This is a genomic window from Flavobacterium sp. I-STPP5a (assembly GCF_009764685.1).
GTDB lineage: Bacteria > Bacteroidota > Bacteroidia > Flavobacteriales > Flavobacteriaceae > Flavobacterium.
The window spans coordinates 1-115343 of sequence record NZ_VHLM01000010.1 but is presented as its reverse complement, the minus strand read 5'-3'; the positions used below and the strand labels follow the sequence as shown (position 1 = coordinate 115343).

Sequence of the window (115343 nt, the reverse complement as noted above, 5' to 3'; positions counted from 1 at the left end):
GCAAACAAATCTTTCAAAAGACCTTTGCTTCCTAAAAATTTAATTCGAAACGCTTCTAATTCAGTTGCATTTTGAGTTGAAAAAGCTTGAGCTTCGCCGATATATTCTTTTATCTTGTCTATCATTTTCCTTCCGTAATTGAGAGTGCAAATTTATGAAAAAGTTTTCAGTTTTCAGTCGCAGTTTCTAGTAGATTCATTCTGAAAACTGTGTCTGTGAGTGTCAACTACGAAATTACTTCACGTTCTAAGAAATAATTCACAATGGCTTCTTTCATCAAAACCGATTGTTCTCCTGCCTTTAACGCTGGCAATTGCTCTTTAACTTTGTAATGAGGCCAACCGTCTTTGTCAAAAAACTCGAATTCATAGTAACCATACGGCTCTAACAAACGGCAAATGGCAATATGCATCAAATTGAGTTTTTCGTCTTTTTTAAATTCTTGGTGTACTTTGCCTAATTCTTGCACGCCAATTAAATAAATAATAGCATCTAGATCTAAATCCTCGCCTTGCGAAAATTGATCAGAAAGTAGTTGAACCAGCTGTTCCCAGCGTTCTTTTAGTTGTATATCTCTGGACATTGTTTAAAATTTGAATGATGGATTATGAATTATTGATGTACAACTCATAAAATTATTTGCACAAAGATAAGAACTTGAAAATTGGCAATTGATAGTCAACAATTCTTTTATTTTTGTTCTTTATTTAAATCACTATATTTTTGTTTTTATGAGTTTTCTAGATATTATATTAGGTGCATTACTAGCTTTTGCTGGGTTTAAAGGTTTAAAAAATGGTCTTTTTGTTGAACTAGCTTCCTTAGTTTCGTTAGTATTAGGAATCTATTTGGCAATTAAATTTTCATTTTTCACAAAAGAAATCATTTCGGGATTTGTAAACTGGAATCCCAATACCATCCAAGTAATAGCGTTTATGATTACGTTTTTAATCGTTGTTGTAGCAGTAACATTTTTAGGTAAATTCCTCACTGGGATAGCGAGTTTTGCTTTCTTGGGATGGGCCAATTCTATAGGTGGTGGTTTTTTTAGAATATTAAAAACCGTTTTAATCTTAGGAATTGTATTTTCAATTTTTGAAAAAATAAATTACAATCATATTTTGATCAAGAAAGAAACACTTGATAAATCCATATTTTACAATCCTGTTCAAAAAACTGCTGCTTACCTCTACCCTTCCTTACAAGAGTGGTATAGCAGTTTGAAGAAAAAAAGTAAAGAATAATCTACTTCACTTCCTTAATCGCACTACTTTCAATCCAGCCAGAAGTTCCATCTGTGAGTTGGATTTTTTTCCATTTCCCAATAGTTTCAAAAACGTAGACTTTGGCTCCTTCATGTATTGCTAACAATGGCTTTCCACCTTCTCTCGGTTCTTTTTTCACATCTGTTTTTTCGGCAAAAACGATCGCCGGTCGTTCAGAATAATAATACTTTTTCTCAAAAAATGCAGCCGAAAGTACAACCAGAAGCAATACAAAAGCTACACTCATTCCGGTAAAGAAAACTCTTTTTAAAAGTGGTTTTCGAGAAAAATAATATACCAAAAAGAACGTGAAAAATAAAAATGAAAAACCTAATACAATCTTTCCCCAAACGTCATAGTCAAACTGTCCCGTAAAGTCTTGTATGAGTTTTGCAAAGCCTACTTTAGGAATCACCTTAAACTCATCAATGGTTCTTTTTTGGGCGAATTTTAAGTTCCCTGCCGCCTCAACGTTTTCTGGATTTATTACAAGGGCTTTCTCATAATTGTAAATAGCAGGCGCTACTTGATTAAGCTTATAGTAGGCATTACCCAAATTAAAATACAACTCTGATGAGTGTTGGTTGTTTTTTAAAACACTTTCATAAGCCGCTGCAGCCTCAGTATACTTTCCTTTTGCATATAAAGCGTTGCCGTTCTCAAAACCTCTTTGGGCAAAGAAAAATTGGGTTGAAAATAAAAGTAGATATAATATGTTTCTCATTATAATATTTATTTGCCACAGAGGCACAAAGTCTTTTTACTTAAAAATTAATTTTAATACTCTAATTATGAAATCTGTTTTTCTAAATCTGAAATTATAACTACCGCTTTGTCAAAATCCTGTTGAATCGTGACACTTGATGAAGGTGCATAACGCGCTATTTCACAATTTTCAGTAAGCGCAATAAAATCATTTACCGCTTCTGGATTTGCATTACGAGACAACAATAATTCTTGAATATTATCCTTACTCATTTCTGAGGTTTCAATATTTAGTTTGGCTTTCAAGAAATTATGCATCGCTTTTTCTAATGCCACATAAAACAGTTCTTTATTATTGATTTGTTTCTTGGCTTCTGATAAATATTTCTTGGCTAACCTGTTATTCATGCGGACTCTGTTTCCAGCAACATCACCATCCATAGCTTCTTTCTTCTTTTTGAACAATACAATCAGCGGGATCAATAAAAAAGGAAGCAATAACAACCCCATAAACGTATTAGACCCTAAAAAATCTTTCTTATTTATTGGAACAAAATTAGTCTTTGACTTAATGTTTTTAAATTTTTCTACAGTCGCAATCTTATTTTTATTACCCTTTGTAGCAGTAGAATCTACAGGCGTAGGCCCATCAAGTACATGTATCATGATTTCTGGTGAACGCAAGGTTTTATAGGTTCCAGAACTTAAATCAAAATATGAAAACTGCATTGGTTTTACCGGATAATTCCCTTTGTATTGCGGAACTATAGCATAACTATCAACTGATTTTCCTGCCATTCCAGATAGCGGTGTGCTAATGTCTTCGCTGTGAACGGCATCATACATTTCCAGAGCATTTGGAACTACGGGTTTTGGCAAACTAAATAGTTTTAAATTTCCTTTTCCGGTAACGCTCACAACCAAATCTAGGCTTTCACCATGTTTTAAATTAGTTTTTGATGGAGTAACTTTAAAATCAAAATTACCCACTGCACCGGTAAAATCATCTGGTTTGCCTGCTTCAGGTAGTGGTTTTACATTTATTGTTTTGGCTCCAGCCGAAACTCTTTTTGTAGTTTCGGTGAGTAGCATTCTACCAAACATATCTCTACGATTAGTAGGTAATTGCACATCAACGGTTAAGGAAAGAGGCTCAATTTTAAGTCTACCCGATTTTTGAGGATACAATATTACTTTCTTGAGAACAATATACCTGAAATTTTGACCTTTAAAAATGCCTTCTTCGGCAACTAGTTGTTTTATCTCAATGTTTTGACTCCAAAAATCATTATATTTGGGTTTACTTGTTTCCCCAAGATTTGTAATGCCAATGTTTGCAAAATACAATTTATACACTACAGTAACGGGCTCATTGAGATATGGATTTGTTTTAGAAACATCTGCAACCAAATATAAGTTTTCATCACCAGAAATTTGAGAATCGTTAGGATCTCTAGGCTGCTCTGTAGCTGCTGTAACCGTTATTTTTATGGGAGCTGTTTTGTAAATTTGCCCGTTGTACTCAATAGCCGCCGACTTGATTACAAAAATTCCTTTTTGATTGGGCACCAAAAAATAAGAATATGCTTTTTCAAAAGAGCTTCTCCCGTTTACCCAAGACTGACTCACTTGCTGACTAGGTCCGGCAATGATTCTGAAACCATCAAAAGATGGCTGCACGAAGTTATCGCCATCTACATTCATCATAAAATCAATACGCAATCTTTCATTCAAACCTAGCGTAGTTTTGCTAACTCTGGCCTCAAACTGAACCTGAGCGCTCAGCGTGCTACACACCAATAAAACAATCGCTGCAATGTATTTTTTCATTTTCAAAATCTCTAATTGAATTACCAATCTTTTTCTGTTTTAACTGGTTTTCCTTTTACTTTTTGGGCATTAACCTTGTCTTGAATTTTCTTTTCCTCTTTATTTACAGCGTCTAAAAGATTTTCTAAACGGTCTTTAGAGATTCCTCCTGGCGCAGGTTTAGGCTCTCCTTTTTCATTTGGTTTCGGATCTTTATTTTGCTTATCCTGATCCCCTTTGTCGTCCTTTTTATCTTTTTCCTTGTCGTCCTTTTTATCTTTTTCTCCGTCTTTCTTGTCGTCTTTTTTATCCTTATCCTTATCTTTCTTATCGTCTTTTTTCTTGTCGTCCTTCGGCGGATTGTCTTTTAGCATTTTTTTAGCCAAGGCATAATTATAACGTGTTTCCTCATCCTTTGGATCATTACGCAACGCATTTTTATAGGCCTCTACGGCTTGAGCGTAATCCTTTTCATTCATGAATACATTTCCTAGGTTATGAAAAGCACGATGTTTTTCGGGTCTGGTTTTCGAGTTTTTTAAGGCTTTCGCAAAAGCAAATTTGGCTTCACTAGACTGTTTTTGCTTGTAGATACTGTTTCCAAGATTAAAAGGCGCAGCAGCTTTATTAGGGAATTTTGAATCCGAAATTCTATAATTGGCTTCAGCTTCCGCAAATTTATTGTCCGCATATTCTTGGTTTGCTTTGGGCAAAATTCGGTCTTTTTGTTGCGCAAGCAATCCGGCTGTACCGCAAAAAGCACTGATTAAAAAAGCAACTATAATTATTTTAAATCTTTTCATTTATTGTAGCTCTATGTCCAAAGGGTTTTGAAAACCTTTTGAAAATAATTATTTATTCTCGTTAAATAAATCCAATTTCTTAACCCAACTTGTTTTTCTTTCCAATAGAAAAACATCTGCAAATAACAACAAAAAGGCAAAGCCTAAAAACCATTGAAATTGCGATTGAAAATCGGCCATTTCCGTAGCTTCAAATTCGGTTTTTTGAATATTGTTTAATGCATTTTTGACATATTCTAAAACTTCTTTTGTGTTATTTCCGTTTACATACCCTCCTTTTGTGGTTTTTGCAATCAATGTTAAACTTTCAGGCACCAACTTTGTAATTACAACTTCATTATTGCTGTCTTTTTTAAAACCTTCAACAACACCGTTTCGTTTTAGTGGAATTGTTCCTCCTTTTTCGGTACCTACTCCTATAGTGATAATTTTAATTCCTAGTTTAGCGGCTTCTTCTGCTGCAGCTTCTGCACCTTCATTATGATCTTCACCATCTGAAATCATAATTAAAAGCTTGCTCGTTTTCTTATCATCAAAATAAGTAGCTGATAACTTGATAGCCTCATTAAATGATGTCCCTACAGAGGAAACCATATCTGTATTCATGCTTTGTAAAAACATTTTAGCCACACTATAATCCGTAGTGATGGGCAAAACTGGAAAAGCACTCCCGGCATAGGCAACAATTCCTATACGGTCACTACCAAGCTGGTTGATAATTTGCGAAACAATTTGCTTGCTTTTGTCCAATCGGTTTGGCGCTATATCTTCGGCCAGCATACTTTTGGAGACATCCACAGCAAAAACAATATCAATTCCTTCGCGTTTTACCGTTTCCATTTTAGTTCCAATCTTTGGGTTTACCAGACCAATAATAAGCCCTAGTAAAGCCAAAATAAAAATTACAATTTTTAGAACAGGTTTAAACATGGAGCTGTCTGGACTCAGTTTTTTCACCATTTCTAAATCACCAAATTCACGTTGTTTCTTTCTTTTCCAATATAAATTGAATAAAAAAACCAACACTACTAGAGGCAGTATCAATAAGAGGTATAAATATTTTTTTTCGTCTAATTCCATTTTTTTACTTTTAGTCGCAGTATTCCGCTATAGTTTTGAACTGAAAACTGTGAGAGCGACTGTCATTATACAAAGCTTCTAAAAACCGTATTTCTTAATCCTACTTCCAGCAATACTAAAAATCCAGCAAACCATATAAACGGTCTGAATTTTTCATCATAATCATAAAACTTAAGTTCTTCTATTTCTGTAGTCTCTAGCTTATTAATCGATGCATAAATCTCGGCTAACTTATTATTACTGGTTGCTCTAAAATATTTTCCATCGGTTTTCTTGGCAATATTTTTCATTAATTGTTCATCAATCTCCACTTTCATCATTTGGAACAAAAATTTTCCATTAGGCGCAATAGCATATGGAAACATTGCCATACCATTAGTACCAATTCCTACTGTATACACTTTTATTCCGTATTGTTTAGCAATGTCAGATGCCGTTTCTGGCTCAATAAATCCGGCATTATTTACACCATCAGTCAATAAAATAACCACTTTGCTTTTAGCTTGACTGTCTTTTAATCTGTTTACTGCAGTTGCTAATCCCATACCAATTCCGGTTCCGTCTTGCAAAACATTGTCATATTTAATGCTGTTAATGGCATTAAGAATAACAGCTTTATCACTGGTTACTGGTGTTTTTGTATACGCTTCAGAGGCATAAACCACAAGCCCAATTCGGTCATTTGGTCTTTCTTGAACAAAATAGGCTGCTACTCTCTTGAGGGCTTCCATTCTATTAGGTTTCAAATCTTTGGCAAGCATACTTCCTGATACGTCAATTGCCATTACAATATCAATCCCTTTTGTAGTTTTAGTTTTATTGCTAATATCTACCGTTCTTGGTCGTGCCAATGCAATGATTAATGAACACAAAGCAAGTACTCTCAAAACGTTTAACATTGGTTTTAACTTGGTCAAAAATGATTCTGAACCTTTGAATCCTTCCAATGAACTCATTTTTAAGGTAGCCGATTGCTGCTTATTTTTTTGGAAAAACCAAAAAATAACAACTGGGATTAATACAAACAACCAAAAAAATTCTGGGTTTAAAAAAGTGATTTTGTCCATTATTTACTTGCTTGTTTTAATTCGACAGTATTTAAAACCCGTTCCGAAATTTCATTTCCATAAGAATCTCCTTCTTCATGAAAAATTAAAATTTGTTGCAAACCGCCTTCTTGACTAAACAATAGTGCCTCATAATACATTCGTGCTGTAGTTTTGTTTTGGCTGTCCAGTTGAGAAAAAGTTCCGTAAGCTTTTAATCCTTTTACACCTTCTGGCGTTTCAAATTCTTCTTGCTTGACAATCATGTTTTGTGCTCCTTGTGCTTCTAGAGATTGTAAAGCGCCATCTATTGATTTGGCCAAGTCAATTTGAGTTTCGGCCTTATATTTTAAAGTAGAAACCATTACATAAAAACGATCTACAATGCTACCATAACCAAAAGATTGCATTTCTTTGATCAATGCCATTCCGTTTTTAGGAAGCGTTTTGGTAAGATCTACACGTTTTAAAACCTTTGGAGTTTCAATGATAATACCGGGATTTCCGTATTCACTTTTCACCCATTCTCCCTCTAATAATTCCTTAGTAGGGTGACCCATAATGTTGTCTTTTACAAAATCAAAACCTCTAGTTGCAATAAAATAAGCGGTCACAGCTGTTACAAGAAAAACAACACTTGCAATAGCGGTTTGAATGCGTTTTTTTCTTTGCTTGCGTAATTGCAATTCAATTTGTTTTTGTTTTTGAGCTTCGTTTAAAAGTAATTCTTCTTCAAGAGGAACCTCAACTGGAATTGATTTATCTAACGTTAAAATAACTTTTTGAATTTTGTTGCGATCCTCCGTTATTTCGAAATCAAGAGGTTTTGATTTGGCAAATTTTACTAAATCGGCCTGCTTTAAAACTCGCTCCAGGTTTTCAATAATTTCCTGTGAAAGTGTCATTTTCTTTTTGACAGAAGCCGCTCTTAATCCCTGAATCAACTCAGATGTTGTGCTTTCCATGGCTGGAATTTCAATCGCTTCTTCGATATAATTTCTAGCAATATCTGTTAATTCACTATAATAAGCCTTGACTTCTCCTTTTTGCCAAAGTTCTTTTCGCTCTAGGGTATCTAGTAATGTTGTTGCTTTTTCAATAGGAGTTTTAAAAACTTCTTGTTGTAATTTTTTCTCCTGACGCTTTTTTAGAAACCAATAAACTAAAACGGCTATCCCTGCAAGTAATAGAATTGCCAAAACATATTTCCACCAGTTACCCATAGTCTCCTCTGCTGGAGCAATGTCTTTAATGTCATACATTTTTTGTTTTAGTGTATCCACTTGCACATTGGCAACTTCTACTAAAAGTGAATCCGTAAGAAAGGCTTGGTTGTTGATGAAAATTTTAAACCTAGGAATAACATACCTCCCAGAATCAAATTGGGTAAGTCCATATCTTTTTGTCAATTCATATCGACCTTCTATTTTAACGGTATCAACTGGATAAGACTGAATGACTTCTAATGCGCCAAAGTTTCTTGATTTTGGAAAAAGTACACGGCTTGACGAATCTACCGTTGTTTTTATAGTCAACTTAAACTCGGCACCAATCTTATTTTTAATTGTATCAATACTTGTAACCACTTGCTTTTGTTGTGCAAAAACAGCCGTAGAAAGCAGCAATAGCAGTAGATATAAATGTTTTTTCATGTTGTATTATTGAACCTCTTTTGATTTTTGATTGCTGGTAAACTATTTGTAATGCCTATTTAATCCCGAAACTTCTATTTATTTTTTATCAAAAATCTGAATTTATCATCTCGATTTAAAGTAACTCAGCAACTTAGTCACATAACTTTCATCAACTCTTGTGTTCACCACACCTGAACCTGATTTACTAAACGTTTCCTTAAAATAATTTACCTTATCATGGTAGTGTTTTTCATAACTAGTACGAACTGATTTAGACCCTGTGTTAATCAACTCAATAGCACCTGTTTCGGCATCAAGCATAGGAACCATTCCTAAATCAGGCATTTTTTCTTCCCGAATATCATATACTCGTATTCCAGTAACATCATGTTTTTTGGCAGCAATTTTTAGTGTTTGTTCATAACCGTTTGCCATAAAATCAGAAATAACAAATACAATTGCTTTCTTTTTTTGAGTTCCTGATAAAAACTTTAAGGCTTGCGCTAAATCTGTTTTTTTGCTCTTTGGCTCAAACTCTATCAACTCTCTAATGATTCTTAATACATGCGACCTTCCTTTTTTTGGCGGAATATACAATTCTATTTGGTCAGAAAACAAAATTAAACCAATCTTATCATTGTTTTGAGTAGCTGAAAAAGCCATAGTTGCCGCAATCTCTGTAACAATATCTTTCTTAAATTGATTTTTAGAACCAAAACTTTCTGATCCCGAGATATCTACCATTAGCATCATGGTCAGCTCTCGTTCTTCCTCAAAAACTTTTACGTGTGCTTCATTATACCTTGCGGTTACATTCCAGTCAATTGCCCGAATATCATCCCCATATTGGTACTGTCGCACCTCACTAAAGGTCATTCCACGTCCTTTAAATGAGGTATGATATTCCCCCGAGAAGATGTGATCGCTCAATCTCCTCGTTTTAATTTCTATTTTTCGAACTTTTTTTAAGAGATCTTTTGTATCCATTTTTTTTAGTTTTCAGTCGCAGTTTTCAGTCGCAGTTGACAAGTCATATCTTATACACTGTGACTGAAAACTGAAAACTAATTTTTAAGGTACTTCTACTTCGTTTACAATTTTATTGATGATGTCAACAGAAGTAACGTTTTCTGCTTCGGCCTCATACGTAATTCCTATACGGTGGCGTAACACATCATGCACAACTGCACGAACATCCTCAGGAATAACATACCCACGGCGCTTGATAAAAGCATAACATTTTGCGGCATTCGCCAAATTGATACTTCCACGAGGAGAAGCTCCAAAACTGATCAAAGGTTTTAAATCAGCTAGTTTATATTTTTCAGGATAACGCGTTGCAAACACGATATCCAAAATGTATTTTTCAATTTTTTCATCCATGTACACCTCTCTTACGGCTTCTTGAGCTCGCAAAATTTGTTCAACAGATACTACAGCATTTACTTTTTCATAACTCCCTTTTAAATTTTGACGAATTACAAGGCGTTCATCTTCCATCTTAGGGTAATCGATAACCGTTTTCAGCATAAAACGATCCACTTGAGCCTCAGGCAATTGATACGTTCCTTCTTGCTCCACTGGGTTTTGTGTTGCCAATACTAAGAAAGGTCTATCCAGTTTAAAAGTAGTATCCCCAATGGTTACTTGCTTTTCCTGCATCGCCTCTAGTAATGCCGATTGTACTTTGGCTGGAGCACGGTTGATCTCATCTGCCAAAACAAAATTGGCAAAAATAGGACCTTTTTTTATAGAAAATTCATTTGCCTTGATGTTGTAAATCATAGTACCCACAACATCCGCAGGAAGCAAATCTGGAGTAAACTGGATTCTGCTAAATGATCCTTGAACGGCTTGCGCCAAAGTGTTTATGGCAAGAGTCTTTGCAAGTCCAGGTACACCTTCAAGTAAAATATGACCTTGCCCTAAAAGCCCAATCAACAATCGCTCAACCATGTGTTTTTGACCCACAATGACTTTGTTCATTTCCATAGTCAAAAGATCTATGAACGCACTCTCTCTTTCTATTTTTTCATTGATAGCTCTTATGTCTAAAGTCCCCGTATTTTCTTCCATTATATCTTTTTTAAAACCTTGTATTTAATGCCTTCGTTTTGAAGCTGCAAATTGAATTTTTTTTTAGAAGTAAGATGTTAAAAAATGGTTAAAACTTCAATAAAATAGGTAATTTTAAGGACATATTGTGATACAATTTTTATATTTTTAAGAACTTTGAATATTATACTTTGATTTCAAAGTTTTGTACCTTTAAACAAAAAAAATCAACCATGAGCAAAACAAAAATATCACCCATAATAGCAGGGGTCATGAATTGGGGAATTTGGGATAAAAAACTCAATACCAAAGAAATGGAAAACATGATCAACGTGTGTCTTGAAAACAAAATAAGCACCTTTGACCATGCTGATATTTATGGAGATTACACCACCGAATTTGAATTTGGTAAAGCATTAGCTGCAAGTAAAATAGATAGAGAAAGAATACAACTAATCTCTAAATGTGGCATTCAAATGGTAACTGAAAACAGAAACAACACCGTTAAAAATTACCAATATTCACAAGAATACATCATAAACTCAGTTGATAATTCCTTGAAAAACCTGCAAACAGATTATCTAGATGTACTGTTATTGCACAGACCTAGCCCCTTAATGCAAGCCGATGAAATTGCTGAGGCGGTTTTAAAACTAAAAACGGCTGGGAAAATTAATGATTTCGGATTATCAAATTTTACCACCTCACAAACAGAACTCATCCGTACCAAGACCGAAGTTTCATTCAATCAAATTCAATTTTCGGCTACGCATCATGAGCCCATGCTTGATGGCAGCCTTGATTACATGCAAATTCACGGTATTCGACCAATGTCATGGAATCCACTCGGATCTGTTTTTAGAGAGGATATTCCGCAAACAAGAAGACTAAAGAAATTACTAGCTACGCTGGTTTCAAAATACCATTTAGGATCTGATTCTATTTTATTGGCTTGGATTTTAAAACATCCAGCTCAAGTAATTCCTATTGCAGGGACTGTAAATGTGGCACGTATACAATCACTACAAAAAGCAGTTGAATTAGAGCTAGAACATGAAGATTGGTTTGCTATCTGGACCGAAAGCATGGGTCATAAAGTACCTTAGAAACTTTTAAACTCTTTAAATAAAATTATTTTAATAATGATAAAAACTGCCTTAATAACTGGAGCTACTAGCGGAATAGGAAAAGCAACCGCACAGCTTTTAGCAAAAAACAATTATAAAATTATCCTTTGCGGAAGACGAGAAGATCGACTAGATGATTTAAAACAAGAACTCTCAAAACTCACTGAAGTTCACACTTTAAACTTTGATGTACGTGACAAGAAAGCGGTTTTTGATAGTATTAACTCAATTCCGGAAAACTTTGCAACCATAGATGTTTTGATTAATAATGCAGGAAACGCACATGGTCTTGACCCAATACAAAATGGAAATTTAGACGATTGGGACGCTATGATCGATATTAATGTCAAAGGACTTTTATACGTTTCAAAGGCTGTGATTCCTGGAATGATAGAACGAAAATCAGGTCATATCATTAACATAGGGTCTATAGCTGGGAAAGAAGTGTATCCAAATGGAAATGTATATTGTGCCTCTAAACACGCCGTTGATGCCCTCAACCAAGCTATGAGAATGGACTTAAATCCCTACGGCATACGAGTGGGTGGCATACATCCTGGCGCTGTAGAGACTGAGTTTAGCGAAGTACGATTTAAAGGCGATACAGAAAAAGCTGCAAATGTATATAAAGGATTTGAACCCCTGCGTGCCGAGGATATTGCTGATATTATTCATTTTGTGGTTTCTAGACCCTATCACGTAAACATTGCCGACTTGATGGTATTACCAACAGCCCAAGCAGCAGCTACTATTTTAAAAAGAGATTAATTAGTATTTCTATTGATTGATTATTATTTATTTCTATTGATTATTTATAAAATCTTCGAATATGGCGAATTACAATTCTTTTGAGGAAATGGGAATTTATCAATTAGCCAGAGAACAAAGCAATCATGTTTGGCATTTGATTGAAAATACAACTCTTGGTCAAGATTATAAATTAAGGGATCAAATCAATGGTTCTTCTGGGTCAGTTATGGATAATATTGCTGAGGGTTTTGGTCGCGGAGGAAACAAAGAATTTATAACTTTTTGAGTTATTCAAGAGGTTCATGTTGTGAAACAAAAGCACAACTACAGCGTACCTTCGACAGAAAACATATCAACGAAAAAACGTTTTTGGAGTTAACTTTAAAATCTCAAATTATAATTGATCAAATTTCAAAATTCATGAATTTTTTAAAGAGTTCTGACAGAAAAGGATCAAAATATGACTAATAACTCTGTTTAGCCAACAATAAAAAATAGAAATAAATAATAAAAAATAACGATGATCAACAAACGTCTACTTATTAAAAACCTACTCGCTCATAATGACGAGAGTAGTTTTTATGATAAAAAAAGACAGTTGAACTTGCATTCTCGTGAGGGAAAAGCAAAATTTTTAAAACACATTTGTGCTCTTTCTAACTCTAATCCAACTAATAATTCATACATTGTAGTAGGCGTTGAAGATCAGGAAAATACAATTGTAGGTGATGATTTTTTTGACGATAGCCGTATCCAAAATCTTGTAAACGCCTATCTTGAAAATCCTCCCAAAATTCAATACGAGAATATTCCTTTTCCTAATTTACCTAAGGAAAAAGTAGTGGGTCTTGTTACCATAAAACCCAAAAACAAAACATCATCCTTCAAAAAAGGAATACACACCATTCCTATTTCATCTATTTTTATTAGACGCGGCAGCAATACCATACCACTTGACGGAGACTTTGAAAAAAATTATCAAAACACTGAGACAGTTATTGGTATAGAAAACAACTCCAGAAATAGTATTGAAAATACGCTTGATGGTGTTATGGATTTTATGAACCTTCGGCACAAGGATATGTCTCCAAAATACAAAGTCTTTAAAGAATTATTTGTTATTTGTTGGGCAGGTATTACTAAAAAATCTCGAGACAAAACCTATCTTTCTCGTGTAGATATTGAATTAATTAATGAGCAAATTAAACTCTTTTATTCATCACAAGATGTGGTTGAAATCACTTTTGACGAAGATACTTTTACTATTATTGAATATGTTCCATTGGGTTTAAATGATAAAACCAGCTATTATCCACTTGAAAAACAAACCATTCATTTTCAAGACAATGGATATTATAAAATTGAACGAGAGTTTTTATTTCAACCGCCAGAATTCAATAAAAAATTACTGTTTCACATTTATAATGTAAACCTTAGTATCTTAAAAAAGCTAGAAAAGGGTTTTGAGTTAAACCATAGAGAAAACAAAGATCTAGCAAACTTACCCTCTACCTTCATGATTTGTTACCTCAACGGTTTTGATGATGCCAAACAAAAATTGATTGATGCTAAGCCAATATTGAAACCTTTTAACCAAGTGTATTTATCGTTTAAGGAGTCATTACGAATTTTGAGAAAGATGAAATATGACGTTCAATAAAATGATTCCATTTTTAATTTTTACAAAATTAAAAAACAAGCTGTATTTAATGAAACCAATACTATATAGTATTTTACATTTTTTAAAAATGTCAGAATTATATAGAAACGGACTTTTGCTAAAAAAAAGCCAGTAATTCTGTAACCAATTGGCAAATAAATTTAGCTATAAGCAATGACAACTCTACAATTACGCCCATATTAAGGAAATTTAGTATTTTTTGTAAATTTAAACTAAAAAACTAAAATAATTACTCACTAAAAACAGTGATTTTTAAAACCACAAAAAACATCGTAAAAAAAAGTAAATTCAGCTATCCTTTTATCGTTAAAGTAAAAAAAGAAAGTGTATTTTGGCTTGTAAAATTAAAGTATCATCTAGAATAATTTTCTAGTATTTTTGCAATATTAAAAAAACAGCACATACATGAGAACACTTGTAATAGGCGACATTCACGGTGGTTTAAGAGCACTTCATCAAATAATGGAGAGAGCCAAAGTCACTACAAACGACACCCTCATTTTTTTGGGTGATTATGTTGATGGATGGAGCCAATCCCCTCAAGTACTGGATTTTATAATAGATTTAAAAACCAAACAAAATTGTATTTGTATTCGTGGAAATCACGATGATTTATTGCTAGAATGGCTAGATAAAAATAAAGATAACCTTTTATGGTATAAACATGGTGGAGAAGCAACAGTACTAGCCTATGAACTTGTAAGTGCCGCTACAAAACAAAAACACATTACGTTTTTAAAATCACTAGAGAATTTCCATGTTGATGAAAAAAGACGCTTGTATGTACACGCCGGTTTTACTAATATAAACGGGGTCAATTTTGAATATTTTACTGGTCAATTTTACTGGGATAGAACGTTGTGGGAAACTGCGCTCGCGCTAGATGACAGGATGAAAACGGATCACCCTTTTTATCCCAAACGTTTTACGTTGTATGAAGAAATATACATTGGACATACGCCTGTGACTCGTATAGGCGAGACAACACCTGTACAAAAGGCAAATGTATGGAACGTTGATACAGGAGCAGCTTTTAAGGGAGCGCTAACCATACTTGATGTAGATACTAAAGAGTTCTGGCAAAGCGAGCCTTTACATCAATTGTATTTTGACGAAAAAGGAAGAAATTAATTATTATTGAAGTACTTTTACACCATTAAAAAAAATAAGTATGAAAAAGATTATTACATTGGCGTTACTACTAACAGTTGGACTATCACAAGCTCAGGCTTTTAAAGGTGCTGGAGATGTGAAATTTGACCTTGGTGCAACAATTCAAGATGGAGGTTCAGGAATTAGAGTTTCAACAGATTTTGGTTTGGGTGAAAACATGTCTTTCGGGATTGCGTCTTCTTATTTATTATCTGTGTCGAATGATGCGCTGGGTAACAAACCAGAATTTGGAGATAGAATTGACGTAAAAGGAAGATTTAGCGCTAATTTAGGAAATGTATTTCAATTAGATGAAAAAATGGATATTTATCCAGGTTTGGATTTAGGCTTACGCAATTTTGGTGCTCACTTGGGTTTCCGTTATTTCTTTACTGAAGGTTTCGGAATTTTTACCGAAGCTGGAATTCCTATTGCTAGCTACAAAACGAATCCTATCGGTTTTGACAAATTAAACAATCAGTTCACATTTAATGTTGGAGCGTCTTTCAATTTGTAAAACAAAACTATTTTAAAATAAAAAAAGGCAATTTGAAATTTCAAATTGCCTTTTTTAGTATTTCTAATTATTCAATTACAAATCAAATTTAATTCCTTGTGCTAGGGGTAAACTTGTGGTGTAATTGATGGTATTTGTTTGTCTTCTCATATACACTTTCCAAGCATCAGAGCCAGACTCACGACCGCCACCAGTTTCTTTTTCTCCTCCAAAAGCACCACCAATTTCGGCACCTGAAGTTCCAATGTTTACGTTTGCTATACCGCAATCAGAACCGGTTACTGATAAAAATAATTCCGCTTCACGCAAATTGTTGGTCATAATTGCAGATGACAATCCTTGTGCTACTCCGTTTTGAATTGCAATGGCATTTTCTACCGTTCCTGAATATTTTAATAAGTACAATACAGGAGCAAAAGTTTCGTGCTGCACAATTTCAAAAGCGTTGTCAGCCTCAGCAATAGCTGGTTTTACATAACAACCACTTTCAAATCCTTCACCAGAAAGTACTCCACCTTCTACAAGAATTTTTCCACCTTCGGCAACTACTTTTTCTAATGCTTTATTATACATTTCTACAGCATGAGTATCAATTAATGGTCCAACATGGTTGTTTTCATCTAATGGATTACCAATACGCAATTGCTTGTAAGCCGATACCATGGCATCTTTTACCGTATCATAAATACTTTCGTGAATGATCAATCTACGTGTTGAAGTACAACGTTGCCCTGCTGTTCCTACCGCACCAAATACAGCACCAATAACTGTCATTTTTATATCAGCATCTGGAGTTACAATGATGGCATTGTTTCCACCTAATTCTAACAAAGATTTTCCAAGACGACCTGCAACCGCTTGCGCTACAATTTTTCCCATACGAGTAGAACCTGTTGCAGATACCAACGGAACGCGTTTGTCATTTGTCATCATTTCGCCTACTTTATAATCTCCGTTGATCAAACAAGAAATTCCTTCAGGCAGGTTGTTTTCTTTTATTACTTCGGCAATAATATTTTGGCAAGCAATACCACAAAGAGGTGTTTTTTCAGATGGTTTCCAAACGCAAACATCGCCGCAAATCCAAGCTAATGCTGTGTTCCAAGCCCAAACTGCTACTGGAAAATTGAAAGCTGAAATAATTCCCACAACTCCCATTGGATGGTATTGCTCATACATTCTATGTCCAGGACGTTCAGAGTGCATGGTTAAACCGTGTAATTGACGAGATAATCCTACTGCAAAATCACAGATGTCAATCATTTCTTGAACTTCTCCATATCCTTCTTGCAATGATTTCCCCATTTCGTAGGAAACTAACTTGCCTAAAGCTTCTTTATTTTTACGTAATTTTTCACCAAACTGGCGTACAATTTCACCGCGTTGTGGCGCTGGCATTGTTTTAAAAGTCTTGAATGCCTCTGTAGCAGTTTGCATTACTTTTTCATAATCGGCAGCGGTTGTTGTTTTTACCGAAGCTATCAGCTGGCCATCTACTGGTGAATGACTTTCTAGAATTTCACCGTTTGAAAAATGATTTATTCCTGTTGACGTTCCTTCGTTTATGGGTTGTACGCCCAATTGCGCCAATGCTTCTTTCATTCCGAATTGATCTGCTATTGTTATCATTGTAACTTTTTTATTAAATATTGTTATATTTTTTTACAAATATATTGATTTGACTTGAAATACAACAGTGTGAAACTGCAATTTTACTTGATTGAATATATAAATTTGTACGTGAAAACACCACCGTATTCGAGTTTGTGCCGTGATTGAAATTTCAAAATGAAAAAACATATCGTCTATTTGGTGTACTATTTTCTAGCCCCGGTAGTAGCGGCATCCTTTTATGACTGCCTTTGCAGGAATAAAAGATACAGCGGATGACGGGAATAGCTCCTAAAAAAACTAGTCTTTAGAAACAAATTTAGGATCGGCCTGCATGACTGTGCCACACGAATTACAAGTGCGCAAGCTTTCTGAATTATAGAAATGCTTGAAATGCGGCAAAAAATCTTTTTCGATATTATGCAGTTCAAAATAGACTTCATGAAGTTTGTGGTTGCAAGAATCACAAAACCAAAGCAGACCATCTGTAAATCCTTGTCCGGCTCTTTTCCTTTCTATGACAAGCCCAATAGAACCCTCGGAACGCACAGGCGAATGAGGCGTTTTGACTGGATTAAGATACATGTCACCAGGATGTAATTCCATTTCCTTGCGTTCTCCATCTTCTTGAATAATTACTTTTATCGAACCTTCGAGTTGGTAAAATAGTTCTTCGGTTTCATTGTAATGGTAGTCTTTACGGGCGTTTGGGCCAGCAACAATCATAACGATATAATCACCAGACTCTGTATATAAATTTTTGTTCCCAACGGGCGGTTTAAGAAGATGACGGTTCTCATTAATCCATGCATTAAGGTTGAAAGGTTTTGCGATTGCCATTTTAGTATTAGTTTCAAAGTTACTAAGCCACTAAGGTACTAAGATTTTAAGTGAATCAAGCGACTAATTTTTTACAAAAAAAACGAAGGCGGATTAGCCTTATTTTTGTTTGATTAAATAAATATAAACGGGAAAGTGATCGCTGAAACCGATTTCGGATACTGAATGCCGCAACGGATATCCTTTGTATTGCCCACTGCTTTGTATCAAAAAAGGCTTGTTGTAAATACCTGCTTTCCAGAAACGATAGCTCGAGAAATCGGAACGAATTAAAGTCTCAGAAAGCATTATTTGGTCAAAAATATCCCAAGCATCTCGGTGTGCAATGGTTCCTAAACCTTTCTGAGCCATTTCTTCGAAGGGGTTGTAAATCCCAAACTCTGGAACGGAGGCTTTTTTGGCTTTGGCGCCAAGCCCTATTTTTACGCTTTTATTATAAGGTCCATCATTGAGATCGCCCATGGTGATGATTTTTGCTTCAGGATTAATGCGCTGCAAAGAATCAATTATTTTTCTGTTCAATAAGCCTGCTGCCTCGCGATACGGGCTTGATTTTTTTTCACCTCCAGAACGCGATGGCCAGTGGTTCACAATAATATGGACTTCCTCACCCTCTAGAAAACCAGTTACTAAAAGTTGGTCTCTAGTATACACTCTATAATTTTTAGTGTTTACTTGGGGCTTATCATCTGTTATATCATCAGTTTTTTCGAGAACCTCTTCAGTTTGTGAGTTTCCTTTTTTATAAAGATATAAAGGGATATTGCTAAAGCTAGTGGGTTGGAATTTCTTTTTTTGATACAATAAGGCTACATCGATTCCTCTTTTATCGGGCGAATCAAAATGTATGATTCCGTAATCTTTATCAATGATTTTTGGTTCTTTCACAAGGTCTTCTAGTACAGCACGGTTTTCTATTTCGCATCCACCAATGAATGTGGGTGAATCTGGATTTTCTGAAGAACCAATTTCGGCTAGCACACGAGCTAGATTACTAAGTTTTTTTTGATATTTATCATACGTCCATTTTTGAGTTCCTCCAGGTGTCCACTCCTCATCATAAGTGTCTGGGTCGTTTATGGTGTCGAATAAATTTTCGAAATTATAAAAAGCTACAGTATGAATAATGTATTTTTTGGATTGAGCATTCCCAACCGAACTCCAACCCAATAAAAAAACGAGTGCTAATAGGGTTTTGTAAAACCTAACTTTAAAGTACAACATAATTAAAATCAATTAATTCAGGATAAAAATAGTGATTTGTATCGAATTTCGTATTCTTTCTTAAATGACTATCTTTGAAATCAAAACCGTGTTGCTTAATTTGATGAAACAGTATACCAATACACACAACATTTATAATCCCATTTTTTATTGGGTACTATTGTTTATTTTTGTTTTTCGAACATTACCTTGTCAATCACAACCCACTATGATAACACCACCTTATTTACAAAAAGGAGATACAATTGCCCTTGTAGCAACAGCCAGAAAAAACATTGACAACAACCTGCAACCTGCTATTGACTTGCTACACAGTTGGGGCCTTGAGGTAATCATTGGAAAAACGATTGGATTAGACAACAACCAACTCGCTGGCACAGACGAGCAACGCGCAGCCGATTTTCAAGCGCAACTGGACAATCCTAATATTAAAGCAATTTGGTGTGTGAAAGGGGGCTATGGCACGGTTAGAATGGTCGATTTACTAGATTTTACAAATTTTAAAAAGAATCCAAAATGGATCGTTGGTTTTAGCGATGTGACCGTTTTACACAGTCATTTGAATACCTTAGGATACCAATCCCTACATGCCATCATGCCACTCACTGCACCAAGAGCGACTCCACAAGCAGTTGAATCATTACGAAAAGCTTTGTTTGGTGAGAAATTATCTTATTCGGTTACATCCTTTTCAAAAAACAAACTCGGAAAAGCAACAGGTCAATTAGTAGGCGGTAATTTATCCATCTTGTACAGTCTGTTTGGCTCTACATCTGCAATTGATTGTTCTGATAAAATTTTATTTATCGAAGATTTAGATGAATATTTATACCATATTGACCGTATGATGATGAACTTAAAACGCAACGGTTGCCTCGAAAGCATTAAAGGAATTGTGGTAGGATCTATGACTAAAATGAAAGACAACGATATTCCGTGGGGTAAAAATGCACTCGAAATTATTGAAGACGTTACACAAAAATACTCAATTCCAATATTGTATAATTTCCCTGCAGGGCACATTCAAGACAATAGAGCTTTGATTTTGGGAAGTAAGGTCACACTAGACGTGCAGGAAAAAGGCGGAACACTTACATTTGAATAAAAAAAACCTACTCCCTCCGAAGGAGTGGGAGACTTGGCAGAAGCAGTTTGGGAACGTCTGCAGTACACTGAATTATGTTTTTTTCATTGATGAATTTTAGTTGCAGAAGTTAAAAAACTTGAAACCTCAAACTTGAAACAAAATTTTTAAATGGCTGAACACAACGAACTTGGCAAACTTGGAGAAGAAATGGCTGTTGAATTCCTCCAAAAGGAAGGCTACACTATTTTGCAAACCAATTATACGTTTCAAAAAGCAGAAATTGACATCCTTGCTCAAAAAGCTGGTGTTCTTGCTGTTGTCGAAGTAAAAACAAGATCTTCCTTGGATTTTGGTTTACCACAGGATTTTGTGAAGCCAAAAAAAATACAACTCTTAGTAAAGGCTGTAGATGCTTATGTCACTCAAAATGATCTTGACCTCGAAGTTCGTTTTGATATCATAGCCATTCATAAAGAAGATAAATCTTTTGTGATTGAGCACTTTATCGATGCGTTTTATCACTTTTAAACGTATTTTCTAGATGTTATATTTGTAACAAAATGTTTTTTTATTTATCTTTGCACCCACTTTACACACTAACTACGCGTAAAATAACGACCAACTAAAAAAAATCCATCATGAAAACTGTTTCTTCAATTGTTGAAAACTACATTAAAACTAAACCTTTTTTACTAAATGCTTTATCACTAGGTATCATCAACTTGACCTCATTATCAAGAAATATAATGACAGAGTTAGAAAGTGAATTTGGTAAAGAAGTGAAACAAGGTGCTGTAGTAATGGCATTGAAGAGATTGACAGAGGAGCTGGATTTTAGACTCAACCACAAGATCAATAAAGTCATCAAAAATATTGGCGAAATCACCGTTCGATCAGCGTTGACGGATTATACTTTTGCAGCCTCAGAAACGGTTTTGAACAAACAGGCTGATTTAATTGCGGATATCAATGCATTGCCAGATATTTTTTATACTTCGTCAAGAGGGGTAAACGAAACGAATATTGTAGTAAGTAATAGTATCAATCATCTTGTAGACAAACATTTTGCAAGTGAAAAATTGATTCAGAAACTAGATGATTTAGCATCAATTACCGTAAAATTACCAAAAGAAAATATTGTAGTTCCTGGAATTTACTATTTCATTTTTCAGCGTTTGGCTTGGGAAGGAATTATTATCAACGAAGTAATTTCGACATCAAACGAGTTCACTATTTTAGTAAGTGAAGAACAAGTTGATGTTGCTTTTAAAGTGATAAAAGATTTGAAGAATTAAAAACATTCTACAATAAATAAAGCTTCCAGCCTTCAAAAGGCTGGAAGTTTTGACAATATCTTACTCCCCACCCAACATCTCCATCAATTCCAAACACCTGCGAGTAGTTTTGGCATCATCAAAGGTTAATAGTAAACGTAATCCTGCTGGAGTTTGCTTTTCTTTCATTTTGCAAATAGAAGTGTTTTTTTGCACAAATTGCAATACGTTTTGAAAACGATTGGATTGGTAATAATCTGATTGTTGATCTGAGACAAAATAGCCAATCATTTTGCCTTGCTTCATCACTAATTTCTCGATTCCTACCCGTGTAGCAATCCACTTAATGCGTATACTGTTCATCAACGCTTTGGCACGTGGCGGCATTGGACCAAAACGGTCAATTAATTTATCCTGAAAAACAGTAAGCTCTTCCTCATTTTTTACATCGCCTAGCTCATTGTACAAACTCAATCGCTCTGCTACATTATTGATGTACTCATCTGAAAATAGCAATTCAAAATCAGTATCAATTTGTAATTCTTTGACGTATTCTTTGGTTTCCAAATTGTTTTCCTCGGGATACAAATCCTTGAATTCATTTTCTTTCAATTCATCAATAGCCTCGTTCATGATTTTTTGATAAGTATCAAAACCAATTTCGTTAATGAAACCGCTTTGCTCGCCGCCCAGTAAATCTCCAGCACCACGAATTTCTAAATCTTTCATCGCGATATTGAAACCACTGCCTAATTCACTAAATTGTTCCAAAGCTTGAATTCGCTTTCTGGCATCATCGGTCATGGCAGAATACGGGGGACAAATAAAATAGCAAAAAGCTTTCTTGTTGCTACGCCCTACTCGTCCACGCATTTGATGCAAATCAGACAGTCCGAAGTTATTGGCATTATTGATGAAAATTGTGTTTGCATTCGGTACGTCTAATCCGCTTTCGATAATGGTTGTTGCGACTAAAACATCGAATTCTCCGTTCATGAAAGCCAACATCAATTCTTCGAGTTTTTTGCCATCCATTTGGCCGTGACCAATTCCCACTCTGGCATTGGGAACCAAACGCTGAATCATACCGGCTACTTCCTTAATATTTTCTATTCGATTATTGATAAAGAAAACCTGTCCGTTTCGCTGAATTTCATACGAAATAGCATCCCGAATAGTCTCTTCGCTAAAACCAACCACATTCGTTTCAATAGGATATCTATTGGGCGGAGGCGTAGTAATCACCGATAAATCTCGGGCTGCCATCAATGAAAACTGCAAGGTTCTAGGAATAGGCGTTGCTGTTAGTGTTAAGGTATCCACATTAGCAGCTATGGTTTTGAGTTTGTCTTTTACGTTGACACCAAATTTTTGTTCCTCATCTACAATCAACAAACCAAGATCTTTGAAAACCACATTTTTGTTGACCAATTGATGCGTTCCTATGACAATATCAAGTTTTCCTTCAGCTAATAATTTTAATGTTTCGGCTTTTTGTTTGGCGGTTCTAAAACGATTTAAATACCCTATTGAAACCGGCATATCTTTCAATCGTTCCGTAAAAGTGCGGTAATGTTGGTAAGCCAAAATGGTTGTGGGAACCAAAATGGCAACTTGTTTGCTGTTATCCACTGCTTTAAAAGCCGCACGAATAGCCACTTCGGTTTTACCAAAACCTACGTCACCACAAACCAAGCGATCCATCGGTCTATCGCTTTCCATATCCGCTTTTACCTCAGCCGTTGATTTAGTTTGGTCTGGCGTATCCTCGTAAATGAACGAACTTTCTAATTCATTTTGTAAGTAACTGTCGGGCGCAAACTGAAATCCTTTTTCGAGTCTTCTTTTGGCGTAAAGCTGAATCAAATTGAAGGCAATATGCTTAACACGCGCCTTAGTTTTTTGTTTTAAAATTTTCCAAGCATTCGAACCCAATTTGTATATTTTGGGAGGAGTACCGTCTTTTCCGTTGTATTTTGAAATTTTGTGGAGCGAGTGAATACTCACATACACAATGTCATTATCGGCATAAACGAGTTTGATGGCTTCTTGTGTTTTGCCTTCGACTTGTATTTTTTGCAACCCACCAAAACGACCTATTCCATGGTCAATATGCGTGACATAATCGCCCACCGAAAGTGTCGTGAGTTCTTTTAAAGTGATGTTTTGTTTTTTCGAATAGCCATTTTTGATGCTGAATTTATGATAGCGTTCAAAAATTTGGTGGTCTGTGTAGCAGGTAATTTGGTTTTCTTCGTCAATAAAACCTTGATACAAAGGCAACACAACAGTATTGTATTGCTTGCGAATGTTTTCGGAATTGGCTTCGTCTAAACTTTCAAAAATATCATGAAAACGCTTGGCTTGCGCATCATTCGAACAAAACAAATAATTTTTGTAGCCATTGAAATGATTTTCATTTAAATTATTCAGCAACAAATCAAATTGTTTGTTGAATGACGGCTGTGGTTTTATATGGTATTCAAATTTTTTGGTGGTTCTAAAAATAGGTTTTGATCCCCATTCTACCACCGCAAAATCCAAAGCTCTTTTTATAAATTCGGCTTGATTTAAGAATAATTGTTCCGGTGAAGCGCGTTTTATTTCCTGTGATAATTTTGCAAAAGCTTCCTCAGCTTTGCCAAATTGTTTGTCTAGTTGTGCTAAAAAATCTTCGGTATTTTGAATAAAAATTACCGTTTTCTCTGAAACATAATCTAAAAAACTTTCTCTATTTTCCTGAAAAACTTTGTTTTCAACATTTGGAATTATAGTGATCTTTTTTTGGGTTGCAATAGACAATTGTGTTGCTACATCGAAGGTTCTGATACTTTCTACTTCATCCCCAAAAAACTCAATTCGGTACGGGTCATCATTTGAAAAAGAAAACACATCCACGATTCCTCCACGAACCGAAAATTCTCCAGGCTCTGTAATAAAATCAACTCTTTTAAACTCGTATTCAAATAAAACTTCGTTGATAAAGTCTATCGAAATTTTATCATTAATCGCCACTTTTAAGGTGTTTTTATCCAGCTCTTTTCTGGTAACCACTTTTTCAAATAAAGCCTCGGGATACGTGACAATAACGGCGGGTTTTTTTCTAGAATTTATACGATTCAATACTTCGGCACGAAGCAGTACATTAGCGTTATCTGTTTCCTCAATTTCGTACGGACGACGAAAGGAACCGGGATAAAAAAGTACGTCTTGATCACCAATAATCTGTTCCAAATCATTCAAGTAGTAGGCGGCTTCATCTTTATTGTTTAAAACAATCAAAAAAGGCAACTCTGCTTTTTTGAAAATAGAGCGAATTACAAATGACACTGCCGAACCCAAGAGTCCCGACAAATGCATTTTTACGGCGTTGTTATCCTGTAAACACGCAACAATTTGCAGGTTTTGAGGCGTATTATCATAGATCGTGTATAGGGCAGTTTTACTCAACTCGGGGTATATTTGGGTCTATTATTGGTGTATTTGGAATTGCTCGTGTAGAATCTAGCATTCGTCTAAGCTCAGATTCCCCTTCTTCTAGCGGGATTTTACTTTTTTCTACAATTTTATCCATTTGTCTTTGTAGCGAAACTAATTCTAGATTTATTTCTGCTATCAAAAGAACCACTTTTTTATCTGGAATTTGATCCAAGTGTATGAATAAGTCAAGCATTCGAACCTTAGTAACTAGGGTTGCAATTCTACTTTTTATTTGAGGTTTATCAAATTCAAAAGGAATTCTATCCTGTAGCGCAATTGCTTTTTTAGAAAGCGCTTTGGCTTTACGCTGGTAGGCGTTGGCTGTGTTTTTTGGTTTTTGAGATAATTCATCAAGAAAAAGTCGGAATTCATTCCAGGAAGACAAACTTTTCTCGGAAGCATCAGTAAGAGGAGTGTCATAAAAATTCCAATTTTTTTGAATGTTTTTTAAGATCACTTCTTGTTTCTGAACTTCTTTTTTGTTTTCCAAAACGCGGTTATCAACCTCATCTTTACAAGAGCTTACAAGTAAAACCAGCATGAGGAACACAAAGGAAGAGTATTTCATTTTTACATAAGTTAAAGTACAAAGTTACAAAGTAAATTTACAATTATGAATTATAGAAATCGAATAACAATCTAGTACCTATATATTGTATTTTAGCAATAAAAAAACAAACAATTAGCAGTAAGAAATAGCACATTACTAATTTTTATATGTTTTTATAAAGATTATAATAATTTTTTGATATTTTCGAAAACGTTATCTTTGCTTAACAAAACTTAAAAAACATGAGTACAAAAATATTAATTATAGGCGCTTGTGGCCAAATAGGTACTGAGCTTACGCAAAAGTTACGCGCAATTTACGGAACAGAAAATGTTATAGCCTCTGATATCCGTAAATTAAATATTGATGTCGTAAATTCGGGTCCATTTGAAGTAGTAAATGCGTTAGATTTTAATCAGATTGAGCATTTAGTTGAAGTACATCAAATTACCGATGTGTATTTAATGGCGGCACTTTTATCGGCAACAGCCGAGAAAAATCCAGCATTTGCATGGGACTTGAATATGAACTCCTTATTTCATGTTTTGAATTTGGCGAAAGCCGGAAAAATAAAAAAGATATTTTGGCCATCAAGTATTGCGGTTTTTGGACCAACAACCCCGAAAGAAAGCACGCCACAGTACACCATCATGGAGCCATCAACGGTATATGGAATCAGTAAACAAGCGGGCGAAAGATGGTGTGAGTATTACCACAATATCTTTGGTGTAGATGTACGCAGCATTCGTTATCCTGGTTTAATCAGCTGGTCATCGCCTCCTGGTGGCGGAACTACAGATTATGCTGTAGATATTTATCACAAAGCACTAGCCGACAAAAAATACGAGTGTTTTTTATCCTCAGAAACTAAAATGCCAATGATGTATATGGACGATGCTATTGCTGCAACCATTAAAATCATGCAAGCACCCGTTGAGCAAATTAAAATTCGTTCCTCATACAATTTGGCCGCTATGAGCTTTACGCCAACAGAAATTGCTGCCGAAATCCAGAAACACATTCCTGAATTTACGATTACATACGAACCGGATTTCCGTCAGAAAATTGCCGACAGCTGGCCCGCCAGCATAGATGACAGCAGCGCTCGCGAAGACTGGAACTGGAATCATGAGTTTGATTTAGCAACCATGACAGTGGATATGCTGGAGCATTTGAAGTAAACTTTTTGAACATAAACAAAACGCCGCAAAACATCAATTTTGCGGCGTTTTTTCATTTGTAAAACTTGTCAACCTATTTTAGGACTACTCAGGGCTATCATCACGAGCGGGACGTTCGTTCAAGTCGAAGACTTAAAGGTATTTAAGACTAATTATAAATGTAATCACCTATTTCCTTTTCAACTTTCCAATGATTTTTCTCCCTTTTCATAATTACAATTCTTGCACTTCCGCCTCCAAAAAGAAATGCTTTTTGGTAATAAAACAAAACATACTTTTTATTCCAATAATAAAGTGGTTCAGAAAGAAAAATTATTTCCTTGTTGCCTGTTCCCATTGCTATTTTTTGGGTAAATGCTTCACCAAAGAGCGCTTTCTTACTTTCATATAAAAACTTGAAATCATTGAAATCACTTTTTTTCCATTCCTGCGGTAATGTGTCATTTTTATATTCCAGATACATTTTTTTCCAGTGCTTTAAATTAAAATACGCATGAGTATCTGTTTGCGGCAGTACATGATTTAAACCTTCACTCCCATTAAAAATACGAAGAACTTGTTTGTTGCTAATTTTTTCTTGTTGAAGAATGTATGTCTTGTTTAATTGTTGTGATATTAAGTATGTTTTGATTGGCTCATATTGTTTTGAAGATTTTAAACCTTTGCACGACAAAAATACGAACACGAACAATAACATAAATTGCTTTAAGTGTTTCATATGATAATTATTTATTACAAGAATTGCCTACTATAATAATCTCACCAACATTCTGACCAATACGTTCAGCATGCACCCTTTTTATAATTCTTTGTCTCGCAGCATAATTAACATCGTTTTGGTCATCAGGATATGTTTTTGTAAAATACTTAGTATTATATAAACCACTTAAAGCTAAGTCTCTATAAACTTCTGACGCCATTCCCTTTTCAACACGTATACCCGTATGAAATTCTTGAACTGTCTCTGCTATTGCATCTACATACTTGGTTGCAATTAATTCCTCATGTTCATCTTGAAGAATTGTAGGATCCTTTGATGATTTATACGCAATAAACGCATCAAATAAAGAAGGGAAGTCACAAATAGTAGTACCACAACCACTATCAAATTCATTTTGAATAGAAACTAAATATGCATGAATTATTTCATGTGTCAAAGTAGTTGCTATTGATAAATTTGTTGGTCTTGAATTAAAATGCGTACCATAAATATAATCTTGGTTAAGTACAATGTTTATATCAAATTTTGAATTACCTGCTGGTGATGTCTCTGCAAAATTATTAGGATTTGTAACTCCCAATTTTAAAAAAATATTAAAAACAGAACTTGCAGGATTAAAACGATTAATCATTTTAGAAATATCATTTTCAGAACTTAACTTTAATTTATCCATAACTGCTTTTGAGCAAGGATCCAACTTACTATCATCAATATTGTCCTCAATAGTATCTGCTATTGCCTCTTCACTTTGACCTCCCCAACTTGCAGAACCAGCGTCATAGGTGTAGACAATACCGTCTTTAACTACCTTGTGCTGGTTTTTAGGCCATTGAATAATCAAAAAGTAATACTCTTCATAGTTGTTGTAAACCACTACTTCACTCAAGCTTGTTGAGAAAAAATCCCATGATCTTGTTTTGGCATTATATCTCTCTGTTATAATTCTACCTTTGTGGTCAATATAAGTGAATAATTCTGTGTCTGTAGGATTAGATGGATATTGAGGTACACTTGTACTGGTGTCGTCACCGCCACCGCCTCCACCGCCGCATTGTGTCCCGCTCATACGATAGGCTTGACATTCCCATCCTCCTCCATCACAAGTGGTGTATAAATATCTCTCTGTTCGACTTCCGTCAGACCACGTAGTTACCCAGTACCAATCAGTACAGCCGCTTGATTTTTGGTTAGCTTTGGGCATGGTTTTGTTTCTTATTGCTCCCTGCCACAGCAGCTCGCCTTGCTGGTAATTAAGTTCTAAAAATCCTACTTGATACGGATTATGAAATTTTATAGTGCCCGTATAATTAAGCTTATTAGCTTTACGATCAAAAATGGCTTGTAGCAGTGCATCATAATTAGTAGGAGCCACAGTATTATTGAAGGTAACTATATTGGATTTAAATATCTTATTTTGATACTGTACAAAAATAAGTCGTACCGCGTTATTTGTCTCAAGGCCTTTTAAGCTACTAGTGTTTACAATTATCAATTTCTCTGTTGATTTTAAATCAACAGTGCTTATAGATGCACTTTCTAAAACCTGCAACAAAGCATCTATCTTAGCATTTTGACTCTTATCGCCACCAAGTTTCAAAGTACCTAAAAATGCGGTTATTTGCTCTTTATAAATTAAAGTAGTTGCAGTGTCTTTTTCTTGAGTCTGTTCTTCTTCTGCTTGACAATTACTCATAATAATCGAGATCAATACTACTACTACAATAGATAGATATTGTCTAATTGTTTGTTTGGTTATTTTCATTTTTTTTAAATTTAGGGTTAGTTATATGCCGTAGTTTTAAGAAAATTAAAAAAGTATTGTCATACTTTTATGAAATTTATTAAATCACCACTGCATCATTTCCCAAATGTAAGTTTTTCTTTTTACCCTGAATTACGGTTTTTATGTTAAAGTTTTACGGTTTTTTGAGATTTTGAATCTTGATTTAAACTGTTTTCATTGGTTGCTGGTGTTAGAAAAGAAAAAAAGTGATTTTAAGCCTATTACTAGAAATTTAGACTAATTCAATCATAAAAAAATGCCGCAAAATAGAAGTTTTGCGGCACATATGATTGAATTTTTTAATCTTATATTTTCTCAACTCACAAAGTCAGGATTACCAATATGAGTTTGAATCCATTTACCATTTTGTTTCTTGTAAATAACGAGATTTGAAGAATGACTAGTTATCGTTCTTACAGAACCTTGAGTAAATGAAAACACGAGATACCTATTATTCATATAAAAAATAGGATCAGAAAAACTATAATACTCATAGTCTTCATTTTGCATGAGGTATTTTTTTATGTATGCAGTTGAACCAATGTCTAGCTCTTCAAATATTAGATTTTTATAATTAAAATTTTCTGGTAACCAACAGCAAGAACCACGATTATAAGTTTTGTTCTTTATTTCGATTGGCGTAAATTTTTTACTGTACTTTTCTCGTGCTATTTCCCATTCAGAATCTCTAAAAAATTCCGAATCTTTGTTTTTAATTTCTAAAGTAATGGAATCAATTGCATATATTTCATTATGAAGCAGCCACTTTAAAGTAGTATTGGTATTGATTTTTTCACTGAAAATCACAAAATTTTTAGATTTATCATCAATTCTTGTCCTTAAAAAATCATTCAAAACTTCGTATTTATCATTCAAAGTATCGTTACTGATAACAACATTTGCTTTGATTGCCACACTTTTTATATTACTTTTTACACTACAACTGATAGTTAGTAGAAGAATAGGACTGATAATAAAATAGATTTTTTTCATAACTGTATTATTTAATTACAAGGTTTGCCAATGGCATTTGATGAATATATTCCTATTGTCTCTGCAACTAATCTATTTGTTATTCGCTTCCTTTCTTCACTCCCTTTGGGATATTTTTTATTAAAAATTTCAGTTCCGTCTAAACCACTCCATGCCAAGTCTGCAAAAACCTGCTTGTCTGCAAGTGAGACAGGTCCTGATGTATTTCCTAAATGGTATTTTTCTAATGCAGATGCTATTGCATTAACATATTTATTTGCCATGTCTTCATGTTGAGCGGCTAAAGTATTACCTGATCCTGTTTTTTGGACATATAATTTAAATAACTCTGGAAAACCATTGAAAGGAGCGTTAGTAGGATAAATTTTGTAATCATCTACAATACTTAACATATAAGCATGAACCATTTCGTGTAATAAACCAGTAGCCCTATATAATTTTGTTGCATCTGAAAATGAATTATTAGAAACTGTAATAGAATAATTATTTTTTGAAATAACTTTAGTCTCAGCATAATTATTCAATGCAGTGGGACCCATTTGTAATTTAACATTGTATTCACTTGTTCCAAATTTTTCTAAGATTTTAACAATATCATTATTGGTATCCTGATTTATCTTATCCATAATTTCTTTTGTACAATCATCCAACTCACTATCATCAATTTTATCTTCAAAATCTCCTTCAATTTCTCCTCCCCAACTTGCAGAACCAGCGTCATAGGTGTAGACAATACCGTCTTTAACTACCTTTTGCTGGTTTTTAGGCCATTGAATGATCAAAAAGTAATACTCTTCATAGTTGTTATAAACTACTACTTCGCTCAAGCTTGTTGAGAAAAAATCCCATGATTTTGTTTTGGCATTATATCTCTCTGTTATAATTCTACCTTTGTGGTCAATATAAGTGAATAATTCTGTGTCTGTAGGATTAGATGGATATTGAGGTACACTTGTACTAGTGTCGTCACCGCCACCGCCTCCACCGCCGCATTGTGTCCCGCTCATACGATAGGCTTGACATTCCCATCCTCCTCCATCACAAGTAGTGTATAAATATCTCGATGTTTGATGTCCGTCAGACCACGTAGTTACCCAGTACCAATCAGTACAGCCGCTTGATTTTTGGTTAGCTTTGGGCATGGTTTTGTTTCTTATTGCTCCCTGCCACAGCAGCTCGCCTTGCTGGTAATTAAGTTCTAAAAATCCTACTTGATACGGATTATGAAATTTTATAGTGCCCGTATAATTAAGCTTATTAGCTTTACGATCAAAAATGGCTTGTAGCAGTGCATCATAATTAGTAGGAGCCACAGTATTATTGAAGGTAACTATATTGGATTTAAATATCTTATTTTGATACTGTACAAAAATAAGTCGTACCGCGTTATTTGTCTCAAGGCCTTTTAAGCTACTAGTGTTTACAATTATCAATTTCTCTGTTGATTTTAAATCAACAGTGCTTATAGATGCACTTTCTAAAACCTGCAACAAAGCATCTATCTTAGCATTTTGACTCTTATCGCCACCAAGTTTCAAAGTACCTAAAAATGCGGTTATTTGCTCTTTATAAATTAAAGTAGTTGCAGTGTCTTGTTCTTGAGTCTGTTCTTCTTCTGCTTGACAATTACTCATAATAATCGAGATCAATACTACTACTACAATAGATAGATATTGTCTAATTGTTTGTTTGGTTGTTTTCAAATTTTTTAAATCTAGGGTAAGTTATATGCCGTAGTTTTAAGAAAATTAAAAAAGTATCGTCATACTTTTTTGAAATTTATTAAAATCACTACTGCATCTTTTCCCAAATGTAAGTTTTTCTTTTTACCCTGAATTACGGTTTTTATGTTAAAGTTTTACGGTTTTTTGAGATTTTGAATCTTGATTTAAACTGTTTTCATTGGTTGCTGGTGTTGGAAAATAAAAGAAAAAAAATTGATCTTAAGCCTATTACTAGAAATTTAGACTAATTCAATCATAAAAAACACAATAGAAATCATCTTATAATTATGTAACATTATAACTTTAAAAAATAAATGTAGCATCCTCAATATCATTACATTTGATAAAAGCTAAAACGCCATGAAACTAAAATCAAGTGAACCTTTTTGGTTGGTAAAAAATGGAATCATCAATTCCTATCCCTCAGTAAGAGAAAATTTGGACACAGATGTTCTTATTGTGGGAGGTGGAATAACTGGCAGTCTAATTGCGCATCAATGTATAGCGGATGGTTACAAAACCGTGCTTATTGATCGCAGAGAAATTGGTCACGGAAGCACATCGGCTACAACATCCATGTTACAATATGAGATTGACGTGCCGTTGTATCAACTTATTGATTTGATTGGTGAAAAAGCTGCCGTTGACAGTTATTGGGCGTGTTACAAATCAATTGATGATTTGAAGAAAATCGTGCAACAAGTAAAATCAGCTTGTGGTTTCAAGAAAAAAGAATCTCTTTATTTTGCCGCTTTAAAGAAAGATGTTGTCTGGTTAAAAAAAGAATTCGAAGCGCGAAAAAAAATTGGAATACCTGTAAAATGGCTAGAAGCCGAAGAAATTGATAAAAAATTTAAAATCAAACATTCGCATGGCGGCATCTTGTCTGAACAAGGCGGGAGTATAGATGCTTTCCAATTAGCACATGATATTTTAGCGTACAATCATAAAAAAGGATTGCAGGTTTTTGATAAAACTGACATTAAAAAAATTACCTACACACAAAATGGCGTAACCGTTTTAACAGAACATGGTACTACTATTAATGCTAAAAAAATACTCTACTGCAACGGTTTTGAAAGTACTGAAATCATTAAAGACAAGTTTGTAAAATTACTTTCTACTTATGCCATTGTGCGCGAACGTTTTGAAGACGATCAATCGCATCTTAACGACACGCTGTTTTGGAACACAGCGAAACCTTACATGTATATGCGAACCACAGATGATAATCGATTGCTTATTGGCGGTGAAGATGAAGATTTTGTAGACGCTGCAAAAAGAGATTCCTTACTCAATGACAAGTCCGATAAATTGACTACATATCTAAAGAAAATTTTACCTGATTATGATTTCAGAACAGATTTTGTTTGGGCAGGTACTTTTGGTGAAACCAAAGACGGATTGCCCTACATAGGAGAACATCCAAATTTTCCGGGCGCTTATTTTGTGCTCGGTTTTGGAGGTAACGGAATCACCTTTTCTGTCATCGGAATGGAACTTGTTGCTGATATGCTACAAAACAAAAAACATCCCCTCGCAGATACCTTCAAATTCAGACGATAATTCGTTTCCTAATAACAAAAAGCCCAAGTAAACCATAGTTTATTTGGGCTTTTGTGTGGAGCGTAAAAAGAAGAACTTACTTTTTCTTTTTTGCAAATAGCGTTTGCAATTCTTTGTATTCTGCTTCAGATTGTAATTCAATTAAATCTCTAATTTTTCCGTTTTTCAACTCTAGAAAATATTTTTTTATACCTTTTACCTCACGCTCCTTGATTCCTGCTATTTGATCAAAAAGTATTGTATCTGCACCTGTTTTTTTCATAAAATAATGTCGCAAACCCACCGCAGCCGCCATACCAATCAATAACCAAATTAGTTTCATCAAACCAAATTCAACCTGAGCATTCGATAGATTTAAAAGTACATTTACAAAAGTCACAATCAGTAACAATCGTACAATAAGAAAATGGTTCTTCAAACCGTCTTTAATTTCGAGTGAAGCGCTTGCTTCATTGTATTTGAATTTCATATAAAAATCAAGTTCTATTTAAAAACGTTATTCTCTTTTTTAATATCAGCCATTAAACTACTCGGGTCGATGGTAATGCTTTTAATTCCCGATTTTGATTTTGGAATGTTGACTTCGTAAGTAGGATACGCCCAAGCCCAATCAGAAAGTACCGTTCTTTTAATTGCTGGATAAGGATTTTCTTTCTCAAAACTCATCATGCGTAAAGGCACATAAAAACTTTCTACTGTTCCATCTGTATATTCTACAAGCAAATCAATTGGCATTGGCATTCTACCAATTCGTTCTAAAACTACTTTGGTTTGACCATCATTTTCTGTTACTTCTTTAATTCCGTAATCAATAGTGTTTGTTGTTTGTGTCCAATCTGTTAAATACCAATCTAAGTTAGCACCTGAAACTCTCTCAGCAGTTCTTTTAATATCATTTGGCGTAGGGTGCTTGAATTTGAAATCGCTATAATACTTTTTCAAAGTCTTCATCAAATTGTCTTTCCCAATCAAATAGATTAATTGTGTCAAGAAAAGTTCTCCTTTGCTGTACGAACTAATACTGTACACTCTGTTCTCATCAAAACGATCGGCGTGTGTTCCTTGAGGTAATTCTTTACCAGAATTTACCATTGAAAAATATCCAGTGTAGCCACCCGCAAATGGGTTTTGTGCTTTTTTCTCTGCAATTTCATTCATTCCTAAATCTTCTAAGAAAGATGTAAATCCTTCATCCATCCAGCCGTGTTTAGACTCGTTTGAGGCCAATACGTGTTGGAACCAAGAGTGCGCCATTTCGTGAGCCGTTACGCCCAACAATCCTTCAAATTTTCCTTGTCCTAAAATCAAAGTACACATGGCATACTCCATTCCGCCATCGCCACCTTGAATTACCGAATATTGTTTGTATGGATAATCGCCCACAGTTTTGTTATAAAACTCCATCAGTTTTACAGTCAACGGCTGTAAATTTTTCCAGTTTTCAATATATTGTGGATTGTTCTTGTACAAAAAGTGAATGTCAACACTGTTTGGACCTTTGGCAATATCATGGATGTAATTTTTATCAGCTGCCCAAGTAAAATCATGAACCATTGGTGCTTTAAAATGCCATGTTAGTGTTTTTGCTTTTTTAGGAATGGTAACCACTGCGCCTTGATCTTGGTAACCATGACCAATTTCATTTGGATTTTGTAAATAACCGGTTCCACCTAAAACATAGTTTTTATCGATAGTAATTTTTACATCAAAGTCGCCCCAAACACCATGAAATTCTCTAGCAATATAAGGATCTGCATGCCAACCTTCAAAATCAAATTCTGCAAGTTTTGGATACCATTGTGCCATTGACAATTCAACTCCCTCAGCATTATTACGTCCTGAACGACGAATTTGCACTGGAACTTGACCGTCAAAATCTAGTGTAAAAGTTGTTTTTGAATTGGGTAACATTGGCTTAGCCAAAGTAACCTCAAGTATAGTTCCTACTTCTTTAGCAGTAGCATCAATACCATCTTGCTTAAAATTAGTTACGTGTAAAAAACCAATTTCGTTAGGCTTTAAGTTTTTGATACGGCTTTCTTTAATTTCTTTGTCGCCTACTTTAACTTTAGAAACCATTCTTCCGTCAGGATCTTTAATGTTTTGGATACGTGCATCCATTTCGCTACCTGGCTGAAAAGCATTGTTAAACAAGTGGTAATATACTTTTCTAAGTGTATCCTGAGAGTTATTGGTATATACTAATTCTTGTGTGCCTTTGTATGTATACGTTGATACATCCATGGTAACGGCCATTTTATAGTCAACATGTTGTTGCCAATAATTTGAATTTTGTGCCCATAAATTACCAAAGCTAGACAGTAAGATGGTGCATAAAAGTAGTTTTTTCATATGTGGTTAAAATAAAAATGGAAGGACGATTTGTCCTTCCATAAAATTAAGTTTTTTATAATTTATTTTGACATTTTCTCTGCCATTAATAAAGCGTTGTATGCATTTACAATTTTACCTGATTTTGATAATGTTGAAAACGAACGTTTGTCAGTTGCTTTTCCTCCAACGATAACATCGGTCGTAATAGCTACACCAGATTCCATTAAGATTTGTTTTACTTGTTTAGCCGATAATTTTGGATAGTACGAACGAATCAATGCTGCAACTCCTGCAGTGTTTGGGGCAGCCATTGAGGTACCTTGCAAATATTGGTATTCGTTGTTTGGAGTAGTCGCATAGATTTTTACACCTGGTGCAAAAACATCTACATTCAGTTTCCCAATGTTTGAAAAACGAGCCACAACTTTGTCTCCGTATTCAAAATTTAATGCTCCAATAGTAATTACATTATCCGCAAACTCTTTTACTTTATCTTCAGAGTCATTTGGAAAATTCTCAGCAAAATCGATGTCTTTTGCGTCATTTCCTGCGGCGTGAACAAACAATACATCTTTTTTCTCTGCATATTTTAAAGCATCATAAACCCATTGTCTGTGTGGTGAAAAGCTTTTTCCAAAACTTCCGTTGATTACTTTAGCACCATTATCAACAGCATAACGAATCCCTAATGCAATGTCTTTGTCGTACTCGTCTCCGTCTGGAACAGCACGAACGGTTAAAATTTGAACGTTGTTAGCCACTCCGTCTCCACCTAAACTATTGTTTCTAGACTGTGCTACAATTCCTGCTACGTGTGTTCCGTGCAAAATTTCGTTTTTGTCTGGCCCCATTACATTATTGTTACCATATTTAGTATCGTTAATGTCATTTGGGTTATCTCCTACAACTTTACGGTAATCTGTTTTAAGATTATCTCCATTAACAAGAGCGTCTTGAGCGTCTCTTTGTTTTTGAACTGCTACCTTAAGTTCAGCAACTGGTAAGCCATATCCTAACATTTGTAGCATTGTAGCTTTACTTTTAAGCAAGTCTTGATCCTGTGTGTCTATTGCCTTTACTTCTTCAGCAGTATATACCGTTTTACCTAAATGTTTTGCAACAGCGGCATCACTTGATGCTAGTGATTCAATCATTTCTGTAGAGCGAGCCTTAATCATTGCTGCATCAGCAACTTTTTTATCATTTAAAGCCTTAGCTTCTAGGTATGTTTTTTCATCTACCAATGATTTATCCTTGATGATTCTCTCGTATTCCAAATTCTCCTTTGTAATGTCTCCCAAGAAATTCCAACCATGAATATCATCGATGTAACCATTCTTGTCGTCATCGATACCGTTACCTGCTATTTCTTTGGCATTAGTCCAAAGCACTGATTTTAAATCTTCGTGCTCGATATCTACACCCGAATCTACAATACCTACAATAACAGGTACACCTTTTTTATCTTTCAATAATTCAGCGTATGCTCTGTCAACGCTCATTCCAGGAATGGTATCTGTTACTATATCCAGGTGACTCCAACGTTTTAAATCATTTTCAGTAAGCGCCGCCTTCTTTTTAACATTTAAAGGTGCACTAATGGTAACTAAATTCGAAGTTGAAGCACTTGAAACTTGTTTTGCTGTTCCACATCCTACCAATGCTAAAAAAGCAAAAGCAGAAATGTAAATGGGTTTAATGGTATTCATTTGTTTGTTTTTGTTAATTTTTGAAATATTGGTCTAAAATAATTGATTTTGTTACACAAATAAAAGGATTAACACTATGTTAAGAAAATTTAAACAAAAATGTAATTTTTATTTGATAAGATTCAAAACAATAAAAAAAGCTACCCTTGTAAGGTAGCTTTGATCTTGTATTTATTTGGTTTATTAATTACCGCATAATGCTGTATAATCCTCAAACATCTTGATGTAAGTTTCTTTATTTTCAAAATTATAAAGTCCATTATTGATGTTCTCAATCATTTTAGGACAATCTGAAAAATATTCTCTTAATTCTTTTTTTCTACCAATTAAAACAGATGGACTGAAAAATTCATCTTGAATTCGTTTTTTCAAAACGTATGCATCTTGAGGGAAAAACTCATGAAATACAGATATTTTTTCTCCTTTTTTAATTTCTTCAAACAAAGAATATCTTTTTGTATTCACATCAGATGTAAGACCTACTCCTTTACCAGTTTGACCTCCAATATAAAAATGACCTTCATTGTCTTTGATATTCGCCACTTTTTTCAAGTTAGTGCGTTCTGGTTTTTTCTGTCCTTCAATGTAAATTCTTACTGTACTTTTATCTGAACCAATACCATCAACTAAGGAACGCAGTCCTGAAACTTGCGACTCCGTTCTAAAATCTACTAGTTCCGGATAATCACTAATAATTCGAACTTTACCTTTAAAAACTTTACCATCTACATCTAAAACTTCTCCGTCAAATTCAGCATATCTAAAAGCAGTTGCGGCTTTTTTGTATGACGCTAAAATTGGCTCTGCTTGGATCGCCTCTAATGTGGTTGCTTTTTCAGTAGTTTTTTTATACTCGTCAATGTTGGTTGCTAATTTTGTTAAAAACGGATAGTGCGTACGTATTCCTAAAAAGCTTTTTTCGTTTTCCTTTACTCCATCTAAATATTTTGAAGCTTCCTCAACTTGACCTAAAAGTAAATAGGTTGTAGCTAAATTATAATGTGCACTAAAACGAACTTTTTTCTGTATATCCTCGTCATTTTTATCTTCAAAAGCTAAAAACTCTTTCCAATACTTTTGAGCTTCACCAAATAAGCTTGGCCAATCCGCTCTATCTACATCAACTAAAGTAGGTAATACTTGAACTGATTGATTGAACTCATCTGGATTAAAAGTTGATTTTGATTTCTTTTTCTTTTCAATATCAAAATAACGCAAACCCGAAACTTCAGGACCATACAAGTAAAAACCTTCAAACTCTTGTAACATCGAATAGAAATTTGTAGTTAAAATTCGAGTCACTAAAGCTTCATAACTATAGGTTGGATCAGTTACAAACATGTTAACTTTTGGCGTTGTATATCTTTTGTAAATAACCTTGCCAGTTTTATCCATGATCTCAAGGTTAGACTCCATTCCTATATAATATGCAGGAGATTTTTGATAATACGACTGCACATAATCTTCGTCATTGATAGACTCAAATCTTGAAACTGTATATTTAATTTTAAATTCTCCATCATTGGTTTTTTTCAAGCCTGAAATAAAGAAAATGTTATTTATTTTTTCACTTGAATATGGAATTTTTCTAAATGCAAAGCTGTCTTCAATACCTGTTGATAAATCTAGTTTAATTTCATAGGTTTTGTAGTTTCCGTATTGTTTGTCAACAGGAGCCTCAGGACCTCTTAAATTCAAAGTATTTTTTCTTTCTTCATCTTGACCTGCTGGCGTTCCAGAGCCCTCCACTTTACTGATCATTTTGCCTAGTGAAAACTGGCTGTAAGCATTACAACTTAGTATTGTAAAGGCACCTATTAATGCTAATTGTGTAATTTTTTTCATTCGTGATTAATTAAGAGTTGGGTTGTGCGTTGATCTTGTATTTGCAATTTTAAAATCTTCTATTAATTTATTTGCACGGTTAATTAATTCTTTACCATCTGACTTGTCATAGTCATTTAAAATTAACTTCTCTGCCTCAACAAGAGTCTTTTCAGGTTCGTCTGTTAATAAATAAATCACGGCTAAATTATAATATGCGGAGTATCTCATTTTACGGGCTGGTTTACTATCATCAGCATATTTTGTTTTTAAAGTATCAAAATAATCTATTAAAGGTTGCATGCTGCTTTTTAAGTCCTCAATTGGCTGATCCGCTTTCATATTTTTAAATAATTCTCTAACAGCCTGAATAGCTTCTATTTGAGTAGCGCCCTCTTCATTTTTAGCGTCTAAAATCCACAAAATTTGATTTGTGCTAATTGGTTTAAAGCCATAGGAATAGTTTACACTTGAGCTAAACTTCTTCAAAGTCCCGTCTACATAACCTCTTAATGCATTGTCGTGAACCCCATTTCTATTAAGATTGAAAGATTTCATAGCCGATGCAGCGTCCTGAAATTCAGCTGATTTAACCTCGATTTCGTCATTAAAATTCCAATCAAATCCTCCATTAGCAGCAACTGTATCCTTTTTAACCACTGCGTTTTTCAAAAATCTGTTCGTAGATGCAGCTGCTTGTTTAGCCTTTTCTTCCTCAATCTGTTTTGCTGTTAAGGGAATTGGCGTGCGTGGACCAGCTATTTTCGCGTGTGCTCTTCCTGAATATTTTGCTAGTATATAATGGTATTCCCTGCGGCTTGTTACTTTACCTTCTTTGTCCTTATTTTCTTCAATGCGCACTTGAGGTGTAACGCTTTTTTCTACAAAATCCTCAATATATAAGGCGATTTTTACTGTTGCGCTTTCATCAACTTTTTTCCAGCCATAAATATTAATACTTTCATTTAATGAAGTTGGGTTTGCATACGTTTGTATTTTCCCTCCTAATTTAACTTCTGAAGTATAGGTTCTTTTTTCAAAAGGCACTGGCTCTTTTGGTAGTGCTTGATAACTAACATCAAAGTAAAAACGATCTAAGTCTACTTTTTGAGCTGAAATAGTAACAGAAATTAAAAACAACAAAAAAATTAAAGTTTTTTTCATAGGTGTATTTTTATAAATTTGTGACAAACCTATTTATTATATTCAAGAAAAACAATTTATTCTCTTACTAAACTTCAAATAATTCTTCATTTAAAAATTACACAAACTCTCTAATCAGCTGTTCCTTGATATATCATATTAACATAAGGGATTAGTCAAAAAAAATCCCTTATTACATAGTAAGTAGGGACTTGTTTTTAATAGGTTGGTATCTAAAATAGTTCTTCGGTAGTAAATACATCTTGTAATCTTATACCTTTTTCAGTATTTTGAACTGTAATGATTTGGTTGTACGCATCGTGCTCTAAAAATAAATAATGGTTTTGTTCTACGGCAGCGTGCAAAAATTTAGTTTTTTCTGGCATGGTTAGCAATGGTCGTGTATCATAGCCCATTACATAGGATATCGGAATGTGTCCGGCTGTGGCCAATAAATCAGCGCAAAAAACGATGGTTCTACCTTTATATTGAATGTGCGGAATCATCTGTTTTTCGGTATGGCCGTCCACAAAAAAGATTCCAAATCCTAATTCTGATTTTTCAAGAAAATCACCTTCTGGTCTTTTTATAAAATGCAATTGACCACTTTCTTGCATGGGCAAAATATTCTCAGACAAGAACGAAGCTTTCTCCCTCGGATTGGGTTTTGTAGCCCATTCCCAGTGATTTTCATTCGTCCAAAATTTAGCATTTTTAAAAGCTGGTTCGTATCCCGTTTTGTCTCTATTCCACTGTACACTTCCACCACAGTGGTCAAAATGCAAATGGGTCATAAAAACATCCGTAATATCGTCACGGTGAAAACCGTATTTTGCCAAAGATTTATCTAAAGAATGTGAACCCCATAAAGAATAGTATCCGAAAAATTTATCAGATTGTTTATTTCCCATTCCGGTGTCTATCAAAATCAAGCGGTTTTCCTCTTCAATTAATAAACAACGTGCTGCAATATCAATAAGGTTATTGGCATCAGCAGGATTGGTTTTATTCCAAATGGTTTTGGGTACTACGCCAAACATAGCGCCACCATCTAATTTAAAATTACCCGTTTCTATTGGATATAGTTTCATAGTGTATCAAAATTGTAAGCTCTAAAATTAAGCATATTTATTGATACCGTACTAAAAGTGTGTAGAAACAAATTGCACCCAAACCAATACACAACTGAGGTGTAATGGTTTAAGTGCAATTTGATTTTGTATTATTTTTTTAATTGTTGAAATAATTGTTGAAGTTTACTACTTGCTTCAACTTGATGCGGAGTAGATTTAATCAATTGTCTAGTGGTTGCAATGCGCTGCTGTGTGACAGGATGCGAACTAAAAAACTCGGGAATAATGGTATCGCCTTCGTCTTGTAATCTTTTAAACAAGTTCAACATTCCGTTTGGATCTACTTTGTTTTTAATCACAATAGCAAAACCTTCTCGATCAGCCTCTTGTTCAAACTCACGCGAAAAGGATAGCGACTGAAAACTATTAACGTTATCACCAATTGTGGCCATAATTCCGTTAGCATCTCCTAAAATTGCCGAGATAAATAAATAACCTGACAAGTTGCGACAAAGCATTTTCATAGAATGCCTGTGATTAACGTGGGCTGCCTCGTGCCCTAAAAGTGCGACCAACTCATCATAGTTTTTCATCTTGTTTACAATTCCGGAATAAACCACAATGGTACCATCTGGTAAAGCAAAAGCGTTCACAATATCCTCTTCTACAAAAATGAATTTCAATTTCTTTTTGTTGTTTAATTGTAGCTCTTTTGCGAAAGCGTTTAACACTTTGGATTTATCCGAAGCTACATCTGAGAACAGTAAATTATCACTGATAAACGTTCCGCTCATGGTATCATCAAAACTCTCAGGAATAAGGACTACTGATTTTTCGCCAACCCAAGGTATGGCATACATATAGGTCAGTCCGATTAAGGCAAAAATAACCAACGCCAAAACAAGATGCATCTTGAAACCAGAAGCAAGCAATTTTTCATACCAATTGATATGGTTGTTCTCTTTCCTGAATTTCTGAATGGCCGCTGCAAATGTAGCATCGGTTATTTTAAGGATTGCAACACCATCAGTACTTTGTTTGTGCAACTGCAAAGAGTTTCCAGAATTTTCAAAACTAACAGCTAAAATCAACCACCGCTCTTGATGACCCGTTTCGGTTTCAAAAAGAATCATTCCTTTTTGCGTCTCCAACAACAGTGAACAAGGATGAGGAACAGCTGATTTACCATCAAAATAAATTCCTACGGACTGATTACTCATACTTTATACTATAAAATCAATGTCTAAAAAGTCGCTAATATCATCACCTGTCGCGTCTTTAAAATTCTCTTCGGTTTGTTGCAAAGTGTTTAAATCAATCGTGCCATCAAGTTCAATATGATCAAATATAAACTTCATAGTTCTCGTAACAACCCAAGCATAACCAAGACCAAGCGTAAAAATAATCATTAACAAATTAATAATTATAAGGCCTATAAAATCGGCTCCCGTAGCTGTTGATGTAAATTCAATTCTTTTGTCGTCTTTATGTAGCGATAAATTATTAACATAGTACTCAAAAATATCTTTTTGCCACCAAAAAGAGTAAATTCCCAAGGTTATAACACTTAAAAAGTAACCTTTAATGTTCATTAATAAATAATCCCCACCATCACCATCGTAATTCATTTCGGCATCACCAAAGCGAATGTTGCTCAAAACATAACTACGCAGGTTCATTTTAAACCAAGAACCATAAATACCAAGCGTTATTACAGTAAAAAAAATCCATTTAAAAAAAAGTTTGACAAATTCATTCCTATCGCCTCTATAACCAAAACGAACACCACGCCAAGATGTTCTTGACATTCTATACTTATAAGAACCGTGAATTGCTAATGGCATAATAGCTATCACTATCAAATAAAACGATATCAATCCTACTGAGGGCAGGTCTAAATAGATGAAAAGGCTTAAAATCCCAAACAAGATTGCAAATAATATAATGACTTTTATAAAGCCCTTAAACATTTCTTTCCCAGTACCATGAAAAGCAAAAGCATCATCATTTAAAGTTGTTTGCCCAAACATAAATTGGAGCGTTTTGGCTTTCGCCCAAGGATAATAAATTCCTAATGTAACAATTGTTAAAAGCCAATTGACGATTACGATTCCAAAAAAAGCTTTGCCTTCTCCTTTAAAATCTAATTTGTACTCCATCTTTTCAGGTAAAATTTCTTCCATAATAAGTTTGTTTTAGTTATTTGTAAGTTATAGGAGACTAAAAGTAATTTAATTTTTTGAAAAACAACCAATAACTATTTTCTATTTGAAGATTAGTTATAAAAATGTTATTGATTATGGAAAAAGTATTTTATATAGTATCTTTGCGGTTAATTTAGACAAAATCAAGATAACACAATTGGCTTAAAATTTAAAGCTCTGATAATAAAGATGCTAGATGAGTTTTAACAATCAATATGTTATTACAAAACAACATAAACATGATAAAAGTTTCTGATACTGCAAAAAAGAAAATTATCGACTTGATGAAAGACGATGGTTTTGACGCCGCTACAGATTATGTGCGGGTTGGTGTTAAAAGCGGAGGTTGTTCCGGTTTATCTTATGATTTGAAATTCGATAACAACAAAGGCGAAGACGATAAAATATTCATAGACAACGACATTACAATAGCTGTTGAAAAAAAATCATTTCTCTATTTAGCAGGAACCGTTTTAGAATTTTCTGGCGGATTAAACGGGAAAGGATTTGTTTTTAATAATCCAAATGCAACTAGAACATGTGGTTGCGGGGAATCATTCTCTCTATAGTCATAATGTCAAATGTCATAAAGCCGAAAGACTTACAATGACTTTAAAACTTTAGACTTTAAAAACTTTAAGACAAAAAAATATGTCAAAATACACAGAAGACGACTTAAAAATCGAACTCGAAAATAAAGAATACGAATACGGATTTTATACCGAGCTGGAAGCCGAAACTTTTCCTATTGGTTTAAACGAAGACATCGTTCGTGCCATTTCTCAAAAAAAGGAAGAACCACAATGGATGACCGATTGGCGTCTTGAGGCTTTTCGTGCTTGGGAGCAAATGACAGAGCCAGAATGGGCTAACGTACATTATGTAAAACCTGATTTTCAAGCGATATCCTATTATTCAGCACCAAAAGCAGTAGACCCTAATAAAACATTAGATGATGTAGATCCGGAACTTTTAGAAATGTATAAAAAGTTAGGCATCTCTGTGGATGAGCAAAAAATGATGAATAATGTTGCCATGGATATCGTGGTTGACTCCGTTTCAGTAGCTACTACATTCAAGAAAACATTAGGCGAAAAAGGAATCATTTTCATGAGTATTTCTGAAGCCATCAAAGAACATCCAGAATTAGTACGCAAATATTTAGGAACTGTAGTGCCGCAAAAAGACAACTTTTATGCTGCGTTAAACTCGGCCGTATTCTCTGACGGATCGTTTTGTTACATCCCAAAAGGCGTTCGTTGCCCAATGGAACTTTCTACTTATTTCCGTATCAATCAAGCCGGTACAGGACAATTTGAAAGAACATTATTAGTTGCAGACGCAGGAAGTTATGTTTCTTACCTTGAAGGATGTACTGCACCAAGTCGTGATGAAAACCAATTGCACGCTGCAGTAGTGGAGTTAATTGCTCTTGACGATGCCGAAATAAAATATTCAACCGTACAAAACTGGTATCCTGGAAACAAAGAAGGTAAAGGTGGGGTGTATAATTTTGTAACCAAAAGAGGGATTTGCGAGAAAAACGCAAAAATTTCTTGGACACAAGTAGAAACAGGATCAGCAGTAACTTGGAAATATCCATCGGTAGTTTTAAAAGGGGATAATTCAACTGGTGAATTTTATTCTATTGCGGTAACAAATAATTACCAGCAAGCAGATACAGGGACCAAAATGATTCACCTTGGTAAAAACACCAAATCGACTATTATTTCTAAAGGAATTTCGGCTGGTAAATCACAAAATAGTTACCGTGGTTTAGTGCAAATTAGTGCTAATGCGGATAATGCTAGGAATTTTTCGCAATGTGATTCCTTATTAATGGGGAATAATTGTGGAGCACATACGTTCCCATACATCGAAAGTAAAAATCCATCGGCAAAAATAGAACACGAGGCTACGACTAGTAAAATTGGCGAAGACCAAGTTTTTTATTGCAATCAACGAGGTATTCCAACTGAAAAAGCAATTGCATTAATTGTAAACGGTTTCAGTAAAGATGTATTGAATAAGCTGCCAATGGAATTTGCGGTAGAAGCACAAAAATTATTGGAAATTTCTCTTGAAGGTTCGGTGGGATAAAAATTTGTTTAAAGTTTAAGGTTTAAAGTTGAGCAACTTATGACTAACTTTAAACCTTAAACAAAAATGAATGGCGACAATAACTAGGTTTGAAGATTTAGAAATTTGGAAAGAGGCTCGACGACTGGCCAAAGAAATTCATATTATTGCTGTAGAATCAGATTTAAAAAATGATTTTAGATTTAAGGATCAAATAAAAGCATCATCTGGCTCAGTAATGGACAATATTGCTGAAGGTTTTGAAAGAAACGGAAATTTAGAATTTAGACAATTTTTGTCTATCGCAAAAGGATCTGCTGGAGAAACAAGATCGCAATTATACCGAGTTTTGGATTATAATTATATCAATGAAGAAAAGTTTGAAATTTTAAAAACAGACTTCGAAAATTTAAGTGGGAAAATAAACAATTTTATATCATATTTAAACAAGAAAGATTTTAAAGTTACCAAGTTTCAGTAAACACGAGAACTTTAAACTTTAAACTTTAAACAAAAAAAACATGTTAAGTATAAAAAATTTACACGCCTCAATAGGCGACAAAGAAATATTAAAAGGAATTAACCTTGAAGTAAAAGCGGGAGAAATCCACGCGATAATGGGACCAAACGGTGCTGGAAAAAGTACACTATCGGCAATTATTGCAGGAAACGAAAATTATGAAGTGACTCAAGGAGAAATCTTTTTGGATAACGAAGATATTTCAGAATTGGCTCCAGAGGAAAGAGCACATAAAGGTGTTTTCCTTTCGTTTCAGTATCCTGTTGAAATCCCGGGAGTATCAGTGACTAACTTCATGAGAACGGCTATCAACGAAACACGTAAAGCAAACGGTCAGGAAGAAATGCCTGCCAACGAAATGCTAAAAGTGATTCGTGAAAAATCAGAATTACTAGAAATAGACCGTAAATTTTTGTCACGTTCTTTAAACGAAGGTTTTTCGGGTGGAGAGAAAAAACGTAACGAAATTTTTCAAATGGCTATGCTAGAACCAAAATTAGCTATCCTTGACGAAACAGATTCTGGACTAGATATCGATGCTTTGAGAATTGTTGCCAATGGGGTTAACAAATTAAAAAGCGATAAAAATGCTATCGTAGTGATCACACACTACCAAAGATTACTTGATTATATCGTTCCTGATTTTGTTCACGTTTTGTACAACGGAAAAATTGTGAAATCCGGCGGAAAAGAATTAGCTCACGAGCTAGAAGAAAAAGGATACGATTGGATTAAACAAGAACAAGAAGCTTAAAATTAAATAGTCTAAAGTCAAAGGTCTTAAAGTCAAAAGAAAAAAGTAATGGCGAAATTTGGCTCTTTCGAGGAAATTAATTCTTGGCAAAAAGCAAGAATCTTCAACAAAAGAATATACCAAATTACTGAAAATTCAAATTTCAAGAAAGACTTTGATTTCATAAGGCAAATAAGACGAGCTTCTCTTTCTATATCATCAAATATAGCCGAAGGATTTGAGAGAAATACTGACAAAGAGTTTATTTACTTTTTATATGTTGCAAAAGCTTCTGCTGGAGAAGTTCGTTCTCAATTATATTTAGCATTTGATTTAGAATATATTACAAAAGAAGAATTTGAAATACTTTTAGAATCAATAACAGAAATATCAAAATTGTTAAGTGGTTTTATTAAATATCTGAGTCCAAAGTCATAAAGAGGTAACCTCAAGGTAACTTTAAATACTTTCAGATTAGAGACTCATAAATAATGTTACGTTGACAATCCAAAGTCTTTTGACTTTCGACTTTCAACTTTAAGACTTAAATAAAAATGGAATTAAAAGAAAAATTACTATCGTCTTTTATGGCTTTCGAAGAGCGCATCGATGTTCATGCCGAACTTCATGATGTTCGAACAGCCGCATTAAAAAACTTTGAAAATAAAGGTTTCCCTACCAAAAAAGAAGAGGCTTGGAAATATACCTCGCTTAATGCCGTACTAAAAAATGATTTTACAGTATTTCCTAAACAGGAAAATACAGTGCAATATGCTGATGTAAAAAAATACTTTTTACACGAAATTGACAGTTACAAAGTAGTCTTTATTGATGGAGTTTTTAGTTCGCATTTATCAGCTACAACTCACGAAGGCATTGATGTTTGTTTATTGTCATCAGCATTAAACAAACCCAAGTATAAGGAAATAGTTGATGCGTATTTCAACCAAATTGTCAATAAGGAAGAAAGCTTAACCTCACTAAATACGGCTTTCGCCAATGAGGGAGCGTACATTAATATTCCAAAAAGTAAAGTAGCAGACAGACCTATTGAAATCATGTATTTCTCTACAGGTAATGAAGCTGCACTACTAGTACAACCTCGTAACTTAATTGTTGTAGGCGAAAATGCAAACGTTCAAATTATCGAGCGTCATCAGAGTTTGAACGAAAATCCAGTTTTAACCAATTCAGTCACAGAAATTTTTGCTCAAAAACGCGCGATAGTTGATTTTTATAAAATTCAAAATGATAACCTAACCGCTAACCTAATCGATAACACTTACGTTTCGCAACAGGAGGAAAGTAGTGTAGCTGTAAATACATTCAGTTTTGGTGGAAACCTCACCAGAAATAATCTGAATTTTTACCATTTTGGAGAAAGAATTGTGAGTTACCTCAACGGAATTACGATTATTGGCGATAAGCAACATGTAGATCATTACACACTCGTTCAACATGCTACGCCAAACTGCGAAAGCCATCAGGATTACAAAGGAATATTTACGGATCGATCTACCGGAGTCTTTAACGGAAAAATATTTGTAGAAAAAGAAGCTCAAAAAACAAATGCTTTTCAAAAAAGCAATAATATTTTATTGAGCGATAGAGCTACTATCAATGCCAAACCGCAATTAGAAATTTTTGCAGATGATGTAAAATGTTCACACGGTTGCACCATTGGTCAACTTGATGAAACAGCAATGTTCTACATGCAACAACGTGGAATCCCTAAGAAAGAGGCCAAAGCACTATTGATGTATGCGTTCTCAAATGCAGTTATAGAAAGTATTAAAATACCAGAATTAAAACAACGAATTACCAAAATTATTGCTACAAAATTAGGCGTGAAAATGGGATTTGATTTGTAAGATAATTAAAACTTGATATATAAAACCCGACAGATTTTAAAAACCTGTCGGGTTTATTTTTTGGAGTTAAACCCACTATGTATCGCAAATGCAATTCACTGAATAACAAAATAAAATATAAAGTTGGTGAAGTAATCTTTTTTTGTAAAAACCTCAAAAAGGATTTTGATTTCTATCGGGCTAAAATTTATTTTTAGGGATTCCATCCATCAAAAAATTGTCTATTTAACTTTTAGGTATTCTATTGTCCCCAAATAAAAATTCATTTCTCCAAAATAATAGAAGACAAAAAACATATAATTTTCTATTGTCAATGTTTTATAGTCTATGAACTCAAATTAGACTACATTTGAGTACAATTAACATTTGTTTTCTAAGACAAGTTTAGATTGATTTACCATTTCCCTAAAATAAATTATGGCGAAAATGAAATCAGCACTTCCAAAAAGTACTCCTTTAGCACCTTCAAAAAAGCAAAAGTTAGAGCCAAATCAAATTTCTACGAAAGAAGATTCACAGTCTGAATTACATTCTAATCAAGAACTGGTTAAGGCATCCCATGGATTTCCTATAGTTGCAATTGGCGCATCGGCTGGTGGACTTGAGGCGGTTACTCTATTACTACAAAATCTTTCGCCCACGACAGGCATGGCTTTTATATATGTACAGCATTTAAGTCCAGATCACAAAAGCATTTTACCTTATTTATTATCTAAAGTTACTCAAATGAAAGTACAAGATATTGATGATATGGAAAAAATGATTCCTAATAATGTTTATGTAATTCCGTACAACAAAGAAATTGAAGTTGTCGATGGGCATATTAAATTAATTCCACGCCCCGAAAAACGTAAGTCAAATCTATCAATTGATTTACTTTTTACTTCATTGGCAGAAACGTATAAAGAAAATGTTATTGGAGTTGTGCTCTCTGGAAATGCTTATGATGGAACATCTGGCTTAAAAGAAATAAAACAAGCTGGAGGTATTACTTTTGCTCAAGACGATTCGGCTAAATTTGCTAGTATGCCTCAATCCGCAATTGCTTCAGGTGTAGTTGATTTTATTTTATCTCCTTTAGAAATTGGCTTGGAAATAAGCCGAATTAGTAAACATCCTTTGGTTAAACAAAAAGCAATAAAAAACATACCTGAATCAGAAATAGAAAATAATGATCCTGATTTACAGCTTATTTTGCAAGTTCTTCACAAAAACAAAAATGTCGATTTTAGTCATTATAAGATGAATACAATCAAGAGAAGAATGACTCGTAGAATGCTGATCCACAAGATAAAAACATTAAAAGAATATGCGGTATTGCTTCTCGATCAAACTTCTGAAATTGATTTACTTTACCACGATTTACTCATAAATGTAACTGCTTTTTTTAGAGATACCGATGCTTTTTCACTTTTAGAGAATACTATTTTACCCCAAATTATAGAAAACAAAACTGCTGGTGAGAGTATAAGAATATGGATTGCTGCTTGTGCTACAGGTGAAGAAGTATATTCTATAGCTATGTTATTATTAGAAATTCAAGACCTTACATCAAATAATATTCCTATTCAAATATTTGCATCAGATTTAAGTATTGAAGCCATTAATTTAGCGCGTACAGGTGACTATTCTGCCCATCAATTGGCAAATGTTTCTCCAGAAAGATTACAACGGTTTTTTACCAAAACTAAAGATAAATATCGCGTTTGTAAATCCTTGCGAGATATTTGTGTTTTTGCACAACACAACATTTTGCGCGATCCACCATTTTCAAAAATGGATTTAATTAGCTGCCGCAATGTGCTTATTTATTTAGATACAATTGCCCAGAAAAAAGCCATTACCACTTTTCATTATGCGCTAAATGATGGGGGGTGTTTAATGCTAGGGAAGTCAGAAACGATTGGGGCTTCTGGTCATTTGTTTGGAGTTACAAATAAAAAATATAAATTTTATTGCCGAAAAAATTATTCAAGATTAAATACCATTTCCTATTTAAACTCAAGAACAGCAAACAGTATTATGCCAAATAAAAAAATCAATCCAGCTTCAATGCTTAAAAAAACGACTAGCTCTGCAAATGGAAATATTGGTTTAGCTTTCGATTCTGTATTGCTTGAAAACTACGTACCTGCAAGTGTTATTATTAATTACGAATTAGAGATTCTTCAATTTAGAGGAACTACGTCGCTTTATTTGCAACACTCTTCGGGCAAAGCCAGTTTTAATATTTTGAAAATGGCACATCCAGAAATCACATTTGAACTGCGCAATGCCATTCATAACGCCATTAAAACTGAACAAACGGTTGTAAAAATTGGTATTGAAATGAATCGTGATAAAAATGGAAATGCATTTAGAATCATCAATCTAGAAGTTACACCCATAAAGCTTGAAGGAGAAGAACCGTTATTGGTTGTTGTGTTTACAGGTCAACCCGTTTCAGAAGTTGAAGAAGATCCAATAAAATCTACTAAAAATACTTCGGTTGCAAAAGACCGACGCATTAAAAAACTAGAAGAAGAATTGGCAGCCGCAAGAGCCGATATGGGATCCATAATTCTCGACCAAGAATCTACTAATGAAGAATTGCAAAGCTTAAATGAAGAAATTGTTTCGAGCAACGAGGAGTTACAAAGTTTAAATGAGGAATTAGAAACTTCTAAAGAGGAAATAGAATCTACTAACGAAGAACTTACTACAAGTAATCAGGAATTGCAAGCTCGTAACCAACAAGTAGAAGAATTATATTCTTACTCTGAAGCTATTATGTCTACCATTCACGAACCCATGCTTATTCTTGATAAAGACATGAAGATTCGTTCTGCAAATAAATCTTTTTGTAAAACCTTTCATGTGTCTGAACAAGAATGCGTGGGATTATCACTTTATAAATTAAATAAAAATCAATGGAATTTTTCTGGATTACGAGAACTTCTTGAAGAGATTGTGACCAATAATGTTCATTTTCATGATTTTGAAATTGATCATACCTTTTCAAATATCGGACATAAAATACTACTGTTAAATGCGCATAAAGTAAGTCAACCAAGCAAAAACGAAGAGCTAATTGTATTGACTATAATTGATGTTACAGCAGCTAGAAAACTAGCTTTGGCAACACGGGAAAATGAGATAAAAATTCGTGAAATTCAATTAAAAGCCGAACAAGAAGCCCTAAAAATCATGGAGGATAGCAACAAGCGCTATGATATGATGCTCATGCAATCACCATTTTCCTTTGCTATTTTGAAAGGAAAAGACATGAAAATTACACTTGCTAACGATAGTGTAAAAAAAGTTTGGGGTAAAGGAAATGACATAGAAGGAAAATCATTGTTTGATGTTTTGCCAGAAATAGTAACTACCTCACTTCCTAATATATTGGATGAAGTATTTACCAAAGGGAAACCATTTAATGGATATGAACTTCTTGTGCCGCTTTTACGAAAAGGAAAAATGGAAGATGTATATTTCAATTTTGTATATCAGCCTTACTTGGAAGCGGACAAAACCATTTCGGGTGTTGCAGTAATTGCTTATGAAGTTACTAAGCAGGTGCATTTGAAAGACCAATTAATAGAAGCTATTGCCAATGCAGAACATAAAACTAAAATTGCTGAGGACGCACTAAAAGCCAAGCAACAATTTTTGTCTAACATGAGTCATGAGATTCGAACACCAATGAACGCCATAATTGGATTTACAAATGTGCTACTAAAATCAGAATTAAACAGCCATCAAAAAGAATGTGTTAATGTAGTTAAAACCTCTGGAAATTCTTTAATTGTAATTATTAATGACATTCTTGATCTTGCCAAAGTTAATGCTGGAAAAATGAATTTTGAAGAAAACCCATTCAATTTAAAACAGACAATTTCGGAAATTTTTCAATTATTTGTAGTGAAATGTGAGAAAAAGAAATTAGAATTAATAAAAAATATTGACAGCACTATTCCAAATATAGTTTTGGGCGACGATATTAGATTGCGACAAATATTTTTGAATTTAATAAGTAACGCCATTAAGTTTACCGAAAAAGGGAGAATCACTTTAGATATAAAAATTCTTGACCAAGGTGCCGAAAAAACCACTATAGAATTTGCACTTACTGATACCGGAATTGGTATTCCAGAAAACAAACTCAATACTATTTTTGATAATTTTGAGCAAGCATTTGATGCCACATCAAGATTGTATGGCGGAACCGGATTAGGACTTGCTATCGTTAAACAATTAGTAGAACTTCAAGGCGGAAAACTGTTTGTAAAAAGTAAATTAGGAAAAGGTTCTACTTTTGGTTTTTCCATGAGTTTTAAAAATACCAATCTCGAAATGCCAGTTGAATCAGCAACTCAATTCAATAAAAACGATAAACTTACCAATGTAAAAGTGCTAGTTGCAGAGGACATGCCTCTCAATCAACTTTTAATAAAAATTATATTAGAAGATTTTGGACTAGAATGTGACATTGCAGAAAACGGGAAAATTGCTATAGAAAAACTCCAGAATAACACTTATGATATTGTATTAATGGATATTCAAATGCCAGAAATTAATGGCTTTGAAGCAACAGAATTTATTAGAAAAAAAATGAAGTCTAAAATTCCAATTATTGCTTTAACTGCAGATGTTACTACTATAGATATCAAAAAGTCATTGGAAATAGGTATGAATGATTACATCTCAAAACCAATAGACGAAAAATTATTATATAATAAAATTAAATATTTATTAATGCGATAAAGCATAATTATAGAAGCAAATAGCTTGGACATTTTAGCTAACATTGCAAGTCTTTCTATTACATTAAAAAGTTTCAAAATACTCGGGACTTTTTTATTTTCCCTTCATCTAAAATACGTCTAATATTCGAAATACAGAATACTACAACCAATATTCCATGTCTGTTTAAGGATTTTATATCTCACTAATTTATAGATGTACCTGCAAATACAAAATCTATATATAAGCCTAACAATCCCTAAAATTAGAATCAATCCACCAAAAGTCCTTTTGATGTTTTTGATTTTACCGTTTAAAATTACACTAAAAAAGTAATAACTAGTTAACCCAAATTATTACATATTCAATTTAAAAAGATATATTTTTACAAAGGCTTTTTTTCTAAACTCCCAATCACACCTTTCAACATTTCATTAAAGTCAAACTCAGGACCTTCTAAACCCAATCTTACTACCACTAAATCAAGTGATGGGGTTATAAACACCATTTGTCCTTGAAAACCACTGCAATGATACATATCTTTTGGAACATCTCGGAAATGTCCGCCAGCATTAAGCCAAAAATGCCCGCCATATCTTCCCTCAGATCTATTAGTAGGAGTTGTTATGTATTTCACCCAACTTTCATTAAAAATTTGTTCCCCGTTCCAGTTGCCTTTGTGCAAATAGAGTAAGCCAAACTTAGCCCAATCCCTAGTAGTTGCCCAACCGTAGGACGAGCCCACATAATTTCCAGCCATATCGGTTTCGATAACCATAGAATTCATTCCTATTTTATCTATTAAATCGGTGTACCAAAAATCTAAATATTCTTGATGTGTTTTGAACTGCTTTCGCAAAATACCTGAAAGTAAATTAGAGGTTCCTGAAGAGTAATTCCAACGCATATTAGGTTTGTATTCTGCCGGTTTCTCGAGTTGCGCTCGGGTCATATCTTCGGCTTGAAAAAGCATTTTGGTCGCATCGCAAATAGAAGCGTAATCTTCCACCCATTGTAAACCAGAGTTCATGTGAAGCAAATCACTTGTGGTTATCAATTTTCGGCTGTCATTTTTCCATTCTGGGATGGGCGCTGGATCATCAATATCAAACTTTCTTTGTTTCTCTAAAACGCCAAACATGGCGCTCGTGATACTTTTGGTCATGGACCAACCTAATAATTTACTGTTTTTATCAAAACCCGTATCATATTTCTCGGCAATAATTTTGTCTTTATAAATTACTAAAAGGGAACGCGTCCTCTTTTTCAATTCTCCTTGCACATCAAAAGCATTGGCTACAGCCACATTCAATTTGGTATAATCAACGTTAGCAAAAATGGTATCTCTAGGTTCTTTATTTCCGTACGGAAAAGGTAGATTGTTGTTCAATTTTGTTCTTTTGGGAACCAAATACGGTTTTGAAACATCAAAATCATCGTTGATTAAAGTGGCTCCTAAACCTTCACGGTAAATGGCTTTTCGTTCTTTTATACCGTAAACTGAGGCGATTGCCCATTTTTCTGCTTCATCAATTTGGTTCGTAGCCAAATCCATCATGTCGATATCATTGTCGCCTTTTTCAATAAGCGACAGCGAACGATGATCTAAAAAATGTCCCGAAGCAATACTTTTGGCTGAAAAGCCCGAAATTAAATCCAGTTTTGGATAAGTTGTAAATCCAAAATAACAAATACCGACAAGCAAAGCAATGACCGCAATTTTGACAATTTTTTTCATAAGCGCTTCTTTATCCTGCAATTTATTAAAAACATTTCAATCTTTTTGATTTTAATAAGGCATAACTACAAAATAATTTGGCTATCAAAGTATAACAAGAAAGTATGAAAAACTTAGAATTCTTAATTTCAAAACGGTTTAATTTCAGTACTTTTGTAACTAGATTTTTTCTAAATAATTATGCTAGACATTCAAAAAATAAGAGCCGATTTTCCGATACTTACTCAAAAAGTAAACGGAAAACCATTAGTCTATTTCGATAACGGAGCTACAACTCAAAAACCACAAGTGGTGATTGATGCGATAGCGAAATACTACCAAGAAATCAATGCTAATATTCATCGTGGCGTACATACTTTGAGCCAATTAGCAACAGATGCTTACGAAGAATCCCGAAAAAAAATTCAAAATCACATCAATGCAAAATTTTCTCATGAAGTACTTTTTACCTCTGGGACTACACATGGTATTAATGCAGTAACTAATGGATTTGCTTCGATTTTAAAACCAGGTGATGAAATTTTAGTTTCGGCATTGGAACACCACAGCAATATTGTGCCTTGGCAAATGTTGTGCGAACGTACAGGAGCAATTTTACGTGTCATTCCTATGAATACGGATGGCGAGTTGATTATGGCCGAATACGAAAAATTGTTGTCGGAAAAAACAAAAATTGTAACGGTAAATCATATTTCGAATGCGCTAGGAACAATCAATCCTGTTAAATACATAATTGAAAAGGCACACGAAGTAGGTGCTGCGGTTTTAATAGATGGTGCACAAGCTGTTCCGCATTTAAAACCAGATGTACAAGAACTAGATTGTGATTTCTATGTTTTTTCAGGACATAAATTGTGCGGACCAACAGGTACCGGAATTTTATATGGTAAAGAAGAATGGTTGAATAAATTACCGCCCTATCAAGGTGGTGGCGAAATGATCAAAGAAGTGACTTTCGAGAAAACAACTTATGCAGAACTACCTCATAAGTTTGAAGCAGGAACTCCCAATATTTCTGGTGGAATTGCACTTGGAACTGCGGTTGATTATATGAACTCAGTTGGTTTTGACAATATTCAGCAGCAAGAAAAAGAATTACTGGAGTATGGAACCCAACAATTATTAACCATTGAAGGCTTAAAAATTTACGGTACAGCCAAAGAAAAAACCTCTGTAATTTCATTTAATATAGAAGGAATTCACCCGTACGATATTGGCACCATAATTGACAAATTAGGAATAGCGGTGCGCACAGGACACCATTGTGCACAACCGATCATGAATTTCTTTGAGATTCCGGGTACCATAAGAGCTTCGTTTGCGTTTTACAACACCAAAGAGGAAATTGACAGTCTTGTTGCTGCGGTAAAAAGAGCCCAAAATATGCTTGCTTAACGATAAATCAAAACCTTATGAAAACAGTACTAGCTTTAGTTGCCACCGTAATTCTTGGATCTACATGCAGCAACAAGAAACAATCCGATTTAGATAATACTGTGATTGAGTACACGGCTAATACGAGAGGTTTTTATCAAAAAATCATTCTTGCAAATCACAAGTTAAGCGTAAGCAGCGAGCGTAATGGGACCGAAAAACCAACGGGAACCGCTATTGCGGATGCGGATTGGAAGGAACTTGTAATGGCTTTTCAAACTATTGAGCTAAATGATTTAGCAACATTAAAAGCACCTACAAAAAAACGATTTCATGACGGAGCTGCGATTGCCAATTTAAAAATAGTGCATCAGGAAAAAACCTATCAAAGTACATCATTTGATCATGGTACTCCACCAAAAGAAATTGAAAAATTAGTAAACAAAATCAATGCTTTGGTTGAAACCAACTAAAACACATTAAAATAAAATCAATGACGATAAAAGAGATACAAGACGAAATTGTGGACGAATTCTCTCTATTTGATGACTGGATGGAGCGTTACGAATACATTATTGAATTGGGTAAAAAACTACCTTTGATAAAGGAAGAATACAAAACAGAAAACAATATCATCAAAGGGTGCCAGTCAAAAGTATGGCTACAAGGAGAACAACAAAAAGATACTATTGTTTTTACGGCTGATAGTGACGCCATTTTAACCAAAGGAATTATTGCCATTTTGATTCGTGCTTTTAGCAATCAAAAAGCCGCAGACATACTATCTGCCAACACGGATTTTATTGATGAAATTGGCTTAAAAGAACATCTATCGCCCACTCGCGCTAATGGACTCGTCTCGATGATAAAAAATATAAAAATGTATGCTTTGGCATTTGAGGCAAAGAATTAAATCTCCTTAAACCATATAAAGGCAAATAAGTTAAAATAAAATTGAAAAGGAACAAAATATAAACTTAGAAGACTCCATTATATTTAAGAATGGCTTGAAAATGTAGTAAATTAAAAAGTATGACAAAAACTTTTCTAAAAGATTTAGTATATCAAGTTAATGGTGCGGCTATTGAAGTCCATAAATATCTTGGCCCAGGTCTTTTAGAAAGTATTTATCATAGCTGTTTGAAAAAGGAATTATCAATGAGGGGTATTGAATTCGAAACGGAATTTAAAATACCAGTATGTTACAAAGGTTTAGCACTTGAAACAGGTTTAAGATGTGATTTATTGGTTGAAAAAAGTTTAGTTGTAGAACTTAAAGCACTAGAAAAGGTGCTGCCGATTCATGAGGCCTAAATTCTAACTTACATGAAACTGCTAGAAATCCCAATGGGATTATTACTAAACTTTAATGTAACTCATATTTTTAAAGAAGGTCAAAAAACCTATGTCAATAAAAAATATTGACATCTCAATGATTAAGCTAAAGACTTAAATGATATTACGTTACTTACATGGTTGAAAAAAATTATACACACACCAATGCCGATTTAGCCACCTAAAAATACTAAAAGTCAAAACGGTTAAATTGAAAATAAACACGAAACTTAAATGACCTTATGTGACTTATATGGTTTAAAAGATAATAAATATAAATTGTTGAAACATGACACAAGAAATAGACACTAACGAATTAGGAGAAGCTATCGTAAAAAAATTAAAAACTATTTACGATCCAGAGATTCCTGTAGATATTTACGAATTAGGCTTGATTTATGACGTAATGGTAAACACAGATTACGAAGTAAAAGTTCTTATGACACTAACTTCACCAAATTGTCCCGTTGCAGAAAGCTTACCAAAAGAGGTAGAAGATAAAATTAAATCTATCGAGCATGTAAAAGATGCCGAAGTTGAAATCACTTTTGATCCACCTTGGAGCAAAGATTTAATGAGTGAAGAAGCCAAATTAGAATTGGGGATGTTGTAAAATTTGTTCCAGGTTTAAAGTTTAAGGTTGAGCAACTTTGAACTTTAAACCTTTTAAACTTTTCGAAATGGAAGAAATAATAAATAAAGTTGCCAATAGTGTGCTCGAAGTTTTCGATCTCGAGGATTATTACCCAAAAGGGATTCGCACACAAATTGATATTTCGCAATGGTTACTGGAAGGTTTTCTTTTACGAGAAAAAAACTTCAGAGAAGATCTCAAAAATCACGATTGGTCACAATACCAAGATCAATATGTAGCTATACATTGCAGTACTGATGCCATAGTACCAGCATGGGCATCTATACTGGTTGCCATTCAACTTGTGCCTTATGCAAAAAAAATAATCAATGGGAATTTAGAAGATCTTGAAGCCTCCTTATACGAAGAATTATTGCCAAAAATCGACTATTCGGCTTATCAAGACAAACCCGTAATCCTCAAAGGATGCTCTAAAAAACCTGTTCCGATGCGAGCGTATCTTTTAGCAACCAGCCACCTACAGCCTTTTGCCAGAAGTATTATGTATGGCGAAGCATGCTCAGCTGTACCATTGTTTAAGACTAGTAAAAAAGAATAACTCTTGTTGCGTTTCTGCGTGTGAAAAACCATTTTTTCAGTACTCTACTGGGTTTAAATCTGTATAATGCAATTTAAGTTAGTTGTTTTGATGTCACTTAACGGAAATATTTGTTTTTCATCTAAAAATTAGAATTGCTATTTTTGTCATCACCCACTACTAATTTTTAGATCACAAATACGGCTACAATAGTTTGATTTTAACACATCAAATTCATTTAATCCGTAGCTTAACTTTATGTATTTCAATACTTTAAAACTAAATAGCAATTCATTCTTTAAAGTGTAATTATTGTATCCCTATTTACTATTTCGAGGAGAATAAATACCTACACCACTCTGTTATCGTTTTAATTTTCAATAACTTACAAGAAGCCAACTCATTGTTTTTTTATATATATTTGTTTTTTAAAATAACAAATATGAAAAAAACACTACTCGCATTTATCTTTCTTTTGGCGTTATCAGTTACAAACGCTCAGGAAACTCCTAAGGATTCTACCAAAGCTTGGACTAGAAAAGGAAATATTGCTGTACTCTTTAGTCAATCTTCGTACAATAAAGAATGGCTGGGTGGAGGAACCTCAAACATAGCTGGGAATTTTGGTTTGAACTACGATTTCAATTATAAAAAAAACGATGTCGTTTGGGATAATAAATTCATATTGGCATACGGATTAAGTAAAATAAAAGGTAACGAACGTACCGCTAAAACAGATGACCGTTTAGAAATTAATTCTTTATGGGGTAAAAAAGCGTCCGGAAACTGGTTCTACTCGGCTTACTTTAATTTTAAGACTCAAATGGACACTGGTCTAGATAATAAAAATGGTCTCAGAATATCACATTTCTTTTCTCCGGCTTATTTCCAGATGGGACCAGGTATGTTGTGGAAAAAGAACGAAAATTTAAGCGTGAATTTTGCCCCAGCTGCTGCAAAAGCCATATTTGTACACGATCATTTCACAGAATTAGGCCCGTCATTTGGTGTGCTTCAAGGAGATACTTCTCGTTTTGAGTTAGGAGCCAGTGTCTCTGCTTACTACAAAGTAAATATCATGACCAATGTATCTATTCAAAACCGATTGAATTTGTATTCTAATTATCTTGATAACCCACAAAACGTGGATGTTGATTACCAATTGAATGTGGTGATGAAAATCAATAAGTACTTATCAGCAAATATTGCGGTACAAGCCATTTATGATGATAATGCCATAAAAGGCATTCAAGTAGGACAATTATTTGGTTTGGGTGTAAACTACGGATTGTAAACATAAATCAAATCTACTATTATAAAAAAGGCCTTTTGGAAATTTCCAAAAGGCCTTTTTTATAATATTGACTATCTTAATGGACAGGTATTAGTGCATATAAAAATCTTAAAGAGTTATTTCTAAGCTATTGCAGTTACATATTGACTAAATAAATAAATTTAATCTAATAAATAAGAGTGTGTTAGATAAAATTTTTCGGTTTTTTTTAAATAAATTTCGATGCGAAATTAGGCTCTTTAATTATTTTCCTTTTCTAGTTGACCAACTTTTTCCCAGTTAGGATCAATATTTAAAGCAACGGCAATATATACATCTTTTCCATTGTTTTTAAATGCAGTTCCTTGACTCATCTGGGCATTTACTTCATTTGGTGTCAAATTATATATAGCACCTGTTATGGGATCAATAATAATCCCTATTAAACCGCCAATTACTATATTCCCAAGATACCAAGCATTAAACTTTTTAGTTAATTTTGTTTGATACGTTTGATATCCTTCTAGTTTTAGCATGACACTATGTTCACTCTTTCTTGCAAGTTTGATTTCGAATGGTGTCTTACCAACTTCAATCTCATCAATAAAAATAGTTGCCGTTGACGGGTTACTCGAAAACTTCACATTTTGTTTTGACCCTGAAATAATTGTAGCACAACTTGACATTAAAAATGTCAAAGCAAATGAACAAGTGATAAGTTTGTTTCTCATTATAATATTTAGTTAAGTTTAATTAAGTTGTAACTGATACTGTGATAGCTTTGTTACATCACCTTCATAAAAATAAAAGTCAACTTTAATTCTGTAGCAAGATGACCCAAAAATACTAGGTTCTTTCTTCTCCGTTACTTTTACAATATTAGCACCATTTTCACGAGCTAAATTTCTAGCTTTAATTAAATTTGAGTTGAAATCACAATCAGTTGAAAATCCTGAATCACCAAATTTTGCTGAACCAATTTTTTTTGAATTTTCGGGAACATTATTTTCTATGTCAAGAAATGCAACTTTGTTTTCAATTGTCAATGGCTTTAATTGTTCTGTAAAACTGGAATTTATACTTGCTCCGCAACTAATGAGAAAAAAGCATGAAATTCCAAATAATAGTTTTCTCATATTTTTTTTATTTAATTTAATTTTATTGGAATAATACTCTTAAAATTTACGCTATACGAACACTAACTTCCAAAATTATTCTGGGCAAATATAACTGATTTTAACTACAAAAAAATAGAGCTTAAAAATTATATTTCGTTTTGAACATTCTTGTTTCAATGGCATTATTATCACAAACAAAATACCAATAATAACAATCCGCTACCCTATCTTACAATAATACAGCAACTTAACTGTTTTGCATCAACATTAATACTTCCTCGTACTAAATGAGAGACAAATAGAGTAATTAGCATGTATTTTTAACGACAAAGGAAATATTAATTGATATATATAACAACAAATTGCTATTTTAGTAATATTATAACTAAAAAACAACCAATATGACATTTAAAATTTTAAGAGCAGTTTTCGTCACTGCTATTATTTTCAGCTCCTGTAGCAGAGATGAAAGCGAAAATCAATCTGTAGTGGTAAATGCTTTGCAAAAAGATCCATTAACCACAACACAAATTAACACTACCATTAATCAAATTTTATCTTCAAACAAGCAGTTTCATTGGAGTGAAATGTCTAGTCAAATGATTTGGAGTGCCGCTTTGCAAGGACAAAACTTAATCACAATTGGTTTTGGAAATTCCGAAACTGATTTTGATAGAAGTAAATCATCAAACAATCAAAAAATACAAGAGGAATTACTGCAACTTATTTCTAAATATGAAGGGAAAGAAATCAAGGATGTTTTAGTTTCTTCGGATGCGTATTTAAACCTTATCGATGTTGCGATCACTAAACAAGAGACTGTTATTGCTTTAAGGCAAAGTAAGTTAATTCGATATGTTGAACCTGCTGATTATCGTTTTTTAGGTGATAAAGCAATAAATCCTGTTGAAAGATCAAGCTCTAGTACAAGTTCAGGTTGTGGATTTGAAGCTTCTACTTTAAACTCGGCAGATTTTACTACCGTCACTCCTAATGCAAGAGTGCCATGGGCATTTTACCAGCATAATATTCCATCGGCTTGGAATGTAAGCACCGGAAGAGGAATTACAATAGGCGTTATAGATACTGGTACTTCACCAAACCAAACTTTACTAGGCTCTAGTTTTAACAACGGTTTATCAACTGGTCGTACTATTCAAAAATTTGGAACATTTGTAGATTCTATTTGGCCATGGAGCAGCACCACAGATGGTTCTAGTGATTTATGCGGACACGGAACCAGTATGGCATCAGCTGCGGCTGCACCTAGAAATGATAAAGGATTGCCTGTTGGGGTTGCCTATAATGCCAACTTAATTACTTACAGAGCGGCAGAAAACGTATTACTAGAAGGCTACCACGAACAAAATGGCGTTAAAGATGCCTTTACTGGTTTAGGTAATAACCCGAATGTAAAAATTATATCTATGTCTATGGGCTACATATTTTCTGTAGGGAAAATTTCCGATGGTGTAAAATACGCTCACAGCCGAGGCAAATTGATATTTTGCGCCGGAGGAACTTCTACAACATTCACCACTTTTGTTGGAGTTATTTTCCCGGCTTGGATGCCCGAAGCAGTGGCTGTAACTGGCGTTAAAGAAGGTACCACTTATCAAAAATGTGATGTTTGCCACACCGGAAACAAAATTGATTTCACCATTGCCATGCAAAGAGCAACAGGAGGTAACACAGTTCCTGTAACAAGTTACTATGACAATCAATCTGATTATGTGGGAGGTTCCTCTGTGGCTACAGCCACTACTGCAGGAATTGCAGCATTAGTTTGGGCCAAAAATCCAACTTGGACGAGAGATCAAGTACTCACAAAAATGAAGCAGTCATCAAGATATTACCCAACTAAAAATCCTGATTTTGGTCACGGAAACATAGATGCTTTAAAAGCCGTTCAATAAACTTTACAAAAACAAAACCACTTAATACTGAAAAGATTAAGTGGTTTTTTTATGTTTAATAATTTTGAATTTATAACAAGGTCGTAAGAGTAGTTTGTATGTCCTTCATTTCAGCTGATGTTATTTCGGGGGTTAAAACTTTAATAACTCCATTTTTATCCAAAATTAGGCTTGTTGGATATGCATCAATTTTAAGTTTTTCTATCTGTTTACCTGAATTAGTAATATGTTTATATTCAAACTTGTGCTTTTTTAATTCGTATTCCTTTAAATTTTTTCGACTAATTTTTTTCGTTTCTTCATTAATTCCATTATCTCGGTATGTACTTTGAATGTCATTTTAAAATTATCTAAATTTTTTGCTGTATTTGCCAAAACTATCAAACTGCTTCTTGTTTGTGGATAAAAATAGCAGGCAGAAGCAAAACCAGGTGCGTACCCTAATGCACCAATTTGTATGTTTTGCTCTCCATCTTGAAAAAGTAAACCATATCCATAGTCAACTTTATCAAAAATTGGGTGCATTCGGGTGGCATATTTAGTTTCCATCAATTTTAGAGTTTCTGTTTTAACAAGTTTCCCCGAATATAATAATTGATTCCATGCATCTAGATCCGCTGCATTTGAAATCAAAGCACCAGCTGGAGCATAATTATCTAAACTATTTGAAGCATATTCTAATAGTTTATCTTCATTTTCTTCATACCCTTTTACCAGATTTTTATATTTTTTGTTATTAGGATGGAAAGTGTTTTTTAATCCATATTGTTTAAAAAATTCCATTGATAATTGTTCAAATTTCTTGTTTGATACTTTCTCAAGAATCTGCGCAAGTAATTCATAACCTAACTGAGAATAATGAAATTGAGAACCTTGTACGAATTCTAAAGGTTCATCTAATGTTACAATTCCATGTGTATGAGTAAGTAATTGATGAATTGTTACTTCTTTTGACCACGGTTGGTTAATCTGAGTGAGATATTGATTGATTTTATCATCCAGTTTAATTTTACCTTTTTCAAATTCACGCAATACTAAAACTGCTGTTATTTGTTTACTAATAGAGCCTATTACAAATTGATCCGTAAATTTTAAAATATTTTTTTTATCTAAATCTGAGTACCCAATAGCTTTAGAAAATATTTGCTTTGAATTTTCGGTTATGAATACCACTCCATTAAAGTTATTGCTTTCTAAAATAGAGTCGATTTTTGCGGTTAAATCATTATCGTTTTTATTCTGTGCAATAGTTTTAAAAGATATTAGAAGGATAAAAGATATAATTGTAATACTAAATTTCATTGATTTCTGATTTTTAAAATGATGCCCAACATTCTGTGAATGCGGCGGTTTTATAATTATAATAAGCCCATTATACTGAATTGTAACTTGAGCGATGAACATAGGCAAATCATCCCAAATACAAAACTAATTTTCCATTAAGGCTGATGTCTAAATCCATTTTTACCTTGAGTTCTTATTTTCCCTCAAATGACTCAATGTTTTTCTATTGTTCTTTCAGTTTGAATAATATCCAACAATCACCGGAATAATTTCCTTCATAAATAGAATAATATAGTTTTTGATTTTCATTTTCATCTGTTACATTGTTATGTATGGTTGTGGATTAAATTCTGAAATTAAATAGGACTCTATTCTAAATTAAAACTATTATCATTTTCTCCTTTATTGTCAAATATTCCCATGTACTTTTTTATTTTTTTCTCGTTTTTCGGTATATCGATGCTTAACACATCCTCAATTACAATGAAAGTAGGCTACTCTACATATTTGAGATAGATTCTTTTTGATGTTATTCACATTATATTGATACCCAAATGTATTAATTTTTTCTTACAAATAGTCTAAAAGTCTTGAAAGTCAATAATTACCGTCAAGCCCCGCATGAAGGATGGAAGCGGCATCCTTTTTATATATTTTAGGCTACTAGCCTCTTAAAGGCTAGTAGCCTAAAATATATAAAAAGATATAGCGAACAGCCTGACGCAGCTGCAACGCTAGTGAAAGCTGGGGCATGCCCAAAAAAAATCCCTCTTGAAATTCAAAAGGGATGTGGTATAAGGTTGTGAAACGATTATTCTATTTCGGATTCATCGTCTTGTTCCTCGTCTTTCTCGATGGCGTCACTATAATCTGGGTACAAAAACTTGTTGTACGGGAAACGGGTTATGTGTATCTGGCGCACAGACTCGTACACGCGTTCTCTGAATTCTTCGAAATTTTCTTTGTGTGTGGCCGATATAAACAAAGCGTTTTGCTCTCCTACTCTACTCATCCAAGTGGCTTTCCATTCCTCTAGCGTGAAGTGTCTAGGAGTTTTTTCGGTCATCAAATCGTCTTCGTCAATGACTAGCGGTTTGTAAGCGTCAATTTTGTTGAACACCATAATTACGGGTTTGTCATGGGCCTTGATGTCTTGCAAGGTTTGATTTACCGACTCGATATGATCTTCAAAATCTGGGTGCGAAATATCGACTACGTGCAGCAATAAATCGGCCTCGCGTACCTCATCAAGAGTACTTTTGAAAGAATCAACCAACTGCGTAGGCAATTTTCTGATGAATCCTACGGTATCCGAAAGCAGGAAAGGCAAGTTTTTGATAACTACTTTGCGCACGGTAGTATCTAACGTTGCAAAAAGTTTGTTCTCTACAAAAACATCACTTTTACCCACGGCATTCATCAAAGTAGATTTCCCAACATTGGTATACCCAACTAGCGCCACACGAACCATGGCACCACGGTTGCTGCGTTGCACGCCCATCTGTTTGTCAATGGTTTTGATTTTGTCTTTGAGTAAGGCTATACGGTCGCGCACAATACGACGGTCGGTTTCAATCTCTGTTTCACCAGGTCCGCGCATCCCAATTCCTCCTTTTTGACGCTCTAAGTGTGTCCAAAGTCCGGACAAACGTGGCAACATATAAATACATTGTGCTAGTTCCACTTGGGTACGGGCATAAGAGGTTTCTGCACGTTGCGCAAAAATGTCTAGAATAAGGTGGGTACGATCTAGAATTTTACATTCGGTGATAATCTTGGATATATTTTTTTGTTGTGACGGCGATAATTCGTCGTCAAAAACTAGGGTCGAAATCCCATTTTCTTTTACAAAAAGGTGAATTTCTTCTATTTTTCCGGTACCAACAAACGTTTTGGGATTAGGGCGCTCCATTTTTTGTGAAAAGCGTTTGATTACCTCTCCACCAGCGGTGTAGGTTAAAAACTCTAATTCGTCTAGGTATTCTTTTAACTTTTCTTCACTTTGATTTTGAGTTACGATACCAACTAAAGCGGTTTTTTCGAAATTGATTACTTCTTTTTCTAACATGTCATTGAATAAGCTACAAATTTACGGATTTGTAAGCGACTTATGAAGCTATGGGTTTATAAAAATGTATTTGCCGTGAATAATGATAGTTTTTTTGCGGTCAAGCCAAAAGGTAACTTTCCTAGAAAAGAAATTGGCGTTCCTAGGTACTTGCTTTCACTCCAGTTCAGATTAAACAAATTTGTACTTGAAATAATAAAAAAGAGATTACTTTTGTTTTTAAGGGTTTAAAAATTGTGATTGTGGCTGCGTTATCGCTTGCGCCAAATTTTTAAACATAACATTAACTTGAAATACATTTTTAAAAATGAAGCAATTCTTTTTTACAACAGTTCTTTGTCTATGGTTTTTAGGCTCGGTACAAGCACAGCAGTTGCAATCTCCAAACGGAAAAATGCTAATGGAATTTGCATTACAAACCGATGGAACGCCAACCTATACCTTAGCCTATAAAAATAAAGCGGTAATTAAAACCAGTAAAATGGGTCTTGAGTTGAAAAATGACAAGAAATCATTACTAAATGATTTTACGGTTGTTGACCAAAAAACAAGCACTGTTAATGAAAATTGGCAGCCTGTTTGGGGCGAAGTTGCCACAATAACAAATAATTACAACGAACTAGCCGTTACTTTAGAACAGAAAGAAACAGAACGTAAAATGATTATTCGTTTTCGTTTGTTCAATGACGGTTTGGGTTTTCGTTATGAATTTCCTTCGCAAAAAAACTTGACTTACTTTGTAATCAAAGAAGAAAGAAGCCAATTTGCCATGACTGGCGATCATACCGCATTTTGGATTCCGGGCGATTATGATACACAAGAATACGATTATACCACCTCTAAACTATCCGAAATTAGAGGGTTGACAGAAAAAGCTACTACGGCCAATGTATCTCAAAAATCATTTTCGAATACAGGAGTGCAAACTTCATTAATGCTAAAAACTGCTGACGGATTGTACATCAATCTTCATGAGGCGGCGTTGATCAATTATTCTTGTATGCACTTGAACCTTGACGATAAAAACATGGTGTTTGAATCATGGTTAACACCAGATGCAAAAGGTGACAAAGGCTATATGCAAGCACCTCAACATTCGCCATGGCGTACCATAATCGTGAGTGATGATGCAAGAGAAATACTAGCCTCTAAAATGACATTGAACCTCAACGAGCCTAGTAAAATTGAAGATACTTCTTGGATTAAGCCTGTGAAATACGTGGGCGTTTGGTGGGAAATGATTACTGGAAAAAGTTCTTGGGCTTACACCGATGAGTTGCCAACCGTTCAACTTGGAGTTACTGATTTCTCAAAAGTAAAACCAAACGGAAAACATGGCGCTACCAATGCCAACGTAAAAAAGTATATTGATTTTGCTACCAAGCACGGTTTTGATGGTGTTTTAGTTGAAGGCTGGAATGAAGGCTGGGAAGACTGGTTTGGTCATTTAAAAGATTATGTTTTTGATTTTGTGACGCCTTATCCTGATTTTGATGTGAAAGGTTTACAAGCATATGCTAAAGAAAAAGGAGTTAAAATGATAATGCACCACGAAACTTCAGGCTCAGTGCGTAATTACGAACGCCACCTAGACAAAGCATACCAATTCATGAAAGACAACGGATACGATGCTGTAAAAAGTGGTTATGTTGGTGATATTATTGAAAACGGTGGCAATCATTACAACCAATTCATGATCAACCACTACCAATATGCTATTGAAAAAGCAGCCGATTATAAAATTATGGTGAATGCTCACGAAGCGGTACGACCAACGGGAATTGCGAGAACTTACCCGAACTTAATAGGTAACGAAGCGGCAAGAGGAACAGAATACCAATCTTTTGGTGGATCCAAACCAAACCATGTGACGGTTTTACCATTTACACGCTTAATAGGCGGACCAATGGATTATACTCCAGGAATTTTTGAAATGGACTTGAGTAAGTTAAACAAAGACAACAACTCTCATGTAAATAGTACACTTGCTAATCAGTTAGCCTTGTACGTGACTATGTACAGTCCGCTACAAATGGCGGCTGATACACCAGAAAATTACGACCGTTTTCCAGATGCGTTTCAGTTTATTAAAGATGTGGCTATTGACTGGTCTGACAGCAAATACCTTGAAGCAGAACCTGGGCAATACGTAACCGTTGCGCGTAAAGCCAAAGGAACCAATAACTGGTTTATAGGTAACGTAAATGGTGAAACACCGAGAACTGCAACACTAAAATTTGATTTTTTAGATAAAGGAAAAACGTACGAAGCAACCGTTTATGCTGATGCTAAAGACGCGCATTATAAAACCAATCCGCAAGCGTATACTATTAAAAAAGTTAAAGTTACTAACGCTTCTAAACTAGATGTACTTGCTGCTCCAGGTGGTGGTTATGCCATCAGTATTATAGAAATTAAAAAGTAATTAAGTAATCATTAAATATGAAAAGGCTGTCTTGTAGGACAGCCTTTTGTGTATAAATTTGTTTGTAATGATGCCTTACTCATAACTATAGCTAATTTCAGTTTTTACAATTCCGTTTGATTCTATAAGAGAACATGATACTGGGAAATTTGCGGCGTTGTACTTGTACTTCCTTGTTTTTCCTACGGCATCTACTGCGGTGGAACTAAAATTTAAAACATTGTTATTGCCAATAGATTCAAACTCAAATTCTTCTTCATGAAATGAAATAATGGGTACAATAACTTTATAATGCGTTCCAAAAATATTTTGAACCAGCAAGGCGTTTACTGAATTTTTATCATCAAAGGTGAAGTTTTTTATTTGTTTGTCACCCAATAAATCTTTGTGGCGTATGGGGTTTTCTTTAAAATAAAGGTACTCTACTTTTTTAACAATTTGTTGGTTTCTATCTCTTGTGGAGCGTCTAACTATAATTCCATTTTCAACTACATATTCATTGTCATCCAGCACGGTTTGGTGGTTGGTGCTTTTTTTAGTAGTTACTTTTACGCGTGAACCTTCATAGCTTATGGTTACGGTTTTAGTAACCAGTTCTCCGCCTTCTTCGTATTTTTTGGTAAACTTTATGAGCTGATCATTGTTGTTGTACGAATAATTTATAACCTCTTTCCAATTACTCCCTACACGCTCTTTAACGGTCATGTCCAATAGTTCCTTTGGATTGTAAAAAAAACTTTGAATTACATCAGAGGTTTTGATGCTTATTAATTTACCGTCTTTAAAGGTGTAATCTTTGTGGGTAATCTCTCCACTTTTCAAATTTTTAAAATTTGTTTTTACGCACTTTATGGCTTTTATTTTTACCTCAGGCTTGGAAGTTTGACTTAATAATAGGCATGGCATTGCCAACATAATAAGGAAAAAAAGATAGGTCTTCATTTGAATTTAATTTCGATTTGGGGCCGCTAAAATACAAAAAGGGATGATTCTTTTGTGTTTTGATTTATATTAACCTTTATATTTTGAAGAATTAGGAAACAAAAATGTAAAATGTAAAATGTAAAATGTAAAATGTAAAAAAAAGAGAAACCCACAGGAGTAGGTTTCTCTTTTTCAGGACTAGACAGAAAGAAATTCTTAATTTATCGAGATCAACTTCACATCAAAAATAAGAACCGATCCTCCAGGAATAGGACCATTTGCATTACTTCCATAGCCTAAGTGTGCCGGAATTAATAAAATCCCGCTACCCCCTTTTTTGAAAAAAGGAATTCCTTCAGTCCAGCCTCTTATTACTTGGTTTAAACCAAAAGAAAGTCCCTCAGGTTTACTTTCATCAAATACAGATCCATTGGTAAAATATCCTTTGTAGACTACCGTTACGTTTGAGGTTGCTTTTGGCTGATCACCGGTTCCAGGATCATTAATCACATAGTACAATCCAGTACCTGTTTTTACGGCATTCAATTTATTTTTAGCAATATAATCTACTATTTCTTTTTCATTTTGTGCAGTGTAGTCTACCGGTTTTGGTGCTTCATTGTCCCCCAAACAAGATAGAAATAAGATAGAAATAAGGGCAAGTACTATAGATTTCATAGGTTTTATTATTAATTATTGCTGCAAATATAGCAATTCAAGAATGATAATAAAGAGAAATCATTTTTCTCCAAAAACTTGTACATCATCTACTTGAAATGTTCCGTCAAGTGCTAAATTACGTCCTGATCCTGTATACTTAAAAGCAATATTAATTTTTCCTTTGTACGCTGATAAATCAATGGCGCCGCTGCCTATAAATTGGTTCCAAGGCGTAGCTTGTTTGGGCAGGTTTGCTACTAGTCGGGTCCAAGTGGCAGTGGCAACATTCAACCCATCAAAATCCGTTGAGACATATACCTCTAAGGAATTTAATGGTGAATCAATATCCAATCGATGTTGTGCTGCTCTAAAAGTCAGCACCTCTTTTGTATGTTGATCCATATCAATTTTAGGCGTCACAAGCCACGCAATATTAGAATTCACCCTGGTTCCAGATATACTAAACTCAGCAAAGCCGTTACCTGCATATAGCGCACCTTTCCAGAATAAAGAACCGGCTTGTACAAAATTACCCCAGCCTGGCAAACTTAAAGTGGAATTGTCTGGCACTTGATCAAAATTTTGAGAGAAAAAAGGAGTTGCTCTAGGAGCTGTTAATACAATATCTTTCTCTGAACGAGGTAATAACTGAAAATCATTTCCGTATTTAGTGAGTATGCCTCGAACTTTACCGCTTTTATCCGGAATTATTTTTGAGGAAAAATTAGCAAAACTACTCGTTCTTACATACACTTGATTTCCCATTTTATCATTCAAACCCCAGTTTGTAGCACCTCCTACATTATTTGATTCTTCAAAATAGCTGCGCCCGATGGCATTTTCGGCAAACTGTACCTCTGTAAATTCTATCAAAGTGTTTAAATTTTCATCTTTAAGTAAAGCCTCCATCGTTCCTTTACGTACAAGTTTTTCCTCATTTACCGTCTCACAAGAAGCATGTAAAATTTTCTTATAATTATTTTGAGATAATCTTCCTACACCTCCCTGATTGTATGAATTCACAAATATGTTTCCTATGCGTACCCCGCCAAAATCTATATCTGTGTACAAATCCTTAAGTTTTATATACACTTTATTCCCTACTCTATACTCTATATACAAATTTGTAGCATCAATAGGAACGCTAAAACCTAGTGCTGGAGTTGTGGCTGTTGCCAAGGTTTGAAAGGATATTGATTTAAAAAAATTTCCAGATTCGTCACTAGAGACTACATAAGCTTCTACAATATCATCATACTTGTACTGCGTTACAATAGCATTTGCAGTAGTATGAATATCCTTCACTGATTTGTTAGTGACTAAAGTAGGCTGGTTGCAGGTAAGTTTAGGTGCAGGCAATTCATCTGGTACGCAACCACTGTATAAAACCAGCAATAAAACTATAAAAAGATAGCGTTGAAATTCCATGTGATTTGAATTAAAAATTGATATAAAGATTTACAAAATAAGTTCGGCCATATCCATAAAAATATTTGGGTCCAAAAGAGGGGGTTCCGCTACTAACATCTTGATTGATTTCTCTAAAATTAGCATTACGGGCTTGCTCAAATCCTCCTGTTTTATAGGTTGTATTGAGTACGTTATTGATACTTGCAAAAACACCTACATTTTTACCATAAATAATCCATGATTTTCCTCCTATAATATTGAGCAAGGTTACCGGATCAAACTTTTCTTGTCTTAATAATTGTGCTGCGCGTTCCTCTGTAGCCTCAGGAAAATTTAAACCATTTGCTGGATTTTTATAAAAAATTTCGGTTCTTAAAATGGGAGCTACATCAATATAAGTGTTTGTTAAATAATTTACATTGGCACTGATCCACCAGTATTTTGGGTCTCTGTACTCTAGTCCCAGCGAGTATGCCTGCTGAGGCATTCCTGCTTGTTTGTAATTTTTAAGAGATGCTTTTCCAAAATCAAATACAGGAGCATTATTTTCTGGGGTTGCTGCAGCATCATTTGTGAGCGTAACTTTTGGATTATTATCAAAGGTATACTGGCCCACTGCAGCAGCAAATGTGGTTTTTATGGTTTGAGTCAATTGGTATTCTAAACTCAACTCGGCACCTATATTTTTCTTGTTTAATTTGGTGAGCGTTTGACTTACAAAGGCATCTGCGTTTAAAAAACCTGCGCCGTCATCAAAAATTCCTTCGGCATAAAAAAATGAAATTTGACTAGCATTTCTTAATTTCGAGAAGTAAGCTGTTGCTCTAGCTTTCAATTTTGGAGAACGGTACACATAACTAGCATCAACGCTACTATTGGTTTCGCTTTCTATACCAGTTACAATGGCGTTATTGAGTCTGGCATTGGCAAACGTATTTCTTAAAGTAGGCGCCTTTGTTGCGTGAGCTGCATTTAATACCAAAACTTGTTTACCCGAAATTTTGAAACTTAAACCCCCTTTAAATCCAAAGTTTTCAAAGGCTACTACGTCACTTTTGCCAAAAGAATTTGTCTCGTAAATACCGTTTTTATACAAGCCTTCGCGTTGATAGCTTGTTGCTGAAAATTGCTGTGCCAAATAAAAATCGACTTTATTGTAACTGAATTTAAACTGTGTAAAAGCATCTAAAACAGTGGCAAAAAAATTAAAATTATATCCGTATTTGTCTCCTACTCCTACTTGTCTGTTGGGATTGTTTAAATCTGATTGTGATTGATTCCCTTCATAAAAAGCATCGATATCATTAAAATAAGAACCTCCCAAAAGATCAACTAAAACCTGGGAATTGTTAGATTTCATTTTCTTGAAAGAAGCTCCGGCGTTCATGAAAGTGTTTTCAGATAATGCAGCGCTAACATTTGTTGTTACTGACCCTGTTTCGGCCTGTACTTGATCTTCATATAAAACATACTTACTTCTTGTGGGTTCATAACCTGTAATGTTTCCGTTTCCATCTAGAACAGGTGTTTGATTGGCTAAGTATAAAGATCTCCAGTCAAGTTGCGGATTAGCTAAAAAAGCGGCCTTGCTCTTTTCGGCATTATCAAAATCAGGAGTAAATGCACCAGAGAACTCCCCTTCATCTGGTGCGTATAGTGAGGTATAAAAACTAGGTAACTTTCTATAATTTGTTGGATCTGGACTATTGGCATTTTGAAAATCAATGGTGCTGTTTGCGGTAGTCCCTATTTGATAAAAAACACTAGTGTTCCAGTTTGTTTTATCATTGACTTTAAAATAATGATTGAGCATAAAAATGGGTTCCTCAATGGTTTTTACACGAGCATTTCGTTTTTTACCCTCTTGAAAACCCCAGTAAGAGTTGTATCTGGGATTGGTTAATTGCGTTACTTCATCAGTATTTGGCGAATTTTTAGCTCTAGAATTTGGTGTGTAAAAAGCAGTAAGGTTAAGAGCATGCTGACTTCCTAACTTTTTTTCGAGGCTTACAAAAAACGAATTCGAATCGTAATTTGTTCCTTCAAAATAGCCTTCTTGAGCCCAGCGCTTCCCAGCAGAAACCACATAAGCCCAACCCTTTTTACTCATGCCAGACGCATGCGTAGCCATAGAGCGCCAATTGTAATTTGTATTAGTTCCAGAAAATGTAATTCTGGTTCCGGGTCTATAAATGGAGGCTCGAGTATTTATTTCTTGTGTTCCAAGGATGCCTCCAAAAGTATAATCAGAAGGAGCTGTTCCTAAGGTAAATTCTTGATTGCGAAGTGCATCATTTAAGCCGCCCCATTCACCCCATTGTGGTCTACCATCATAAACCTTATTCATGGTAACCCCATTGATCATCATCGTGGAATGTTCACTATCTAAACCTCGTACTCTAAAACGAGCTTGTCCCCAGTTGAAAGCGGCAGCTTGTAGAAAAGCGTCCCGAGATGATTGCAATAATCCAGAGGTACTTTCTGAGGAACTGTTCTCATCATTAAAATCACTATCCATTAATGTGATAATGCTACTTTGCAAGTCTAAAGATTGATCATCTTGAAGACTTATATTTCCTAAGTCAACCATTTTTCCGGCTGTTATCTCCAGCGGATACAAGCCATCTTTATAGCCTTGACTGCGCACCAATACTAAAATAGAACCTGGTGCAACATCTTGAAAAGCAAACTTACCTTCTTGATTTGTAATTTGCATTAGAGTTGTATTTTGCACACTAACTACAACAAATGGAATGGGATTTTGAGTTTTTGAATCGATTATTTTACCAAAAAAACCAGTGCTTTCTTGCGCCTGAACGTTAATCCAGCAAAAGATAAAAAACAATAGGTGATAGAGTTTAGTCATAAATTCAACATCAAATAATTTAAGATTAAAAAACAGTGATGATAATTCAACTATTGCACGAGCAATAGCTGAACTAAAATCATTACTGGTTGTTATCCTCTGGTAGGACAGCAACAAAAAAATTAAATGTGAATTTTGGAAACGTGGTATAAACTTTATTAAAACGCTACAGCTTGTGTGGTATTAGCAACTGGGCGAGGCACTTATTATACTGATTGAAAGAATTATTATACTAAAAGTAGTAAAAAAAATTAACATATTGATTTTTCATTAAAAAAAATTAAAAAATTTTCTGATGAAAATGAATTCTTCAGGATAGCCCTGATGGAAGTAAGTATCCTTTCCTGTCTTTTTTAAGACTGGAAAGATACTGCGTACAGCAGGAATACTACTGCTTTAAAAATAGATTAGACTGCTCCTAAAACATTATTTGATTGCATTAATTCTTGAAACCATGAGCGCAATCAGGAGTCCAAAAACACCTATAAATGCAAATGAAAAACGTAAACTAGACCACTCGGCTATGTATCCTATTATGGGTGGCCCCATTAAAAAACCAAGAAAACTTACACTAGAAACGGTTGTCAAGGCTACACTAGGCGCAACATTAGGAGTTTTTCCAGCTACACTATAAACGGTAGGAATTATGGTTGAAACTCCAAGACCTACAAACATAAACGCTATAGTTGCTGGGATCACATACGGAAAAAATACAGCTGTAAAAAGCCCAGATGAAATGAGAATTCCGCTTACTTGTAATACTACCTTGCGTCCGAATTTTAAAATAATGGCATCTCCTATAAAGCGTCCGCCGGCCATCATGATCATAAAGGAAGTATAACCTAAGATAACAAGCGGTCCTGGAGCTTTAATTACATCTTTGAAATAAACCCCACTCCAGTCAAACATTACGCCTTCACTGGCCATGCAACAAAAGCCAATGACTCCTAGCCATAGTAAGGAACTATCTGGTTTTGAAAATAATTTTTTCTGTTCAGTTTGTATCTTTTCTTTGGCTTTTATCAAATGTTTAAAGTTAAATAGCATCATTAAAAGTACTAGCGCAGCTACAATTATAAAATGAATATAGGGCGTGAGTTGCAAGGACAACATGGCTAGACCTACTAATGCTCCTGTAAAACCAGCAAAACTCCACATGCCATGAAAGGAAGCCATGATGGTTCTCTTGAACAATCCTTCAGTATAAACGCCTTGTGTGTTTACAGCTATATTAGACAGGTTTCCAAAAATTCCAAAAACAAATAATCCTAATGACAATTGCCATGCAGCTGTAGCCAAACCTAAATTTGTCATGCTCAGCACATACATAAATAGTGCAACTACTAAAACTTTATGGCTGCCAAAACGGGTGATCAGTTTACCAGAGAAAGGCATCACCATAAGCTGCCCCAGCGGCAAGGCGAATAAAATGGTTCCTAGTTCGCCTTCGCTGAGATGCAACGAGGTTTTGATATCTGGAATTCTACTGGCCCAAGTAGCAAAACACAACCCCATCCCGAAGTAAAATACAGATACCGCCCAGCGAATACGGTTTAGATAAGAAACCTTTGCTTTTCTGTAACTCTTTTTTAGCTTGGCTTTAGTTCTGGTTTTTCCAAGAAATTGTAAGTCTATCAAAATGATTGTTATTTAATTTTAGGGTCAAAATTACAAAAAGCAATGATTGGCTGTGTCTATACAACGCATTTGCTAAAAAATACAACGTTATTGTTTATAAAAAGGAATACACCAACTTAACCAATTGAATATATAATAAAGGTTTTAGCTAATGAAAATGAAAGTTAACAAAGATTTACTACAAATCAATTACTCTTTTATGAGCATTGCTTTGTAGTGCCGCTTCAATAATTTGCATGACCTGCAAGCCCTCTTGTGCGGTGACTGGTTCTGGACTATTATTTACAATTGAATGGTGCACGCCATCAAAAAAATCAAAGTAATTACCTTGAAGCGTAGGTACAATTTCCCGAATAATTTCTCCATTAATTTCGGAATGCAACAAACCTTGTTTTTCAATTGGCTCCGTTCCCCAAGTTTCTAAATTTGGTTTGTATTCTAATTTTAGTTCGTCTTCCTGTACATCACCGCGCGGTTTTAAAAAAGACCCTTTTTCGCCATGAATAACATAAGCAGGATTGGCTTCTCGAACAAAAAATCCCGCTTTTATACGCACTCTAAAATTAGCATAATAAAGCAACAGATCAATATAATCATCAACTAAGGAATATTCTCTCGTAATGCGGATATCAGCAAAAACCGAATTTGGCAAACCAAACAAACACAATGCTTGATCAATAATGTGAGGCCCTAAATCCTTGAGAATTCCTGATCCATCAGAAACTATTTCTTTGTGTAACTTTGGACTCAAAAGCGGATTGTACCGATCAAAATGAATCTCAGCCTCTACGATTTTACCCAATACTTTATCTGAAATAATTTGTTGAACGGTTTTAAAATCACTGTCCCAACGCCTATTTTGAAAAACAGACAATTTAAGATTTTTATCTTTGGCAATAGCCATAAGCTCCTTTGCTTGAGCAACTGTTGTCGTAAAAGCTTTCTCTACAATAGCATGTTTTCCTGCCTCTAGCACTTGTTTTGCATATTGATAATGCGTGGCCACAGGCGTATTCACAACAACTAAATCTATATCATCTTGTAAAACCTCCGCTAGTGAAGCATAGCTTTTTAAAGTAGGGAAATCTTGGTGTAGTAATTTTTTACTGCGTTCCCAAGAACCAATAAGCTCAAATCCTGGATGGAAATTTAAAAAAGGAGCATGAAATACTTTGCCTGACATTCCATAAGACAATAGAGCTGTTTTTATTCTTTGCATAATGATAGGTTTCAAATTTGTGAAATGTTCATTTTAAACATATAAGTCATATAAGATTTTAAAATTATTAGACAAACCCTTAACTTTTCTTAAATCCTTAATGGTTTAAAAAAATACTGAAACATATAAGTCATATAAGTTCATATAAGATTCGTAAAACCGAAACTAGCAACTACCTTAAATTTTCTTAATGCATTAATGGTTTGATTTTTTTTGAAACATATAAGTCATATAAGATCTTCAAAATAAATACAACGAAAGCGAACCATAAAAAACTTAATTTTCTTAATACCCTAATGGTTTAAAAAAAGAAAAATTATATGACTTATATGTTTCAAAACCTTACTGTTTCGCTCTAGCGTATTGTTTTGGCCATTCCATTTCGGCATCTAGCTCTTGGGCAAATCTCAAACCTAAATTAGGATCTCTCAAAGATTCTCGTGCTATAAATACCAAATCAGCTTTTCCAGAGGCAATGATTTCCTCAGCTTGAGCAGCTTCCGTAATTAATCCTACCGCTCCAGTTTGAATTCTAGTTTCATTTTTTATGCTTTCGGCAAAAGGAACTTGATAGTTGGGTCCTAACGGAATTTGCTGGTGCGACACCAAACCTCCGGTTGAAACATCAATTAAATCAACTCCTTTTCCTTTTAAAATTTTAGAAAGTTGAACCGATTCTTCTAAGTTCCAGCCACCATCAGCCCAGTCAGTTGCTGATATTCTTACAAAAAACGGTAAATAATCAGGCCATTCTGATTGTACCGCTTCAACAACTTCAAGCGTCAAGCGGATGCGGTTTTCAAAACTACCTCCATAAATATCAGTTCTAAAATTAGATAACGGAGATAAAAATTGATGCAATAAATACCCGTGAGCAGCATGTATTTCCATCACCTGAAAACCTGCTTGAACAGCTCTTTTTGTAGCAGATTTAAAATCTGAAATTACTTTTTGTATTCCTGCTTCATGCAGTTCTAGAGGAGCTTTCTCAGTATGATGGTAGGCAACTGGGCTTGGTGCTACAGTATCCCAACCTCCTTGTGAATCATCTAGTTTACGTCCTCCGTTCCAGGGTGATGCTGAGCTGGCTTTACGTCCGGCATGCGCCAATTGTATTCCAGGAACTGTATTTTGACTCACAATAAAAGTATTGATTTCTTTCATCTTCACAATTTGCTCGTCATTCCAGAGCCCTAAATCCTCTGGTGAGATTCTACCTTCTGCTGATACCGCTGTGGCTTCTTGAATAATTAATCCTACACCGCCTATGGCGCGACTTCCTAGGTGAACCAAATGCCAATCATTAGCAAAACCGTCTTGGGCTGAATATTGACACATGGGTGATATTGCAATTCTATTTTTTAGCGTGATGCTTTTTATGGTAATAGGAGAAAATAATTTTGACGACATTATACGTGTTTTAAAGTGATATAAATCCTAAATAACGGGATTCAAGAAAGTAAAGTTAAGATTCAGCTTTCAAAGTTCTATTTCAAATTAACATAATTAACAAACTTTTAAATTGCTCTGGAACAATTATTGTAAAATATACAAACAGAAAACCCTATTTTTGTGCATCATATTAAGAATCAAAATTAAAAAATGGATCTATTTATCAAGCTTTCTCAATTCTTATTGAGCTTATCCTTACTTATTGTACTTCACGAGTTAGGACATTTTATTCCTGCAAAATTATTTAAAACAAGAGTCGAAAAATTCTACTTATTTTTTGACGTAAAATATTCCCTTATCAAAAAGAAAATTGGCGAAACCGAATATGGTATCGGTTGGTTGCCGCTTGGTGGCTATGTAAAAATTTCCGGAATGATTGATGAGAGCATGGACAAAGAACAAATGGCTTTGCCACCTCAACCATGGGAGTTTAGATCTAAGCCAGCTTGGCAACGATTAATCATTATGTTGGGTGGTGTTACTGTAAATTTTATTTTGGCTTTCATAATATATATAGGTATGGCTTATGTATATGGTGAAACTTATATTGCTAATGAAGACTTGAAAGATGGTTTACTAGTAGAAAATAAAACCATGCAGAAAGCAGGTTTTAAAACTGGAGACCACATTGTATCTGTTGATGGTGAAAAAATTGTAAAATTTGACAATGATCTTACCATGAAAGTAATCATGGCAAAAGAAGTCATCATAAAAAGAGGCGCAACAGAACAAACTATCAATATGCCAAATGATTTTGTTGACCAATTATCAAAAGTTGAGAAAAAAAGTTTACTTGATATTAGAATGCCATTTGTGGTAGGACCTATTTCTGAAGGTTCTAAAAATACAGCTTTAATGCCAAAAGACATTATTGTTTCTGTAAATGGGCAAACTACCAAGTACTATGATCAAGCCAAAACAGTTTTTGAAAATAATAAAAACAAAACCGTAACAGCTTTAATCCTAAGAGACGAAAAAGAAATTAAATTACCTATTCAAATCAATTCTGAAGGAAAACTAGGAATAGGTATTGGAAGATTGGGAATGGATTCTTTAGAAAAACTGGGGTACTACAAAGTAAGCAAACAAGAATTTGGGCTATTAGAATCAATTCCTGTGGGTATAACTAGAGGAAAAGATCAATTAGTAGGATACGGAAAACAATTAAAAATGATTTTTAATCCAGAAACTAAAGCTTACAAACAAGTTGGTGGTTTCAAAGCTATATTTGATATTTTTCCAAAAACTTGGAGTTGGGAAATGTTCTGGACCATTACGGCTTTATTATCAATAATGCTTGGTGTAATGAACCTTTTGCCTATTCCAGCACTAGATGGTGGTCATGTGATGTTTTTATTATACGAAATTATTTCAGGTAAAAAACCTAGCGATAAATTCCTAGAGAACGCACAATTAGTTGGTTTTGTTTTACTTATAACACTATTACTATTTGCAAACGGAAACGACATTTACAAAGCAATTGTAGGCAAGTAAAAAAAATAAAAAAAAAGTTTGAATTTTATTTGCAGAAACCAAATGTTAGCCTATCTTTGCAACCGCTTAGACAAACAAACAGAGTTACTCAAAAGCAAATAAATAAGACGTTCTTTAAAAAAATTAAAATATACAGTTTCCTCCTTAGCTCAGTTGGTTAGAGCATCTGACTGTTAATCAGAGGGTCCTTGGTTCGAGCCCAAGAGGGGGAGCTTTTAAAAAGCCATTCAAGAAATTGAGTGGCTTTTTTGTTTTAAGATTATAGCGAAATCAATACTTCACGGTGGTATAGTAAAGAAAGGAGAATTTTTGACTTCTGCCAACTTGCCAACTTATTTTGCAAAAAAAGGCAACATATTAGGCATCATCTCTTTTTCTAACAGGCATCACTTTTTTTATCGTAACCAATTGCATGTCTGACTAAAACAAAAAGTTATGACAACAGACAATTTAAAAATTCTATTTATTGAAGGAAAGAATAGAAAAAACAAGAAGAATCAATCTCCATTATTTTGCCGATTAACCCTAAATGGGAACAGAAAACAGCTTAGCACAGGCATTAATATAGAGTCAGAGCATTGGGATGCCAAAAACCAAGTAATTCTAAAATCCCATAAATCTGCAGTTCTATACAATTCCCAACTTGACACAATAAAATCAAAGGTCAATAGCATCTACATGATCTTAAGATTACAAGAGAACCCTTTTTCTATTGAAGACATCCATGACAAATATTTAGGAAAAGAAATAAAGAAAAGTGAGTTTGTCCTTTCTTACTATAAAAAGTATCTAGCCAAAATTAAAAAACTAGTAGGATTAGAAATCAAAGACAATACCTATAACAAGTTCGTTTATGTCGGCAATCATTTAGAGGCGTTCCTAAAATGGAAATTTAAAAAAACAGATTTCCCTTTAGAAGAATTGAGTTTACAGTTTTTGGATGATTTTGACTATTATTTAAAGACCGAGAAAAAACAAGAACAAATTACTATTAACAAAACCATTCAAAGGCTTAGAACTCCGATAAAACAAGCTATTTCAGAAGGCTACTTAGATAGAGATCCGTTTATACTCCATAAGTCCAAAACAGTCCGTAAAACCGTTATATTCCTCACTACACAAGAACTTAAAACCCTTGAAGAAGCAGTATTACAACAAAAGAGATTAATCACCATTCAAGACTTATTTATTTTCTGTTGTTACACAGGACTAGCCTTTAATGAAATGACAAATCTTGAGAAACACAACATCCAAATAGGTTTTGACGATGTTAACTGGATTCAAATGAAGAGAGAGAAGACACAACGTCAAATCTCCATTCCAATACTTCCCAAAGCTCAAGAAATTATTGAGAAATACTCAACTGATAGCAACCGCATTTTCCCATCAATAAGCAATCAAAAATTCAATTCATATTTAAAAGAGATTGCAGATGTAACTGGAATTGAAAAACGTCTTACGCACCACATTGCAAGGAAAACATTCGCTTCAACTGTCCTCCTATACAATGATGTTCCTATGGAAATTGTATCTGAGTTACTAGGTCATTCTAACATGGTTATTACACAGGAAAGTTACGGGAAGGTAGTACAGAAAAAAGTGAGTGAAGCGATGAAAACGTTAAAATTGAAAATTGATAAAATCCATAAATCTTAGTAGAAAATCACTAAAAGTGGGTATTGTGAGTAAGAAGCAATACGTATTCCTTTGTTAGTAAATTATCTCTCTTTAAATAACCATCTTAAATCACTAAAAAATGGCTGTTTACGGGAAACCGTAAAATAGACTCATAAAAGTAATTTAGGTTTGCTTTGAATTTAAAATTAAGGAGTGTCAAAAAGGAATAATTGAGAAACATCAATTTTTAAGGTTTTGGAAATTGCATACAAAGTTGTAACAGAAGTATTAATGATACCTCTTTCAATTCTGCTGATTTGGGAAATTTCGACACCTAGTTCATTAGCAAGTTGTTCTTGAGTAAAACCTTTTGCTAAACGGAGTTCTCGAAGTTTTCCACCAAAGCTAATTAATATTCTTATTTTTTCTTGATTATCCACGAAATAAAATTCGAGGAATTAAGTTATTATACAGTAGGCACATTTGCCTATATTTGAAACATAGAAATAACAACGGGGATGCTGAAAACTGAACAGAGTAGGCAATATTTTTAAATAAATTATGAAGAATCTAATTTTTATTTTATCGTTCGCATTTTTGTTTTCATGCTCTAAACCAGAAGACAACCAGCCTAATAATACAAATGTCAAATTATTAATATCTGTAACAGAAACAGGGGAACCATACGGAAGTTTTAGTTCCTACCATTATGAGAACAACATTCTAACTAAAGTTAATTATGGAGAATTGAACAATTACATGCAAGCTCAACAACTTGGTTATGAAAACAAGAAACTAATTAGAATTGCACATGATAAAGACTATGCTACAGGCGATTCAGTAAATCCAAAGGATTTCTCATACAACTATAATTTAAGTAGCTATCCTGTAGAAACAATATCGTACATGACTAGCAGTATTTTTTACAAATCGATTTACAGAGATTATACCTACAATTTAAACACTCAAAAACAAATTACTAGTATTGTCGAAAACAACGATTTAAGCGTCGAATTTGTGTACAATACTACTCAGGTTACAAAACAAAAAGAATTCGACAATCCCTCATACGAATATACATTTACTTATGATGATAAAATAAATCCCTTCAATGTCTTGTATACAAAGTTTGGATTGCTAGACGATTACATTTGCCCGTTATTAGGTCAAAATCACATTTATCATTTTTTATCTCCAAACAACATCAAAGAAGTTTATAAAAACGGGGTTTTACGTTACAGTTTTATTTATCAATACAATGATGAGAATCAGCCTATATCAGTAGCTGCGTATGATTACTCCAACAGTAAAACTCATCAATACACATACACTTACACAAATTAATTTTAAAATTAAAGAATAACTTAAATAAAGGTAAAAGTGATTTGGCAACAAACATCAATAGAAAAAATTAAGGCTGAATTGATTTTATCATGCATCAATAATAACCCCGAATCATTTTTACCTTTTCTAATGTCAGGGGAGGTAGAGACAGAAGCACCTAACAAGGAAGATTTCTATCAATTTTTTAAAGGAATGCTTAATCATGCTGATGAAAGTTCGGATGGTGAACTTCTATTGAAAATAGAGCAGTCAACTTTGGACACAGATAAAGAAGCGCTTAATTACAACTTTTATGACAACACCCATAAATATTCCCTCCTTTCAATCGTAGTTAAAGAAAACAACAATCTAATCTATCTAGGCGTAATGCCGTTTTAAGATAAAAAAAATAGACATTAAATAATCTTAACCAAATAATAAAATGGCGATTAAAACATATATAAATAGAATTTTTAATGGGCAAGACTTCACTTGTTGGTATTATGTCAAAGCAACTCGTTTAGATAAAAATAAAGAAGTAGGATCTGTTATATCACTGGCTTGTATTGAAATTAGCGACGACTCAATTATTGCTATTGATACTAGTGATTTGAGTCCAAGAGATTACATTTTTGAAAATCAGTACACAGATTACATATTAGATGCATCAGTATTACCGCGGAAAATTAATACAGCAGGCGGTTTGAAAAATGTTTTTTACGCCAAGAATATTGAATCTGACAAAGTTTATGATTATTTGAGATCAAGTAATTTAAGTAATAAGTTAATTCTTAACGTTTTCAAAGAAAATGACAAAATTTATGGAGGGGTGGTGCCTGGAGTGTATACAAAAATAGGATTAGATACATGTTTTGTAAAAATCAAAAAATGCCTTAGAAATTCTATTATTCCATACTTGGAAGACACAAATGTAGAGATAGAGTATGATGATGATTTTGGAACAATGGTCTATGAAGAAAATTGTGACGGTTCAATAAAAGATATTGGTTCAATATATATACAATTGGACATTTTAGAAACTGCTCCATACTATTATTGCAAATTTAAAGTAACCGGATTTACAGAAAATGAAATAACAAGTGCTCTTAACGATGTTTTTGACAATACAACATTCTGCGAATAAATAATTAAATCAAAAAAAGTAATAATGAGCAAATTCTATATAGTAATTAATGATATGCAACAAGGTCCATTCTCCCTTGATGAGTTAAGGGAGAAAAATCTTGTCAAGACAACACTTATTTGGACAGAAGAAATCGATAATTGGGTTGAGGCGATTAATGTTGAAGAATTACAAGAGTTAATAAAGAAAATACCTCCTCCAATTCCAACTAAACCTGAAAAAGCATTAAAGATTGAAGCTGAGATTAGCAAAAAGAAAGAAAAATTTATAAGTCCAAAATCTGAAGTTGTTGTCGCCAAAGAAACAAAATCTGTATTTAAACAGATATTATATGGACTTATTATTGGTGTTGTGTCATTTCCAATTTTTTACTTTGTGGTTTACGAAGCTGATAAATTCGATAATTTTAATGTTGCCGAAAAAATTCATATTGACGGGAATTATATGACGGGAATTGCTGTTAGTGACTTCCCATTCGATTGTTACATGAGTGATAATTGGCAAAGTAACATAGAAAGGAGAAAACAAATTTTTACTGAAAAATCCCAGACTAGTGCTTTCTATACATTTCTAATTGCATCAGGTGTTTTAGTAGTATTTAGATTTGTCTTAAAAGGCGCAAAATGGGTTCAAGAAACTTCTAACAAGGAAGTATAAATTGTGATAACCTCTGACTAAAAACATGAAAACCTATAACCAATTTTTCTTTAGGGCGATGCATTTACTTTTAGGCTACAAATTTTCATGATGTCATAACCCAATACAAATTTTTAATTTTTTTTTAAGTCACACTCTTAGTAATCAAACACATCAGCCCTACTCTTTTTATGTTTTGGGATATGCCCGTCAATGTTTAATCTTAAAATTATAAAAACTATGGTTACAATTGTGGATTACAAAAAATATCAAAGAGAGAATGGGGAAACTTTCTATGCTCTTGAAGTACAAGGAGGAATTGAATCTGTAAAAAGTAAAGAAACTGGAAAGACTTACTTTACTGCGCGAACAACTAAAGTGTCGTGTACGTTTAACGAACCAACCTGTAAGGCACTACTAGGAACTCAAATGCCCGGAACTATAAAAAAGGTAACAGTAGACCCTTATGAATTTACCATTCGGGAAACGGGCGAAATCATCAAAATGTCGCACCGATACGAATACCTTTCAGAAGAAGAAAGCATCGTTGAAAGCAACGTGCTAAAAAATGAAATGGTGTACTAAAACACCTCACTATAAGTAATTAAGGAACTCTCAAAAGGAGTTCCTTTTTTTTTTATAACAATAATTTATTATGTCGAATAACGACCAATAACAACATCAAATAACATCAGTATGAAATTACAAAAAGCACAAAGGAACCAAGTGAAATTAAGACTGGGTTTAAGCGGAGCAAGTGGCTTTGGGAAGTCTTACTCAGCTTTGCTATTAGCTTACGGAATCACTAACGATTGGACTAAAATAGCTATAATTGACACTGAAAATAACAGTGCCAGCCTCTACTCCCACTTAGGAGATTTTAACGTATTGTCTTTGAATGAGCCATACGCTCCAGAGCGGTACATTCAAGCCATTGAGGTTTGTGAAAAAGAAGAAATTGAAGTAGTTATAATTGACAGTATTTCACACGAGTGGTCTGGCAAAGGTGGATGCTTGGAATTACATGAACAGCTTGGAGGAAGATTCCAAGATTGGGCTAAAATAACTCCGCGTCATCAAGCCTTTATCGATAAAATTCTTAATTCAAACTGCCACGTAATTTCTACTGTAAGACGCAAAACAGATTACAGTCTTGATAAAGACGGCAACGGTAAGACTAAAGTAATGAAGCTAGGAACTAAGGAAATTACAAGAGACGGTTTTGAATATGAGCTGACAGTCAATTTTGAGCTTATAAATGACAATCATCTTGTTACCGCTTCTAAAGATAGAACTGGTTTGTTCTCTGGGAAACCCGAATTCATTATTAATTCATCCACAGGAAAGAAGCTTATTGAATGGTGTAATCTGGGGATTTCAGTTGAAATAGCGATGTCTGAGATTAATGCTTGTGAGAATCTTGAGGGATTGAAGCATGTGTATTCCAAATATCCTTCGCTTCAAAAGCAGATTCACAATGCCATTATGAACAGGAAAAACCAGATAGAAAACATCGCCAGTCACGTAGTCGACGAAAAAGAAATTGTAAAACCATTAATTGAAGAAACTCATGGAATTAGTACTTAATAGTAGCATCAACGAGCATCTAGTAGATGAAAACGAGATAATAAACAAACCATCCAGTAGTTTTATTGAAGCCAATACTGAAATAGTGAGCTTAGAGCATCTGGAAAAAGATTGTATAATCCCTGTATTCTCAAAGGATAACGAGTCAACAATTAGCCATTTCCAGTTTGTAGATAAATGCCAACAAATAATTCAAAAATTACTGCCTGGGGTACTTCAGAAAACACCTGATATTAGAGTAAGCCACGTAGTAAAAGGAAGAATTCCATCAGCAATAGGAAAACCTGCAAAGGATCTTGAAGAACACGAAAAAACCATTTATTACGAACGATGCGCCTTCATTATAGATTTACCCTCGACAAAGCAAATTGTTAACGGAAATGAGCTTACATTGAGCATTGGCGGAGTCCGAGCGTATAATCAGGAGAACCTTTATTCCAAAAAATCAATGGAAAAATTCAAAGTTTTTATTGGTTTCAAAAATAAGGTATGTACCAACCTGTGCATTAGTACTGATGGCTTTTCCAATGAAATAAGGATATCTTCCATTTATGAACTAGAAGACAAAATGATTGAACTTTTCTCTAATTACAAGAGAGATAATCACCTTAAAATGATGGAGGGAATGATTGAACACAAGTTGTCTGAAACGCAATTTGCACACTTAATTGGAAAATTCAGAATGTTTACGCACTTAGACAAGCACACACAGAAGTCAATCTTCCCAATTTCATTGAATGACAGTCAGATAAACAACATTGCGAAAGACTATTACCAATGTCCAAACTTCTCAAGAAGTCCCGATGGTTCGATAAGTTTCTGGAATCTATACAACTTATTTACAGAAGCCAACAAATCATCTTACATCGATAATAACCTAGAACGGAATGTCAACGCATACGAACTAATCAACAACCTAGGTAAATCCATCCAAAACAACATTCCCAATTGGTTCCTCCATTATTAATCATCGCTCTTTTGTTTGCAGGGAATACTTAACGGGAGGTAGAGAAAGAAGAAATTATGGAAGACCATGAATTAGCAGATGTGCTTCAATACAGTTCGCCTAAAGAACTTTATGTAATAACGTATTACAATGTGCTCAAATTACTTTTTTGCCCTTTCAGAGTCAAGGTCTTATCCAACGTTGGACTGCTAAGGAAAGGGCAATTAGTTTGGGTTAGCGAGGTTAAAGTAACAACAGAATTAAAAACAATTTTTATTATAGAAGGGAATGCGTACCATTACCACTCTTTTGAAATCCTTATTGAGGAATTTACAGAGTAGCTATTATAAAACAAGGAGTTATGCTGAATTTCGATAACCAACTTTTGAGACGGTTTCTCCTTTATCAATAAAACCACTGAAAAAGAAATTGCAATTATTACTTTTGAATGCGGTAGGAATCAGTTCTACTGCATTCAATAAATAACATAAGACAAAAATGGATAGAATCTCATTCAAACAAATTTTAAACAAAGAAAGTTTTTATAAGCTAAAGAGAGAGTTTTTACTTCAAGACATTATTTATGAATCGATTAGATTTACTGAGGGTAGTGAAAGCGAGAAAATCGATGATTCAATAAATAGCATTACCGTAATTTTTAAAAAAGAAACCATCGATGATTTTGAGTTAGACAATTTTGGAGAGTCTTACAATGAAAAAAGTAATACTGTTGATTATGAGCATTCAATGAACTTCTACGATGATTATCTCTATCCAAAGATGAAAAATCAGTTAGATTTTTTAAAACAATCATTTGAAAAAGAAATCACTACAAAAGCAATATACGAAACAACTGCAATCCAAAGATTCTGCAGTCATAAACTTAAAGGTTTAGCTCTTTTTATTGATGATATAAACAATTCACAGTATCTAGATTCCTCATTTAAAATTAAAATCATAAACGAAATCGATAGGCTTTATGAGTATATTAATACAGTGCATCTTGCAGAAACATTAGATATTCCAGGGAAAATTCCATTCAAACTAACAAAAAACCAAGTAGTAGTTTTATTCTCTTTACTTCATAAGAATAAAATAATTGGAGAGATAAACCCCTTGCATTTACACCGGCTAATTGAATCCTTCTTTACATACTATGACGATAAAGAACTGAAGTTTAAGGAAATAAAAAAATCTAAAAAAGCAGCAGATGAGTTACTTGATGATAAATACATTAAATCTGCTGAACCTACACTCCAATCTTTAGAGGAAATTTTCTCTGAGAGTGACTTCTTTAATCCCCAGTAAAACTTATTTGTTTTTCTTGGGTATAAAATTTCTTACCCATCCTAATTTCTTTCTCTGCTTAGATTTGCCGTGTTGAAATCGTTAACGCCCTGCGAACAACGAAAATATTAAAAGGGCTTAATAACAGAAAAGATTTATGGTAAAGGAAAAACAGACAAAAGTAGGGAATGAAAAACAAAAATTAAAAAAAACAGCAGGGTTTTACCACTATGACAATGGCGTTCCTAAGATTATTCACTTTGAATTAATCAAATTTTTAGGTAAAAATGGGTTTGGTAACATGAATATTGGAGGAGCGACAAGGTTAGTCAGGATTGTTGACAATATTGTAAGTGATGTTAGTGAAGGAGATTTATCGTGTTTTATTAGAAACTACCTGATTTCTATAAAAGAACTCGATGTCTTAGAAGTTTTTGTAAGAGGAATAGGCGGCTACTTAAACAGAAAAAAATATGAATTACTCCCAAAAGTAAAAGGAATCAGTGACAAAGACCCAAAGGATTGCGCTTGGCTATATTTTAAGAACACAGCAGTAAAAGTTAATGAAACTGACATAGTATTAGTACCTTATGAAAAACTTCCTCACAAAATATGGGCTAATAGAATAATTCACAAAGATTTTAATCTAGTCAATTTTAATAGTGGACAATTTAATGACTTTTGTTTTAAATTATCAAAAGAAGATCCAGAGAGATTTAAAGCACTTAAAGCAACACTTGGCTATTTACTGCATAGACACAATAATCCTGCTGTATGTAAGGTAGTTATCTTTCTGGATGAAAATGCTACAAAAGGAGGCCCTACTAATGGAGGAACAGGCAAAAGCTTGCTATCTAAAGCACTGTCCCATTGTGTGGAAACTGTTTTAATGGATGGAAAAAACATGAAAAGGGACTCAAGATTTAACAATCAAAGAATCAGTAACACAACTGACATTGTATGTTTTGATGACGTAGACAGTAAGTTTTCATTAGAATTACTATATTCAATGGCGACCTCTGGATTTGTAATTGAAAAGAAAGGAAAAGAGGAATTTACACTAAAAGCAGAAGAGTCTCCAAAGATTATAGTTTCGTCTAATTCTCCAGTCTCAGGTCCTGGAGGAAGCTCTGACATAAGAAGAAGGCACGAATTTGAAATTCCTAATTATTTTTCAGAGAAATTAACCCCCAAAATGGTTTATAAAAATCTGTTTTTTGACGATTGGGATGAAAATGAATGGAATTGCTTTTTTAGTTTCATGATTGATTGCATACAATTTTTCTTAAAAGAGGGGCTTTTGGAAGCCAAACCTTTAAAGCTAAAAGTCAACAAGTTTACTCAACGAACTTCTACCGAATTTCACGACTTTACTTTAAATGGATTTTTAAGCACTGGTATATGGATTGAAAAAAAAGATATTTTTAAGAAATTCATAGATAGCTACCCCCATTTAAAAGAAATTTCTTCACACATGCTAACTAAATGGATTAAAAGATATGCCGAGGAGAATCAATTGCAGTACAAAGACAAAAAAACAGGCGGCAAATATGAGTTCAAATTAATTATAACAAATGATGATGATGATGCAAACGAATAACATAATTTACAAGGTTACGAATCAAGAAACTAATGAAGTGTACATAGGAATAACGACAAGGTCAATAGCAGAGCGAAAGGCAGACCACTTACAAAAATCACAAAAAAAAGTTGGCAGTTGTTTCCAAGAAGCAATCGCTACGAATGGAGCAGATGCTTTCCGCTGGGAACAAATTGATACAGCTTCATCTACTACTGAATTAGCTGAGAAAGAAAAAAAATACATTCTACAGTATGACAGCAAAGAGAACGGCTATAATTCTGATTCTGGGGGCGGCTTTAGTAAGACTGTCTACCAGTTTGATTTAGCAGGTAATTTAATAGCTTCTTTCGATGGTTTGAAAGAAATTCAATCAATGCTCGGACATGACAAAAAAAGAATATCTAATGCTTGTTTAACAGCTACTCTTTGGAAAGGAAGCTATTGGTCCTATTCCCTAAAAAATACCTTTAAACCCGTTACAGATAATAGGAAAAAGAAAGTTTTCCAGTACTCTTTAAATGGTGAAATTTTAGCTCGTTATAATTCCGTTGCCGAAGCAAGTAGGATTACCGGACTATCCAAAACCTGTATCTCACGATGTTGTAGAGGAGAAAGAAAGAGTTCATTAGGATTTCTTTGGAAATATCAAGATTAATTAGAGAGAAAGACAGTGTAACAGCTGTCTTTTTTCATTTTAAACCAAATCTATATAATGAATATTGAGACGCAAAACTTCTCTTTTCCCTACCTCCTGAATAACTAATCTTTACAACCAAATTATCAATATGATTCGTATTAGATATCACTAAAAGTGGGTATTGCCATTGTAAGTTAAAACTTGTTTCTTTACCCCTATTTGCTATCAGTATAAACCTGATTAATTAAGATCCAAAATAGAAGTGGAGAAGTTTAAATAAGCAATAACTAAAGTGGGAAGTATACATCATTTTACCCCCTACTTTCTGTATATTTACGCCTTTAAACCCTATTTTTAGGGTTAACAATTAAAAAATAGCATACTCAAAACAATATGATTACAGGAGAAATTAAAGGGCAAGTAGATAAGATATGGGAGTCCTTCTGGACAGGAGGAGTTTCTAACCCAATGACGGTGATTGAACAATTTACTTATTTGCTATTTCTACGAAGGCTAGACGAGACACAACTACTGGAGGAGAAAAAAGCAAGTCTAATTAAGCAACCTGTAGCCAACGTACTTTTTACTGCTGAACAACAAGAATTAAGGTGGAGTTCGTTTAAGAATATTGAGCCACAAGCCATGTTTGACCTTTTCACTAGACCAAGTGTGGGCGGACTGAGCGTTTTTGACCACATGAAAGAAGTAGGCAGCGAAGTAGGTGTTTTTGCTAAGTACATGAAAGGAGCTACCTTTATGATTCCTACTCCAAGACTACTAGACCAAGTGGTACAGACGATCGACAAGATCAAGATGGAGGATAGAGATACTAAAGGAGATGTCTATGAATACCTACTCTCTAAAATTGCTACAGCAGGAACTAACGGACAGTTTAGAACCCCAAGGCATATTATAAGAATGATGGTCGATATGGTACAACCTACTAAGGAAGATACGATATGCGACCCTTCTGCAGGAACGGCGGGATTTCTAGTTTCGGCAGGGGAATACATACACGAGAAGCACCCAGACTGGTTTCATGAAAAACAGTTTAGAGAACACTACAACAGCGATATGTTTACCGGGATTGAGTTTGACAGTACCATGTTGCGTATTGGTGCCATGAACCTGCAGTTACACGGGATAGAAAACCCTACTCTTATAGGAAAAGATTCCCTGAGCGAAAGCAATGGTGACGTACGAGAACGTTTCTCACTTATACTAGCAAACCCTCCCTTTAAAGGGAGCTTAGACTATGATAGTGTAGAAAGTTCAATACTAAAAATGGTGAAGTCTAAAAAGACTGAATTACTGTTTTTAGGACTTATGTTACGCATGATGAAAACAGGCGGTAGATGCGCCGTAATCGTGCCAGATGGCGTGCTGTTTGGAAGCTCTAACGCCCACAAACAAATACGAAAAGAAATCATAGAAAACCACAAACTTGATGCCGTAATTTCTATGCCAAGCGGAGTGTTCAAGCCTTATGCTGGAGTAAGTACAGCCGTATTATTTTTTACCAAAACAGGAACGGGTGGCACAGATAAAGTTTGGTTTTATGACATGCAAGCTGATGGATATACACTTGATGACAAACGTGCAGAAACCAAAGACAATGACATCGCAGACATTATAAGTCGTTACCATAATTTAGATAAAGAGACCGAGAGATCCCGCACTGATAAAAGCTTTTTAGTTCCTTTTGCAGACATCAAAGCCAACGACTGGGACTTGTCTATTAACCGCTACAAAGAGGTGGTGTATGAGGAAGTGACTTATGCGAAACCAGCCGTAATTATACAAGACATTAAAACACTTCAAGAAGAGAATAAACAAAAGTTACTAATCTTAGAAAACTTGTTGAAATGAGTAAGTGGAATTTAGTTTCTTTAAAAGAGATAGTAAATAACTTAGACAATAAGAGGGTACCTTTAAATTCCTCTCAAAGAGAATTAAAAGAGTCAAAACCATTATACCCGTACATTGGTGCAAATAACATAATGGGATATATTGATGAGTATATTTTTGATGAGAAGATTCTTTGCGTAGCAGAAGATGGAGGAAGTTGGGGATTTAATCAACGGTGTGCTGTTTTATACAATGAAAAAGTATGGGTCAACAATCATGCACATGTCTTAACTGCAAAAGAGAATTTAGTTTTAGAATATCTGATGTATTATTTGAATCATACTGATTTGAACTTGTACATTAATGGAGCAACAAGAGGGAAATTAACTAAGTCATCATTAGAAACCATCAAAATCCCCCTACCCCCATTACCACAACAACAAAAAATAGCCAATATTCTTGATGCCGCAGATGCCGTGAGACAGAACGACAAAGCATTAATTGCTAAGTATGACGAACTCACACAGGCACTTTTCTTGGATATGTTTGGAGATCCTGTGAGTAATCCTAAGGGGTGGCCAGTTGATATTCTGGGAAATTATTGTAAAAAAATCCAAATAGGTCCTTTTGGTTCTCAATTACACATGTCAGATTATGTAGACGAGGGAATTCCTTTAATTAACCCTACTAATATTAAGAAAGGAAGTATAGAATATAAGTCTTCAGTTAAAATTACAGATGAGAAGTACGACTCTTTGCCAAATTACCATTTGAATATAGGAGATATTGTGATGGCGCGTAGGGGAGATTTAAGCAAAATTGGTGTTGTCGATAGGGAGAAGTCCTTTTGTGGAACAGGAAGCCTATATCTGAGATTTAAAGAAAACATCAATGTAGTTTTTTGTTATTGGTTATTATCACATCGTTCAACAGTTGAAAAATTATACGAGAAAGCACAGGGAGTGACAATGGCTAATCTTAATAAAAATATCATCATTAAACTTCCAATAGTCATTCCTCCAGTGAAACTACAAAATCAATTTGCAGAACGTCTTTCACTGATACAAGAACAGAAAGCCATAGCACAAGCAAGTTTAATAAAATCAGAGGAGTTGTTTAACAGCCTATTGCAAAAGGCGTTTAAAGGAGAATTGTAAACTAATTGCATCAAAAAAAGTATTATGAAGGAGAACGGTATTTTAGATAAAAAATCACTTTCTATCATTGAAGGCAAAAAGGCGAATTGGAAAGAGTTAGCTAAGGATTGCGTATGCTTTGCTAACAGCTCTGGAGGAAAAATTCTAATAGGAATAGAAGACAACCAAAGTTCACCTGAACCTACTCAAAAAATAAATCCAGATCTAATTGAGGCTATTCAGATAAAAATACCTGCTCTAGCCTTAAATGTTGGAATTGCGCCAAAAATAATACAATCAGAAAACGGTGGAGAATACATAGAACTAACTGTTTTCAGAAGCAGTCAATCTATCGCCTGTACCACTGACGGTAAGTATTATATGCGAGTTTCCGATCAATGCAAACCTATCCTCTCTGATGACATAGAACGTTTGTTTGCAGAAAAAAACGCTTTTGTTTGGGAAGACAAGACCGTTAAAAAAATCCCATTGTCTGAATGCGACGTCTCTAAGTTAAATCAGTTTCTAAAGGACATCCGTTCTTCCGAAAGAGTGAGTCAGTTTATAAAAGAGATGCACGATGAAGAAATAGTTGACCATTACTTTTTAACAAATAACGGAATTCTAACTAATCTAGGAATTCTTTGGATAGGAAACAGAAAAGACAGAGCTGTAATACATTATCCTCCATCAGTTCAGTTTATAAAATACGATATAGACGAACGAAAAGTGTTTAAAAAAGTCTGGGATGATTACGCACAAAACCCTAAAGAACTCATTAATGATTTATTGACTCAAATACCAGACTGGAACGAATTTGTAGAGGTTTCTGATGGTATTTTTAGAAAGAACATTTACAATTATCCTCCAGAAGTAATTAGAGAGTTAATCGCAAATGCTTTTGCGCACCGCAATTACTCAATGCGTGGAGACATCTTTATCAATTTGTACAATGATCGTCTTGAAATACACAGCCCTGGATTATTACCTCTTGGTGTTACTCCTGAAAACATCTTAACCAAATCAGTACAACGAAACCCCCTACTAGCAAAGCTTTTTTACGATTTAAAGTTAATGGAGAAAGAAGGAAGTGGTTATGACAAAGTATATGAGTTATTACTCGGTAATGGTAAAGAAGTGCCATTGGTCTTCGAAGGTGACGATAGAGTTGTTGTTACCATCAAGAAACAAATCATAAACAATGAAGTTTTAAGATTAATGGATAAGGCTTCAAAAGAGCTACAGCTTAGACAAAGGGAATTAATAGCATTAGGTTTAATAGCTCAAAACGATGGTGTATCTGCCATAGAACTAGCTACAATCTTAAATGTGAATAAACCTAATGGGTTACATATCTGGATTGGTCGATTATTAGATTTTGAATTAATTCTTTCTAAAGGAAAAACAAAAGGAACACTTTACTATGTTAACCCTGAGTTCTTAAGAAGTAATGATTTTGTCGAAAAGACTAATCTAAAACGAATTGAACCCCATCGTCTGCAAGAACTCATTTACGAAGATTTAAAAAACTATCCGAAAAGTTCAATCAGTGAAATTAATAGAAGGATTGGCGAGGAGATAAAGCAACGTACATTAAAAGCAAAATTAGACGAAATGTTAGATAAAGGCTTGTTAACGAAAGAAGGGGAACGGAAAAGTACTAAATATTTTATCAACAATTAGTGATGAAATAAAGCTTAAATGTTGATAAATTGTTGATAAAACACCCGTAAAAACATATTACAACAGCAACGTTAAAATAATAGAAGTCGTCAGTATTAATAGAATTATTTATTTCATGAGCAACTTTACTTTTCTAAAACAAGAATGGTTATCACTATATACAAAGATGAAAACAGCAGAGCAAAGGGTAAATATTGAACCTGTTTCTACTGCCAGTTATTGTCGTTTGATGTTAGAGGAGTGTATGTACTTAATCTATGATTTAGAGCATATAGAAAAACCATTTAACACGGAACTCATCAACTTGATGAATGAAGAAGCTATTAAAAATATTATCCCTAATCATCTTAGTGAAGGATTACATATTGTTAGGAAAACAGGGAACAATGCAGCTCATTATGGGCAACGTATTACAAATAAAGATGCGAGTATAAGTATCAGGTATAGTTATGATTTCCTGAAGTGGTTTGCTCAAAATTACAGTAAAGCCATTCCTGAGTTGCCTGCAGCTTTTAACGAGCACCTAATTCCTAAACTAGGAGAAACGCAAAGGAAGTTAAAGGAGTTACAAAAGGAACAGGAAAATGCACAGCAACTGCTACTAGATCAAGTGGCTAAACTCCAAGAAGAGAAAGAAGCTATTCTGGCTAAAGCTCAAGAAAGTGAAGCAACCCTAGAAGCCTATAAACAGCAAACACAACAAGCCGTTGTTAAGCTTAAAAAACAAAAACAGGCTCGTTTAAAACCTATTGCTACTGAGTTTACCGAAGCCCAAACAAGACAGCATCTTATAGACGTTGATCTGAAAGAAGCGGGTTGGTTTAATTTATCAGAAGGCAGAGAATTAGAATATCCTGTAAAAGGAATGCCTCTTACGGCAGACAATCCAAGAGGAAATGGCTTTGTAGATTATGTGTTATGGGATGACAACGGCAAACCATTGGCACTCATAGAAGCTAAAAGAACAACCAAAGACATAGAAGTTGGGAAACACCAAGCAACTTTATATGCCAATTGTCTAGAACAAATGCACGGACAAAGACCTGTAATTTTCTATACCAACGGCTATGAAACCAAAATATGGGAAGACACCTTTTATAGTTCTCCTAGAAGAGTATATGGCTTCTATACCAAAGAAGAATTACAATGGCTAATTCAGAAAAGAGTAACGATAAAAGACCTTCGTAAAGCAACGGTCAATACAGATATTGCAGGAAGACCCTACCAGCTAGAAGCTATTCAAAGAGTTGCAGAAACACTAGTAACCGACGGCGCAAAAGGCATTTGTGGGAATAAAAGAAGAGCCTTGTTAGTCATGGCTACAGGAAGTGGTAAAACGAGAACCGCCGCAGCATTAGTAGATGTATTATTCAAAAATAATTGGGTAAAAAGAGTGCTATTCCTTGCTGATAGAAATGCATTAGTAAGACAGGCTAAAAATAATTTTAGCGAATACTTACCAGACTCATCTGCTATAGACCTAACGGAAGAGAAGGAGAATGACACTACTCGCTTAGTATTTAGTACCTATCCTAGTATGATGAACAGGATCGATAATGTTCGGAATGCTGAAGAGCGTTTTTATGGCGTAGGACATTTTGATTTAATAATTGTAGATGAAGCGCACCGTTCTATTTACAACAGATACAAAGCTATATTCGACTATTTTGATGCTACCGTAGTGGGATTGACCGCTACACCTAAAGACGGAATAGACCACAATACTTTTGAGCTTTTTGGCTGCAGTAATGAGGATCCTACATTCTTGTATGAGCTTCATCAAGCTACACCAACATATCTGACACCCTATAAAAACATAGACATCACAACTAATTTTCTTAGAGAAGGAATTAAGTACAAAGACCTATCCGATAAAGAAAAAGAAAAGTATGAGGAAACCTTTGAAGACAAAACAACAGGTTTATTTCCTGAAGAGATAAGAGCCAGTGCCATGAACAAATGGTTGTTTAACAAAGACACCGTTAACAAAGTACTAGACGCCTTGATGGAAAATGGTTTAAAGATTGAAGGTGGTGACAAACTAGGGAGAACAATCTTGTTTGCAGTAAATCAGAAACACGCCAAATTCATTGTAGATTGTTTTACGGAAAGATACCCGGCAATGCCTTCAGGTTTTATCTCAATGATACACAACGAGGTTTCTCATGCACAGAGCTTAATTGATTCCTTTTGCGATAAGTACAAGGAAAACAACCCTCAGATTGCAGTATCAGTAGATATGATGGATACAGGTATTGACGCTGTAAGAGTACTAAATTTAGTGTTCTTTAAGGTAGTGCGTTCCTATTCTAAGTTTTGGCAAATGATAGGTCGCGGAACTAGATTATGTCCTGATGTTTTTGGTCCAAATCAACCCAAAGAACATTTCTTGATCTTTGACGTTTGCGGTAACTTTGAGTTTTTCGAAGTACAGAAACAAGGAAAGGAAACCATTACAAGCAAACCTATTACTCAACAAATTTTTGAATCCAGAATGCACCTGAGCAGATTACTGGTAGAAACGGGTGAAGAAGGCGATATAGAACTATCCCACTCTTTGAGGGATATTTTACACAAGTCAATAGACTCACTAGACAAAAACAGATTTCAGGTTGCTATGAATTTACGTTACGTTGACGAATTTAAAGTTAGAAGCCGCTGGAACAATCTAGATAGTAATGACGTTCACGTTATAGAAGAAAACCTCTCAGACCTCCCTATTGCAGAAACAATTAACGAAGCAGCCAGACGTTTTGATTTGATGATGTTAAAGCTACAAATGGCTACATTAATGTTGTCAGGAAACAAGAAAAAGTTCGAAGAGGGATTGATTGACATTGCAGAAGGTTTAAGCCAAAAATACACCATACCTGTAGTACTTCGATCCAAACCTCTGATAGAAAGCATAAAGAAGCCAGACTTTTACAAAGGTATTTCACAAAAGAAACTGGATAGCATCAGAGAGGAATTAAGAGAGCTAATTATTTATTTGGAAACAAGTAGTAAGGAAATAATCTACTCAAACATTGAAGACTCAGAAATTACTATGACTGTCAATGAACCTGCCTTATCCTCTACCATCGGAAAACCCTACAGGAGAAGAGTGGAAAGCTATATTAGAGAGAATAAGTACCAACTTACAATTTCTAAATTAGCAACCAATCTCCCAATTACGGCAGAAGAACTCAAACTATTAGAAGATTTACTTTTTGATGGAGGAGAAAGAGGAACAAGAGAAGATTTTGTTAAGGAGTACGGGCAAGAGCCACTTGGCATATTCATAAGAAGCATCATTGGTCTAGATGTAAAAGCAGCACAAGAAGCTTTTGCAGACTTTCTAAGCAATGGAAACTTAAGAGCAGACCAAATAACCTTTATTCAAAACATCATTTCGTACCTAACTAAAAACGGCACTATAGAACCTAGTATGCTCTTTGAATCACCATTTACAGATGCAAATGACCAAGGTTTACTTGGACTTTTTGAAGATGGCGATGCACATAAAGTGATCAGTATAATAGAAAAAATCAGTGAGAATGCTATAATCGGGTAAAGTGACTAGAGATAAAAACCTTGTTTGGAAAACAGATATGGTTTTACAAATATCCTAAAACCATTGTTTTTAAAGTTTTTGTGAATAACATAAGGTAAAATGAGGAAGAAACAATACTTTATGTTAATAACTAAGTTTCCATACTATTTTAAAATCATATAATTTTGCTAAAAAACAAACCTATAAGTTGATTTAATGGAAATAATTAATACATTTGTACCAGGATTAACGGCATTTAAGTTTAGCTCTAAAGATGAGCTTGAACGAAATCTTGCCGCATGGATGGATATAAAATACTTATATGAGTTTTTTGAAAAACACAAAGATGACCTGGCTTACTTTAATGTCACATCAGTAAAAGAAGCAGTAAATATTACTTTAAAAGAGGTTGAACAAATACAAGAAAAATTATTTGAGCTCATACAAAATACCAATAAACAACTTGATGAATTATTCCAAAATTTAGATGACAATGAATACCGCGAAACACTATTGTCTAAACAAAAATTAAAACAACGTTGGATAAGATTATACGCCATCAAAATTGAACCCAATCATTATGTTATTACAGGTGGAGCAATAAAACTTGTACACAAAATGAAACAAAGTGAATTAACAAAAAAAGAGAAAACTACAGTTGAAAAATGTAGAAATTATTTGTTAGAAGGAGGAGTTTATGATGCAGATAGTTTTTATGAATTAATTCTTTAAAAATGAAAACCAAAAATTTAGAAAATTTCCAAAAACTGGTGTCTAACGAACAGTCTAGCTGGCTAGATAAGTTTTTATATTATAAAGCCAATAAAAGCTGGTTAGATAAATCCGCAATGGTAGCTGTCAATGTTTTAGAGGCATTAAAAGCGAATGGTTGGTCACAGAAAGACTTGGCGCAAAAAATGAAAGTCTCAGCACAACAAGTGAATAAGATTCTGAAAGGACAACAAAATTTAACTTTTGAAACGATAAGTAAACTTGAAAGTGCGTTAGATATTTCATTAATGGAAATTATTGATTACAAACCAGTAACAGATATTAAAACCTCTGCCACTCAAATAAAATCAGTGCCGACAACATTAATAAAAGAGATTATTTTAAGAACCGATAAAGAAGAAAGCCCTTTAACGATAAGAACCCAAATGAGGGTTGTGCATAAAAGGATTCCTTATTCAAGACCTCGAAACAAATTTGCTATTGCTAGATAATGGAAAACAATAAGAAAGAAATAGAATTTAGCATTAAAGGTATTAAGACTGAACAATTTGCTTTGTTTGAAGAAAATCATCTTGACAAAGGAAAGATTAATTTAGAGACCAATTTATCTTACGGCTTAAATACAGAGGAAAGAGATTTTGTAATCTCAATGAAATTTACTTTCGAAATAAAAAAGAAGCCTTTCATTACAATTCAAGTAAATTGTAATTTTGAGATCGAAATTGAATCTTTCAATAATTTAATTATAAACGAGGAAATTGTTATTCCTAGTGCTTTTATCGCTCATATGGCAATGATAACCGTAGGAACTACGAGAGGAATTTTACATACTAAAACAGAAGGAACAATTTTCAACAAATACATCCTACCTACTCTTAATGTAGCACAGATGGTTCCAGAAGATGCAATTTTTGATTACAAATAAATTAAAAATAATATTAAAAAAGGCATACAATTCGGTAACATAAATAAATTAAAACTTGTAAAGTCTTGATATAGCTAGTACAACTCTCCTTGGTTCGAGCCCAAGAGGGGGAGCTTTTAAAAAGCCATTCAAGAAATTGAGTGGCTTTTTTGTTTTATAATAGTTTTAGGAATTTTCAATTGTTCAGAAGGTGCTCGATCCCATATTTATTTGAAATTGTATCAACTTTTAAAATAGAAAAAAGTTGATATTATTTAGAACTTAATGTTGAGTATCTTGTCTATTCAGACCTAAGCTAATAAATACTAGTTTACATATAAATAAAAAACAGTAATTTTATATCAATTACAAATAAGTAAAAGAATGAAATCAGAATTTATAACCCAAACCATAAATACAATAGCCCACTCTATTCAAAGTGGAGTATTTATCGATGTTGAAAAATCTAAAGTAGAATTAAAAGATTTATCAACTAAAGGGGACTGGAAATCACTTCACGAAACTATTTGTGCTTTTTTGAATACAGATGGAGGAATTGTTATTTGTGGTATTAGAGAACGTGATAAGAATTACTCTTTTACTGGATTTAATAGAAATAACGAAAATAATTTGATCAATCTACATTCGAAATATTTTCAAAACGACCAAGATCAATTTGTCGATTTATCTAATTATATCTGTTTTGATTATGAAAACTTTCTAAATGGAGAAATTGCTATAATAGCAGTTTATTCGTTACCTGACGATGAGAAGTTTTTACGCTATAATGATTCTTATTACGAACGAAAATTGACGCAAGACAAAGTAATTCCAGCTTCAAAAATACAAAGACAAAAGGAATATAAAATAGAAATCGAATATGCCAAAGAATTAGCTAAAGTCAAAGAGGCAAAAGTTGATGATTTAAGTTTAGATAAAATTAATTACTACATCAACCTACTTAATAAAGAAATAAGAAACGAAACTTTAAAGGCAAGTCCTGATCAGGCAAAATCATTTTTAAGCAAGCAGCATTTTATCAAAGAAGACTGGATCACTACCCTGGGTATGTTAGTTTGCGGAGAGGAACCTTTTCATTTTTTAGGTTCAAGAGTTGAAGTTAATTGTTACTATGATACCAGTGTTGACATTGGAAAAGATAAAAAAATGTTTCGAAATGATGTTATCAATCTAATGGAAGATACGTTTAGATATATTTGGGGTCATATCAAGATTAACAGAACAATTCGTGAAGGAGGTAAGAGTGAACCTGAATATCCAGAGAAACTAATTAGAGAAACCATTAACAATGCCTTAGCGCATCGAGACTATACTATTGATAGTTTTGTTACGGTCACTGTTGAGCCTAATCAATATATTGAAATCAAGAACCCAGGTTCATTTAAAGAAAAAATTAAAATTATACACACAGAAACAGATATTGCTGTTCGCAGATTAGTCCCTGGGATTCCCGAGAGTAAAAACCCAAAACTAGCGTCAGTCCTAAAAGTTTTTGATAAAATTGAAAGTCAGGGCCGAGGAATGGCATCCCTAGTTAATGCTGCTTTAGATAATGAAATTGATTTACCTACTTACGAAATTAAAGAGGACAGTATTAGTTTAAAAATTCATTCTGGCAAACTAGTAGATGAAAGTATAGAAACATGGCTGCAGGGTTTTAATTATTATCTAACTACAAAACTAAAAAGCGAGCTAACCTTTGAGCACAAAGCCGTTCTAGCATATTTTTACAAATCAGAATTAGTAAATCAAAAAAGAGTATTTTCTATTTTACTAACAGAAAGTAATAATCACTTTACTGTTTTACAAGATTTGAAAAAAGGAAAACTAATTGTTGAACATCATATTAGTACTGAGGAAAATCCTGTTTATGTTTTAGATAGAATATTGTTAAAAACTGATTTTACTGAAGAGTTTATTACTGCTTTAGGAAACGACTATATCCATTATGACAAAGTCGCTAAGCATATTTTAAATCTTATTTACCTTTATTCAAAATACAATCAAAAGTCATTAAAAGCTGCTGAAATCACACCTGAGGTATACCGTCGTTTATATGGTAAAGAAATAGTAGGCAAAACATACGAAACACTAGGAAGAAAAGTAAGAAGTATTTGTAATAATCTCGAAGAGCAAAAAATACTAATCAAGGGTAGCAAAAATGATTACACTTTTAATTTTGACTTTACCATAGAGAACAAGCTTTTTTAAAGTTCTTTAATAAATTATTAGTAATTCATTCTTCATTAGGCTTTATTAAAATTTAAAAAAAATCTACATTTTTTTCTTGGGATTTCATAACGTTAAAAAAACTATATGATTTACCAATTTTCCTGTATAGACAAAAGTAAAAAGGAGCCAAAATTTTTAAATTTTGGCTCCTTTTTAAATTGGTAAAAAATATTATATTAATACCCTACAGATAACCCTACAGCATTAAAACAAACTAGAGCTTGCATCATGCAACACAATCCATTTCTTGTCGCTATTGAGCTTAAAACTACCTATGTGCTCTTTGTTCCACTCATTAGGACCTATTAAGGACAGGAAATTCACTCCTTCGGCATCTCTGTATAAATGATAAATTTCACCTATCACAGGTTCAAAGGAAAATTTAGCACTATACACCAATTCATTCCACTCATACTCTTGCATTAACTTTTCGTACTGTAATTTGAGTTCGTTAAACTTATTACCGAGCTCTTTGTTTACATTATCAATACCTCTACTTTTCCAGGAAACTACATCATCCACACGTATTGCTGGCGCACCTACATTTGTAGCATACGGCAATACATTAGCATTGAATCCTTTTTCTTGATTGTAAACAACGTTATCTGGTTTCTTATTTTCCATGTTTTTTATAATTTTCAACTCTTCAAATTACTATTATTGAAGGTTTTGTATTATTGTTTGGGGTACCAAAATAAATTTCAACACCTTTGTTTGTTTAATATTTTCTGTGCAAAGTTAAACAAAAATCACAAACCTACCATGCAAAATTCAAACTTACCAAAAATAGTTACGAGCAATTAACGGTAACAAAAAAACACTATTGAATTCCTAGGATTTCAATAGTGTTTTCTATAAAATTTAAAAAATAATTTATCTTGCTGAAAGCCAACCTTCAGGATTATTATAAGTTGTGTTCTGAAGGATTAAGAATTTAATTATGGTTTTTCCCGTTTCCCCATTAGTACGTACCCTACCTATGCTTTGCTTGATACTAACTTTATCCCCTTTACTCACAGAAACGGAACTTAAATTTTGGTACACCGTAAAATAATCTCCGTGTTGTATCATAACAGCTTTATTAACTGGAGATATTACAATAACACTTGTTACTTCTCCACCAAAAACAGCTCTCGCATTTGCTCCTTTATCAGTTGTAATTTCAACTCCGCTATTATGAACCGTGATGGTATTAAACATAGGATGCGTTTGATTTCCATATCCTAACGATATGAAACCTTTCTCTACAGGATAAGGAAGCCTACCTCTATTGGACCTAAAATTATCAGCAATCAATTTTGCCTCGGGGGTCAACTCAATTTTTGATGAAGACACGGCAGCTTTAGATACTGGTGCACTTGGATTGGCTTTTGCTTTTTCTAATGCAGCTCTTCTGTTGGCCTCGGCAATGGCTTCTCTAATTAACCTATTAATTTGTCTGTCAATGGTTCTATACTCTTGCTGACGTTTTTTTATTTCTTGCGCAATCTTATTTTTGTCTTTTTTAAGTGTGTTTACTAGTTTTAACTGCGCTTGCTTTTCTTTTTCTAGTGACAGACGTTCTTTTTCATTTTCGGCAATCAACTTTTGTTTGGCCGTTTTTTGAATGTCTAATTTCTGATTGTAGTCTGCTAGTTTATCGGTTTTTGTTTTTATTTCTTCGCCTTGCATTTTTCTATAACCGGTATACTGCTTCATGTATTGCGCTCTTTTATACGCTTGAAGAAAATTTTCAGATGATAGTAAAAACATAGCTCTGCTCTCAGAAGAACGACTTTTATAGGATTTGACAATCATTTTGGCATAATCCTCTTTTAGGATTTTAAGTTCCTTTTTAAGTTTATTAATCTGAACTTGATTAATATACATGTCATTTTTAAGCAATTTAGTTTGCTTTTGAGTCGTATTAATTAGTTTCTCCTTAAGCTTAATTTTCGTACTCTGAATCACTACTACATTTACCGCAGATTTTTCTTTTCTCTTTACGGTTTGTAATAGCTTTTCGTTTTCTTTAATTTCTTTTTGAATTTGTGCTTTGCGTTTTTCTAATTTTTCTTGCTGAGATTCTTGACTCCACAATAATGAAGTCATACAAATACAAATTAGGCTTAGGATATATTTTGGCATGAGATAAAAAATATTTTTGCTAATTTACTTAATTAAAATTCTTTTGTACCCATTTGGTACACTATATGGAAAAGAAAGTTCCTCATTAAAAGAAACCGAATTGTATTCTAAATTGATTTCTGTAGTTCCTTTTTTCTGAAAAGTATTGATCAATAAGGCTGTAGGCAGTTTCATATTGCCAATTTCTTTATTGCCTAGATACGCTACTTTTATCATACGCTCTTCTTTAGTTTGCGTAATTTCTTGTTTTTGAATTAAAAACTGATCGTTGTCTAAGAAAAATGATTTTTGTGTATTCTCATTTGTAACAGCATCTAGTCTAAAGCTTTGGTCTAAAATTGTTTCAGTGTATTTGCCTTTTCTCAAGTCATCAAGCGCCTGACCTAACAACAAGTTTTGAATTTTAGAGTAATCTAAATCAGTTCCTAACCATTGGCTTAAGCTGCTAAAATCACCTTCAAAATAACTGTTATTTATTTTCTCATAATAACTCACTGTGGTAGGAGTTATCAAAGCTTTGGCCATAGTGATTCCTAAAAATCGAATGCTTACTAAAATTTGTTCATCTTTCTTGATTCTAATTTCGGCGGTTACATTTTGAGTTTGTTTGTCGTCACTATACCTTGCACTAGACTTGATGTACAGGGTTGAAAAATCGGTTTTATTGTTGTAATGGTTTTCTATAATTTTTTTGGCCGTCATGACATTTGTCTCAGCAAGCGGCTCTTTTACTGTGGCTACTGCAACGGCCTTAGATTTACAAGAAACCATTACAAGCGCCAATAAAACCACATATATTCCTTTTTTCATTACTTTTTTTCTTTTAATAATTGATTTGCTTTTGAGAAAAATAAATCTTTTTTCTTAAAATCACCTAGACCATTATAGGCTTCTCCTAGTTGCTTATTAAAATTGATTTCAAGTTCCTTATTTTCTACTACATAATCCATGCCCATTTCTAAATAGTCCTTTGCTTTCTTGAATTGTTGCAACTGGTTGTACGCTAATCCGGCGTAAAAATAAAACTGTGCTTGTGACGGATAGGTTTCTATCAAAGATTCGGCTTTGGGTGCAAGGCTACTAAAATTTTTCTGCTCCACGTACGCCTGAAACAAAAGTAAATTAGTCTCAAGAACATCACCCAATCCTCTTTGAGCTGATTTTTCATAATATAATACCGCCTTATCCCACTGCTTTTTATTTTGAAAAAATTTACCAATTTCTTTGTTTACATCCACACTCGTATCATTATTAAACGTGGCTACTGCTTTTTCTAAATCAGGAGCGTACTGTGGATTTTTTTGTATGAAAATTAAAAATTCATTTAAGATTCTGTGCTTGATTTTTGAGTCAATTTTAGAACTTGCTAGAACTACATTCATGGCCGTAATGGCTTTTTGAGCTTCATTGCCGTCAAGGTATGTTTTAAACAAACTGACTTGAGCCCACTCTGAATTTGGAATTGCTTTTTCTAACTTTTTTACAATTTCAAATGCTTTTGCATCTTCATTGTTCTTGGTATACAAAAAAATAAGACTGATATAATTAGACTCTTGTTGTGGATATTTAACAATTTGTTCTTCTAGATTATTGATTTCTAGATTTTGATATTTTCCTTGTGCCAAGATCTGGCTTTTGTACAATTCTCTTCTATCTGTTTTTCCTACCGTTTCATTAAGTTCTTGAATCAGTGCCAATGCTTTTTCAAATTGATTGGTACCCATATAAAGTGACGTTAAATCTTCTTTATATTTAGGGTCAAATTCTATCAATTTATTAATTATTGTTATACCTTGAGTAAAGTTTTTAGTTTCATAACTTACATCATACATCCCTATCCAATACCATCTGTTTTTAGGATCAAGCTTGGTAGCCGTTTCAAATGAGGAATAGGCATTTTGATAGTCTTTTAAGGCTAAATAATTTTTGCCCAGCTCAAAATAAACGGTTGCATCATTAGGTTTAAATTTATCAGCTTTTTCTAAAGCAACGATAGCTTTGTCATAATTCTCAATCCCTTTTTGAAGTAACGATTCATAAAAAAGTTCTTGAAATTGATCTGTATCAAGCTTTATTTCTTCGGGTTCTGTTTGTGCGCATAGCAATACGGGGAATCCTAAAATTCCAAGTATAAAAAGTAAAAAAGCTTTGTTTTTCATATCTTATTACAACTCAATTATATCACAATTAGTACAAAACCACATTGAATATTTTAGCCAGCGTTTCACAGCTTAAAAAAAAATTAAAACCTGTAAAACGCTGGTGCTTTTTTTATTCTAAAACAGAATAATCCCCAATACTGATGCTGGTAAAATTACCATCAAAACTAGCGTAATTACCAATCATGGCATTGTCTAAAACGGCATTTTTTATATGCGAATGCGTTTGTACCAAACTGTTTTTTACCGTACTATTTACCACATGACAACCATCACCAAGTGAAACATTTGGGCCAACAGTGGCATTAATCAACACTACGTTTTTACCAATATAACAAGGTGGTATAATAGTTGCGTCTTCTAGTTTTACACTTTCATCAACTAAGGATTCACCATCTTTATGTAAAAATCCTAACATTCTAGAATTGGTTTCTACCGTAACGTTTTTGTTACCGCAATCCATCCACTCCTCAACTTTACCAGGGACAAATTTCATGCCTTTGGCCATCATTTGTTTGATTCCGTCATTGATTTGGTATTCGCCACCGTGAATGATATTATTATCAAGTACCAACTGCAGTTCGTTTTTAAGTACTGCAATATCTTTGAAATAATAAATCCCGATAACCGCTAAGTCTGAAACAAAAGTCTCTGGTTTTTCAACCAACTCAACGATTTCATTGTTCGCATTTAATTTTACCACACCAAAAGCTTCTGGTTGGTCTACTTGTTTTACCCAAATTACACTATCAGCAGTTGTGTCTAAGTCAAACTTGGCACGTATTAAGGTGTCTGCGTAGGCAATTACCGCTGGTCCGCTCAAAGATTCTTTGGCACACATAATGGCGTGACCGGTTCCTAAGGCTTCGTTTTGATAATAAATAGTTCCTTTAGCACCAAGTTTTTGGGCTATAGCCAAAAGTTCTTCTTCCACTTTTTGACCAAAACTTTCATGAATGATAAAAGCTACTTCGTCAATTTGTTGATTTAAAACTCCAGCAATATCCTCGACCAAACGGTGTACGATAGGTTTGCCCGCAACAGGAATTAATGGTTTAGGAATGGTTAATGTATGTGGGCGAAGGCGTGATCCACGACCCGCCATAGGAACGATTATTTTCATATGAGCCCCCTAACTACTACTAGGGGTAAGTAGGATTTAAATTTATATTGTTTCTATTTGTAATTATCAATTCCCCCTTCGGGGGTAAGGGGGCTTTATTTTACTCCCGTACTACCAAAACCACCTTCACCTCTAGAAGTTTCTGATAATTCTTGAACTACAGACCACTCGGCGCGTTCGTGTTTGGCGATAACTAATTGTGCTATGCGTTCTCCGTTTTGAATGGTAAAATCTTCATTGGATAAATTTACTAAAATAACTCCAATTTCTCCACGATAATCCGCATCTACAGTACCGGGTGCGTTCAATACAGTTACGCCATTTTTTGCAGCTAGTCCGCTGCGTGGTCTTACTTGCGCTTCGTACCCAATAGGTAGTTCTATAAAAAGACCTGTTTTTACGATGGTTCGCTCTAGTGGCTTTAAGGTAATTGCGTCTGTTATATTGGCTCGTAAATCCATTCCTGCCGAGGCGATTGTTTCATAGCTAGGCAAGTCGTGTTGTGATTTGTTGATGATGTTGATATTCATAATGTATTTGTTTGTGCTAGTTTTCAGGATCAGATTGTCTTTTTTAGGAGGTGCGCTTTTTAGCCGTGACCGAAGTGGAAAGCCTTTTTCTATAAAATTGTATTTTTTTCGAGGGTGAAAAGAGCGACTGCAAGAAGCTCCTTTTGAGCCGTAGAAAAAAACAATTTTAGGAAAAAGCTTGAAACGAAGGGCGCGATAAGCTCCTAGAAAATTTGATACTACTTTGCTTTACGTTTTAGTATTTGGGTTAATAATTCTTTTTCGTTGTGGTATATAAAATAAAGGAACACGAGCAATAACGGGATTCCTACGAAATAATTCTCACGGAATCCGTAAAATGAAATCGCTGAAAAACCAATTGAAATTATGAGATACATAAAAATTTTACGGCTGTCATACGGTATGGGGTAATATTTGTTTCCGAAATAATAAGAGATGGTCATCATGCTACCATAAGCGGCTATGGTGGCTATGGCCGATCCGTAATAACTCATGGTTGGGATTAGCAGATAATTTAACGCAAGTGTAATGATGGCTCCTACGATTGAGATGTAAGCGCCTACATACGTTTTATCAATGAGTTTGTACCAAACGGAGAGGTTGGTGTAAATGCCAAGAAAAAAATTAGCCAAAATAATTAATGGCACTACTTTCATAGCTTCCCAATAGGACTCGTCCTGAATCATGATTACCTTTAAAACATCGGCAAAAACGATAACGGAGAGTAATATGAACGACCCAAAAATGACAAAATATTTGGTTATTGTGGCATAGGTTTGTGGTGCATCTTTACTATCAGCATGGCTAAAAAAGAAAGGTTCGATACCTAAGGTGTAGGCAGTACGGTACAAGACCATGAACAAACCGAGTTTGTAACAAGCGGAATATACTCCAACCTCTGCATCGGCAATATTGGCTGGCAATAGTTCTCCCAATAAAATTTTGTCAAACTGATCGTTAATGGCAAATGCAAGTCCGGCTACCATAATAGGCATTCCGTATTGCATCATGCGTTTCCAAAGCTGGTAATCAAAATGCCATTTTAGTTTTAAATAATCAGGTGACAATACTACAAAAGTGAGCAAACTGGCTACAATATTTGACACAAAAATATAGCCTATTTGATACTCTTCTTGGTATAGCGTACTAAAAAAATGACCTGGATTTGACTCTGCCAAGTAAGGCAAATAAATCAAGAAGAACAAATTGAGCAAAAGATAGACTGTTACGTTTCCTATTTTTATAACGGCATACTGCAACGGTTTTTGTTGTACTCTTAACTTAGAAAACGGAATAATCACCAGCGCATCTAGTACAAGAACCCAAATGGTATAGGTGATGTATTGAACATCTATATTTGACCAAAGGGCTAATTTATTGCGAAACAGTAGCGCTAAAAATAAAAAAGATAAGGAGGTCCAAAAGATAGATACTGAGGCTGTTTCTAAAACTGATTTTTTATCATTCTCTTTATTGTAAAACCTAAAAAAAGCGGTTTCCATACCATAGGACAAAACAACATTAAAAATAATAAGCCAAGCAAAAATCATAGACACTTTACCAAACTCTTCTACAGGTAGGTATTTTGTGTACAAGGGTACTAAAAAAAAGCTAAACATCCTGGGAATAACCGTAGCTAGACCGTAAATAGCTGTTTGTTTAAAAAGACTTTTATATAATCCCAAAATGATATGTATGTTAAAATTAAAGCGACAAAAATAAGAAATTCTTTGCTGAAATTGCTTGAGGTAAGGTTTTGTTTTAGTCTACCACCCGCTTGATGTATAGCATTTCTAAAACGGTTCTTATTTAAGCTATTGCTGGATCACCACATTTTGTATTTTGTAAAAATACGTTTTGTGATTTAATTTATATTCTAAAACGGCTTGGTTAGGTTCTAGCTTAAATTGGGGTTGGTATATTGCGGGTGCTTTATTGCCATATTCTTTGGCTGGATCTGCGTCCAAAATAAGATCAGTGGGTGCTGCAGTAGCTTTCAAGAGTCCTGTGAACGATAACTGTGAAGCACTTTGCAAAGCTGCGTGTTGCTTGTTATAATGAACTGAAATGAGTTGTAAGTTTGCTGACAATGGTTGATCAAACTCTATAAAAAAAGTGTTTTTTTGGACAAATGTTTTTTTTATTTTTTGAGGAAAGTGCGATTGAATATCTTGATTTGTTCCACAAGAGATAAAACTACATACGAACATTATAAATAGGATATTTACAAAGCTTGTTTTCATACTAATTCGTTTTAGCTTAAACCGTCTTCGTTAATAATTTTTAAAAAATGAAATCCTTTAGGCGCGTATCCTTGATTGTAATAAAAACGATGCGCTGTAAAATTACCCGTAAATGCATCAAGTACAATCATGGTACAGCCTGTTTCTCTGGCTACTGCATCTACATAATCAGTCATTATTTTGCCAATTCCTTTTTTACGATGGTCAGGGTGAACGATAAAATTATCAATTTCGAGGTACTTGCCCGACCAAAGCTTCGTTCCAGACCACAAACCAGAAAGTCCTACACAAACATCGCCTTCAAAAACAGCAATTTGTTTGTAGTTATGCGGAATCATCTCAGTGAGATACGCCTCGTATTTTTCGTAAGTAAAGTTAGTATACAAATGCAACATGACAGCATATTGCGATAGCATTTCTTCTTTGGTAGTAAGTTCTTTAAGTTCTAATTTCATCTTTGCTTTTCAAAAATGTAAAATTAGAGAAAAAGGAATAAGATTGAAAGTTATGATGGGATGAATTTTTGAGAAATCTAATCGAAAATTTTAAAATAAATAAGTGGTATGTATAGCGAAACTCTTGAAACAACAGCTTATAGCTTGCATTCATGGCTAAAATTGTATTTTTTAAAATATTGATTTGCAAATATTTCTATATCGATATTCGTGGAATTCACGGAATTCCGATAACAAGTATTTGCATACACAACTCTACAAAGCTAGTTTTACAGAAATTAATTTATGAGAAAATTGGCATCTTTTTTGATTTAAAGAAAACTAATCTTACCTTTTATAAAATAAAATTATGAATCTCGTGGTCTTGCTGTTGTTAAGTGTTGGGTTTGCTCAAAATGAAAGCAGAAGCAAATTAACTACTTTAAGAGTTAAAATTTAAACAAAATAAGGTCTTTTCTTGACACAACCTCAAAGAAAATACTTAAAATAAAAGTAACCTTACCTAAAAACAACCTAATGAAATTTTCAGTTAAAATTTTAATCCCCTTTTTCTTTATACTGTTTTTGTCTTGCAACAAAGACGAAGAAACTAACAAAGTCATTGAACAATCTATAGATCTTCAAATTGAGAATGAAAAATTCAAAATCGTAAATGAATCATTTGTCGTCAATGAAAATTGTAATTCTATTTTCGTTTCACTCATTTATGATAAGGGAAAAAACGAACCTCATTTTATTTTTGAATTGTCGATAACAAAAAAAGGGATCCTTAGAAAAGTAAGTTATACTAGATTTGGCGAAAGTACTAGTCCATTTGACACTCCCGATTTTAACCTTAAAGGACTATTTACTGTTGACAACTTTGTTTATGACGAATCAAGCAAAAATTTAAGTTTTAATTTTTCTGGAGAATTAGTAAAAGTTGAGACAAATACTCCAATGTTGGACGTTCCTCAAAAAAGAAAGAAAATTAACGGAAAAATAATGTCTAACAAAGTAAAAGCAACAACATGTACTAGTTTTACAAGTGATTTACATTTTGAAACAAATAATTTAACTTTTGCTACTAACTTTAATGCAGGATCACACGATCCTAATTTACCAGCAAACCAGTATAGTTTTCGGTTTTTTTCAAATAACGGATACCGTGCCATTATTAAATCGAAAATAGATTTGTGGAATTTTGATAAAGGAACCTATACTTTTGACCAAAACACCATAGAAAATAGAATTGATCTTGAGCAATATACTGGAATTTTTAGAGCTACTCAACTATTGTGGATTCGTCCCCAGGATTGGAAAAAATTCCAAACATCAGGGAGTTTTACCATTAAAGAACATGTTATGATTAACGGTCTAAAAGTAACTAAAGGTGAATTGGACTTGCAGGTTTATGATAATGGACAACTCTTGCATGCTGCTACTAAAGGTACTTTTGAAGTAACTGGCTTCTAGCAGTATTCTTAGTCTTAAAAACTTAAAAGGGTTCAACTTTACGTTAAACCCATTTTAAGCTTTTCAAAAGTTTGTTTCAACTTTCAACAAGATATTATCGTTTCTTTTTACTCAATTTTTCGGCGAGTTGCATCGCATTATAGACATTTAATACTTTCCCCGATTTAGAGAGTTCAGAAAATTTAGCTTTTTTACCTTCACCGCCTGGGATCAAAACCTCAATGTCATAAGCAGTTCCGGATTCTAGTATAATTTGCTTCACTTCCTTAGCCTTAAGTTTAGGATAATACGACCAAATCAAAGCCGCTGTTCCAGAAACCATAGGTGCTGCTAGTGAAGTTCCTGAATCATACGCATAACTATTTCCTGCAGTGGTGGTATAAATTTTATCTCCGGGAGCAAATAAATCCACATTTTTTTTGCCATAATTAGAGAATTTAGACACAAAACTACTGTCTGTTTTTTGTGATATGGAACCTACAGTTATAAAATTTTCTACAACTTCATCTGGGTTTTCGTAATCAACATCACTAGGATAATATGGATTTTCATCAACATTAAAACTATTATTCCCTGCAGCATGAACCAGCAAAACATTATGCTTTTCGGCATATTTATAAGCGTCTATTACCCTGTTTTTGTACAACGAAAATTCTTTTCCAAAAGACATGTTGATTACTTTTGCACCATTATTGTTTTGACCCCTATAAAACAAGAGTATTATTCTAAATTTCGATTATTATTTATGCGGTTAATTTTTTCATTAAAATTAGATGCTTATCCTGGTTCCATTTCTCTATTGGTGTTATATGTCCTAAAAGGCCATGTAGCCTAGTATTATTATAGAAGATTACATATCTTTTTAATATTAGCTCAATTTCTCCAAAAGTTCTATAATCAACTCTTTGGAACACTTCTTTTTTTAATATTCCATGATAGGCCTCAATATGCGCATTTTCTTCGGGTGTTGCTACATGTGTAAATTCTTGCTGAACTCCTATGAGTCCAAGGTATTCTCGAACACTTTTGGCAATAAACTGACTTCCATTATCACTTCTTATCACAACACTTTCAGGGTATTGGTATTCCAAAAATAAATCTGAAAGAAAAGCGATTACTTTGTCTTGTTTTATAGAAAAAGAGAAAAAATCTTTTAATATTCTGC

General features: G+C 34.1%; 99 protein-coding genes, 1 tRNA gene and 2 pseudogenes (1 of these 102 running past the window's edge). 51 read left to right on the top strand and 51 right to left on the bottom strand.

The features are described 5' to 3' along the window. Both pheS and FJV36_RS01960 read right to left on the bottom strand, forming a co-directional pair. Positions 1 to 125 carry the start of a phenylalanine--tRNA ligase subunit alpha gene (gene pheS, locus FJV36_RS01965; RefSeq protein WP_086453260.1) on the bottom strand. It extends 895 nt beyond the left edge of the window, so only the first 125 of its 1020 coding nucleotides appear in the window; it begins with the start codon at positions 123 to 125; its stop codon lies beyond the left edge, outside the window. 101 nt (positions 126 to 226) lie between these two features. Beyond that, positions 227 to 583 carry a hypothetical protein gene (locus FJV36_RS01960; RefSeq protein ID WP_086453259.1) on the bottom strand — a complete coding sequence of 119 codons (357 nt, stop codon included), beginning with the start codon at positions 581 to 583 and terminating at the stop codon, positions 227 to 229. A 148-nt stretch (positions 584 to 731) separates the two neighbouring features. Between FJV36_RS01960 and FJV36_RS01955 the strand changes: the two genes are divergently transcribed. Further along, positions 732 to 1244: a CvpA family protein gene (locus FJV36_RS01955; protein WP_158730345.1), complete on the top strand. Its 513-nt coding sequence runs from the start codon at positions 732 to 734 to the stop codon at positions 1242 to 1244. Position 1245: 1 nt separating this feature from the next. Here the strand turns inward: FJV36_RS01955 and FJV36_RS01950 are convergent, their stop codons facing one another. The 8 genes from FJV36_RS01950 to FJV36_RS01915 form a co-directional block, all read right to left on the bottom strand. After that, positions 1246 to 1989, bottom strand: coding sequence for a tetratricopeptide repeat protein (locus FJV36_RS01950; protein WP_158730346.1), 744 nt, complete (start codon positions 1987 to 1989; stop codon positions 1246 to 1248). Positions 1990 to 2054: 65 nt separating this feature from the next. After that, on the bottom strand, positions 2055 to 3800 hold the full coding sequence (locus FJV36_RS01945; protein WP_158730347.1) for a BatD family protein: 1746 nt from the start codon (positions 3798 to 3800) through the stop codon (positions 2055 to 2057). 20 nt (positions 3801 to 3820) lie between these two features. After that, entirely contained in the window at positions 3821 to 4582 is a 762-nt protein-coding gene (locus tag FJV36_RS01940) for a tetratricopeptide repeat protein (protein WP_158730349.1), read from the bottom strand. A gap of 48 nt (positions 4583 to 4630) precedes the next feature. Further along, positions 4631 to 5662, bottom strand: coding sequence for a VWA domain-containing protein (locus tag FJV36_RS01935; RefSeq protein ID WP_158730350.1), 1032 nt, complete (start codon positions 5660 to 5662; stop codon positions 4631 to 4633). Between the two features lie 65 nt (positions 5663 to 5727). Continuing rightward, a complete protein-coding gene (locus tag FJV36_RS01930; RefSeq protein WP_158730352.1) occupies positions 5728 to 6729 on the bottom strand; it encodes a VWA domain-containing protein in 1002 nt (333 codons plus the stop codon). Beyond that, positions 6729 to 8360, bottom strand: coding sequence for a hypothetical protein (locus FJV36_RS01925; protein WP_158730353.1), 1632 nt, complete (start codon positions 8358 to 8360; stop codon positions 6729 to 6731). The genes FJV36_RS01930 and FJV36_RS01925 overlap by 1 nt, the downstream gene beginning before the upstream one ends. A 105-nt stretch (positions 8361 to 8465) precedes the next feature. Beyond that, a complete protein-coding gene (locus tag FJV36_RS01920; protein WP_158730354.1) occupies positions 8466 to 9329 on the bottom strand; it encodes a DUF58 domain-containing protein in 864 nt (287 codons plus the stop codon). Positions 9330 to 9413: 84 nt separating this feature from the next. Continuing rightward, positions 9414 to 10418: a MoxR family ATPase gene (locus FJV36_RS01915; RefSeq protein ID WP_086453249.1), complete on the bottom strand. Its 1005-nt coding sequence runs from the start codon at positions 10416 to 10418 to the stop codon at positions 9414 to 9416. 212 nt (positions 10419 to 10630) lie between these two features. Here FJV36_RS01915 and FJV36_RS01910 point away from each other — a divergent pair, with 212 nt between their 5' ends. From FJV36_RS01910 to FJV36_RS01885, 6 genes and pseudogenes are all read left to right on the top strand, one after another. Beyond that, entirely contained in the window at positions 10631 to 11503 is an 873-nt protein-coding gene (locus FJV36_RS01910; RefSeq protein WP_158730355.1) for an aldo/keto reductase family oxidoreductase, read from the top strand. Between the two features lie 36 nt (positions 11504 to 11539). Next, positions 11540 to 12292, top strand: a complete 753-nt coding sequence (locus FJV36_RS01905) for an SDR family NAD(P)-dependent oxidoreductase (RefSeq protein ID WP_158730357.1) — start codon at positions 11540 to 11542, stop codon at positions 12290 to 12292. A gap of 61 nt (positions 12293 to 12353) precedes the next feature. Then, positions 12354 to 12742, top strand: a pseudogene (locus FJV36_RS16610) (four helix bundle protein). A 52-nt stretch (positions 12743 to 12794) separates the two neighbouring features. Continuing rightward, positions 12795 to 13934 (top strand): ATP-binding protein, encoded by a 1140-nt coding sequence (locus tag FJV36_RS01895; RefSeq protein ID WP_158730359.1) that lies wholly within the window; start codon positions 12795 to 12797, stop codon positions 13932 to 13934. A 426-nt stretch (positions 13935 to 14360) separates the two neighbouring features. Beyond that, positions 14361 to 15086 (top strand): metallophosphoesterase family protein, encoded by a 726-nt coding sequence (locus FJV36_RS01890; RefSeq protein WP_158730361.1) that lies wholly within the window; start codon positions 14361 to 14363, stop codon positions 15084 to 15086. 40 nt (positions 15087 to 15126) lie between these two features. After that, complete coding sequence (locus FJV36_RS01885) at positions 15127 to 15624, top strand: DUF6646 family protein (RefSeq protein WP_158730362.1); 498 nt, start codon at positions 15127 to 15129, stop codon at positions 15622 to 15624. Between the two features lie 75 nt (positions 15625 to 15699). Here the strand turns inward: FJV36_RS01885 and FJV36_RS01880 are convergent, their stop codons facing one another. The 3 genes from FJV36_RS01880 to FJV36_RS01870 form a co-directional block, all read right to left on the bottom strand. Next, a complete protein-coding gene (locus FJV36_RS01880) occupies positions 15700 to 17253 on the bottom strand; it encodes an aldehyde dehydrogenase family protein (protein WP_158730363.1) in 1554 nt (517 codons plus the stop codon). A 282-nt stretch (positions 17254 to 17535) separates the two neighbouring features. Next, positions 17536 to 18075, bottom strand: a complete 540-nt coding sequence (locus tag FJV36_RS01875; RefSeq protein WP_158730365.1) for a 3-hydroxyanthranilate 3,4-dioxygenase — start codon at positions 18073 to 18075, stop codon at positions 17536 to 17538. A gap of 99 nt (positions 18076 to 18174) precedes the next feature. Next, the gene (locus tag FJV36_RS01870; protein WP_233264618.1) at positions 18175 to 19299 is read right to left on the bottom strand and encodes an endonuclease/exonuclease/phosphatase family protein; all 1125 of its coding nucleotides are present in this window, start codon (positions 19297 to 19299) and stop codon (positions 18175 to 18177) included. Positions 19300 to 19507: 208 nt separating this feature from the next. Between FJV36_RS01870 and FJV36_RS01865 the strand changes: the two genes are divergently transcribed. The 3 genes from FJV36_RS01865 to FJV36_RS01855 all read left to right on the top strand — a co-directional run bounded on the left by FJV36_RS01865 (position 19508) and on the right by FJV36_RS01855 (position 21681). Then, positions 19508 to 20404, top strand: a complete 897-nt coding sequence (locus tag FJV36_RS01865) for an LD-carboxypeptidase (RefSeq protein WP_158730366.1) — start codon at positions 19508 to 19510, stop codon at positions 20402 to 20404. A 150-nt stretch (positions 20405 to 20554) separates the two neighbouring features. Further along, positions 20555 to 20914 carry a YraN family protein gene (locus FJV36_RS01860; RefSeq protein ID WP_158730368.1) on the top strand — a complete coding sequence of 120 codons (360 nt, stop codon included), beginning with the start codon at positions 20555 to 20557 and terminating at the stop codon, positions 20912 to 20914. Between the two features lie 110 nt (positions 20915 to 21024). Then, positions 21025 to 21681 (top strand): aspartate kinase, encoded by a 657-nt coding sequence (locus FJV36_RS01855; protein WP_158730369.1) that lies wholly within the window; start codon positions 21025 to 21027, stop codon positions 21679 to 21681. Positions 21682 to 21741: 60 nt separating this feature from the next. On the opposite strand, the gene mfd is transcribed toward FJV36_RS01855, so the two are convergent. Then, positions 21742 to 25110, bottom strand: coding sequence for a transcription-repair coupling factor (mfd, locus tag FJV36_RS01850; protein ID WP_158730371.1), 3369 nt, complete (start codon positions 25108 to 25110; stop codon positions 21742 to 21744). Continuing rightward, positions 25103 to 25708: a hypothetical protein gene (locus FJV36_RS01845; RefSeq protein WP_086454412.1), complete on the bottom strand. Its 606-nt coding sequence runs from the start codon at positions 25706 to 25708 to the stop codon at positions 25103 to 25105. The genes mfd and FJV36_RS01845 overlap by 8 nt, the downstream gene beginning before the upstream one ends. 224 nt (positions 25709 to 25932) lie before the next feature. Between FJV36_RS01845 and FJV36_RS01840 the strand changes: the two genes are divergently transcribed. Beyond that, entirely contained in the window at positions 25933 to 26871 is a 939-nt protein-coding gene (locus FJV36_RS01840; protein WP_158730373.1) for an L-threonine 3-dehydrogenase, read from the top strand. Between the two features lie 148 nt (positions 26872 to 27019). On the opposite strand, the gene FJV36_RS01835 is transcribed toward FJV36_RS01840, so the two are convergent. The 4 genes from FJV36_RS01835 to FJV36_RS01820 form a co-directional block, all read right to left on the bottom strand. Next, positions 27020 to 27589 carry a hypothetical protein gene (locus FJV36_RS01835; RefSeq protein ID WP_158730375.1) on the bottom strand — a complete coding sequence of 190 codons (570 nt, stop codon included), beginning with the start codon at positions 27587 to 27589 and terminating at the stop codon, positions 27020 to 27022. A gap of 7 nt (positions 27590 to 27596) precedes the next feature. Further along, positions 27597 to 29354 (bottom strand): hypothetical protein, encoded by a 1758-nt coding sequence (locus FJV36_RS01830; protein ID WP_158730376.1) that lies wholly within the window; start codon positions 29352 to 29354, stop codon positions 27597 to 27599. Between the two features lie 336 nt (positions 29355 to 29690). Beyond that, the gene (locus FJV36_RS01825; RefSeq protein ID WP_158730377.1) at positions 29691 to 30368 is read right to left on the bottom strand and encodes a hypothetical protein; all 678 of its coding nucleotides are present in this window, start codon (positions 30366 to 30368) and stop codon (positions 29691 to 29693) included. Between the two features lie 11 nt (positions 30369 to 30379). Further along, a complete protein-coding gene (locus FJV36_RS01820) occupies positions 30380 to 32071 on the bottom strand; it encodes a hypothetical protein (RefSeq protein WP_158730378.1) in 1692 nt (563 codons plus the stop codon). Between the two features lie 381 nt (positions 32072 to 32452). On the opposite strand from FJV36_RS01820, the gene FJV36_RS01815 reads away from it, so the two are divergent. After that, entirely contained in the window at positions 32453 to 33658 is a 1206-nt protein-coding gene (locus FJV36_RS01815) for an FAD-binding oxidoreductase (protein ID WP_158730379.1), read from the top strand. A 76-nt stretch (positions 33659 to 33734) separates the two neighbouring features. On the opposite strand, the gene FJV36_RS01810 is transcribed toward FJV36_RS01815, so the two are convergent. The 8 genes from FJV36_RS01810 to FJV36_RS01775 all read right to left on the bottom strand — a co-directional run bounded on the left by FJV36_RS01810 (position 33735) and on the right by FJV36_RS01775 (position 43924). Further along, complete coding sequence (locus tag FJV36_RS01810) at positions 33735 to 34127, bottom strand: hypothetical protein (RefSeq protein ID WP_158730381.1); 393 nt, start codon at positions 34125 to 34127, stop codon at positions 33735 to 33737. 14 nt (positions 34128 to 34141) lie between these two features. Next, a complete protein-coding gene (locus FJV36_RS01805; protein ID WP_158980801.1) occupies positions 34142 to 36010 on the bottom strand; it encodes a M1 family metallopeptidase in 1869 nt (622 codons plus the stop codon). Positions 36011 to 36072: 62 nt separating this feature from the next. Then, on the bottom strand, positions 36073 to 37701 hold the full coding sequence (locus FJV36_RS01800) for a S8 family serine peptidase (protein ID WP_158980799.1): 1629 nt from the start codon (positions 37699 to 37701) through the stop codon (positions 36073 to 36075). A gap of 183 nt (positions 37702 to 37884) precedes the next feature. Continuing rightward, entirely contained in the window at positions 37885 to 39546 is a 1662-nt protein-coding gene (locus tag FJV36_RS01795) for a hypothetical protein (RefSeq protein ID WP_158730385.1), read from the bottom strand. Positions 39547 to 39552: 6 nt separating this feature from the next. Next, complete coding sequence (locus FJV36_RS01790; RefSeq protein ID WP_158730386.1) at positions 39553 to 40689, bottom strand: hypothetical protein; 1137 nt, start codon at positions 40687 to 40689, stop codon at positions 39553 to 39555. Positions 40690 to 40901: 212 nt separating this feature from the next. Then, positions 40902 to 41759, bottom strand: a complete 858-nt coding sequence (locus FJV36_RS01785; protein WP_158730387.1) for an MBL fold metallo-hydrolase — start codon at positions 41757 to 41759, stop codon at positions 40902 to 40904. A 131-nt stretch (positions 41760 to 41890) separates the two neighbouring features. Beyond that, positions 41891 to 42961: a M48 family metallopeptidase gene (locus FJV36_RS01780; RefSeq protein ID WP_158730388.1), complete on the bottom strand. Its 1071-nt coding sequence runs from the start codon at positions 42959 to 42961 to the stop codon at positions 41891 to 41893. Between the two features lie 3 nt (positions 42962 to 42964). Further along, the gene (locus FJV36_RS01775; protein ID WP_158730389.1) at positions 42965 to 43924 is read right to left on the bottom strand and encodes a YjgN family protein; all 960 of its coding nucleotides are present in this window, start codon (positions 43922 to 43924) and stop codon (positions 42965 to 42967) included. Between the two features lie 260 nt (positions 43925 to 44184). Here FJV36_RS01775 and FJV36_RS01770 point away from each other — a divergent pair, with 260 nt between their 5' ends. The 7 genes from FJV36_RS01770 to FJV36_RS01740 all read left to right on the top strand — a co-directional run bounded on the left by FJV36_RS01770 (position 44185) and on the right by FJV36_RS01740 (position 53894). Further along, the gene (locus tag FJV36_RS01770; protein ID WP_144890116.1) at positions 44185 to 44514 is read left to right on the top strand and encodes an iron-sulfur cluster assembly accessory protein; all 330 of its coding nucleotides are present in this window, start codon (positions 44185 to 44187) and stop codon (positions 44512 to 44514) included. A gap of 82 nt (positions 44515 to 44596) precedes the next feature. Next, positions 44597 to 46045 carry a Fe-S cluster assembly protein SufB gene (sufB, locus tag FJV36_RS01765; RefSeq protein WP_158730390.1) on the top strand — a complete coding sequence of 483 codons (1449 nt, stop codon included), beginning with the start codon at positions 44597 to 44599 and terminating at the stop codon, positions 46043 to 46045. 70 nt (positions 46046 to 46115) lie between these two features. Then, positions 46116 to 46505 carry a four helix bundle protein gene (locus FJV36_RS01760; RefSeq protein ID WP_158730391.1) on the top strand — a complete coding sequence of 130 codons (390 nt, stop codon included), beginning with the start codon at positions 46116 to 46118 and terminating at the stop codon, positions 46503 to 46505. A gap of 40 nt (positions 46506 to 46545) precedes the next feature. Beyond that, positions 46546 to 47298 (top strand): Fe-S cluster assembly ATPase SufC, encoded by a 753-nt coding sequence (gene sufC, locus FJV36_RS01755; protein WP_144890122.1) that lies wholly within the window; start codon positions 46546 to 46548, stop codon positions 47296 to 47298. Between the two features lie 48 nt (positions 47299 to 47346). Continuing rightward, positions 47347 to 47715: a four helix bundle protein gene (locus FJV36_RS01750; RefSeq protein WP_158730392.1), complete on the top strand. Its 369-nt coding sequence runs from the start codon at positions 47347 to 47349 to the stop codon at positions 47713 to 47715. A gap of 116 nt (positions 47716 to 47831) precedes the next feature. Next, complete coding sequence (gene sufD, locus FJV36_RS01745) at positions 47832 to 49148, top strand: Fe-S cluster assembly protein SufD (protein WP_158730393.1); 1317 nt, start codon at positions 47832 to 47834, stop codon at positions 49146 to 49148. A gap of 426 nt (positions 49149 to 49574) precedes the next feature. Continuing rightward, positions 49575 to 53894: a CheR family methyltransferase gene (locus tag FJV36_RS01740; RefSeq protein WP_158730394.1), complete on the top strand. Its 4320-nt coding sequence runs from the start codon at positions 49575 to 49577 to the stop codon at positions 53892 to 53894. 364 nt (positions 53895 to 54258) lie between these two features. On the opposite strand, the gene FJV36_RS01735 is transcribed toward FJV36_RS01740, so the two are convergent. After that, positions 54259 to 55611, bottom strand: coding sequence for a serine hydrolase (locus FJV36_RS01735; RefSeq protein WP_158730395.1), 1353 nt, complete (start codon positions 55609 to 55611; stop codon positions 54259 to 54261). A gap of 180 nt (positions 55612 to 55791) precedes the next feature. Here FJV36_RS01735 and FJV36_RS01730 point away from each other — a divergent pair, with 180 nt between their 5' ends. The 7 genes and pseudogenes from FJV36_RS01730 (at position 55792) to FJV36_RS01700 (ending at position 60786) form a co-directional block, all read left to right on the top strand. Further along, positions 55792 to 57006: an aminotransferase class V-fold PLP-dependent enzyme gene (locus FJV36_RS01730; protein ID WP_158730396.1), complete on the top strand. Its 1215-nt coding sequence runs from the start codon at positions 55792 to 55794 to the stop codon at positions 57004 to 57006. A 17-nt stretch (positions 57007 to 57023) separates the two neighbouring features. After that, entirely contained in the window at positions 57024 to 57458 is a 435-nt protein-coding gene (locus tag FJV36_RS01725) for a hypothetical protein (protein WP_158730397.1), read from the top strand. 20 nt (positions 57459 to 57478) lie between these two features. Beyond that, positions 57479 to 57898 (top strand): SufE family protein, encoded by a 420-nt coding sequence (locus tag FJV36_RS01720; protein ID WP_158730399.1) that lies wholly within the window; start codon positions 57479 to 57481, stop codon positions 57896 to 57898. A gap of 119 nt (positions 57899 to 58017) precedes the next feature. Next, positions 58018 to 58410, top strand: a pseudogene (locus FJV36_RS01715) (GxxExxY protein). 199 nt (positions 58411 to 58609) lie between these two features. Further along, positions 58610 to 58933, top strand: a complete 324-nt coding sequence (locus FJV36_RS01710) for an SUF system Fe-S cluster assembly protein (protein ID WP_086455167.1) — start codon at positions 58610 to 58612, stop codon at positions 58931 to 58933. A 67-nt stretch (positions 58934 to 59000) separates the two neighbouring features. Then, positions 59001 to 59513 (top strand): DUF2480 family protein, encoded by a 513-nt coding sequence (locus tag FJV36_RS01705; RefSeq protein ID WP_158730400.1) that lies wholly within the window; start codon positions 59001 to 59003, stop codon positions 59511 to 59513. A gap of 421 nt (positions 59514 to 59934) precedes the next feature. Continuing rightward, on the top strand, positions 59935 to 60786 hold the full coding sequence (locus FJV36_RS01700) for a DUF3078 domain-containing protein (protein WP_158730402.1): 852 nt from the start codon (positions 59935 to 59937) through the stop codon (positions 60784 to 60786). Between the two features lie 239 nt (positions 60787 to 61025). Here the strand turns inward: FJV36_RS01700 and FJV36_RS01695 are convergent, their stop codons facing one another. Together FJV36_RS01695 and FJV36_RS01690 are read right to left on the bottom strand one after the other, a co-directional pair. Further along, positions 61026 to 61496, bottom strand: coding sequence for a PEGA domain-containing protein (locus FJV36_RS01695; protein WP_158728978.1), 471 nt, complete (start codon positions 61494 to 61496; stop codon positions 61026 to 61028). 18 nt (positions 61497 to 61514) lie between these two features. After that, a complete protein-coding gene (locus FJV36_RS01690) occupies positions 61515 to 61901 on the bottom strand; it encodes a hypothetical protein (RefSeq protein WP_158728977.1) in 387 nt (128 codons plus the stop codon). 383 nt (positions 61902 to 62284) lie between these two features. Between FJV36_RS01690 and FJV36_RS01685 the strand changes: the two genes are divergently transcribed. Next, a complete protein-coding gene (locus tag FJV36_RS01685; RefSeq protein WP_158728976.1) occupies positions 62285 to 63799 on the top strand; it encodes a S8 family serine peptidase in 1515 nt (504 codons plus the stop codon). A 267-nt stretch (positions 63800 to 64066) separates the two neighbouring features. On the opposite strand, the gene FJV36_RS01680 is transcribed toward FJV36_RS01685, so the two are convergent. Beyond that, positions 64067 to 65101: a serine hydrolase gene (locus FJV36_RS01680; protein WP_158728975.1), complete on the bottom strand. Its 1035-nt coding sequence runs from the start codon at positions 65099 to 65101 to the stop codon at positions 64067 to 64069. 793 nt (positions 65102 to 65894) lie between these two features. Beyond that, the gene (gene hflX, locus FJV36_RS01675) at positions 65895 to 67151 is read right to left on the bottom strand and encodes a GTPase HflX (protein ID WP_158728974.1); all 1257 of its coding nucleotides are present in this window, start codon (positions 67149 to 67151) and stop codon (positions 65895 to 65897) included. A 307-nt stretch (positions 67152 to 67458) separates the two neighbouring features. Here hflX and FJV36_RS01670 point away from each other — a divergent pair, with 307 nt between their 5' ends. Further along, entirely contained in the window at positions 67459 to 69576 is a 2118-nt protein-coding gene (locus FJV36_RS01670; RefSeq protein ID WP_158728973.1) for a glycoside hydrolase family 97 protein, read from the top strand. 75 nt (positions 69577 to 69651) lie between these two features. On the opposite strand, the gene FJV36_RS01665 is transcribed toward FJV36_RS01670, so the two are convergent. The 7 genes from FJV36_RS01665 to FJV36_RS01635 all read right to left on the bottom strand — a co-directional run bounded on the left by FJV36_RS01665 (position 69652) and on the right by FJV36_RS01635 (position 79703). Next, positions 69652 to 70398 carry a hypothetical protein gene (locus FJV36_RS01665; protein WP_233264566.1) on the bottom strand — a complete coding sequence of 249 codons (747 nt, stop codon included), beginning with the start codon at positions 70396 to 70398 and terminating at the stop codon, positions 69652 to 69654. Between the two features lie 318 nt (positions 70399 to 70716). After that, positions 70717 to 71178 carry an FKBP-type peptidyl-prolyl cis-trans isomerase gene (locus tag FJV36_RS01660; RefSeq protein WP_158728971.1) on the bottom strand — a complete coding sequence of 154 codons (462 nt, stop codon included), beginning with the start codon at positions 71176 to 71178 and terminating at the stop codon, positions 70717 to 70719. A 60-nt stretch (positions 71179 to 71238) separates the two neighbouring features. Then, positions 71239 to 72588, bottom strand: a complete 1350-nt coding sequence (locus FJV36_RS01655) for a DUF5689 domain-containing protein (RefSeq protein ID WP_158728970.1) — start codon at positions 72586 to 72588, stop codon at positions 71239 to 71241. Positions 72589 to 72598: 10 nt separating this feature from the next. Continuing rightward, the gene (locus tag FJV36_RS01650) at positions 72599 to 75436 is read right to left on the bottom strand and encodes a carboxypeptidase regulatory-like domain-containing protein (RefSeq protein WP_158728969.1); all 2838 of its coding nucleotides are present in this window, start codon (positions 75434 to 75436) and stop codon (positions 72599 to 72601) included. Positions 75437 to 75862: 426 nt separating this feature from the next. After that, on the bottom strand, positions 75863 to 77074 hold the full coding sequence (locus FJV36_RS01645) for an MFS transporter (RefSeq protein ID WP_158728968.1): 1212 nt from the start codon (positions 77072 to 77074) through the stop codon (positions 75863 to 75865). 178 nt (positions 77075 to 77252) lie between these two features. Then, positions 77253 to 78293, bottom strand: coding sequence for a Gfo/Idh/MocA family oxidoreductase (locus FJV36_RS01640; protein WP_158728967.1), 1041 nt, complete (start codon positions 78291 to 78293; stop codon positions 77253 to 77255). A 342-nt stretch (positions 78294 to 78635) separates the two neighbouring features. Next, complete coding sequence (locus FJV36_RS01635) at positions 78636 to 79703, bottom strand: NADH:flavin oxidoreductase/NADH oxidase (protein ID WP_158728966.1); 1068 nt, start codon at positions 79701 to 79703, stop codon at positions 78636 to 78638. A 192-nt stretch (positions 79704 to 79895) separates the two neighbouring features. Between FJV36_RS01635 and rseP the strand changes: the two genes are divergently transcribed. The 3 genes from rseP to FJV36_RS01620 all read left to right on the top strand — a co-directional run bounded on the left by rseP (position 79896) and on the right by FJV36_RS01620 (position 82895). After that, on the top strand, positions 79896 to 81239 hold the full coding sequence (gene rseP / locus FJV36_RS01630; RefSeq protein ID WP_158728965.1) for an RIP metalloprotease RseP: 1344 nt from the start codon (positions 79896 to 79898) through the stop codon (positions 81237 to 81239). A gap of 138 nt (positions 81240 to 81377) precedes the next feature. Next, positions 81378 to 81451: transfer RNA gene (locus FJV36_RS01625), tRNA-Asn, on the top strand. Positions 81452 to 81674: 223 nt separating this feature from the next. Next, a complete protein-coding gene (locus FJV36_RS01620; protein ID WP_158980797.1) occupies positions 81675 to 82895 on the top strand; it encodes a site-specific integrase in 1221 nt (406 codons plus the stop codon). Positions 82896 to 83062: 167 nt separating this feature from the next. On the opposite strand, the gene FJV36_RS01615 is transcribed toward FJV36_RS01620, so the two are convergent. Beyond that, positions 83063 to 83296, bottom strand: a complete 234-nt coding sequence (locus FJV36_RS01615) for a helix-turn-helix domain-containing protein (RefSeq protein WP_158980795.1) — start codon at positions 83294 to 83296, stop codon at positions 83063 to 83065. A 121-nt stretch (positions 83297 to 83417) separates the two neighbouring features. Here FJV36_RS01615 and FJV36_RS01610 point away from each other — a divergent pair, with 121 nt between their 5' ends. The 19 genes from FJV36_RS01610 (at position 83418) to FJV36_RS01520 (ending at position 104065) form a co-directional block, all read left to right on the top strand. Beyond that, positions 83418 to 84200 (top strand): hypothetical protein, encoded by a 783-nt coding sequence (locus FJV36_RS01610; protein ID WP_158980793.1) that lies wholly within the window; start codon positions 83418 to 83420, stop codon positions 84198 to 84200. Positions 84201 to 84236: 36 nt separating this feature from the next. Next, the gene (locus FJV36_RS01605; protein WP_158980791.1) at positions 84237 to 84578 is read left to right on the top strand and encodes a hypothetical protein; all 342 of its coding nucleotides are present in this window, start codon (positions 84237 to 84239) and stop codon (positions 84576 to 84578) included. Between the two features lie 43 nt (positions 84579 to 84621). After that, positions 84622 to 85323 carry a hypothetical protein gene (locus FJV36_RS01600; protein ID WP_158980789.1) on the top strand — a complete coding sequence of 234 codons (702 nt, stop codon included), beginning with the start codon at positions 84622 to 84624 and terminating at the stop codon, positions 85321 to 85323. A gap of 24 nt (positions 85324 to 85347) precedes the next feature. Further along, positions 85348 to 85980: a DUF4339 domain-containing protein gene (locus FJV36_RS01595; protein WP_158980787.1), complete on the top strand. Its 633-nt coding sequence runs from the start codon at positions 85348 to 85350 to the stop codon at positions 85978 to 85980. Positions 85981 to 86199: 219 nt separating this feature from the next. Next, positions 86200 to 86544 (top strand): hypothetical protein, encoded by a 345-nt coding sequence (locus tag FJV36_RS01590; RefSeq protein WP_233264930.1) that lies wholly within the window; start codon positions 86200 to 86202, stop codon positions 86542 to 86544. Between the two features lie 111 nt (positions 86545 to 86655). Next, entirely contained in the window at positions 86656 to 87546 is an 891-nt protein-coding gene (locus FJV36_RS01585) for an AAA family ATPase (RefSeq protein ID WP_158980783.1), read from the top strand. Further along, a complete protein-coding gene (locus FJV36_RS01580) occupies positions 87530 to 88513 on the top strand; it encodes a DUF3871 family protein (protein WP_158980781.1) in 984 nt (327 codons plus the stop codon). Before FJV36_RS01585 ends, FJV36_RS01580 begins: the two co-directional genes overlap by 17 nt. Positions 88514 to 88569: 56 nt before the next feature. Further along, a complete protein-coding gene (locus FJV36_RS01575; RefSeq protein ID WP_158980779.1) occupies positions 88570 to 88833 on the top strand; it encodes a hypothetical protein in 264 nt (87 codons plus the stop codon). 157 nt (positions 88834 to 88990) lie between these two features. After that, entirely contained in the window at positions 88991 to 89800 is an 810-nt protein-coding gene (locus FJV36_RS01570; protein WP_158980777.1) for a hypothetical protein, read from the top strand. 136 nt (positions 89801 to 89936) lie between these two features. Next, a complete protein-coding gene (locus FJV36_RS01565; RefSeq protein WP_158980775.1) occupies positions 89937 to 91379 on the top strand; it encodes a primase-helicase family protein in 1443 nt (480 codons plus the stop codon). After that, positions 91363 to 92016 carry an NUMOD1 domain-containing DNA-binding protein gene (locus FJV36_RS01560; protein WP_233264929.1) on the top strand — a complete coding sequence of 218 codons (654 nt, stop codon included), beginning with the start codon at positions 91363 to 91365 and terminating at the stop codon, positions 92014 to 92016. Before FJV36_RS01565 ends, FJV36_RS01560 begins: the two co-directional genes overlap by 17 nt. Before the next feature lie 375 nt (positions 92017 to 92391). Continuing rightward, positions 92392 to 93867: a class I SAM-dependent DNA methyltransferase gene (locus FJV36_RS01555; protein WP_158728954.1), complete on the top strand. Its 1476-nt coding sequence runs from the start codon at positions 92392 to 92394 to the stop codon at positions 93865 to 93867. Next, positions 93864 to 95003, top strand: a complete 1140-nt coding sequence (locus tag FJV36_RS01550) for a restriction endonuclease subunit S (protein ID WP_158728953.1) — start codon at positions 93864 to 93866, stop codon at positions 95001 to 95003. Before FJV36_RS01555 ends, FJV36_RS01550 begins: the two co-directional genes overlap by 4 nt. A 24-nt stretch (positions 95004 to 95027) precedes the next feature. Beyond that, the gene (locus tag FJV36_RS01545) at positions 95028 to 96665 is read left to right on the top strand and encodes an ATP-binding protein (protein ID WP_158728952.1); all 1638 of its coding nucleotides are present in this window, start codon (positions 95028 to 95030) and stop codon (positions 96663 to 96665) included. Positions 96666 to 96780: 115 nt separating this feature from the next. After that, the gene (locus FJV36_RS01540) at positions 96781 to 100218 is read left to right on the top strand and encodes a DEAD/DEAH box helicase family protein (protein WP_158728951.1); all 3438 of its coding nucleotides are present in this window, start codon (positions 96781 to 96783) and stop codon (positions 100216 to 100218) included. 195 nt (positions 100219 to 100413) lie between these two features. Next, positions 100414 to 100929 carry a hypothetical protein gene (locus FJV36_RS01535; RefSeq protein WP_158728950.1) on the top strand — a complete coding sequence of 172 codons (516 nt, stop codon included), beginning with the start codon at positions 100414 to 100416 and terminating at the stop codon, positions 100927 to 100929. Positions 100930 to 100931: 2 nt separating this feature from the next. Next, entirely contained in the window at positions 100932 to 101420 is a 489-nt protein-coding gene (locus FJV36_RS01530; RefSeq protein ID WP_158728949.1) for a helix-turn-helix transcriptional regulator, read from the top strand. Further along, a complete protein-coding gene (locus FJV36_RS01525) occupies positions 101420 to 101854 on the top strand; it encodes a hypothetical protein (RefSeq protein WP_158728948.1) in 435 nt (144 codons plus the stop codon). Before FJV36_RS01530 ends, FJV36_RS01525 begins: the two co-directional genes overlap by 1 nt. Before the next feature lie 363 nt (positions 101855 to 102217). Further along, positions 102218 to 104065, top strand: coding sequence for an RNA-binding domain-containing protein (locus FJV36_RS01520; protein ID WP_158728947.1), 1848 nt, complete (start codon positions 102218 to 102220; stop codon positions 104063 to 104065). Between the two features lie 225 nt (positions 104066 to 104290). Here the strand turns inward: FJV36_RS01520 and FJV36_RS01515 are convergent, their stop codons facing one another. From FJV36_RS01515 to FJV36_RS01475, 9 genes are all read right to left on the bottom strand, one after another. Continuing rightward, on the bottom strand, positions 104291 to 104710 hold the full coding sequence (locus FJV36_RS01515; RefSeq protein WP_158728946.1) for a DUF2452 domain-containing protein: 420 nt from the start codon (positions 104708 to 104710) through the stop codon (positions 104291 to 104293). 249 nt (positions 104711 to 104959) lie between these two features. After that, positions 104960 to 106177, bottom strand: a complete 1218-nt coding sequence (locus tag FJV36_RS01510; RefSeq protein ID WP_233264563.1) for a murein hydrolase activator EnvC — start codon at positions 106175 to 106177, stop codon at positions 104960 to 104962. A 60-nt stretch (positions 106178 to 106237) separates the two neighbouring features. Continuing rightward, the gene (locus tag FJV36_RS01505; RefSeq protein ID WP_158728944.1) at positions 106238 to 107023 is read right to left on the bottom strand and encodes a DUF4292 domain-containing protein; all 786 of its coding nucleotides are present in this window, start codon (positions 107021 to 107023) and stop codon (positions 106238 to 106240) included. Continuing rightward, positions 107023 to 108372 carry a lipopolysaccharide assembly protein LapB gene (locus tag FJV36_RS01500; RefSeq protein ID WP_158728943.1) on the bottom strand — a complete coding sequence of 450 codons (1350 nt, stop codon included), beginning with the start codon at positions 108370 to 108372 and terminating at the stop codon, positions 107023 to 107025. Before FJV36_RS01500 ends, FJV36_RS01505 begins: the two co-directional genes overlap by 1 nt. A 112-nt stretch (positions 108373 to 108484) precedes the next feature. Further along, entirely contained in the window at positions 108485 to 109495 is a 1011-nt protein-coding gene (locus FJV36_RS01495) for a sugar phosphate nucleotidyltransferase (protein WP_158728942.1), read from the bottom strand. A gap of 95 nt (positions 109496 to 109590) precedes the next feature. After that, positions 109591 to 110025, bottom strand: a complete 435-nt coding sequence (dut, locus tag FJV36_RS01490) for a dUTP diphosphatase (RefSeq protein ID WP_158728941.1) — start codon at positions 110023 to 110025, stop codon at positions 109591 to 109593. A 218-nt stretch (positions 110026 to 110243) separates the two neighbouring features. Beyond that, positions 110244 to 111710, bottom strand: a complete 1467-nt coding sequence (locus tag FJV36_RS01485; protein WP_158728940.1) for a lipopolysaccharide biosynthesis protein — start codon at positions 111708 to 111710, stop codon at positions 110244 to 110246. A gap of 129 nt (positions 111711 to 111839) precedes the next feature. Then, positions 111840 to 112268, bottom strand: a complete 429-nt coding sequence (locus FJV36_RS01480; RefSeq protein WP_158728939.1) for a hypothetical protein — start codon at positions 112266 to 112268, stop codon at positions 111840 to 111842. Between the two features lie 11 nt (positions 112269 to 112279). Beyond that, on the bottom strand, positions 112280 to 112723 hold the full coding sequence (locus tag FJV36_RS01475; RefSeq protein WP_158728938.1) for a GNAT family N-acetyltransferase: 444 nt from the start codon (positions 112721 to 112723) through the stop codon (positions 112280 to 112282). Between the two features lie 516 nt (positions 112724 to 113239). Between FJV36_RS01475 and FJV36_RS01470 the strand changes: the two genes are divergently transcribed. Next, positions 113240 to 114178, top strand: coding sequence for a hypothetical protein (locus FJV36_RS01470; protein ID WP_158728937.1), 939 nt, complete (start codon positions 113240 to 113242; stop codon positions 114176 to 114178). 94 nt (positions 114179 to 114272) lie between these two features. On the opposite strand, the gene FJV36_RS01465 is transcribed toward FJV36_RS01470, so the two are convergent. Together FJV36_RS01465 and FJV36_RS01460 are read right to left on the bottom strand one after the other, a co-directional pair. Further along, entirely contained in the window at positions 114273 to 114893 is a 621-nt protein-coding gene (locus FJV36_RS01465; RefSeq protein ID WP_255470317.1) for a S8 family serine peptidase, read from the bottom strand. A 28-nt stretch (positions 114894 to 114921) separates the two neighbouring features. Then, positions 114922 to 115343, bottom strand: a 422-nt coding sequence (locus FJV36_RS01460; protein ID WP_158728935.1) for an integrase core domain-containing protein, incomplete at its 5' end; no start/stop codon positions are given.

Excerpts from the sequence above, each read along its gene's own strand:
- FJV36_RS01535 (WP_158728950.1), top strand. The coding sequence starts at position 100,414 with ATGGAAATAATTAATACATTTGTACCAGGATTAACGGCATTTAAGTTT.
- FJV36_RS01825 (WP_158730377.1), bottom strand. The coding sequence starts at position 30,368 with ATGAAAAAAATCTATTTTATTATCAGTCCTATTCTTCTACTAACTATC.
- FJV36_RS01805 (WP_158980801.1), bottom strand. The coding sequence starts at position 36,010 with ATGAAAAAACTACTTTTATGCACCATCTTACTGTCTAGCTTTGGTAAT.
- FJV36_RS01905 (WP_158730357.1), top strand. The coding sequence starts at position 11,540 with ATGATAAAAACTGCCTTAATAACTGGAGCTACTAGCGGAATAGGAAAA.
- FJV36_RS01750 (WP_158730392.1), top strand. The coding sequence starts at position 47,347 with ATGGCGAAATTTGGCTCTTTCGAGGAAATTAATTCTTGGCAAAAAGCA.
- FJV36_RS01555 (WP_158728954.1), top strand. The coding sequence starts at position 92,392 with ATGATTACAGGAGAAATTAAAGGGCAAGTAGATAAGATATGGGAGTCC.
- FJV36_RS01830 (WP_158730376.1), bottom strand. The coding sequence starts at position 29,354 with ATGAAAATAACCAAACAAACAATTAGACAATATCTATCTATTGTAGTA.
- FJV36_RS01935 (WP_158730350.1), bottom strand. The coding sequence starts at position 5,662 with ATGGAATTAGACGAAAAAAAATATTTATACCTCTTATTGATACTGCCT.
- FJV36_RS01785 (WP_158730387.1), bottom strand. The coding sequence starts at position 41,759 with ATGAAACTATATCCAATAGAAACGGGTAATTTTAAATTAGATGGTGGC.
- FJV36_RS01670 (WP_158728973.1), top strand. The coding sequence starts at position 67,459 with ATGAAGCAATTCTTTTTTACAACAGTTCTTTGTCTATGGTTTTTAGGC.
- FJV36_RS01520 (WP_158728947.1), top strand. The coding sequence starts at position 102,218 with ATGAAATCAGAATTTATAACCCAAACCATAAATACAATAGCCCACTCT.
- FJV36_RS01475 (WP_158728938.1), bottom strand. The coding sequence starts at position 112,723 with ATGAAATTAGAACTTAAAGAACTTACTACCAAAGAAGAAATGCTATCG.
- FJV36_RS01600 (WP_158980789.1), top strand. The coding sequence starts at position 84,622 with ATGGCGATTAAAACATATATAAATAGAATTTTTAATGGGCAAGACTTC.
- FJV36_RS01725 (WP_158730397.1), top strand. The coding sequence starts at position 57,024 with ATGAAAACAGTACTAGCTTTAGTTGCCACCGTAATTCTTGGATCTACA.
- FJV36_RS01700 (WP_158730402.1), top strand. The coding sequence starts at position 59,935 with ATGAAAAAAACACTACTCGCATTTATCTTTCTTTTGGCGTTATCAGTT.
- FJV36_RS01525 (WP_158728948.1), top strand. The coding sequence starts at position 101,420 with ATGGAAAACAATAAGAAAGAAATAGAATTTAGCATTAAAGGTATTAAG.
- FJV36_RS01660 (WP_158728971.1), bottom strand. The coding sequence starts at position 71,178 with ATGAAATCTATAGTACTTGCCCTTATTTCTATCTTATTTCTATCTTGT.
- rseP (WP_158728965.1), top strand. The coding sequence starts at position 79,896 with ATGGATCTATTTATCAAGCTTTCTCAATTCTTATTGAGCTTATCCTTA.
- FJV36_RS01510 (WP_233264563.1), bottom strand. The coding sequence starts at position 106,177 with ATGACTTCATTATTGTGGAGTCAAGAATCTCAGCAAGAAAAATTAGAA.
- FJV36_RS01950 (WP_158730346.1), bottom strand. The coding sequence starts at position 1,989 with ATGAGAAACATATTATATCTACTTTTATTTTCAACCCAATTTTTCTTT.
- FJV36_RS01775 (WP_158730389.1), bottom strand. The coding sequence starts at position 43,924 with ATGGAAGAAATTTTACCTGAAAAGATGGAGTACAAATTAGATTTTAAA.
- FJV36_RS01580 (WP_158980781.1), top strand. The coding sequence starts at position 87,530 with ATGGAATTAGTACTTAATAGTAGCATCAACGAGCATCTAGTAGATGAA.
- FJV36_RS01635 (WP_158728966.1), bottom strand. The coding sequence starts at position 79,703 with ATGTCGTCAAAATTATTTTCTCCTATTACCATAAAAAGCATCACGCTA.
- FJV36_RS01690 (WP_158728977.1), bottom strand. The coding sequence starts at position 61,901 with ATGAGAAAACTATTATTTGGAATTTCATGCTTTTTTCTCATTAGTTGC.
- FJV36_RS01740 (WP_158730394.1), top strand. The coding sequence starts at position 49,575 with ATGAAATCAGCACTTCCAAAAAGTACTCCTTTAGCACCTTCAAAAAAG.
- FJV36_RS01530 (WP_158728949.1), top strand. The coding sequence starts at position 100,932 with ATGAAAACCAAAAATTTAGAAAATTTCCAAAAACTGGTGTCTAACGAA.
- FJV36_RS01585 (WP_158980783.1), top strand. The coding sequence starts at position 86,656 with ATGAAATTACAAAAAGCACAAAGGAACCAAGTGAAATTAAGACTGGGT.
- FJV36_RS01880 (WP_158730363.1), bottom strand. The coding sequence starts at position 17,253 with ATGATAACAATAGCAGATCAATTCGGAATGAAAGAAGCATTGGCGCAA.
- FJV36_RS01610 (WP_158980793.1), top strand. The coding sequence starts at position 83,418 with ATGAAGAATCTAATTTTTATTTTATCGTTCGCATTTTTGTTTTCATGC.
- FJV36_RS01960 (WP_086453259.1), bottom strand. The coding sequence starts at position 583 with ATGTCCAGAGATATACAACTAAAAGAACGCTGGGAACAGCTGGTTCAA.
- FJV36_RS01845 (WP_086454412.1), bottom strand. The coding sequence starts at position 25,708 with ATGAAATACTCTTCCTTTGTGTTCCTCATGCTGGTTTTACTTGTAAGC.
- dut (WP_158728941.1), bottom strand. The coding sequence starts at position 110,025 with ATGAATATCAACATCATCAACAAATCACAACACGACTTGCCTAGCTAT.
- FJV36_RS01800 (WP_158980799.1), bottom strand. The coding sequence starts at position 37,701 with ATGAATACCATTAAACCCATTTACATTTCTGCTTTTGCTTTTTTAGCA.
- FJV36_RS01720 (WP_158730399.1), top strand. The coding sequence starts at position 57,479 with ATGACGATAAAAGAGATACAAGACGAAATTGTGGACGAATTCTCTCTA.
- FJV36_RS01865 (WP_158730366.1), top strand. The coding sequence starts at position 19,508 with ATGATAACACCACCTTATTTACAAAAAGGAGATACAATTGCCCTTGTA.
- FJV36_RS01505 (WP_158728944.1), bottom strand. The coding sequence starts at position 107,023 with ATGAAAAAAGGAATATATGTGGTTTTATTGGCGCTTGTAATGGTTTCT.
- FJV36_RS01815 (WP_158730379.1), top strand. The coding sequence starts at position 32,453 with ATGAAACTAAAATCAAGTGAACCTTTTTGGTTGGTAAAAAATGGAATC.
- FJV36_RS01895 (WP_158730359.1), top strand. The coding sequence starts at position 12,795 with ATGATCAACAAACGTCTACTTATTAAAAACCTACTCGCTCATAATGAC.
- FJV36_RS01680 (WP_158728975.1), bottom strand. The coding sequence starts at position 65,101 with ATGAAATTTAGTATTACAATTATATCTTTTATCCTTCTAATATCTTTT.
- FJV36_RS01840 (WP_158730373.1), top strand. The coding sequence starts at position 25,933 with ATGAGTACAAAAATATTAATTATAGGCGCTTGTGGCCAAATAGGTACT.
- FJV36_RS01695 (WP_158728978.1), bottom strand. The coding sequence starts at position 61,496 with ATGAGAAACAAACTTATCACTTGTTCATTTGCTTTGACATTTTTAATG.
- FJV36_RS01570 (WP_158980777.1), top strand. The coding sequence starts at position 88,991 with ATGGATAGAATCTCATTCAAACAAATTTTAAACAAAGAAAGTTTTTAT.
- FJV36_RS01640 (WP_158728967.1), bottom strand. The coding sequence starts at position 78,293 with ATGCAAAGAATAAAAACAGCTCTATTGTCTTATGGAATGTCAGGCAAA.
- sufD (WP_158730393.1), top strand. The coding sequence starts at position 47,832 with ATGGAATTAAAAGAAAAATTACTATCGTCTTTTATGGCTTTCGAAGAG.
- FJV36_RS01560 (WP_233264929.1), top strand. The coding sequence starts at position 91,363 with ATGATGCAAACGAATAACATAATTTACAAGGTTACGAATCAAGAAACT.
- FJV36_RS01915 (WP_086453249.1), bottom strand. The coding sequence starts at position 10,418 with ATGGAAGAAAATACGGGGACTTTAGACATAAGAGCTATCAATGAAAAA.
- FJV36_RS01875 (WP_158730365.1), bottom strand. The coding sequence starts at position 18,075 with ATGGCAATCGCAAAACCTTTCAACCTTAATGCATGGATTAATGAGAAC.
- FJV36_RS01705 (WP_158730400.1), top strand. The coding sequence starts at position 59,001 with ATGGAAGAAATAATAAATAAAGTTGCCAATAGTGTGCTCGAAGTTTTC.
- FJV36_RS01565 (WP_158980775.1), top strand. The coding sequence starts at position 89,937 with ATGGTAAAGGAAAAACAGACAAAAGTAGGGAATGAAAAACAAAAATTA.
- FJV36_RS01710 (WP_086455167.1), top strand. The coding sequence starts at position 58,610 with ATGACACAAGAAATAGACACTAACGAATTAGGAGAAGCTATCGTAAAA.
- FJV36_RS01855 (WP_158730369.1), top strand. The coding sequence starts at position 21,025 with ATGAAAACTGTTTCTTCAATTGTTGAAAACTACATTAAAACTAAACCT.
- FJV36_RS01575 (WP_158980779.1), top strand. The coding sequence starts at position 88,570 with ATGGAAGACCATGAATTAGCAGATGTGCTTCAATACAGTTCGCCTAAA.
- FJV36_RS01910 (WP_158730355.1), top strand. The coding sequence starts at position 10,631 with ATGAGCAAAACAAAAATATCACCCATAATAGCAGGGGTCATGAATTGG.
- FJV36_RS01500 (WP_158728943.1), bottom strand. The coding sequence starts at position 108,372 with ATGAAAAACAAAGCTTTTTTACTTTTTATACTTGGAATTTTAGGATTC.
- FJV36_RS01780 (WP_158730388.1), bottom strand. The coding sequence starts at position 42,961 with ATGAGTAATCAGTCCGTAGGAATTTATTTTGATGGTAAATCAGCTGTT.
- FJV36_RS01550 (WP_158728953.1), top strand. The coding sequence starts at position 93,864 with ATGAGTAAGTGGAATTTAGTTTCTTTAAAAGAGATAGTAAATAACTTA.
- FJV36_RS01870 (WP_233264618.1), bottom strand. The coding sequence starts at position 19,299 with ATGTTGTACTTTAAAGTTAGGTTTTACAAAACCCTATTAGCACTCGTT.
- FJV36_RS01770 (WP_144890116.1), top strand. The coding sequence starts at position 44,185 with ATGATAAAAGTTTCTGATACTGCAAAAAAGAAAATTATCGACTTGATG.
- FJV36_RS01810 (WP_158730381.1), bottom strand. The coding sequence starts at position 34,127 with ATGAAATTCAAATACAATGAAGCAAGCGCTTCACTCGAAATTAAAGAC.
- FJV36_RS01920 (WP_158730354.1), bottom strand. The coding sequence starts at position 9,329 with ATGGATACAAAAGATCTCTTAAAAAAAGTTCGAAAAATAGAAATTAAA.
- FJV36_RS01885 (WP_158730362.1), top strand. The coding sequence starts at position 15,127 with ATGAAAAAGATTATTACATTGGCGTTACTACTAACAGTTGGACTATCA.
- FJV36_RS01515 (WP_158728946.1), bottom strand. The coding sequence starts at position 104,710 with ATGGAAAATAAGAAACCAGATAACGTTGTTTACAATCAAGAAAAAGGA.
- FJV36_RS01655 (WP_158728970.1), bottom strand. The coding sequence starts at position 72,588 with ATGGAATTTCAACGCTATCTTTTTATAGTTTTATTGCTGGTTTTATAC.
- FJV36_RS01795 (WP_158730385.1), bottom strand. The coding sequence starts at position 39,546 with ATGAAAAAAATTACACAATTAGCATTAATAGGTGCCTTTACAATACTA.
- FJV36_RS01945 (WP_158730347.1), bottom strand. The coding sequence starts at position 3,800 with ATGAAAAAATACATTGCAGCGATTGTTTTATTGGTGTGTAGCACGCTG.
- FJV36_RS01835 (WP_158730375.1), bottom strand. The coding sequence starts at position 27,589 with ATGAAACACTTAAAGCAATTTATGTTATTGTTCGTGTTCGTATTTTTG.
- FJV36_RS01495 (WP_158728942.1), bottom strand. The coding sequence starts at position 109,495 with ATGAAAATAATCGTTCCTATGGCGGGTCGTGGATCACGCCTTCGCCCA.
- FJV36_RS01470 (WP_158728937.1), top strand. The coding sequence starts at position 113,240 with ATGAAATTTTCAGTTAAAATTTTAATCCCCTTTTTCTTTATACTGTTT.
- FJV36_RS01860 (WP_158730368.1), top strand. The coding sequence starts at position 20,555 with ATGGCTGAACACAACGAACTTGGCAAACTTGGAGAAGAAATGGCTGTT.
- FJV36_RS01735 (WP_158730395.1), bottom strand. The coding sequence starts at position 55,611 with ATGAAAAAAATTGTCAAAATTGCGGTCATTGCTTTGCTTGTCGGTATT.
- hflX (WP_158728974.1), bottom strand. The coding sequence starts at position 67,151 with ATGTTAGAAAAAGAAGTAATCAATTTCGAAAAAACCGCTTTAGTTGGT.
- FJV36_RS01760 (WP_158730391.1), top strand. The coding sequence starts at position 46,116 with ATGGCGACAATAACTAGGTTTGAAGATTTAGAAATTTGGAAAGAGGCT.
- FJV36_RS01955 (WP_158730345.1), top strand. The coding sequence starts at position 732 with ATGAGTTTTCTAGATATTATATTAGGTGCATTACTAGCTTTTGCTGGG.
- FJV36_RS01620 (WP_158980797.1), top strand. The coding sequence starts at position 81,675 with ATGACAACAGACAATTTAAAAATTCTATTTATTGAAGGAAAGAATAGA.
- FJV36_RS01925 (WP_158730353.1), bottom strand. The coding sequence starts at position 8,360 with ATGAAAAAACATTTATATCTACTGCTATTGCTGCTTTCTACGGCTGTT.
- FJV36_RS01545 (WP_158728952.1), top strand. The coding sequence starts at position 95,028 with ATGAAGGAGAACGGTATTTTAGATAAAAAATCACTTTCTATCATTGAA.
- FJV36_RS01480 (WP_158728939.1), bottom strand. The coding sequence starts at position 112,268 with ATGAAAACAAGCTTTGTAAATATCCTATTTATAATGTTCGTATGTAGT.
- FJV36_RS01540 (WP_158728951.1), top strand. The coding sequence starts at position 96,781 with ATGAGCAACTTTACTTTTCTAAAACAAGAATGGTTATCACTATATACA.
- sufB (WP_158730390.1), top strand. The coding sequence starts at position 44,597 with ATGTCAAAATACACAGAAGACGACTTAAAAATCGAACTCGAAAATAAA.
- FJV36_RS01685 (WP_158728976.1), top strand. The coding sequence starts at position 62,285 with ATGACATTTAAAATTTTAAGAGCAGTTTTCGTCACTGCTATTATTTTC.
- FJV36_RS01940 (WP_158730349.1), bottom strand. The coding sequence starts at position 4,582 with ATGAAAAGATTTAAAATAATTATAGTTGCTTTTTTAATCAGTGCTTTT.
- sufC (WP_144890122.1), top strand. The coding sequence starts at position 46,546 with ATGTTAAGTATAAAAAATTTACACGCCTCAATAGGCGACAAAGAAATA.
- FJV36_RS01790 (WP_158730386.1), bottom strand. The coding sequence starts at position 40,689 with ATGAAAAAAACTTTAATTTTTTTGTTGTTTTTAATTTCTGTTACTATT.
- FJV36_RS01590 (WP_233264930.1), top strand. The coding sequence starts at position 86,200 with ATGGTTACAATTGTGGATTACAAAAAATATCAAAGAGAGAATGGGGAA.
- FJV36_RS01890 (WP_158730361.1), top strand. The coding sequence starts at position 14,361 with ATGAGAACACTTGTAATAGGCGACATTCACGGTGGTTTAAGAGCACTT.
- FJV36_RS01650 (WP_158728969.1), bottom strand. The coding sequence starts at position 75,436 with ATGACTAAACTCTATCACCTATTGTTTTTTATCTTTTGCTGGATTAAC.
- FJV36_RS01930 (WP_158730352.1), bottom strand. The coding sequence starts at position 6,729 with ATGGACAAAATCACTTTTTTAAACCCAGAATTTTTTTGGTTGTTTGTA.
- FJV36_RS01595 (WP_158980787.1), top strand. The coding sequence starts at position 85,348 with ATGAGCAAATTCTATATAGTAATTAATGATATGCAACAAGGTCCATTC.
- FJV36_RS01730 (WP_158730396.1), top strand. The coding sequence starts at position 55,792 with ATGCTAGACATTCAAAAAATAAGAGCCGATTTTCCGATACTTACTCAA.